Annotated in this window: 109 protein-coding genes, 1 pseudogene and 1 riboswitch (1 of these 111 running past the window's edge); of the genes and pseudogenes, 29 read left to right on the top strand and 81 right to left on the bottom strand. The window is 31.5% G+C overall.

Annotated elements, in window-relative coordinates:
- Window positions 1–232: the 3' end of a GGDEF domain-containing protein gene (locus tag N4T77_RS00545; protein ID WP_261669757.1), read on the top strand. 584 nt of this gene lie to the left of the window's left edge; 232 of the gene's 816 nt are visible here — the last part of the coding sequence; its start codon lies off the left edge, out of view; the stop codon is at window positions 230–232.
- Between the two features lie 82 nt (window positions 233–314).
- On the opposite strand, the gene N4T77_RS00540 is transcribed toward N4T77_RS00545, so the two are convergent.
- A complete protein-coding gene (locus tag N4T77_RS00540) occupies window positions 315–1,853 on the bottom strand; it encodes a cell wall-binding repeat-containing protein (RefSeq protein ID WP_261669756.1) in 1,539 nt (512 codons plus the stop codon).
- A gap of 361 nt (window positions 1,854–2,214) precedes the next feature.
- Here N4T77_RS00540 and N4T77_RS00535 point away from each other — a divergent pair, with 361 nt between their 5' ends.
- The gene (locus N4T77_RS00535) at window positions 2,215–2,970 is read left to right on the top strand and encodes a DUF975 family protein (RefSeq protein ID WP_261669755.1); all 756 of its coding nucleotides are present in this window, start codon (window positions 2,215–2,217) and stop codon (window positions 2,968–2,970) included.
- Between the two features lie 205 nt (window positions 2,971–3,175).
- Here N4T77_RS00535 and N4T77_RS00530 read toward each other — a convergent pair whose 3' ends face one another.
- Window positions 3,176–3,556, bottom strand: coding sequence for a hypothetical protein (locus N4T77_RS00530; protein ID WP_261669754.1), 381 nt, complete (start codon window positions 3,554–3,556; stop codon window positions 3,176–3,178).
- Between the two features lie 122 nt (window positions 3,557–3,678).
- A complete protein-coding gene (locus tag N4T77_RS00525) occupies window positions 3,679–6,072 on the bottom strand; it encodes a tyrosine-protein phosphatase (protein ID WP_261669753.1) in 2,394 nt (797 codons plus the stop codon).
- A gap of 245 nt (window positions 6,073–6,317) precedes the next feature.
- On the opposite strand from N4T77_RS00525, the gene N4T77_RS00520 reads away from it, so the two are divergent.
- On the top strand, window positions 6,318–7,517 hold the full coding sequence (locus N4T77_RS00520; protein WP_261669752.1) for a 5-bromo-4-chloroindolyl phosphate hydrolysis family protein: 1,200 nt from the start codon (window positions 6,318–6,320) through the stop codon (window positions 7,515–7,517).
- A gap of 27 nt (window positions 7,518–7,544) precedes the next feature.
- Window positions 7,545–8,687: a toxic anion resistance protein gene (locus N4T77_RS00515; RefSeq protein ID WP_261669751.1), complete on the top strand. Its 1,143-nt coding sequence runs from the start codon at window positions 7,545–7,547 to the stop codon at window positions 8,685–8,687.
- Between the two features lie 115 nt (window positions 8,688–8,802).
- Here N4T77_RS00515 and N4T77_RS00510 read toward each other — a convergent pair whose 3' ends face one another.
- From N4T77_RS00510 to N4T77_RS00500, 3 genes are all read right to left on the bottom strand, one after another.
- Window positions 8,803–9,417: a DUF2812 domain-containing protein gene (locus N4T77_RS00510; protein ID WP_261669750.1), complete on the bottom strand. Its 615-nt coding sequence runs from the start codon at window positions 9,415–9,417 to the stop codon at window positions 8,803–8,805.
- A gap of 11 nt (window positions 9,418–9,428) precedes the next feature.
- Window positions 9,429–9,740 carry a PadR family transcriptional regulator gene (locus tag N4T77_RS00505; RefSeq protein WP_261669749.1) on the bottom strand — a complete coding sequence of 104 codons (312 nt, stop codon included), beginning with the start codon at window positions 9,738–9,740 and terminating at the stop codon, window positions 9,429–9,431.
- 197 nt (window positions 9,741–9,937) lie between these two features.
- On the bottom strand, window positions 9,938–10,489 hold the full coding sequence (locus tag N4T77_RS00500) for a sugar O-acetyltransferase (RefSeq protein WP_261669748.1): 552 nt from the start codon (window positions 10,487–10,489) through the stop codon (window positions 9,938–9,940).
- 169 nt (window positions 10,490–10,658) lie between these two features.
- Between N4T77_RS00500 and N4T77_RS00495 the strand changes: the two genes are divergently transcribed.
- The 4 genes from N4T77_RS00495 (at window position 10,659) to N4T77_RS00480 (ending at window position 15,753) form a co-directional block, all read left to right on the top strand.
- On the top strand, window positions 10,659–12,113 hold the full coding sequence (locus N4T77_RS00495; protein WP_261669747.1) for a spore germination protein: 1,455 nt from the start codon (window positions 10,659–10,661) through the stop codon (window positions 12,111–12,113).
- On the top strand, window positions 12,103–13,194 hold the full coding sequence (locus N4T77_RS00490; protein WP_261669746.1) for a spore germination protein: 1,092 nt from the start codon (window positions 12,103–12,105) through the stop codon (window positions 13,192–13,194). The genes N4T77_RS00495 and N4T77_RS00490 overlap by 11 nt, the downstream gene beginning before the upstream one ends.
- Window positions 13,181–14,326, top strand: coding sequence for a Ger(x)C family spore germination protein (locus N4T77_RS00485; RefSeq protein WP_261669745.1), 1,146 nt, complete (start codon window positions 13,181–13,183; stop codon window positions 14,324–14,326). Before N4T77_RS00490 ends, N4T77_RS00485 begins: the two co-directional genes overlap by 14 nt.
- A gap of 140 nt (window positions 14,327–14,466) precedes the next feature.
- The gene (locus N4T77_RS00480) at window positions 14,467–15,753 is read left to right on the top strand and encodes a glycoside hydrolase family 18 protein (protein WP_261669744.1); all 1,287 of its coding nucleotides are present in this window, start codon (window positions 14,467–14,469) and stop codon (window positions 15,751–15,753) included.
- A 102-nt stretch (window positions 15,754–15,855) separates the two neighbouring features.
- On the opposite strand, the gene N4T77_RS00475 is transcribed toward N4T77_RS00480, so the two are convergent.
- The 3 genes from N4T77_RS00475 to N4T77_RS00470 all read right to left on the bottom strand — a co-directional run bounded on the left by N4T77_RS00475 (window position 15,856) and on the right by N4T77_RS00470 (window position 18,471).
- A complete protein-coding gene (locus N4T77_RS00475; protein ID WP_261669743.1) occupies window positions 15,856–17,283 on the bottom strand; it encodes a glycoside hydrolase family 1 protein in 1,428 nt (475 codons plus the stop codon).
- Window positions 17,284–17,501: 218 nt separating this feature from the next.
- Window positions 17,502–18,005 (bottom strand): CBO0543 family protein, encoded by a 504-nt coding sequence (locus N4T77_RS20240; RefSeq protein WP_396125065.1) that lies wholly within the window; start codon window positions 18,003–18,005, stop codon window positions 17,502–17,504.
- A 175-nt stretch (window positions 18,006–18,180) separates the two neighbouring features.
- Window positions 18,181–18,471 (bottom strand): hypothetical protein, encoded by a 291-nt coding sequence (locus tag N4T77_RS00470; protein WP_261670006.1) that lies wholly within the window; start codon window positions 18,469–18,471, stop codon window positions 18,181–18,183.
- 181 nt (window positions 18,472–18,652) lie between these two features.
- Here N4T77_RS00470 and N4T77_RS00465 point away from each other — a divergent pair, with 181 nt between their 5' ends.
- The 4 genes and pseudogenes from N4T77_RS00465 to N4T77_RS20200 all read left to right on the top strand — a co-directional run bounded on the left by N4T77_RS00465 (window position 18,653) and on the right by N4T77_RS20200 (window position 20,939).
- Complete coding sequence (locus tag N4T77_RS00465; RefSeq protein WP_261669742.1) at window positions 18,653–19,033, top strand: helix-turn-helix domain-containing protein; 381 nt, start codon at window positions 18,653–18,655, stop codon at window positions 19,031–19,033.
- A 247-nt stretch (window positions 19,034–19,280) separates the two neighbouring features.
- Window positions 19,281–19,838 carry a GNAT family N-acetyltransferase gene (locus tag N4T77_RS00460; protein WP_261669741.1) on the top strand — a complete coding sequence of 186 codons (558 nt, stop codon included), beginning with the start codon at window positions 19,281–19,283 and terminating at the stop codon, window positions 19,836–19,838.
- 151 nt (window positions 19,839–19,989) lie between these two features.
- Window positions 19,990–20,403, top strand: coding sequence for a RidA family protein (locus N4T77_RS00455; protein WP_261669740.1), 414 nt, complete (start codon window positions 19,990–19,992; stop codon window positions 20,401–20,403).
- Between the two features lie 72 nt (window positions 20,404–20,475).
- Window positions 20,476–20,939: pseudogene (locus tag N4T77_RS20200) on the top strand (HD domain-containing protein).
- 93 nt (window positions 20,940–21,032) lie between these two features.
- Here N4T77_RS20200 and N4T77_RS00445 read toward each other — a convergent pair.
- Together N4T77_RS00445 and N4T77_RS00440 are read right to left on the bottom strand one after the other, a co-directional pair.
- Window positions 21,033–21,638, bottom strand: coding sequence for a DUF3841 domain-containing protein (locus tag N4T77_RS00445; protein WP_261669738.1), 606 nt, complete (start codon window positions 21,636–21,638; stop codon window positions 21,033–21,035).
- Window positions 21,614–22,198 (bottom strand): DUF3841 domain-containing protein, encoded by a 585-nt coding sequence (locus tag N4T77_RS00440; RefSeq protein WP_261669737.1) that lies wholly within the window; start codon window positions 22,196–22,198, stop codon window positions 21,614–21,616. The genes N4T77_RS00445 and N4T77_RS00440 overlap by 25 nt, the downstream gene beginning before the upstream one ends.
- A 559-nt stretch (window positions 22,199–22,757) precedes the next feature.
- Here N4T77_RS00440 and N4T77_RS00435 point away from each other — a divergent pair.
- Window positions 22,758–23,387: a hypothetical protein gene (locus N4T77_RS00435; protein WP_261669736.1), complete on the top strand. Its 630-nt coding sequence runs from the start codon at window positions 22,758–22,760 to the stop codon at window positions 23,385–23,387.
- Between the two features lie 505 nt (window positions 23,388–23,892).
- Here the strand turns inward: N4T77_RS00435 and N4T77_RS00430 are convergent.
- The 3 genes from N4T77_RS00430 to N4T77_RS00420 all read right to left on the bottom strand — a co-directional run bounded on the left by N4T77_RS00430 (window position 23,893) and on the right by N4T77_RS00420 (window position 27,457).
- Complete coding sequence (locus N4T77_RS00430) at window positions 23,893–25,758, bottom strand: APC family permease (protein WP_261669735.1); 1,866 nt, start codon at window positions 25,756–25,758, stop codon at window positions 23,893–23,895.
- Between the two features lie 266 nt (window positions 25,759–26,024).
- Window positions 26,025–26,720, bottom strand: a complete 696-nt coding sequence (locus N4T77_RS00425; protein ID WP_261669734.1) for a DUF4956 domain-containing protein — start codon at window positions 26,718–26,720, stop codon at window positions 26,025–26,027.
- Window positions 26,660–27,457, bottom strand: coding sequence for a polyphosphate polymerase domain-containing protein (locus N4T77_RS00420; RefSeq protein ID WP_261669732.1), 798 nt, complete (start codon window positions 27,455–27,457; stop codon window positions 26,660–26,662). Before N4T77_RS00420 ends, N4T77_RS00425 begins: the two co-directional genes overlap by 61 nt.
- A gap of 237 nt (window positions 27,458–27,694) precedes the next feature.
- Here N4T77_RS00420 and N4T77_RS00415 point away from each other — a divergent pair, with 237 nt between their 5' ends.
- Window positions 27,695–28,369 (top strand): response regulator transcription factor, encoded by a 675-nt coding sequence (locus N4T77_RS00415; protein ID WP_261669731.1) that lies wholly within the window; start codon window positions 27,695–27,697, stop codon window positions 28,367–28,369.
- Between the two features lie 31 nt (window positions 28,370–28,400).
- Entirely contained in the window at window positions 28,401–29,666 is a 1,266-nt protein-coding gene (locus N4T77_RS00410; RefSeq protein WP_261669730.1) for a cell wall metabolism sensor histidine kinase WalK, read from the top strand.
- Window positions 29,667–29,825: 159 nt separating this feature from the next.
- On the opposite strand, the gene N4T77_RS00405 is transcribed toward N4T77_RS00410, so the two are convergent.
- Window positions 29,826–31,841 (bottom strand): carbohydrate-binding domain-containing protein, encoded by a 2,016-nt coding sequence (locus N4T77_RS00405; protein WP_261669729.1) that lies wholly within the window; start codon window positions 31,839–31,841, stop codon window positions 29,826–29,828.
- Window positions 31,842–32,009: 168 nt separating this feature from the next.
- On the opposite strand from N4T77_RS00405, the gene N4T77_RS00400 reads away from it, so the two are divergent.
- From N4T77_RS00400 to N4T77_RS00375, 6 genes are all read left to right on the top strand, one after another.
- Window positions 32,010–32,390, top strand: a complete 381-nt coding sequence (locus N4T77_RS00400) for a L,D-transpeptidase (protein ID WP_261669728.1) — start codon at window positions 32,010–32,012, stop codon at window positions 32,388–32,390.
- Window positions 32,391–32,569: 179 nt separating this feature from the next.
- On the top strand, window positions 32,570–32,779 hold the full coding sequence (locus tag N4T77_RS00395; protein ID WP_261669727.1) for a spore coat protein: 210 nt from the start codon (window positions 32,570–32,572) through the stop codon (window positions 32,777–32,779).
- 53 nt (window positions 32,780–32,832) lie between these two features.
- Entirely contained in the window at window positions 32,833–33,195 is a 363-nt protein-coding gene (locus N4T77_RS00390; RefSeq protein ID WP_261669726.1) for a spore coat protein, read from the top strand.
- Window positions 33,196–33,213: 18 nt separating this feature from the next.
- Entirely contained in the window at window positions 33,214–34,350 is a 1,137-nt protein-coding gene (locus tag N4T77_RS00385; RefSeq protein ID WP_261669725.1) for a zinc-dependent alcohol dehydrogenase, read from the top strand.
- A 36-nt stretch (window positions 34,351–34,386) separates the two neighbouring features.
- A complete protein-coding gene (locus N4T77_RS00380) occupies window positions 34,387–34,614 on the top strand; it encodes a spore coat protein (RefSeq protein WP_261669724.1) in 228 nt (75 codons plus the stop codon).
- 25 nt (window positions 34,615–34,639) lie between these two features.
- Window positions 34,640–34,939, top strand: coding sequence for a spore coat protein (locus tag N4T77_RS00375; protein WP_261669723.1), 300 nt, complete (start codon window positions 34,640–34,642; stop codon window positions 34,937–34,939).
- A 126-nt stretch (window positions 34,940–35,065) separates the two neighbouring features.
- Here the strand turns inward: N4T77_RS00375 and N4T77_RS00370 are convergent, their stop codons facing one another.
- A complete protein-coding gene (locus N4T77_RS00370) occupies window positions 35,066–35,692 on the bottom strand; it encodes a hypothetical protein (RefSeq protein ID WP_261669722.1) in 627 nt (208 codons plus the stop codon).
- A 220-nt stretch (window positions 35,693–35,912) separates the two neighbouring features.
- On the opposite strand from N4T77_RS00370, the gene aspD reads away from it, so the two are divergent.
- Window positions 35,913–37,544 (top strand): aspartate 4-decarboxylase, encoded by a 1,632-nt coding sequence (gene aspD / locus N4T77_RS00365; protein WP_261669721.1) that lies wholly within the window; start codon window positions 35,913–35,915, stop codon window positions 37,542–37,544.
- Window positions 37,545–37,605: 61 nt separating this feature from the next.
- On the opposite strand, the gene N4T77_RS00360 is transcribed toward aspD, so the two are convergent.
- Window positions 37,606–37,881, bottom strand: a complete 276-nt coding sequence (locus N4T77_RS00360; protein WP_261669720.1) for a hypothetical protein — start codon at window positions 37,879–37,881, stop codon at window positions 37,606–37,608.
- A gap of 112 nt (window positions 37,882–37,993) precedes the next feature.
- Here N4T77_RS00360 and N4T77_RS00355 point away from each other — a divergent pair, with 112 nt between their 5' ends.
- Window positions 37,994–38,608, top strand: a complete 615-nt coding sequence (locus tag N4T77_RS00355; RefSeq protein WP_261669719.1) for a 3D domain-containing protein — start codon at window positions 37,994–37,996, stop codon at window positions 38,606–38,608.
- 30 nt (window positions 38,609–38,638) lie between these two features.
- On the opposite strand, the gene N4T77_RS00350 is transcribed toward N4T77_RS00355, so the two are convergent.
- Window positions 38,639–39,421 (bottom strand): YukJ family protein, encoded by a 783-nt coding sequence (locus N4T77_RS00350; RefSeq protein WP_261669718.1) that lies wholly within the window; start codon window positions 39,419–39,421, stop codon window positions 38,639–38,641.
- A gap of 215 nt (window positions 39,422–39,636) precedes the next feature.
- Between N4T77_RS00350 and N4T77_RS00345 the strand changes: the two genes are divergently transcribed.
- The gene (locus N4T77_RS00345) at window positions 39,637–40,191 is read left to right on the top strand and encodes a manganese efflux pump (RefSeq protein ID WP_261669717.1); all 555 of its coding nucleotides are present in this window, start codon (window positions 39,637–39,639) and stop codon (window positions 40,189–40,191) included.
- A 60-nt stretch (window positions 40,192–40,251) separates the two neighbouring features.
- Here N4T77_RS00345 and N4T77_RS00340 read toward each other — a convergent pair whose 3' ends face one another.
- The 3 genes from N4T77_RS00340 to N4T77_RS00330 are packed head-to-tail and all read right to left on the bottom strand — an operon-like array spanning window position 40,252 to window position 42,811.
- Window positions 40,252–40,980 carry an ABC transporter ATP-binding protein gene (locus N4T77_RS00340; RefSeq protein ID WP_261669716.1) on the bottom strand — a complete coding sequence of 243 codons (729 nt, stop codon included), beginning with the start codon at window positions 40,978–40,980 and terminating at the stop codon, window positions 40,252–40,254.
- A gap of 20 nt (window positions 40,981–41,000) precedes the next feature.
- Window positions 41,001–42,023, bottom strand: coding sequence for an ABC transporter substrate-binding protein (locus N4T77_RS00335; protein ID WP_261669715.1), 1,023 nt, complete (start codon window positions 42,021–42,023; stop codon window positions 41,001–41,003).
- A gap of 17 nt (window positions 42,024–42,040) precedes the next feature.
- Window positions 42,041–42,811 (bottom strand): ABC transporter permease, encoded by a 771-nt coding sequence (locus N4T77_RS00330; RefSeq protein ID WP_261669714.1) that lies wholly within the window; start codon window positions 42,809–42,811, stop codon window positions 42,041–42,043.
- Between the two features lie 138 nt (window positions 42,812–42,949).
- Window positions 42,950–43,059, bottom strand: a riboswitch (TPP riboswitch).
- Window positions 43,060–43,199: 140 nt separating this feature from the next.
- On the opposite strand from N4T77_RS00330, the gene N4T77_RS00325 reads away from it, so the two are divergent.
- Window positions 43,200–44,417 carry a DHHA1 domain-containing protein gene (locus N4T77_RS00325; RefSeq protein WP_261669713.1) on the top strand — a complete coding sequence of 406 codons (1,218 nt, stop codon included), beginning with the start codon at window positions 43,200–43,202 and terminating at the stop codon, window positions 44,415–44,417.
- Window positions 44,418–44,757: 340 nt separating this feature from the next.
- Entirely contained in the window at window positions 44,758–44,898 is a 141-nt protein-coding gene (locus N4T77_RS00320) for a hypothetical protein (protein WP_261669712.1), read from the top strand.
- A gap of 44 nt (window positions 44,899–44,942) precedes the next feature.
- Here the strand turns inward: N4T77_RS00320 and N4T77_RS00315 are convergent, their stop codons facing one another.
- From N4T77_RS00315 to N4T77_RS00290, 6 genes are all read right to left on the bottom strand, one after another.
- Window positions 44,943–46,088, bottom strand: coding sequence for an NAD(P)/FAD-dependent oxidoreductase (locus N4T77_RS00315; protein WP_261669711.1), 1,146 nt, complete (start codon window positions 46,086–46,088; stop codon window positions 44,943–44,945).
- Between the two features lie 85 nt (window positions 46,089–46,173).
- The gene (gene cydC / locus N4T77_RS00310; RefSeq protein ID WP_261669709.1) at window positions 46,174–47,964 is read right to left on the bottom strand and encodes a thiol reductant ABC exporter subunit CydC; all 1,791 of its coding nucleotides are present in this window, start codon (window positions 47,962–47,964) and stop codon (window positions 46,174–46,176) included.
- On the bottom strand, window positions 47,951–49,675 hold the full coding sequence (gene cydD, locus N4T77_RS00305) for a thiol reductant ABC exporter subunit CydD (protein ID WP_261669708.1): 1,725 nt from the start codon (window positions 49,673–49,675) through the stop codon (window positions 47,951–47,953). The genes cydC and cydD overlap by 14 nt, the downstream gene beginning before the upstream one ends.
- A 29-nt stretch (window positions 49,676–49,704) precedes the next feature.
- On the bottom strand, window positions 49,705–50,709 hold the full coding sequence (gene cydB / locus N4T77_RS00300; protein ID WP_261669707.1) for a cytochrome d ubiquinol oxidase subunit II: 1,005 nt from the start codon (window positions 50,707–50,709) through the stop codon (window positions 49,705–49,707).
- The gene (locus N4T77_RS00295) at window positions 50,700–52,091 is read right to left on the bottom strand and encodes a cytochrome ubiquinol oxidase subunit I (RefSeq protein ID WP_261669706.1); all 1,392 of its coding nucleotides are present in this window, start codon (window positions 52,089–52,091) and stop codon (window positions 50,700–50,702) included. Before N4T77_RS00295 ends, cydB begins: the two co-directional genes overlap by 10 nt.
- A 137-nt stretch (window positions 52,092–52,228) precedes the next feature.
- Window positions 52,229–53,101 carry a prenyltransferase gene (locus N4T77_RS00290; RefSeq protein WP_261669705.1) on the bottom strand — a complete coding sequence of 291 codons (873 nt, stop codon included), beginning with the start codon at window positions 53,099–53,101 and terminating at the stop codon, window positions 52,229–52,231.
- Window positions 53,102–53,251: 150 nt separating this feature from the next.
- Between N4T77_RS00290 and N4T77_RS00285 the strand changes: the two genes are divergently transcribed.
- Entirely contained in the window at window positions 53,252–54,196 is a 945-nt protein-coding gene (locus N4T77_RS00285) for a polyprenyl synthetase family protein (protein WP_261669703.1), read from the top strand.
- Window positions 54,197–54,343: 147 nt separating this feature from the next.
- Here N4T77_RS00285 and N4T77_RS00280 read toward each other — a convergent pair whose 3' ends face one another.
- The 14 genes from N4T77_RS00280 to N4T77_RS00215 form a co-directional block, all read right to left on the bottom strand.
- Window positions 54,344–54,907 (bottom strand): hypothetical protein, encoded by a 564-nt coding sequence (locus N4T77_RS00280; RefSeq protein ID WP_261669702.1) that lies wholly within the window; start codon window positions 54,905–54,907, stop codon window positions 54,344–54,346.
- Window positions 54,908–55,006: 99 nt separating this feature from the next.
- Window positions 55,007–55,915 carry a ketopantoate reductase family protein gene (locus N4T77_RS00275; protein WP_261669701.1) on the bottom strand — a complete coding sequence of 303 codons (909 nt, stop codon included), beginning with the start codon at window positions 55,913–55,915 and terminating at the stop codon, window positions 55,007–55,009.
- Window positions 55,916–56,190: 275 nt separating this feature from the next.
- Entirely contained in the window at window positions 56,191–56,634 is a 444-nt protein-coding gene (locus N4T77_RS00270) for a MarR family winged helix-turn-helix transcriptional regulator (RefSeq protein WP_261669700.1), read from the bottom strand.
- Between the two features lie 274 nt (window positions 56,635–56,908).
- Window positions 56,909–58,159 carry an efflux RND transporter periplasmic adaptor subunit gene (locus tag N4T77_RS00265; protein WP_261669699.1) on the bottom strand — a complete coding sequence of 417 codons (1,251 nt, stop codon included), beginning with the start codon at window positions 58,157–58,159 and terminating at the stop codon, window positions 56,909–56,911.
- Entirely contained in the window at window positions 58,149–61,220 is a 3,072-nt protein-coding gene (locus N4T77_RS00260) for an efflux RND transporter permease subunit (protein WP_261669698.1), read from the bottom strand. Before N4T77_RS00260 ends, N4T77_RS00265 begins: the two co-directional genes overlap by 11 nt.
- Before the next feature lie 234 nt (window positions 61,221–61,454).
- Window positions 61,455–61,586, bottom strand: coding sequence for a hypothetical protein (locus N4T77_RS00255; RefSeq protein WP_261669697.1), 132 nt, complete (start codon window positions 61,584–61,586; stop codon window positions 61,455–61,457).
- Between the two features lie 549 nt (window positions 61,587–62,135).
- Complete coding sequence (locus tag N4T77_RS00250; RefSeq protein WP_261669696.1) at window positions 62,136–63,452, bottom strand: pyridoxal phosphate-dependent aminotransferase; 1,317 nt, start codon at window positions 63,450–63,452, stop codon at window positions 62,136–62,138.
- A gap of 335 nt (window positions 63,453–63,787) precedes the next feature.
- A complete protein-coding gene (locus tag N4T77_RS00245) occupies window positions 63,788–64,624 on the bottom strand; it encodes a (Fe-S)-binding protein (protein WP_261669695.1) in 837 nt (278 codons plus the stop codon).
- Window positions 64,625–64,803: 179 nt separating this feature from the next.
- Complete coding sequence (locus N4T77_RS00240) at window positions 64,804–65,241, bottom strand: MarR family winged helix-turn-helix transcriptional regulator (RefSeq protein WP_261669693.1); 438 nt, start codon at window positions 65,239–65,241, stop codon at window positions 64,804–64,806.
- A 414-nt stretch (window positions 65,242–65,655) separates the two neighbouring features.
- The gene (locus N4T77_RS00235) at window positions 65,656–66,234 is read right to left on the bottom strand and encodes a hypothetical protein (RefSeq protein ID WP_261669692.1); all 579 of its coding nucleotides are present in this window, start codon (window positions 66,232–66,234) and stop codon (window positions 65,656–65,658) included.
- 107 nt (window positions 66,235–66,341) lie between these two features.
- Window positions 66,342–67,592, bottom strand: coding sequence for a cyclopropane-fatty-acyl-phospholipid synthase family protein (locus N4T77_RS00230; RefSeq protein WP_261669691.1), 1,251 nt, complete (start codon window positions 67,590–67,592; stop codon window positions 66,342–66,344).
- A gap of 143 nt (window positions 67,593–67,735) precedes the next feature.
- Window positions 67,736–68,443, bottom strand: coding sequence for a FadR/GntR family transcriptional regulator (locus N4T77_RS00225; RefSeq protein ID WP_261669690.1), 708 nt, complete (start codon window positions 68,441–68,443; stop codon window positions 67,736–67,738).
- A 98-nt stretch (window positions 68,444–68,541) separates the two neighbouring features.
- Entirely contained in the window at window positions 68,542–69,246 is a 705-nt protein-coding gene (locus N4T77_RS00220; RefSeq protein ID WP_261669689.1) for an LrgB family protein, read from the bottom strand.
- A complete protein-coding gene (locus N4T77_RS00215; RefSeq protein ID WP_261669688.1) occupies window positions 69,239–69,592 on the bottom strand; it encodes a CidA/LrgA family protein in 354 nt (117 codons plus the stop codon). Before N4T77_RS00215 ends, N4T77_RS00220 begins: the two co-directional genes overlap by 8 nt.
- Before the next feature lie 265 nt (window positions 69,593–69,857).
- Between N4T77_RS00215 and N4T77_RS00210 the strand changes: the two genes are divergently transcribed.
- The gene (locus N4T77_RS00210; RefSeq protein ID WP_261669687.1) at window positions 69,858–70,163 is read left to right on the top strand and encodes a phage integrase N-terminal SAM-like domain-containing protein; all 306 of its coding nucleotides are present in this window, start codon (window positions 69,858–69,860) and stop codon (window positions 70,161–70,163) included.
- A gap of 435 nt (window positions 70,164–70,598) precedes the next feature.
- Here the strand turns inward: N4T77_RS00210 and N4T77_RS00205 are convergent, their stop codons facing one another.
- The 37 genes from N4T77_RS00205 to ppdK form a co-directional block, all read right to left on the bottom strand.
- Window positions 70,599–71,429, bottom strand: a complete 831-nt coding sequence (locus N4T77_RS00205) for a hypothetical protein (protein ID WP_261669686.1) — start codon at window positions 71,427–71,429, stop codon at window positions 70,599–70,601.
- Window positions 71,410–71,835 carry a hypothetical protein gene (locus tag N4T77_RS00200; RefSeq protein WP_261669685.1) on the bottom strand — a complete coding sequence of 142 codons (426 nt, stop codon included), beginning with the start codon at window positions 71,833–71,835 and terminating at the stop codon, window positions 71,410–71,412. Before N4T77_RS00200 ends, N4T77_RS00205 begins: the two co-directional genes overlap by 20 nt.
- Before the next feature lie 1,925 nt (window positions 71,836–73,760).
- Complete coding sequence (locus N4T77_RS00195; protein ID WP_261669684.1) at window positions 73,761–74,678, bottom strand: hypothetical protein; 918 nt, start codon at window positions 74,676–74,678, stop codon at window positions 73,761–73,763.
- Window positions 74,679–74,925: 247 nt separating this feature from the next.
- Entirely contained in the window at window positions 74,926–76,713 is a 1,788-nt protein-coding gene (locus tag N4T77_RS00190) for a recombinase family protein (RefSeq protein WP_261669682.1), read from the bottom strand.
- Between the two features lie 383 nt (window positions 76,714–77,096).
- Window positions 77,097–77,714 (bottom strand): recombinase family protein, encoded by a 618-nt coding sequence (locus N4T77_RS00185; protein WP_261669681.1) that lies wholly within the window; start codon window positions 77,712–77,714, stop codon window positions 77,097–77,099.
- Between the two features lie 273 nt (window positions 77,715–77,987).
- Window positions 77,988–78,656, bottom strand: a complete 669-nt coding sequence (locus N4T77_RS00180; RefSeq protein ID WP_261669680.1) for a hypothetical protein — start codon at window positions 78,654–78,656, stop codon at window positions 77,988–77,990.
- A gap of 1,225 nt (window positions 78,657–79,881) precedes the next feature.
- Window positions 79,882–80,346: a DUF3888 domain-containing protein gene (locus N4T77_RS00175; protein WP_396125061.1), complete on the bottom strand. Its 465-nt coding sequence runs from the start codon at window positions 80,344–80,346 to the stop codon at window positions 79,882–79,884.
- Between the two features lie 294 nt (window positions 80,347–80,640).
- Window positions 80,641–81,438: a hypothetical protein gene (locus N4T77_RS00170; RefSeq protein WP_261669679.1), complete on the bottom strand. Its 798-nt coding sequence runs from the start codon at window positions 81,436–81,438 to the stop codon at window positions 80,641–80,643.
- Window positions 81,439–81,723: 285 nt separating this feature from the next.
- Window positions 81,724–82,188 carry a hypothetical protein gene (locus tag N4T77_RS00165; protein ID WP_261669678.1) on the bottom strand — a complete coding sequence of 155 codons (465 nt, stop codon included), beginning with the start codon at window positions 82,186–82,188 and terminating at the stop codon, window positions 81,724–81,726.
- 249 nt (window positions 82,189–82,437) lie between these two features.
- Complete coding sequence (locus N4T77_RS00160) at window positions 82,438–84,234, bottom strand: cell wall-binding repeat-containing protein (protein ID WP_261669677.1); 1,797 nt, start codon at window positions 84,232–84,234, stop codon at window positions 82,438–82,440.
- Window positions 84,235–84,854: 620 nt separating this feature from the next.
- Window positions 84,855–85,028 (bottom strand): hypothetical protein, encoded by a 174-nt coding sequence (locus N4T77_RS00155; protein WP_261669676.1) that lies wholly within the window; start codon window positions 85,026–85,028, stop codon window positions 84,855–84,857.
- Between the two features lie 23 nt (window positions 85,029–85,051).
- Window positions 85,052–85,510 (bottom strand): hypothetical protein, encoded by a 459-nt coding sequence (locus tag N4T77_RS00150; protein ID WP_261669675.1) that lies wholly within the window; start codon window positions 85,508–85,510, stop codon window positions 85,052–85,054.
- Window positions 85,511–86,218: 708 nt separating this feature from the next.
- Complete coding sequence (locus N4T77_RS00145; protein ID WP_261669674.1) at window positions 86,219–86,374, bottom strand: hypothetical protein; 156 nt, start codon at window positions 86,372–86,374, stop codon at window positions 86,219–86,221.
- A gap of 16 nt (window positions 86,375–86,390) precedes the next feature.
- Window positions 86,391–86,564 carry a hypothetical protein gene (locus N4T77_RS00140; RefSeq protein WP_261669673.1) on the bottom strand — a complete coding sequence of 58 codons (174 nt, stop codon included), beginning with the start codon at window positions 86,562–86,564 and terminating at the stop codon, window positions 86,391–86,393.
- Window positions 86,565–86,601: 37 nt separating this feature from the next.
- Window positions 86,602–87,183 carry a YodL domain-containing protein gene (locus N4T77_RS00135; RefSeq protein ID WP_261669672.1) on the bottom strand — a complete coding sequence of 194 codons (582 nt, stop codon included), beginning with the start codon at window positions 87,181–87,183 and terminating at the stop codon, window positions 86,602–86,604.
- A 17-nt stretch (window positions 87,184–87,200) separates the two neighbouring features.
- Window positions 87,201–87,641, bottom strand: coding sequence for a hypothetical protein (locus N4T77_RS00130; protein ID WP_261669671.1), 441 nt, complete (start codon window positions 87,639–87,641; stop codon window positions 87,201–87,203).
- A 37-nt stretch (window positions 87,642–87,678) separates the two neighbouring features.
- Window positions 87,679–88,047 carry a nucleotidyltransferase domain-containing protein gene (locus tag N4T77_RS00125; RefSeq protein ID WP_261669670.1) on the bottom strand — a complete coding sequence of 123 codons (369 nt, stop codon included), beginning with the start codon at window positions 88,045–88,047 and terminating at the stop codon, window positions 87,679–87,681.
- A 50-nt stretch (window positions 88,048–88,097) separates the two neighbouring features.
- A complete protein-coding gene (locus tag N4T77_RS00120; RefSeq protein ID WP_261669669.1) occupies window positions 88,098–88,409 on the bottom strand; it encodes a DUF960 domain-containing protein in 312 nt (103 codons plus the stop codon).
- A 610-nt stretch (window positions 88,410–89,019) separates the two neighbouring features.
- A complete protein-coding gene (locus N4T77_RS00115) occupies window positions 89,020–89,601 on the bottom strand; it encodes a hypothetical protein (RefSeq protein ID WP_261669668.1) in 582 nt (193 codons plus the stop codon).
- Window positions 89,602–90,503: 902 nt separating this feature from the next.
- A complete protein-coding gene (locus tag N4T77_RS00110; RefSeq protein ID WP_261669667.1) occupies window positions 90,504–91,406 on the bottom strand; it encodes a MerR family transcriptional regulator in 903 nt (300 codons plus the stop codon).
- 334 nt (window positions 91,407–91,740) lie between these two features.
- Window positions 91,741–92,061 carry a hypothetical protein gene (locus N4T77_RS00105; protein ID WP_261669666.1) on the bottom strand — a complete coding sequence of 107 codons (321 nt, stop codon included), beginning with the start codon at window positions 92,059–92,061 and terminating at the stop codon, window positions 91,741–91,743.
- A 104-nt stretch (window positions 92,062–92,165) separates the two neighbouring features.
- A complete protein-coding gene (locus tag N4T77_RS00100; RefSeq protein ID WP_261669665.1) occupies window positions 92,166–93,230 on the bottom strand; it encodes a ParB/RepB/Spo0J family partition protein in 1,065 nt (354 codons plus the stop codon).
- A gap of 16 nt (window positions 93,231–93,246) precedes the next feature.
- Window positions 93,247–94,416 carry a ParB N-terminal domain-containing protein gene (locus N4T77_RS00095; protein WP_261669664.1) on the bottom strand — a complete coding sequence of 390 codons (1,170 nt, stop codon included), beginning with the start codon at window positions 94,414–94,416 and terminating at the stop codon, window positions 93,247–93,249.
- 1 nt (window position 94,417) lies between these two features.
- Window positions 94,418–94,582 carry a hypothetical protein gene (locus tag N4T77_RS00090; protein WP_261669663.1) on the bottom strand — a complete coding sequence of 55 codons (165 nt, stop codon included), beginning with the start codon at window positions 94,580–94,582 and terminating at the stop codon, window positions 94,418–94,420.
- Window positions 94,583–94,944: 362 nt separating this feature from the next.
- Window positions 94,945–95,184: a GNAT family N-acetyltransferase gene (locus tag N4T77_RS00085; protein WP_261669662.1), complete on the bottom strand. Its 240-nt coding sequence runs from the start codon at window positions 95,182–95,184 to the stop codon at window positions 94,945–94,947.
- Between the two features lie 608 nt (window positions 95,185–95,792).
- Window positions 95,793–96,203: a hypothetical protein gene (locus N4T77_RS00080; RefSeq protein ID WP_261669661.1), complete on the bottom strand. Its 411-nt coding sequence runs from the start codon at window positions 96,201–96,203 to the stop codon at window positions 95,793–95,795.
- An 88-nt stretch (window positions 96,204–96,291) separates the two neighbouring features.
- Complete coding sequence (locus N4T77_RS00075; protein WP_261669660.1) at window positions 96,292–96,813, bottom strand: helix-turn-helix domain-containing protein; 522 nt, start codon at window positions 96,811–96,813, stop codon at window positions 96,292–96,294.
- A 620-nt stretch (window positions 96,814–97,433) separates the two neighbouring features.
- Window positions 97,434–97,751 carry a hypothetical protein gene (locus N4T77_RS00070; RefSeq protein ID WP_261669659.1) on the bottom strand — a complete coding sequence of 106 codons (318 nt, stop codon included), beginning with the start codon at window positions 97,749–97,751 and terminating at the stop codon, window positions 97,434–97,436.
- A 186-nt stretch (window positions 97,752–97,937) separates the two neighbouring features.
- Window positions 97,938–98,240: a helix-turn-helix domain-containing protein gene (locus N4T77_RS00065; protein ID WP_261669658.1), complete on the bottom strand. Its 303-nt coding sequence runs from the start codon at window positions 98,238–98,240 to the stop codon at window positions 97,938–97,940.
- Between the two features lie 255 nt (window positions 98,241–98,495).
- Window positions 98,496–99,269: a hypothetical protein gene (locus tag N4T77_RS00060; protein ID WP_261669657.1), complete on the bottom strand. Its 774-nt coding sequence runs from the start codon at window positions 99,267–99,269 to the stop codon at window positions 98,496–98,498.
- Between the two features lie 40 nt (window positions 99,270–99,309).
- Window positions 99,310–101,634 (bottom strand): leucine-rich repeat protein, encoded by a 2,325-nt coding sequence (locus tag N4T77_RS00055; protein ID WP_261669656.1) that lies wholly within the window; start codon window positions 101,632–101,634, stop codon window positions 99,310–99,312.
- An 80-nt stretch (window positions 101,635–101,714) separates the two neighbouring features.
- The gene (locus tag N4T77_RS00050) at window positions 101,715–103,424 is read right to left on the bottom strand and encodes a cell wall-binding repeat-containing protein (protein ID WP_261669655.1); all 1,710 of its coding nucleotides are present in this window, start codon (window positions 103,422–103,424) and stop codon (window positions 101,715–101,717) included.
- 538 nt (window positions 103,425–103,962) lie between these two features.
- Window positions 103,963–104,901 (bottom strand): DNA adenine methylase, encoded by a 939-nt coding sequence (locus tag N4T77_RS00045; RefSeq protein WP_261669654.1) that lies wholly within the window; start codon window positions 104,899–104,901, stop codon window positions 103,963–103,965.
- 15 nt (window positions 104,902–104,916) lie between these two features.
- On the bottom strand, window positions 104,917–106,533 hold the full coding sequence (locus N4T77_RS00040) for a DUF927 domain-containing protein (RefSeq protein ID WP_261669653.1): 1,617 nt from the start codon (window positions 106,531–106,533) through the stop codon (window positions 104,917–104,919).
- A 689-nt stretch (window positions 106,534–107,222) separates the two neighbouring features.
- Window positions 107,223–108,248 (bottom strand): hypothetical protein, encoded by a 1,026-nt coding sequence (locus N4T77_RS00035; protein WP_261669652.1) that lies wholly within the window; start codon window positions 108,246–108,248, stop codon window positions 107,223–107,225.
- Window positions 108,235–108,783 (bottom strand): recombinase family protein, encoded by a 549-nt coding sequence (locus N4T77_RS00030; protein WP_261670003.1) that lies wholly within the window; start codon window positions 108,781–108,783, stop codon window positions 108,235–108,237. Before N4T77_RS00030 ends, N4T77_RS00035 begins: the two co-directional genes overlap by 14 nt.
- Window positions 108,784–109,118: 335 nt before the next feature.
- Window positions 109,119–111,758 (bottom strand): pyruvate, phosphate dikinase, encoded by a 2,640-nt coding sequence (gene ppdK, locus N4T77_RS00025; RefSeq protein WP_261669651.1) that lies wholly within the window; start codon window positions 111,756–111,758, stop codon window positions 109,119–109,121.
- A 422-nt stretch (window positions 111,759–112,180) separates the two neighbouring features.
- Here ppdK and N4T77_RS00020 point away from each other — a divergent pair, with 422 nt between their 5' ends.
- Entirely contained in the window at window positions 112,181–113,092 is a 912-nt protein-coding gene (locus N4T77_RS00020; RefSeq protein ID WP_261669650.1) for an MBL fold metallo-hydrolase, read from the top strand.
- Window positions 113,093–113,190: 98 nt separating this feature from the next.
- On the opposite strand, the gene N4T77_RS00015 is transcribed toward N4T77_RS00020, so the two are convergent.
- The 3 genes from N4T77_RS00015 to N4T77_RS00005 all read right to left on the bottom strand — a co-directional run bounded on the left by N4T77_RS00015 (window position 113,191) and on the right by N4T77_RS00005 (window position 115,074).
- Window positions 113,191–113,445 (bottom strand): hypothetical protein, encoded by a 255-nt coding sequence (locus tag N4T77_RS00015; RefSeq protein WP_261669649.1) that lies wholly within the window; start codon window positions 113,443–113,445, stop codon window positions 113,191–113,193.
- Between the two features lie 53 nt (window positions 113,446–113,498).
- On the bottom strand, window positions 113,499–114,611 hold the full coding sequence (locus tag N4T77_RS00010) for an acyltransferase family protein (protein WP_261669648.1): 1,113 nt from the start codon (window positions 114,609–114,611) through the stop codon (window positions 113,499–113,501).
- A 100-nt stretch (window positions 114,612–114,711) separates the two neighbouring features.
- On the bottom strand, window positions 114,712–115,074 hold the full coding sequence (locus tag N4T77_RS00005) for a VOC family protein (protein ID WP_261669647.1): 363 nt from the start codon (window positions 115,072–115,074) through the stop codon (window positions 114,712–114,714).
- Window positions 115,075–115,343: the final 269 nt, after the last annotated feature.

Here is a 115,343-nt window from a genome sequence, read left to right as displayed (position 1 = left end):
TCCAGGAGCCTGTATGAAAGATATGCAGGGTATAAAAAATCGGTTAGAAGCTGCTATATCAAACTATAATAAACATAGTTTAAAAAGCTATAAGATAAATGTAAGTATTGGTTTTTCAGAATGCAGCATCAAAAATTGCTGGGATATTGAAGAACTTATTCGAGAAGCCGACAGTAAAATGTACACTAGCAAGAGGTCTAAAAAACTACATTTAGTTAGTAATTTTAGATAAGGGACAGTCTATATTCTAAGGAATAGTTGAGCGGAAAGCCGTAACCTGAATGGGTTATGGCTTTTTACATCAATTTTTCATCTTAATTCTTTGTACTGTTTGTAAGCTGATACACCGTGCTACTTACCATAGAATCTTCTACAGAAGCATCTCCTCCTAAAACATCTATCTCAATTACAATTCCTGATTTAGACGCAACAAATGAACTTGTTACAGGTGGAACTCCTTCGTTAGACAGTAAGATTATTGGTTCTGAATTTAAAGCACAGTATGCTGTTCCAGATAAGGCGTCTGGAAAGTTATCTCCAGATGCTATACAAACTTTACTGAAGCTAATATCACTTGAAAATTTATTTATGATATTAATATTTCTCTCAAATTTGTTTTTACCTGTTATTCTTTCCACTGCTGGGAATTGATTAGCTACATTATCACTAATTACATCTGTATCTCCTAATACTATTGTTTTAGTTATTTTATTATTAGCCAAATAATTTTTAACAGCATCTGGTACAGTATCCTTTGGCACTAGTATAATTGGTATTCCTGCTTTAGCAGCCATAGGTGCTGCACTTAACCCATCGCTAAAATCAGTTCCAGTTGTTATAATAATCTCACCATTGTTACCTACTCTATTTGCTATGCTTATAGATGTATCATATCTAGTTGGACCAGATAATCTAACAATATCTAATCCTTTAGTTCTTATAGCAGCTTCTACCTTTAAAGACAGTGATCCTTGTCCACCTACCAGTATGGCATATTTAGCTTTTAATCTATCTATCTGTGATGATACCTGTGGTAATAAACTATCTCGAGTATTTAGCAATATTGGTGCATTGTACTTTTTGGCTAATGGTGCTGCGCCTAAGGAGTCAGGAAAGTCTTCTCCTGAAGCTATTACTACATAATCACTTTGAGTCCAACCTTTTTCACATATTTTTGCTGATGTATCGTATCTATCAGCTCCCCACATTCTATTAGTTGTAATGGTAGTACCTACTGGATACTTTTCATATAATTTCATATATTCTACAATAATATCTATTGCTTCTTGTCTCATATCTTTTACAAGGGTTTTATCATCTAAAACACTTGCTGTATTAGTCCAAATCCTTCCCCAATCCTCACTAGTAATAGCTTGTCCTTTTATAATACTTCTAACTATTGCAATTGTGAAACTAGTATTATTTTTTTCATAAGCTTTCTCCATTAATGACAAGGCCTTATCAACATGAAAATAATCATCTAAAGCCATCATATAGCTTATACAGAAAATTTCATCTCCAGACAGCAACTCTATATCTAGTTTGTCTATACTATTTGAATAAGTTAACTTAACATAGTTTTCTGCATTATTTTTACCTTCTAAGTCCCAACCTAATGCATTAATAACTGCTGCTTTAACATCAATAGGATTTTTACTTGAGTGTAAATAATTAGCTATTTCTTGGTCTACAGCTCCCTTTTCTTTAGCTGTTTTTACAATACTAATATCAGTATAAGCCCTATAAAAGTCAGTAGATGTTACTGGCGAATCCGCAAATACAGTAACTGGATTCATTGAAAAAAATGCTAATGCCATGATAAATAAACTAAAAACATATTTTTTAATACCCATTTTCATCTCCTCTTTTTTACATGTTTTACATATATTATACACTGTAAATAGTGATACTACAATTAATACAGCCCATTTTAAAAATTAGTGATGCTTTTGTGGTAAATAGCATATTTATTTAATATGCTAATAGTTTCATTTAACTTAAAAATCATGAGAAAAAACAAGCAATTAAATGCAGCAGAAAGGCTATCTTTGTTTGAAAGGTATAATTAATTACTAAGGACAAATATGTGCATTTGAGCAACTTGATATATAGTATTAAATAACCTATTATATATTCATAACAACTTCTTAATTCAATAAGTTTTACAGCATGATTTTTGAAGTAGATTAATAATTTAGATAGGAGATAGATTTTATGTGGTCTAGAAAAGAATTAAAAGATAAAGCTAAGGCAGTTTTAAGAAAATCCTACTTAGGTGCATTTGGAGTTAGTATAGTCGTTGCCCTAGCAGGAGGTAACAATTGGGGAGGCGGAAGTGGTTCTCACTCTACAAACTCTAGTGACTCTATTTATTCAAACTTCCATAATAGCGGCTTTATGCTTTGGGAATTTATATCAATTATACTAATTATCCTTGCAGTAACAATAGCTCTTCGTATTTTTATTGGTTATAGTTTAGAAGTAGGCGGCCAAAGGTATTTTGTTAAGTCTGCTGAATATAAGGATAATAAAAAATGCTTTAGTTTTGGATTTAATAGGCAAAATTATATGGGTATAGTTAAGACAATGTTTTTAACTAAGGTTTTTATCTTCCTTTGGACTCTGCTATTAATCATACCTGGAATCATTAAATCCTATGCCTACAGAATGGTACCCTATATTCTTGCTGACAATCCAAACATTGGAGCTCGAGAAGCCATTGCTCTAAGTAATGAGATGACTAAAGGCCATAAATTTAATATGTTTATATTAGATTTATCCTTTATTGGATGGTACTTGCTAGGTGTATTAGCCCTAGGAATAGGCGTACTTTTCGTAATGCCTTATCAGAACGCTACAAACGCTGAGCTATATTTAGTGTTGAGAAAAGATGCTTTAAAAAACGACTTGTGCAGCCGTCAAGATTTATTATTAACTGAATGGATCTCAGATAACAATAATTTATACTAAAATCACTTATACCCCCTATGCTTTAAAACATAGGGGGTATAAGTTTTAAGTTGCTTTAATCCCTTTGATACACTATATAAACATGTCATATTTTTGTTCTTATAATATATATGAATCCATTATTTTCACTTATAAAATTATCTTTAAAATTGCAACTAGACATTACTTTGTTATCAGTTTTAGATACTAGATAATTATAAATTCTTTACCTATCTTCTTTCTCCTTTAATTCATTGTACTTATTCTGGTTGTCACCCCAAGATATGTAATATAGTCCCCCTGCGATAACGCAAATCAACAAATATCCAAACAATGTTACTGTTTGCGCTTGTTTTTTATACAATACACTAATACCGTTCATTATACCGAAGGTAATAGTCATATAAATAATTTTTTTAATGATATAGTTTAATATGCCTTTTTCTTGTGCCTTTTCCCAATAATTAATAAAGCTTTCATCATCTTGATAAAATATCCTTGAAATTTTACTTGGCTTTATTAAATTTTTCTTAATGAGGCCTCGAAATGTTAGAGTTATAAGCCCAACTGCCAAAAGAGCACTAAATGCTATATCCTCTATTTTCATATTAATTCCCCCCAATTAATAGCTGTATAGATAATATTTCATGTAATATAACTGTTATAAAACAGGACCTTGCCTATGATGCAAAGTCCTGTTTTATAATCTTTATGTTTTTCTTAATAATTTTACTTATTTGGAAGGACTAATTTCTGTCCAACATAAATTATGTTATCATTTTTAACTGCGTTCTCATTAAGCTTACGAATCTCTATATAACGTTTGCCGTCTCCGAGATTTTTCTTAGCTATACTCCATAAAGTATCTCCCTTAACCACAGTATAAGTTACCACTTTATTATCTTCTTTGCTACTGTTATTGCTTGTGTCATTGTTCTTGTTTCCTTCTGAAGCTGCAACTTCTGTAGAAAGATTAGCCTTTAATGTCTCAATCTGTTTATCTGTCATACCCCCTGATAGAAGATAGTTCTTTGCACTTGCTGCAAGGTCTGCTTTGTCTAAATCAGAGTTGTCTGCAATAACTTTAAGCATTGCAAGTACATCTTCAGAAATTAGTTTGTATTGGTCTGTGTCTTTTTTAACACCATAATAATTAATATAGCTTTCCATGTAATCTTCAACAATCTCATCCTTTGATGCACCCATTAAAGCCCCTACTAGTGCTCCGTAAAAGCCTGTACGATCCTTACCTTCTGTGCAATGGAAAAGATAAGGTCCTTTATTCTCTGACATAAATACCATAGCTTTAATTATGCTTGCTTTAAACTCACTGCTTTCATATGCAAGTCCCATATTTAGAGGTAATACTTGATTATTCTTGTAAAGGCTTGCATAATATGGAGATGCAAAGTCCTTTGCTTCAAGATATTTATTAATATTATCAGCTGAATCGGCAAGATTAACAACTCTATTTATTTTAGCTTCCTTAATAAGCTTGTCCGCATAGGAAGCACGTCCAAGTTCGTTATTTATTGGACTTGAGCTGCGATAAAGTACACCTTTTGCAATATTACCCATTGTAACGTTACGGAAGTTAGCAAATACCTCATCGGAGGAATAATCCTTACGTTCATTAGTACGTGCTAGCTTACGAATCTGGTACTGAGCCAGATATCCCTCTGGACGGCTAAGCATAATTGTTACTTTACTGCCAGCCTTTACATTAGCTACCTCATTGAGCTTTCCATAGTTGATACATACTGCTATATTGGTCTGTCCTGGATATGCACGCACTAGTGGTTTTCCATTGTCCACATAGTAACCATCTAAAAATGGTGCTTCCATTACAAAACCGTTATCAAATATAACTGTTACCATATCACCTGTTTTAAAGCCTAATTTATAGAAATCATTAATTAAAATATCAGTTGATGCATGTCCATATTTCTCTATCTCTGTAACTGAACCTGCTGCACTTGGAGTTTTATAAATAGAATTAGCTGAAAGCTTTGTCTTAAGAGCTTTAATCTCATTTGAAGTCATACCGTATTTTTTTAGATACTTTTCTGCAGCTGCTGAGAGGTCAACTGCTGAGATATCGCTGCCCTTTTTATAGCCGCAAACAACTGTAGTTAATGATTGAACTATATTGTTATTTGCTATTGATGTATACTGATCGCTGCCCTTTTTAACTTTATAATAGTTCTCGTAAGTAGTCATATAATCTGCAGATACTTCATCAAGCTTTGCACCCATAAGTGACTCTAAAAGTGCACTTACAAAGCCTGCTCTGTCTTTTCCTTCTGTACAGTGAATGAGATAAGGACCCTCATTTTTGCTTAGGAAACGGAGTCCTTCAGCTAATTTTTTTCCGAAGTCTTCTCCTGCAATATCAACGTCCATATCTAAGGCTTTGACTTTGCCTGCATCATATAGTGACTTATAATAGTCAGAATTAAAATCCTTTGATGCAAAATAACCTTTTATTTCTTCATCTGAATCAGCTAAGTTAAGCACTGTTTTTACTCCTGCAGCCTTAGCTAGTGCATCAGAATAAGCAGCACGCTTTAACTCATTATTTACAGGACTGCTGCTTCTGTATAAAACAGCTGGCTTAATTCTAGTAGTTGTTATATTACGGAAATTTGCAAATATAGAATCCGTTGCATAGTCAGAGCGTACATTGGTACGTTTTAACTGGTGCAGTTGATACTCTGAAAGATATCCTTCCTTTTCTGATAAGGAGAATGTTACTTTATCCCCTACTTTTACATTATATTTGGTAGAAAAATTGCCCATGTTAATTGCCACAATTAGTGATTTATTTACCTGGTCATCACGTACTACCAGGCTTCCTGTATCTACATCACTATAAGATGTGCAAAATGGCATTTTAAGTGCGTTATCACCTACTGTAACTTTTAGAATATCACCTAATTTGTAGCCTGCACTATATAATGCCTCAGGTTTAATATCCATTGTAAGATTACCGTATTTTTGTACTTCTACAACAGTTGCCGCTACCTCAGCATAGCTGTCTGCTGCTTTGGCTGGAATCGTTAAGGAAAATGTCATCATAATAATAACTAAAAATAGTGAAAAAATTTTTTTTGCCTGTTTCATGTTTCTCCCCCTTAAAGTTTTATATAGAATATATTCAAGAAAATTATGCATTTTCCTTCAATTCTTAGCAACATTTTTCCTATTTTACTGTTGTATGTAAAATCATCAATTAAAGTTAGTTAACTTGGATTAATCTCACTAGGAAGTTGTTACAAATTGTAATTTATAAAAGAATGATATATAATAGAGCCAAAATATTATTACAGTTATAGTAATCTATAAGAAAATAATTTGGAGGAATTGTTATGAGAAAAAGAGATTTTTCTGATTTAGAGGACCAAATTAGAGATACATTAAAAAATGCCTTTAACGCTATAGATTTTGCTGGATTAAAAGAGGATATAAACAGTAAAACTGAGAGTGTTTTTAATGAAGCGAAAAAGAATTTAAAGAATAACTCACAGTTTTTTAATGAAACAGTTAAAAATAAAACGCTCAATAAATATAAAACTGTTACCAGTATATATTCAAAGGATAAAAATAAAATCCAAAGGTATATTCCTAAAAGACCAGCTGGAAGCATATCTGGAATACTCTATATGATATTGGGATTTGCAGGCTGCGGAGTATTTGGAGCTTTGTTAACTATGTATTCTATATTTACCTCTTTCTTTACTGTAGTTTCAACAGCTAATTTTATTACTTTAGGAATTATCTTTTCTTTTTTTCTATTGAGTTTAGTCTCAGCCCTAAGAGGTATAAGTTTAAGAAAAAGAGTAAAGCGTTTTAAAGGGTATGTAAAAGCCTTAGACAATCAAAGTTATTGTTCCATAGAAAAATTAGCTTCTGCTGTTAGAATGAAACCTAAGTTTGTTGTGAAGGATTTAAGAAATATGGTTCATTTAGGTATGTTTCCACAGGCACATATTGATGATAAAGAAGCATACTTCCTGCTAAATGATGAAGTTTACGAGAACTATTTAAATTCGCAAGAGGCTCTTAAGCATCGTAATGAAGAAGAACTAAGAAGACAAGAGGAGTTAAAGAAAGAAACAAATAATCCTGAAAAAAGAGAATTGAGATATGCACTGGAGCTGGGAAAGGACTATATTGAACAGATAAAAAATACCAGTGATGCTATTAATAGAGAGGAAATCGGATTAAAATTACACAGACTTCAAAATATTATAAGCCAGATATTTAACTATGTAGAGAATAACCCTAAAAAGCTCCAGGAGGTTAATAAATTCACTAATCATTACCTTCCTATAACCTTAAAGTTAGTTAATGCATATAAGGAGCTAAATGATCAGCCCGTTCAAGGAGAAAATATAAAGAAGGCAAAGAATGAAATTGAAAAATCCATAGATGTTATAAATATGGCTTTTGAGAAGCTCTTAGACGATTTATTTGGAGAAGTGGCCTTAGATATTTCTACAGATATTTCTGTACTTGAAACCTTGTTTACTCAAGAAGGGCTGACTAAGAATGATTTTAAAAAATAATATTAAAGGAGAAAGGGGAATTTGAAAATGGAGAAGGGATTTAAAGAAAATAGTGATATAGTGCCAAGCTTAACCTTTGAACCTTTTCAAGATGAGGTTCCTACAATTAAGGTAAAAGAAGAAAATACTGAATCAGAAGTTCTTGATGATAGTTACTTAACAGAAGAAGAAAAAAAGATGGTTGATGAGTTCGTAAACAAAATTGATATAACTAGCTCCAATTCAATTCTACAATATGGAGTAGGTGCTCAGAAAAAAATTGCAGACTTTTCCGAAACTGCTTTAAATAATGTAAGGACTAAGGAATTAGGTGAGATAGGTGATATTCTCTCTAATGTAGTAGTTGAGCTAAAAAACTTTGATGCTGGAGATGAGAAAAAGGGCTTTTTAGGCTTCTTTAAGAAAACTTCACAGAAGCTTTCTAATATGAAGGCAAAATATGAGAAGGTTGAAGGAAACATAAACAAAATTTGTACCACCCTTGAAAAGCATCAGATACAGCTTTTAAAAGATATTGCTATGCTTGATAAAATGTATGAAATAAATAAGGTATATTTTAAAGAGCTTTCCATGTATATTTTAGCTGGAAGAAAAAAACTTGCAAAATTGGAGAAAGAGGAACTGCCTATACTGGTAGAAAGAGCAAAAGCTAGTGGACTTCCTGAGGATGCACAGGCAACAAATGATTTTGTAGCCCTTTGTAACCGCTTTGAGAAAAAAGTTCATGATTTAGAGCTAACTAGAATGATTTCCCTTCAAATGGCTCCTCAGATTCGCTTAGTTCAAAATAATGATTCTTTGATGTCTGAGAAAATACAATCTACCATTGTAAATACCATCCCCCTTTGGAAGAGCCAAATTGTGCTAGCTCTTGGAGTTGCTCACTCTAGTAATGCAGCTAAAGTTCAACGTGAAGTAACAAATATGACAAATGAACTTCTCCGTAAGAATGCGGAAACTCTTAAAATGTCAACTATAGAAACAGCTAAAGAGTCTGAGCGTGGAATCGTGGATATCGATACTCTTCGCAAGACAAATGAATCATTGATTTCAACTCTTGATGAAGTGCTTCGTATACAAACAGAGGGGCGTCAAAAACGTAAAGAGGCTGAAGTGGAATTGCAAAATATTGAAGAACAATTGAAGAATAAGCTTTTAAAGCTTAGATAACAACATATTTTCTCTATAATAGCTTAAGGCTAAAACTACTAGAGATACTTTAAAGGAGGATTAGAGCTAACTAAGCAGGTAGTTCTAATCCTCCTTTGAAGTATAATAATTAAGTTTAGCTTTTTTTATAGGATAAAAATTTTTCATAGGACTTCTTTGCTTTTCTTGCCCAATACCCGTATAAAATAGCACCTATTGCGCAGAAGGCAACTGGTAAAACTCTCATAAGCATAAATGGAAACTCAAACCAGAAAGCTCTCCAAAATTCGTTTCCTTCCTTTTGCCACAGACCAGGTGTTAAAAAGAATAGCTCTGATAAATTAAACTTAACGCTTATCAATACCACAACTACTGCCAAAACTAGGGACCCTACCCATGTTAAACATCTCTTTTGTAAACGAATATATCTCTCTGCTCTTGATTCTTCATCTGAAAATATATCGGATATAGCTTGCTTAGATAGTTTTAAAAAGTATTGCTGACCAGACCCCTGTGTTCCGTAAATGTGTTTCCAGCCGCTGTCTTCAAATATTGAAATATAGTCCAAAAAATCTGATTTTTTATTAAAAATACGGTAGTCTACCTTATAACATCTATTCTTTGAATCAGATTTTTTAAAATGATATAGTCCTAAAGAAGAACGTTTTACAAATTCAAATCCTTTTTGCGCCATGTCATTTAGGTATTGTTCTTCCTGTTCAAAATCAGCAAAAACCTTAAACTGTTTCATTTTTTTCCCTCCTAAAAACCAAATTCTTCTGCTATTTTAATAATGTGCCTTAATCTCATTGTCTCAAGCTGTAAAACCTCATTGCCCATATCTGTAAGCTTGTAAACCTTTCTTCGAGAGTCCTCTGATTTTACTGATTCAATCAACTTTTGTTTTGTAAGGTTATCAAGGGCACCGTACATAGTTCCCGCAGCAATCCTAACTTTACCGTCACTCAAACTTTCTACTTTTTGCATTACAGCATACCCATGTGCTGCCTCTTTCAACGCTAACATAATGTAAAAGGTAGTTTCCGTTAGTGGTAAAAACTTTGTTAGATTCATTTTATCCTCCATCTCCTTATATACAACCGAACTATATAGTTTAACTATATAGTTGTATTGTATATCGTTAAACTGTATATGTCAATAGTAAATAAGCTGTAATTTGCATTATCAATAAACTACAGCTTACTATAACCTTGATATAGACCTTATACATCACTAAAATTCAATAGTTAACCTATAAGCATTACATAGCACTAAATGCTTCTAATAACCCTGCATGGATTCCCTGCAGCAATTACGTTATCAGGTATATCCTTAGTTACCACACTTCCTGCTCCAATTGTTACATTGTCACCAATTTTCACTCCAGGGCATATTATTGAACCTCCTCCAATCCAAACATTGTTTCCTATAGCAATAGGCTTGGCGTATTCCTTGCCCGAAAGCCGTTCCATTGGATCAGTAGGATGAGCAGCAGTATAAATTTGAACATTTGGTGCTAAAAGTACGTTATCTCCAATTTTAACCTTATTCACATCTAGTATAGTGCAGCCATAGTTTGCATAGAAATTTTCACCGACTTCTATGTTATAACCATAGTCACAATTAAAAGGTGCTTCAATATAAAAAGAACCCTTAGTTACAATCAACTGCTTTAAAAGCTCTTGCCTTCTCTCCTTTTCACTTGGCTTTGTGTAGTTAAATTGAAAGGTTAAGTCTCTTGCAAAATCTCTTTCTTTAACCAATTCTTCATCTCCAGCATTATAAAAGTCACCTGCCAGCATTTTTTCCTTTTCACTTTTCATAATCCTAATCTCCTCCTCTATCATAGATTTATATCCTAATGTGAAGCTTCCCTATGGACTAGAGTTTCCCTGTTAAAAAATTATATTTAAGGGTTATATTACTTATGCTAATACAGTTACTGCATTTTTAATAAAGAAACGGGGAATAATTCCATATGAGGTGACTTTCATGGATACAAAAACGCCTAATAGTATTACTATGCAATCTATAAGGGACGCACTGGTTGATTGTCCTGATATTATTCAGAAAAAAGTGTATATCGACAATCAGCATGAAGCTTTCTTTTTATATATTAAACAACTTACTGATTATGCATCAGTTCAAAGTGACTTCATTAGTCCACTAATTGCTATGAGTCTTCAACAGTTATCTAATGAAATTAATATTCATAATATACCTTGCGGAGAAACAACTATTCTCTACGATTCAACTAAAGTAATAGAGAGTATTATGGATGGAAACACAGTATTTGTTTGCGAACAGATTCCTTTTGCTGTAGCATGTATGCTTCCAGACGTTGAAAAAAGAAGCATTGAAGAGCCGGATACAGAAAAGAATGTCCGCGGTTCTCACGAGGGTTTTGTAGAACCTATATATACTAATCTCTCCATACTAAGAAGAAAAATTAAAAATAACAAACTAAAATTTAAGACTATAACCTTAGGAGTTCAAACACAACAAATGGTTGTTATAGCTTACATCGAAGGTATAGCAAACATGGATATTGTAAATGGACTTTTTGATAAAGTAAGCAAAATAAATATAGATGGACTTTCAAGTGTAGGTTACATTGAACAAAGCATATCAGCCCATCCAAATTCTGTATTTCCTCAGTTTCTTTCTACAGAAAGACCGGATAAGACTACGGCAGCCCTCCTGGAAGGAAGAATAGTAATATTAGAGGATGGCACCCCTAGAGTTCTTATTGCTCCGGTGGATTTTATAGCTTTTTTTCAAGGAATGGATGACTATAGTACACTTTGGATTCATGGCTCCTTTTTAAGACTAATTAGAATTGCAGCCCTTATTATCGCTATCTTATTACCATCTATGTATATTTCTATAACTTCTTTTCACTACTATGCTGTCCCTTTAGATCTGCTTATACCTTTAGCAGAATCTAGAGCAAGGGTGCCCTTTCCTCCTATTGTAGAGGCACTGATTTTAGAGTTTACAATTGAAATGGTAAGAGAAGCGGCAATTCGTCTTCCCACATACATTGGTACTTCCATTAGTGTAGTTGCCGGTTTAATCATTGGGCAAGCTGCAGTAGAGGCAGGTATAGTAAGCAACCTATTAATTATTATAGTAGCGGCTACAGCAATTGCATCCTACGTTTTGCCCTCACAGGACATGGCAATGGCCATACGTATTTTACGTTTCGTTTATATGATATCTGCCTCCGTCTTTGGCATTATCGGAATCGTAGTATCTACCGCTTTAACCTTTGCCCACTTGACTAGAATAGAGTCACTAGGTCAGCCTTACTTTCAACCTTTTTCCCCATTAGATACAAATGGTCTAAAGGATAGTATCTTAAGATTGCCCTTGAAGAAAATGAAAAAACGACCTTATATGACTAGAATTAAAAATAAATTCAGGAGTGGAAATGATGAAGGGTAAGCATAACATAACATCAAAGCAAATGGCTCTGTTAACATTCATAGCCCAAACTGGTATGGGAATGATAACCTTACCTACAATTATGGCAAGAATGGTAGGTCACGACGGCTGGATTTCAATACTAATAGCTGGGATTATATCGGTTATGTTAGGGATATTAATAGTCTTATTATTGAAAAGATATTGTAATAGATCTATATACGATATTAATAGGCTTATTTTTGGAAGATTAATAGGGTTCATTGTTAATACTCTTCTTATAGTTTATTTGCTGCTGGCTGCTGCTGCAAGTGCCCGTATTTTTTCAGTCTTTCTAAGGCTTACGCTGCTCCCTCGAACACCAGTTTTTATAATAGTTCCCTTTGTTATGCTGCCATCAATTTATCTGGTATGGTGTGGTCTCAAATATGTAGTGCGATTTAAATACATATCCCTTATGGCTTACGTGGTATCCATTATATATCTTCTTATATTAACTAAGCAGTATAGGTTTTCCTTTCTTCTCCCTATTGGTGAAGCTGAGGTACTTAAAGTATTATCCGGTGTAAAAACAGGCTTTTTTACTTTTCTCGGTTTAGAGTTAGTGGCTTTTGTATTTCCGGAAATTAATGATAAAAAAAATTTACTAAAATGGCACATCATTGCTATTAGTTTAACAACATTATTTTCTTTGATTATTGTAGTTACTTCAACAGCACTGTTTGGTGAAAACTTTTTAAAAATCCAAACCATTCCACTATTTAACTTAGGTAGGGTATATAATGCTCCCATACTTGAAAGACTAGATTTATATCTCATTGCCTCATGGTTTATTGTTATGGGCTGCTCAATGAGGGCCTATATGTTTGCAGCCTACTACAGTCTAGGAAAGGTATTCAAAATAAAAGATTCTAAAGGTAATGTACTGATTTTTTTTGTAGTACTGATTTTGCTGAGCAGAATACCAAGAGATATTAATGAAGCCTTTATGGCTCGACAGGTTATTAGCCTGGCAGGCATAGGCGTATACTTATTTCTTGTTCTATGTTTCTGTCTTTCATTTGTCAGAACAAAAGGGGTAGAATCACATGAAACCTATTAAGAAACTGATAACTATAATGATTATGTTAAGTATAGCAGTGTTTCAAACTGGGTGTTGGGACCAAAAAATATATGAAAAGATAGGATTTATGCTTCAGTTGGGATTAGAACTTGATGAAGCGGGGGAAGTCCAATACACTACTAGCGTCCCTTTGATATCACCCACTGTTAAAGCACAGGAGTCTCAGGAAAAAACTGAGATTCTTACTACAAAAATAAATCTTCTTAGAGAAGGACGAGATAAAGCTCGTCAGGTTTCTGGAAAAACTATAGAAGGTGGAAAGATACAGCAAATCTTTTTTTCTGAGGGTATGGCAATGAAGGGAATTAATAATTTTCTGGAAGTGTTCTTACGTAGTCCAGAGAATCCCCTACTGGCAAATGTTATCGTAGTAGAAGGCAGCCCCTACGAACTAATGAAACTCAGTGAAAATTTTAAAAATAAACCTAGACCAACCTTCTATGTGAATGGTTTACTGGAAAGTGCACGTAAAAACTCATATGTGCCTGAAACCCGGGTATCCCATTTCACAATACTAACATGCTCAAAAACAATTGATCCTACAACACCTCTCCTTCGCTATAGTAGTGAACAAATACAAGTGGCAGGTGCCGCTTTATTTAGTGGTGATAAAATGGTAGGAAAAATAGATATAAAGGATGCAGCACTTCTCAATGGCTTAATAGGAGTAAAAGAAGATATTAACTATGTTTACCAAGGCCCATACTCCTATAAAGAACAGGAGGATATAAAAAGTGGAGCTGCTATAGTAATGAAAAATAAAAACAGAAAAATTCAGGTAACTACTGAAGGAGATAAGACAATCATAAATATAAAATTGGACTTTAAGGGATATCTTAATGAATATTCTGGAGAGCTGGATTTGACAAATCCTGAGGATAAAAAGAAATTAGAAGATGCAGTTGGTCAATTCCTAAAAAAAGACTATGTGAAACTTTTAAAATATCTTTCTCAAGTAGGATCAGATCCAGTAGGCTTCGGTGAAATATTACGGACAAAAGAGAACAAGTACTGGAAATCTATTAAGTGGAAGGATTTATATAAATATGCATACTTTAATGTGGAAGCAAAGATTAACTTTGACTTTTATGGGGCTGTAACTAATCAATAAACTTTACAAAAAATCATTAAAATCCGCTCAGTAATTTTGCCTACTGTATTTTATAATATAATTTAATAAAATTTTTTTAGTACACTTCTCCTTCTACTTCATATAATGATATTGGATAATTTTTATAAGAAGGAGATATTATGCAGATTCACGTTGTTCAACCAGGACAGTCAATATTTGATATTGCCCGAATATATAATTCTACAGTTTCAGCAATTGTAGGTTCCAATGAAGTTCCAAATCCTAATCAATTAGTAGTTGGGCAAACGTTAGTAATTCCTATAGTTGGAATGTACTATTGGGTTCAACCGGGAGATAGCTTGTACAGTATTGCACGTAGATTTGGAATAAGCTATCAAAGACTTGCACAAATTAATGGAATTCCACCTACCAGACCACTTCAGGTTGGATTTAGATTGTATATTCCTCCACGCCCTAGAAAAAGTGCAGAAATAAATGCCTATGTTGAACCAATAGGTGGAACAGTTGCCCCTGCATTGCAGCAGTCAGCTCGAAGCACAGCACCATTTTTGACATATCTAGCACCTTTTAGTTTTAGAATTAAAAGAGATGGTTCCCTAGAAGCTCCTCCATTAGACAACTTCCCTGCCATCGCCAGAGCTAATAATGCAACCTTGATGATGGTAGTTACTAATCTTGAACAAGGACAATTCAGTAGAGAGTTAGGAAGAGTGGTTCTGACAAACACAGAAGTACAAAATCGCTTGCTTGATAATATCATTGCAACAGCAAAACAGTATAATTTTAGAGATATACATTTTGATATGGAGTTCTTGCCACCTGAATTAAGAGAAAACTATAACAACTTCTTAAGAAAGGCAAAAGCAAGACTGTCTGCAGAAGGATTCCTGATGTCTACAGCTCTAGCACCAAAAACAAGTGCCACTCAAACAGGTGGCTGGTATGAAGCTCACGATTATAAAGCTCATGGGCAAATTTCAGACTTTGTTGTGTTAATGACTTATGAGTGGGGATATAGTGGCGGCCCACCAATGCCTGTTTCTCCAATAGGTCCTGTAAGACAAGTAATTGAATATGCTTTAACTGAAATGCCTGCTTCTAAAATTATGATGGGGCAAAATTTATATGGATACGATTGGACACTTCCTTTTGTACCTGGAGGACAATTTGCAAGAGCAGTCAGTCCTCAGCAAGCTATTCAGTTAGCAGCAGAAAATAATGTTCCAATTAAATATGATTATACAGCGCAAGCTCCTAATTTTGATTATACCGATGCTCAAGGAAAACAGCATAAAGTATGGTTTGAAGATGCTCGATCAATTCAAGCAAAATTTGATCTTGTAAAGGAACTAGGTTTGCGAGGAGTTAGCTATTGGAAATTAGGTCTTTCCTTCCCACAAAACTGGCTTCTTATAGAAGAAAATTTTGATGTAGTAAAACGATAAACTATATTATAATGTGACAAATTACCCAGATGCAATACTTACATAGGTATTGTATCTGGGTAACTTAATTAGTAACAGTTAACAATTTATTTTTATGTTCTTTTACTGTAATGCTTCTCCATTTGTGGCGATAATATTTTTATACCAGTAAAAGCTCTTTTTCCTATATCTCCCCAATGTACCTGTTCCATCATCATTACGGTCTACATATATGAAACCATACCTCTTTTTTAGTTCTGCCGTTGTTGCACTAACAAGGTCAATACATCCCCAGGTGGTGTAACCCATTACTTCAACACCATCTTTTATTGCTTCAGCTACCTGAACTAAATGATCATTTAGATACTTAATTCTATAATCATCAATTACTGTTTTATTACCCTTTTCATCTGTCACTAATTCATCAACAGCACCTAAGCCATTTTCAACAATAAATAATGGCTTTTGGTAGCGATCATAAAAAAGATTAAGAATGTAACGTAAGCCCTGTGGATCTATTTGCCATCCCCACTCTGATGCTTCAAGGTATGGATTAGAAACACCTGAAATAATATTTCCTGCTCCGCTCCCAGCTTTCTTTTTCTCAGGGTCTGCCGTTGCACAGGAGCTCATATAGTAACTAAAGGAAATAAAATCCACTGTATTTTTAAGTACCTCTTCATCTCCTGGTTCCATATGAATCTTAATATTATTCTCTTTAAAATATCTATTCATATACTTAGGATATGCTCCTCTTACCTGAACATCTGCAAAGTACAGAATTTCTCTATCCTGCCTCATTGCTTCTAGTACATCACTTGGGTGAGGAGTTAATGGGTAATTTGGCACACCAAGGATCATACATCCTATTTTTGCATCTGGCATCATTTCATGACCAATTTTAACTGCCAAAGCACTTGCTACTAATTCATGATGAATTGCCTGGTATAAATCCTGCTTCGTTAGCTTTTCCTTATCTGTAAATATTCCACCGCTCATATAAGGTGCATGTAATACTGAATTAATTTCATTAAAAGTAAGCCAATACTTAACTTTATCTTTATATCTATCAAAGATTGTTCTTACATAATTCTCATAAAACCCTACTAGCTTACGATTTACCCAGCCATCATAATTCTTCGAAAGAGCAAGTGGAGTCTCGTAGTGAGAAATTGTAATAAGCGGCTCAATTCCATGTTTTAAACATTCATCAAATAAATCATCATAGAATTTTAAACCCTTCTCATTTGGCTCTGCATCATCACCATTTGGAAATATCCTAGACCATGCAATAGACGTTCTAAAGACTTTAAAGCCCATCTCTGCAAATAGCTTAATATCTTCTTTATATCTATGATAAAAGTCAATTCCTATTAGCTTCATATTATCCTCTGTTGGTTCCTCTGTAATTGGCCCCGTAATCCCTCTTGGTGCTATATCCTGTGTTGATAAACCTTTACCATCCTCATTATATGCACCTTCACATTGATTTGCGGCAACTGCTCCACCCCATAAGAAACCTTCCGGGAATTTTTTTTCTAACTTCCTCATAATTGCTACCTCCTAGTTTTAGCTCAAAATCTTACTTTTTTAGATATTGAGTATAAAACTATTTTATGGATTTGCACAATAAATATATATTTCACTTCACTTTTGGTAATGGCATAATTTGAATATTTTTTCACGTCAAATAGAAGTAGAATCACTAGAAATGTCAAAAGAAGCTTTAAAGGTTATAGGAAATAACCTTTAATTTAAAATATCATGAGTTACTTTATAGTGCTTAATGGTGGCTTAAATACAAATATTATAACTATAAAAATTACAGCAGAAAACAACCAAGCAAGTGCTGGATTTGTATCGTGTAATCTAATAAGGGGAAACTGATATAAGTTATGTAAAGCAGACCACCAAAGATTCCAGCCATTAAAATAAACAACTAAACCGATAGAATAGAAGAATAATTCTATGAAGGTATATAAGCAAGCCCATTTTAATACATATATTACTTTTTTGCTTAACTGTTTTGGAAAGTAAGGATTAAATAATAGTACGGTACTAGGGAAAATTGTAAAAGCCGCAATTATATTAACTAAATTATGTGGTAGATATGTTGAAATATAAATCCACTGACTAAAGTTATAAAACACTATACTGTGGATTAAATTACCTAAGATAAAGAACAGCATAGTTGGATAATAACGCCAAAAGTTTTGCCAGTCGCCCCATTTATAAGCTGCACAAATCCATGTAAAACAATGTAGTATATGCATTTTACACACCATCTCTTTCTACTTATATAGCATGCATTATATAAATAGTCTACCCATAGACAAATATAAAATGCCAGCTTATAAGACGTAATGCAAAAACAATTCAATAGATGGCAATTTGCAGCAGAGGTTAGTAATAAAGCCACGCTATCAATGATAGAATGGCTTTTAATTATTAAGCTATGATATAAATTTTTACTTCTGGGTCTGCATTCCATAGAGGTTGCAATCCCACAAATACATCGTTTTTGAACATTTCACTTGATAAGTAAGCATTTGCATTTTCAACGCTGTCGAAACCATGAAGAACTTGAACATCTTCATCACGAATCAAAAGATCTTTTGTTAAAGCACCTTTGATTGTTTTAAGGAAAGGTCCTCTGTAGTCTGTGTAGACCTTTGCAGCAGCTTGACGATTATTATTGTCGATTTTCATTGTGATTTCCAAATAAGCATTTACTTTCATGATAATACCTCCTGAATAATTATTAGTAGCTCTTATTGATGAACTTGTATGAATTATAACAAGATGACTTGGAAAACAGAATATATTAGCAAATTTATGAGTCACTAATAAAATTCATAGTAACTTTTATTTTATAAAGAATTGTCATATACTATGATTAAAAAATTAAGGAGTAAAGTCAATGTATAAGCCTAAATTAGAAAAAGATATTCGTTGTCCATTAGAGTATGGATTAACTGTTTTTGGTGGTAAGTGGAAATCAAGAATAATCTGCGTTTTAGCTGAAAAAGAAACCTTGAGATATAGTTCCCTTCGAAAGGAAATGACGAATATAACAGATGCTGTATTAGCTGCAACATTAAAGGAATTGATTATAGATGAAATCATAAAAAGACAATCTTATGATGAAATACCTCCAAAGGTTGAGTATTCATTGACCTCGAAAGGTCAGTCTGTAGTTCCAATTTTGCAAAGTATTTGTAGATGGTCTGGTGTTTATCATATTGAAGACAACCAACATACACTTGCTCAATGTCAAAAGTGTGATTATAAAGCGACGTAACTATTAAAAGTAAAAATCTTAACAATGGTTTTTTAGAATTGAATAATGCGAGTTAAAGAGCGAAACAATCTTACATTTATTTCAAAGGCAACCACATCGAACCATGTAACTATGATATAATTATCATTAATTAAGTAAAAATAGTAATTTTATACGCAACAACAATACATATAGCTATCAACAATTTAAGTTTAGAAATGAGTTGTTCTATTTAGGTTAACTAAATTATATTTTCGGAGGAAAGACAATGAATAATAGTGAAATTAATATTTCAACAGAAAGATTAGTATTAAGAGGCATTAGAATTTCTGATGCAGAGTCGATATTTAAATATCGTTCTAATCCACAAATATATAAATTTCAATGCTGGAGACCACAAACAATCAAAGAAGTCAAAGAATTTATTTATAAAAAAATTGCTAAAGTACCAAATGTTCCAGATACTTGGTATCAGCTTGGAATTTTGGTTAAGGAAACTGAGGAGTTAATTGGGGATATAGGGATTCATTTTATAGATCCAGATAACTTACAGGTAGAAATAGGATTTACCTTATCTATAGAGCATCAATCTAAAGGGTATGCTACTGAAGCTATTAATAGTGTAATAAACTTCTTATTTTGTAATTTACAAAAACATAGAATTATTGCTTCAGTTGATCCTAGAAATATAAAATCCGTAGCATTGCTTGAAAGAATTAGAATGAGAAAAGAGGCACATTTCAAAAAAAGCTTTTGGTTTGATAATGAATGGGCAGACGATATAGTCTATGCAATTTTAAAAGAAGAGTGGATTAATCGGTATTGATAAATAAAATGTAGCAATTCTTTATTAAGACGCAATCTTCTTTTATGACGAACTATCAACATGTTTACACAGAAAAAAATATAAACCGAAAGGAAGTGAGTTTTAGTGAGGGTTTGGTACTTATAATACACTCTCTCACTAAAGATAAAAAATGAATAAAAAAATATCATTAATTCATTCTGCAAATTTAGCTCCAGTAGATTATGCTTATGCTGGACGTATACCTTCAGGAATGGACTTGCTGTTTTTAGCGGGAGCATGTCCAATTAATAAAGACGGAGAAGTCCCCCATTTAAATAATTATGAGCTTCAGGCAAAATTTTGTGTAAATAATTTGAAAGAAGCACTTAAGGAGTGTAATGCTTCATTAGAAGATGTAGTATACACCAGAGTACTCGTTGCATCGGCAAATCGTTCAGATTTAGTAACCGTATGGGAAACAATAAGAAAAGAGTTTGGTAATCATGATGTTCCAAGTACCTTATCTGGAGTTACAGTATTAGGATATATAAATCAATTGGTAGAACTTGAAGCAGTAGCAGCAGTGGAAAATACTACAAAATGACTGAATTTATGATATAATTACTTTAACTAAAAATAGTAAGTTATTGTGCAGTAAAAGTTATGGAGGTAATTTATGTTTAAAGAGAAAATTATTGAAGAAATGAAAGAAGTTTTTAAGGAACTTCCTTTCGGAGTAGACCATACTCTCAAAGTGTTACAAAATGCAGAGGATATAATGAAAGGCGAAAATATTGAAAAAGAATTAATCACTATTGTTGCAATACTACATGATATTGGTGCAGTTGAAGCACAGAAGAAGTATGGCTCAATAGATGGTATTTATCAAGAAAAAGAAGGACCAGCAGTAGCAAGAGATATATTAAAAAAGATAGGATATGCTTTATAATAGGTAACCATCATACCCCTTCCAAAATTGATGGAATTGATTTTCAAATACAATGGGAAGCAGATTTATTAGAGAATTTAACAGTTATGGATATACATAAGCAGCAGCAGGAAATAAAGACCTGTATTGAACAAAATTTTAAAACAAGCACAGGAAAAAGTATTGCATACAGTCGTTTTGTATTAGAATAGTTATATATTGATAAGCGTCATTCTTATTTAACGTAATTTCTTTGTTTTAAACAACTTGGTAACTTTTTCCGTTTACTCTTAAACCAATAATATTTATATACAAATATCTTTCGTAGCACCCTTGATATCAACAATCCACTCTTTCCTTAGCTCCCATAGGCTTGTTTGTAAAACTGATTTCTGCATAACTCCTGATTTTATTAACTCATTATATTTAAATAAATTATCCCAGCTTTTCTTTACTTTTGATTTCAAATATGGATAAAAAGGCTTGGTAAATATATCGGACTCAATGGAGATATTCTGTTTTGCCAACATATCTTTATGGTTTTTCTCATCTTCTTCGCTAACATCCAAATATTTCAGGTTTAAAACTTTGTTCCAATCTTCAACTTTAAAAAAAATCACTTCATCAATAGGTATTTCCATAGTAAGCAGATAGCATCCCGGATACAAACCGGCATATTCAGCTTTAGTAAATGCCCAATATGGATACTTTGCACATTCAGGCTTTCTTACAATATTCTGCGCTCTGCTTATGTACCAATTATATGCCTCCATAAATATACCGGAAACCTCTTGATACTTTTTTTCAATGTATTCTTTTTTGACATAACATACATTTTGCTCCTTCAAAAGTTTAACTACCTCAAAGCTTTGTGATGTGTAAAGTCTTATTTTATTATCTTTTGTATCCATTCCTTTTTTACCTCCCAAATAGTTCCCACGTTTAAATCTGATAACGAATATGAATTATCAAAAAGCCTGTCCCAACTTTTAATTACTTCTTTTTTTAGATGAGGGTAAAAGTTACTTAAATACACATTGGAGTTGTTGGTTATTCCATAATTTTTAAGTTTTTTATCATAATCTTCTTCATCTTTTAAAGTTAAAGGTACATACCAGTAGTTAACTACTCTCCCCCACTTTTCTAGATCAACTACTATTAGTAAATCCCTGTCAATCAAAAGCTCTAGTATAACTGTACCTGAAACCGGTTGAAGCATATTATCACTACTTAATGAAACCCAAATTGGATATTGTACGTCAGATGGTTTGGCTACTATATCTTTAGCTTTTTCTGTATACCATGTGTATACATCAAGATATACTTTAGAACAATCCTCCATTTTTTGTTCGATATATTCTCTTTTGGCTATATGTCTTCCGTCCTTTTCTAATACATTAAGAATCTTTTCATCTTGTCTGGTCCACACCCTTATTTTATTATCCATTGGTCCTCCTTCTTTCTCTAACATTTAGTCAATGGCTTTTGCAGCCTTTTTTCCTGCACCTAGTACAAGTATTACAGTTTTGTCATCTATTAAGGCGTATCCTTCTATTTTAAATAATGACTACACTATCTAAATATTAACATTAGCTGTTTGAATTTTCAATCATGTTTAAAAAATAATCACGATTTATAATTATCGAAACTTTAAATATATTCTATAACATTGAGTAATAAATTTTCTCTGTGCAGTAATAATATAAAAAGTTTACTTCATGTAATTTCACATACGTTATTACGATTGTTCATATATCAAAAATTTACGATTAATGTGCAATATGAAATAAAAGCGAAGTAATTAATGAATCTGGAAGTACAAATTATGTTCTTTGATAAATGAATAATATGGTGTTAAAAATCAGAATTACTTATATTTTTATATAAATTTTACAGGTAATTATATGAATATATGTTATAATTCTGATAAGCTAAATTATAATTGTATGAATTAAATATCTCAGATTTAGCTCCGTATTGTATATCACATTATACTTTAACGAAGGGTAGTGGATAAATTGAAGCGAAAGATGGACAATACAACAATTATTAGAGGTATAATCTTGTTATTTATAGGAGTGTCCGTGATAGCTGCAGGAATGCTCTATAATAAATTTGAGAATGCGAAGTATGCTTTTAATAGAAATTGTTATTATAGGTTAGAAAATCTTCAATCACGAACTAATGAGGCAATAAAGAAACTAGACACTGTAAGGACTTATAAGAGAATCTCCGACAGTGATGTTGCAGAACTTACGTATTTAAATTCAATAATAAGAAGTGAACAATGGTATATAGGTTTATCAGTTCATGATTACCAGTGGAAGATAGGGAATCTAGCACAAATATATCAAGAGCAATCCTCTTTTGGGATTATTTTAGACTCTTATTTTCATTATCTGAGACAAACATATAAGGATAAAGATAACATAAATTACGATAAAGAAAATGAAAAGATAGACTTAGTTTTTAAATATTATCAAGGGATTCAAAAAATACTGAACGGAAGTCTTGAGAGTGTTAGTAATACTGGTTCGCTAGATAAGAATGAGATTATAAATAGAGAGAAATGGGTATTAGTATCTTCAGAAATAAATAGATTTGATGAAGATTTCAAAGCGCAGTATAGTATTCAGCTAGTATCATCAGAAAGTAAATAGTGTTAGGTTACATTTGTCGTTTATTTAACGTAATATAAATAAAAAAACGAATAATTTATCAGAATACTGTATTATTTAGAATTGAATTTTGGGGTGTTTTTACGTCGCATCACAAAGATTATGTTTATCTATTGTAAATTTACAATAGATAAATTTTATTCCTATATTGAAAAACTAACAAGTGCTACACCATATAAAAAAGTGTAGCACTATTTGTTGCTATAATAAAATTCTATTAAAAGTAAGGGGTAATAAGTAGTATATCCAATTTAAAAATAATTATTATTAAAGTATTCAAGTTATCTACAAATGGTTATACTTCATTATGTATTCTGTGTGATATTTCCTTTATAATGGAGTTTAAAGGAACAATTTAAACTAATGATATGTTTAAAGAAGCCTTTGATATGATTTCTAATATCTTTTAAGATTTTTGACGTTAAAAGAGCAACCCTTTTAGTTTCAAGGGTTGCTTAATATTTGTAGCATTTACATAGTAAATAAACTAATTGTTTGGTTCACAAATATCTTCATCTACTAGATGGTAAGGATAAGTAGACACGATTATATTATTGCTTCTTAGTAAGGTTTCTCTTATAAAGAAACTTGTATGGTTATGTAAAACCTCACCAAAGTGTTCATGGGTAACAAATTCTGGTACAATTACTGTTATTTTTTCAGTTTCACCTGCTGCATCTGCAATTTGTGCAATATACTCTAGTAGAGGAGTAACTACCGCTCTAAAAGGTGAATATTTTGCAACAAGCAGGATATCTGTATCTAATTCGCTCCATCTTTGTTTTAACTTCTCCATTGCTTCCATATCCGTTGAGATATTAAGAGCAACAACATTTTCACTTATGCTTTGAGCATATTGGAGTGCTCCTATAGTTGCCTTATTTAAGCTGGCAATTGGAACTATCACAATATGAGTATATTTTACTCTTAAATCTATCTTCTTTAGATTTAACTGACTAATACTTAAACGGCAAGCAACTCTATCATAGTGAGTCTTAATTTTTATCTGAATTAAAATTATAATTGGAATTAAGATTGCAACTATAAAGGCACCTTCGCTAAATTTTTCAACTAAAATTATTATTGTTGTTAATAAAGTGACCAAAGCACCAAAACCATTGATAATAGCACGTTTTACCCATCCTTTGCCTCTTTCTTTCCTCCAATGGTTTACCATACCAAACTGGCCTAAAGTAAAGGATATAAATACGCCAATAGCATATAAAGGAATTAACCTATGAGTGTCTGCATCAAATATAATAACTAGAACACAAGCTATAAAGGATAAAGCAGTAATTCCAAAGGAAAAACTAAGTCTTTTACCTCTAATAGTAAATTGTCTAGGAGCAAATCCATCTTTTCCAACTATGTACATTAGCATAGGGAAGCCTGTATAGGCTGTATTACATGCCATCAGTAAAATTATAGCCGTACTAAACTGTATTATGTAGTACATTATTCCATTATTGAAAACACCAAAGGCAATTTGTGAAACAACTGTAGGACCATTTGCAATAGGTACAGCTGTATAAAATATAGCCAGTATTGAAGTACCACCGAATATAAAAAGTATTAAAGCCGCTAATAATATCATAACAGTCTTTGCATTTTTTTGACTAGGTTCCTGAAAATTAGGCACTGAATTACTTACTGCCTCTACTCCAGTTAAAGCAGAACAACCTGAAGAAAAAGCTCTTAAAATAAGAAATATCGATACACCTTCTACAGTCTTTGCAGGAATAGCATACATAGGCTCTGGATGGATGTTTAGTACAAAATACTTAAACAATCCATAAAGAATCATAAAAATCATGCTAAAAATAAAAATATAAGTAGGTATAGCAAAGATTTTTGAAGATTCACTTATGCCTCTTAGGTTTAAAATAGTCAAAACTATAATTATGACTACTACAAAGGTAACCTTATACTCTGTTAAACCGCTGAAGGCAGAGACAATAGCATCTGCACCAGCACTAGCACTAACTGCAACAGTAAGTATGTAACTAATTGTCAGGCCTGCACCGGCAGATAAACCAGCCTTAGTACCTATATTTTCCTTTGCTACCTTGTAGGCTCCTCCTCCTTGAGGATAAGCTCTAATAATTTGAATATAGGAAATTGTCAATATTACCAACAACCCTATAATCATGAAAGAAGTCCATGTTAACCATTGATAAGCAGCGGCACCTAGAACTATTAAAACAAAAAGAATTTCCTGGGCTGCATAAGCCACAGATGATATTGCATCACTAGCCATAATTGCCAGTCCAAAAGGAATATTGTATTTTTCGTTTTTACCTTCCTCATTGGCTAGAGGTTCTCCAAGTAAAATATCTAAGAATTTTTTAAGCATATGTTTTTCCCCCTGTATTATCTTACGAGAGACATTGTATAGTACCAATGCCCTTTAAAGCAACGGTAGCTATACCGTGTATATTGAAAAATACCGTCGAAATACCACTATAAATGCCTTTATGCTAATATTATCTCTCATTATCTGTTAGTTATGCCTTCTTTCTTACATTTATCTCTAAATAAATAGATAACGCCGGAGAATGTTAAAAATATAACTGCCTGTAAGCAGCCAATTAAGCTACTTACAGGCAGTTGTTTACCATTCTAACCATAGGATATATCTTCACTCATAGACAAAGTAATATTTAAATTTCCGTTCCTGCATCTTAAGGCATCTATAAACTCCTTCTCACTCTTTTTATTATTCATTGTCACAGTGAAAATAAGCTGAAACAGACTGCCTAGATCCATAGTTTTTACTTTTATTAATTGGTGGCTAGTTGTATAGGTGCCAAATATATCCTCGAAAGCACCTTCATAATCTAAATCTTCTGGTATTGTAATCTTTAAAAGTTTATTGGAAAGTTTTTTTGCTCCAAAGTTTATAATGCTAAGAATATACATTAGCACACAAAGAAAAGCTGTGAACATCCCGGCATAACTATAAGCCCCTACACCACAAGCAAGACCTGCTGCCATAGTAAATAGTACAAAAGCAATATCCTTTGGATCTCCAGGTGCACTTCTAAATTTAATTATTGAAAAGGCCCCAGCTAAACTAAAAGCTCTAGCAATGTTATTCCCTATTAAAAGTACTATGATAGCTATTACCGTTGGAATTATCACAAGTGTTAAAGAAAAGTTTTGTGAGTATACGCCTTTACTTGAGGTCTTCATATAGGTAATACTAATAACTGCCCCTAATATGAAAGATATAAGGATAGTTAAAACTGAATCTGTTAAAGCAATTGGTGTGCTAGCTGCTGCATTTGATATTGAGCTGAATACTGAGTCGAGCATTTATTCATTTCTCCCTTCAATCTTTTATTATTCATAATCATTTTTTTATATTCATTACCATACTTTGAAAAGCTTGTCTTGTAAATTTTATATTCTGATAGAAGCTTAGCCAGCCAAAGTGGAATATTCTTTTCTACCTTAACCTCCATAAGCATCTTTCCTTTTTCTAAGAGAGGCTCTCCATAATTTCCTGCTTCAAGCCTCAAATCATATCTTCTTGTCCGAATATTTGTGTCAAAGGTTATTCTTACTTCTCTATTATCTCTTCCAAACATCGCTTTTCTGTCATAGGCTAGATACAGCTTCGGTTCAACGTTATAGAGCTTTAAGCTGTACTGTAGTTCATTAATGACTTGTTTATTCATATAACTTTTAAGCTCCGGTTTTTCACCTGTACTTAAAAATTCATAAGCCTCATTTAATTTAAGGGAAGTTCTTCTCTTATTGCCAATGCCATTAAACTTTTTCTTAATTTCTAAATATACTTTGTCATCTATATTAGGAACTCCATAGGATCTAAGGCGAATCTTTTCTTTATACTTAGGTTTTGATAAGGAGTTTCTAATTAAATAATCGTCCTCCGTATCGTAGTAAATATTGCTTATCGTATAAAAATCAGCTTCCTTATTGTGATCATCCATATCCATATGTTTTAAAAGCTTTGTATTTAATTCTTCATATATGTCCTCTTCAATTAAAAACTTACATTCACTTCTGTTAAAAACCTCTATAGCCATTTTTATTCTCCTTTCCCCTAGATTTATCAACTTTTACTGTTGTGACTTTATTTTAAGAACTAAAATTCTTTAATCTTAATATCCCTTCCTTATGAGCTTATTTTATAAAATAAACCTTAAACAAACCTTAAATATTTTTAACTGTGCTAATGATTTAGACAGATTGTATTTAAGCTTTATTAAAGGTTTCTTATGATATAATAAATAGATATATCTAAGAGAAAAGAGGGAAATATAATGAGAATCTTAATAGTAGAAGATGAACTTCCTTTAGCCGAGGCTTTAGCACAAATATTAAGGAAAAATAATTATACTGTTGACGCCGTTAACGATGGTGAGAGTGGTCTGGATAACGCCCTAAGCGGCATCTATGATTTAATAATACTAGATATAATGCTTCCTAAAATGGATGGTATAAGTATTCTTAAAAATATTAGGAAAGAAGAAATTTCTACTCCTGTTATACTTTTAACTGCAAGAGGAGAAATAAGCGATAAGGTGGTAGGACTTGATAGTGGCGCTGACGATTATTTAGCAAAGCCTTTTGCAAGCGAAGAACTTCTTGCTAGAATCAGAGCTATATCGAGAAGAAAAGGCGAGGTACAACAGGACAACACCTTAAAATTTGGTGACTTACAGTTAAACACCTCTACTTTAAAGCTAACTAAGGACAGTAAAGAGATTAAACTAATATTGAAGGAAGCTCAGCTTCTAGAGCTGCTTATTACGAGAAAAAACTTAGTTTCCCCCAAGGAATTAATAATTGAAAAACTGTGGGGCTTCGACTCTGAAGTGGAACATAATCACGTAGAAGTTTATATCTCATTTTTAAGGAAAAAACTAACTTATCTAAAATCTAAGACCACTATTAATACAGTTAGAGGAGTTGGATATATTTTAGAATCAAACTAAATATAAACCATATTCAATTAAGGAGTTCATTATGTTTAAAAAACTTAGAAATAGATTTTTAATCTTGAATTTAGTTATTATCTCAATTATGATGATACTTTCTTTTACAAGTATATATTTAATCACCTACAAAAATGTTCGCAATGATATAAATATGGAACTGAACAGGTTGTCAGATTTTAATCGTAAGCCTAAAAATCATCCGATAGATCCTGATCTGTATAATAATAACGAAAAACCTCCTGTAGAAAGATCCATATCCTTCATAGTAACAATTGATAATAATAAAAATTTAACAAATTACTTTTCTATATTTGATATGGATGAAAAATTTTATAAAACAGTAAAAGATACAGCCTTATCCAAAGGTTCAAATAACGGCAGGTTTAAGCTTGAAGATACTTACTGGGAATTTATCCTTCAAAAGCTTCCAGATAGCTCTGGGTACAGAATAGTATTTCTGGATATAACTTCAAGGTACGCATATCTAACAAATTTAATTTACACTTTTTCAACTGTAGCTTTAGTTATGCTTGTGGCAATTTTCTTTATAAGTAGATTCTTCGCCAATAAATCTATAAAACCTATTAAAGAAACCTTTGATAGGCAGAAACAGTTTATTGCAGATGCCTCACATGAATTAAAGACACCTTTATCTGTTATAAATACCAATGCTGAAGTACTTTTATCAAATGATGAAGATACCATAAAAAATCAATCTAAGTGGATTTATTTAATAAAATCTGAGGTGGGGAGAATGACCAAACTAACTAATGATTTGTTATACCTTGCCCAAGTAGACCACTCAGATATAAAACTAATTTTTACTAATTTTGATTTAAGTGAGGCTATAGAGAATATTGTTTTAACAATGGAAGCTTCTATTTTTGAGAATAATATTTTGCTTGATTATGATATTGAACCTGATATTATAGCCTATGGAAATAGCGAACAAATTAAACAGGTTGTAATGATATTGTTGGATAATGCTTTAAAATATACAAACCCTCAGGGGAAAATTTCCCTTTCATTTAAAAAACATAATACTAAAGCAGTGCTTACAGTATGCAATACTGGCAAAGGAATATCTAAAGATCATCTAGACAAGGTTTTTGACCGATTTTACCGGGTTGATAAGTCTCGCTCCAAGAATAGTGGAGGCTATGGATTAGGACTGTCTATAGCAAGAGCTATAGTAGAACAGCATAAGGGTAAAATATCCGTTAAAAGTAATATAAATGAAGATACAGTCTTCACAGTTGAACTTCCTCCTGTGGAGAATACTTTACTAAAATAAAAACTAATATGGAAAGTTGGCTGCTTCACAGCCTGCTTTCTCTAAATAAACTTTAAAAGGAGCTGCTCATAGCAATTTTTTAATCACTATGAGTAGCTCCTTTTAAATAAATTCCTAGAAGTAAAGAACTTTAATTATTATAGTTTAGTTTTAATCACTCTATTGCTCGCTTTGCTCTGCAGGAGGTACTTGATCTTGAGCCCCCGCTGGATTTTCACCTTGCATTCCTGATGGACGCTGTCCTCTTGGACCTCCTTGACCTCCATGTCCACCTCCTGGGTTGAAACTTTTAGCAGTTGTTACGCCAGATTCGTTGAGCCATGTTACTGAGTTTGAAATAGTAAACTCTACGACTTTTGTTCCATTCTCATATTTTCCATCAGTATAAAGCCCTCCCTTTTCAGCTCCAGTTGACTTTCCCCCTGAATACAGTGTATATGTTCCACCCTTTTTAAGTTCTGGTGAGCTAATAACTACAGTTTGATAATCCTTTACAGGTGCAAAGGTTGCCAAGGTTTTTCCTGTACTATCCTGTAAGTTTACAATAGTTCCTGCTAATTGTGTCTGTGGATAATTCATTACTATTGAGTACTGAGTTGATGTATCAGAAGGTCCTTGTGCCATTCCAGAACTTCCGGAAGATACAAGTAAGCCGCCAGTCATTTCAAAAGTTTCATCGTAATCTAAGGCACCATTGCCATTAGAGGTTGGACCACTTACAACTACTGTACCTTTTGTCATATATATTGATCCATTGGCATCTAACCCATCACCAGTAGAATTAACTACAACATATCCACCATTTATATTAAGCTTGTTGTTTCCTGAAGAACTAAAATTATTCTGTCCAGGACGGCCATTTGTTGATGATCCATCGGCACCTCCACCAGCATTTATACCGTCATCGCTGGAAGTAACATATATTTCACCTTCTGAAATTGTTACTATAGAAGCTTCTATGCCTTCATAACTCTTTGTAATATTTATTTTTCCACCTTTTATACCTAAAGTTGTATCAGCATGAATTCCATCGTCACCAGAAGTAATTGTAAAGTTACCGCCTTCTATAATAGCGTTGTTATTGCTGTGTATAGAATCATCAGCAGAATCTATACTAAAGGTGCCTCCAGCGATTCCTATATCACTAGACGCTTTTATTGCTTTTTTACTTTCTGTTTCTGTTTCAGTATTAGCCTCAGCGGTATTTTTGTCCTTATTGTCCATTGGTCCTTTCATGCCCTCTTCCGCTTTTTTAGTGCCCACTGCACTTCCTCCGCCAGTGGTAATATTAAAGGAACCATCTGCGATAAGCACTGCTGTTTCTGCCTGTATTCCATCCTTTTCAGCTTTTAAATTAAAGACTCCATTGTCAATAGCTACGATTCCTTTAGTATTATCTGTATCATTTGTAGATTTCACTGCATCTCCACCAGATTCAATAGTTATACTACCTTCTTTAACCGCTAATATGTCACGTCCTACTAAACCGTCATCAACTGCGGTAATTAGAATATTTCCTCCCGTAATCTTTAAATCATCTTTACTAGTAATTCCATCCTTATAGTTTCCCTTAACAGTTAGTTTACCCTTTCCGTTTATAACAAGGTTATCTTTACTAAAGATTGCTGCACTAGGCTCATCTGTTGAAGCATCCGCTAAAACATATTTTTCTCCATCTATTATTGAGTTCTCTGTACCTTCCTGTAGAGAAATAATTGTTTTTCCTGCATTTTTTACGTAAATAGGTGCATTATTAGAATTCTTTATTTCTGCACCATTTAAAACAACTTTAACAGTTCCCTTATCCTTAACATCTACAATAATCTGGCCATTATCCAATTTGCCACTAATTGCATACACTCCTGCTGAAGTTATAGTAACTTTACCGTCTTTTACCTCAGCACCAGAACCCTTTAAATTAGCAGTAGTTCCCTTTAATTCAATGTAGTTTGGATTTTCCTTTTTCCAGTCACTGTAGTAGTCATCTTTATCGTAGGTAACCACTCCACCTATAACAGTTTTTATAGCCTTGTCACCAATAATACTTGCTTTAGTCTGTGTAGCCGCCTCAGTTCCAGTGGTAGTTTTTGTTGAAGTATTAGGACTGCAGGCATACAAAAATGTGGTACACACAAGTGCAGTAACTAATTTATAGTAAATTGATCTTCTATTCATAATGTAAATCTCCTTTTTAGTTCATTTATCTTAAAACTAAGTTCATGTATTTATTTTATTAATTAAACCTTAAACAAACCTTAAATAACTGGAGACATTATTGAACAATAACCAAATTCGTTACCTTATCATAATATAATAAAAACAATATACTACCTGGAGGTTACTATGTTTCTCTCTAATTTCTTATTTCCCTGTCAATTTCGTGCTCCTAGACCTAGCTATTCTATTACCATTAATGTAGCTGCTCGTAGGCTTACTCTTTATAAAGATGGTAAGGTTTTTAAAAGCTATGTTGTAGCTGTGGGTAAACCTTCCACCCCTACCCCAAAGGGAAATTTCACAATAATAAATAAAGCAGTTAACCCTGGAGGCCCCTTTGGTGCAAGATGGTTAGGCTTAAGTGCTCGAGGTTACGGTATTCATGGTACTAATAACCCTTCCTCTATTGGTAAAGCTGTTTCTAATGGATGTATCCGTCTTCTTAACGCTAATGTTATTGAGCTTTTTAATCTAGTCTCTATTGGTACACCAGTTAAAATTATTTAACAAGTCTATAAAATTTCCTGCAGCTTCTTAGTTAAAAGGGCACAGTTCATAACATCTGTGTCCTTTTAATTAAATTTCACTTTTTTATTAATCTATAAACTAACACCTTCAAATTTTATTGTATATTCCAACATTACAAGTGAAAAAATACATTAGATAAGGCAAAAGGAGGTGAGTCTATGGAAAATGGAAATTTAGCTCCAAATGAAACCATGCAGGTTCATGAAATGTTAAATTTGAAAACTGTTTGTATGACCACATCTAAAATGATGGAAGGTGTAGTATTTGACCAAGAGCTTAAAGGGTTATTAGAAAAAGATGTACAACAATCTATTACAGCCATAAAGGACTTACAAAATCTACTAGAAAAAGCTCCTAAGTTAAGATAGGAGCAGATGGTAGTTACTAAGCTCAGTATGGGTAATATCAGGAGGTAAAATAGATGATTAATGACTATTTAGAACTACGAAATGCTGAAGGAATGCCTAAGCTTGTTGATGCGACTATGTCCTTAGCTTTTTTATTAAATGTGAAAAATGGGGTAAGGAATTGTGCAATAGCACTAACGGAATCTGCTACTCCAGAAGTGAAAGCGGTTTTACGCACCCAACTAGATACTGCCCTCAACCTCCACGAGGAGCTATCCAACCTTATGATAGAAAAAGGGTGGTTTCATCCTGTTAATCTAGAAAAACAATTTCAAATGGATATTGAATCATCACAAACCGCAAGTCAAATTGCCAGTTTAAACCTATTTCCAGGGGATACAAGTAGACTTGGTACCTTTGCAACTCCGGAAAAATAACTTAGGAGGTAAATTATAATGAAGGCTGTAACATTTCAAGGAATAAAAAATGTGAAAGTTAAAGAGGTGCAAGCACCTAAAATTCAAAAACCTGATGACATCATCGTGAAGATTACAAGTACAGCAATATGCGGCTCCGACTTACATCTTATTCATGATATGATTCCCAATATCCATCCTGACTATATTATAGGACATGAACCTATGGGCATTGTTGAAGAAGTTGGCCCAGCCGTTGATAAACTTAAAAAAGGTGACAGAGTAATCGTACCCTTTAATGTAAGCTGTGGAGAATGCTTTTTTTGTAAACACGATTTAACCTGTATGTGTGATAACTCCAATCCCAATGGTGAGGCTGGAGGATTTTTTGGATATACAGAAACCTTTGGCGGATACCCTGGAGGCCAAGCGGAGTATATGAGAGTGCCTTATGGAAACTTTACTCCTTTCCGCATCCCTGATGATTGTGAGGTAGAGGATGAAAAGCTGCTGTTAATGTCAGATGCTATGGCAACTGCTTACTGGAGTGTAGAAAATGCTGGTGTGAAAAAGGGAAGTACAGTTATTATTCTAGGCTGTGGACCTATAGGACTTTTAGCTCAAAAATTTGCTTGGCTTCACGGTGCCGAAAGAGTTATTGCTGTGGATTACATAGATTACCGTCTGCAGCATGCTAAAAAACATAATAAAGTTGAAATAGTTAACTTTGAACAACATCAAAATACTGGTGAATATTTAAAAGAAATTACCCATGGTGGAGCGGATATTGTTATAGACTGCGTAGGAATGGATGGGAAAATGACACCAATGGAATTTGTAGGCTCCGGTTTAAAACTTCAAAGTGGAGCACTAGGTGCTTTCGTTATGGCTACTCAAGCAGTTAAAAAAGGCGGAATGATACAAGTAACAGGAGTTTATGGCGGCAGATATAATGCCTTTCCTTTTGGTGATATAATGAATCGCAACATCAATATAAGAACAGGTCAGGCACCGGTAATTCCTTATATGCCAACCCTTTATAAATTACTTTCCGAAGGAAAGGTTGATCCAAGTGATATTATTACCCACAGACTGCCACTGGATGAAGCACCTCATGGCTATGAGGTTTTTGATACAAAAACTGAAGATTGCATAAAAGTTGTTCTTAAACCATAAAAAACCCTATTTAAATTTAACTAAGGAGGATAAAATATGGATCAAAAAGGCTTTGCACCAAGTGAAACTATGCAGCTGCATGAATTGTTAACCCTTAAAAATCTTTCCCTTACAAAATCAGTTACTATGTCACCCTTAGTTTCTGATAATGAATTAAAGTCAATTTTACAACAGGATGTTACTACAGGCGAACAACATATAAGAGAATTAAAAGGTCTTCTAGAACAATCAAGTATTGCTGTTTCAGAAAATACAAAATCTTAAGCTAATGTAGAAAGAAGGTGAAGTTATGAACGCATTAATAGAAACTCTTACTGGAATGGATAAGTTAAGTGATCAGGTTATAGCTACAGATTTTTTAGTCTCTGCTAAAAGTGCTGTCAGAAACTATTCAATAGCTCTTACAGAAACAACATCTCCAGAAATAAGATCCACATTAAGAAGACAGCTTAACGATGCTATAACCACTCATGAAGTAATTTCAAGTTATATGATGAGAAAAGGTTATTATCATGCCTATAATTTACAAGAACAATTTAAGGTAGATATGCAAACTACTGAAACAGCCTTAAACCTTGCAGGAAAATAATAAATAGTCCTCCTTCTATTACAAAGCCCTACTTAGGGATTATACTCTTCTTCAAGAGTCAGAATAGCACATTATAAAATGGCACAGATATATACTCTGCGCCATTTTATAATTTTACTAGTATAACTATATTCTTACGGTATACATGAAAACATGCCATACCCCAAAGTTATCTTTTATGATAATATACCTCTTTCCTCCCATATCTGCGTCTTCAAAAAATGGATAGCTTTGTCCTACTGTATATCTGCCAACATAATTTCCAGTTGAAATCAAAGGTTTTTCTTCAAACTGTATAGAACTTGCTGTAACCCTAGTAACCTTTAAAACAGACTTATTGGGAAAACTTTGATAAGTAGCTTCATAATCCTTTTGAGTTGAACTTTCTTCTCTTAAAAAATCTATATCTCTCTGCATAGCCTCATTATTGCCACTATTAGGGAAGTTTATAGTCAAACCCTGTGTATACCCAGCCCATCTAACTACAGCCCCTGCCTTTGATAATTGAACTGCTGGTATATAAATATAAGAGTATACTGAACCATAAGGTTTAAAATTAAGAGCTGGAAATTGATTGCTGCTAACATTTACACCATTTAAAAAAACCGGTGAATTTAATAATTCTGCTCTTACAGCGTTTCTATAGCCACACTCCCCGGAACAATCTGTATTTTTTTCCCTATAATCCTCTTGTTGTAAGTTTTCTTTATAATAATAATTTCTCCAATAAGGACAGTTGTTGCAATACATCATCTTAAATCTCCTAAAAATTAGTACCTTTATACATTATGAAATAAGAATGACTTTCGTTCCTTAGTAAAAGGAATACTATGAAAAAGTTTTGAACAACATAACTTCATAAAAGAAAAATAGAAATACTTTTTATTTAAAATCGTAATATTGAAAAATTTAACTAGAGAGGAGAGTATGGTTATGTTTTAGTACGATTTTTCATAGCCAATAATATGTTTCTATGGATAATCCTAATGTTCAACGAATAGAAATAGAAAAAATTTATGGTAAAATAAGTCCTTTTGAACTTAAAGATAAATTAATTAGCTTAGCAAAGGGCCAGAAGGAAAAAAGCGCTCATGCACTGCTAGATGCAGGAAGAGGAAATCCAAACTGGATAGCTGCATCACCTCGTGAGGCCTTCTTCGCCTTTGGTCAATTTGCTGTAGAAGAAAGCCGTATAACCTGGAATGAAAATGATCTTGCAGGGATGCCTCAGAAAAAAGGTATTGCAGACCGTCTAAAGACTTACCTGGAGAAACATCATGGTGAGCCTGGTATAGAACTTCTAGAAAAAATAATTAATTATGGAATATCCAATAAGGGCTTTGATCCAGACTCCTGGGTACATGAATTAGCAGATGGAATTATCGGAGATAACTACCCAGTACCAGATAGAATGCTGGTACATATAGAAAAGGTAGTTCATGATTACTTAGTTCAGGAAATGTGTTACAACAAGCCTCCAGTGGGGAAATTCAATATATTTGCAGTAGAAGGTGCCACTGCAGCAATGTGTTATATATTTGATTCTTTAATAGCTAACGAATTATTAGGAAACAAGGATAAGATAGCCCTTATGACTCCAATTTTTACTCCTTATTTAGAAATTCCACTGCTGCCAAGATACAATTTTGAAGTAATTAAGATTAGAGCTACTGAAATGACAAAGGATGGTACCCACACATGGCAGTATCCTGAGGAAGAGCTTATGAAGTTAAGTGATCCAACGGTGAAAGCCTTATTTGTTGTCAATCCTAGTAATCCACCTTCAGTGGCAATAAGACCGGAGTCAGTAAAGCGCTTAACAGAAATTGTTAAAGAATATAACCCTAATATAATGATTATTTCTGATGATGTATATGGAACCTTTGTTGACAACTTCCGTTCCATAGTAGCTGATTTACCTTATAATTCAATTGGAGTTTATTCCTTTTCAAAATATTTTGGTGTAACAGGCTGGCGTTTAGGTACTATTGCCCTTTATGAACAGAATATATTTGATAAATTAATAAAAGAGCTGCCTGAAGATAAAAAAGAAGACGTTATGAAAAGATATGAGGCACTTTCTACTAATCCAGAAGATATTCCCTTCATAGACAGAATTGTAGCAGATAGCCGTCAAGTGGCTTTAAACCATACTGCTGGACTATCAACACCGCAGCAGGTACAAATGGCATTTTTCTCAGTCTTTGCCCTCCTGGACAAAGGCAATAGCTATAAGCAGTTAACTATTGACATCTGTCGTCGTCGTCAAAAGTTACTCTTTGATGGCCTTGGCCTAGATCTTAGAAAGGACCCTTATGATGCAGCCTACTATACAGAATTTGATTTACTAGAATGGGCTTGCCACTACTATGGAGAGGAATTTGCAAAGTTTCTTCAGGAAAACTACGAACCGATAGATATACTACTGCGTTTAGCAGAAGAGTCTTCTATTGTACTATTAAGCGGCGGAGGATTTTTTGGTCCAGAATGGTCTATTAGAATATCTCTGGCAAATCTTAGTGATGAGTCCTACTCTAGAATCGGAGAAGCCCTTCATCATACACTGCAAAATTACGTATCAAGCTGGGAAGCCTCTAAGAAGTAATTAATTTAAAAATATAAAAAGTCCTCGCCTATTTACTAAAGCGGGGGCTTTTATCTTTTAACTAAACTTCATTTGATATTTTTCTATATTTTACATGAGGAGCGCTAGTGTCAGCAATTTCGATGTTATTATACATTCCACTTTCTACTTCACTTTTAAATACCATTCCATCTTCCCCATGATTACTTACAGGAAAATCATCACTGGCAATAGCACTGTATTCAAAAGTTTGGCCTATGTTTATATTGGCTAGTTTTTCTTTATCTATGTGGCTTTTTGTTTGCATATTCTTATCCTCCATAATAATTAGTATAGTATCTAATATTATATTAACCATTACTAAGCTATATAGTCCGGTAATTTTTTCACCTTTTATTTCATTGTAGTTATATTTTAAAATAATTGGTCATAATAATAGACTGAGACGTTTTGCGGAAAGGATGATTACAATGAGTATAAAAAGCAAAGAGTTTATAATCACATTAATCTTCTTTATTGGCTTATTGAGTTTCCAATATTCCTATGGTTATGTAAAATCACAACGATTATATTCAAAAAACTCTGCACATGCTGATAATAACCTAAATACTAGTAGTACAACAAATAAAGACACTGAAAAAAAATCTAACAGCTCAGTAAACAAAAATATTTCTGAAGAAAAACAAGTTAAAAATCATACTAAAGAAGATAGACAAGCAACCTTAAGTACATCACCAAACAATAAACAACCTTCTAGAGGAGGTAACATTAGTAACACTATTGATATTAATCTAACCTTCTATACTAGCTTACCAGAGGAAAATGGAGGCCATGAAGGTATAAACTGCAGCGGCAAAAAGCTTACACCAGGCACCGTTGCTAACAATGTACTTCCCCTAGGTACAAGAATCTACACCGAAGAATTTGGAACCTTAACTGTTGAAGATAGAGGCGGCGATAACTTTAATACTATACATAGACTAGATGTTTATGTGCCTCGGAAAGCTGGAGAAAGTATTGCTGATTATAAAACAAGGGTAATTAATATGGGAATAGTTAAGGTAAAAGGTTACATAGCTAACTAAAGCTAATGTAAGGGATTTCAATTAAATCCCTTACTGTTCTACTAATTCAGCTGTAATCTTCTGACTTTCAAACTTCATAAAAATTGCTGACCAACTGTCATCTTTAAAATGAATAAAGATTCCTCCATCTTGATATATTCCCTCATCTTTTTTCCACTTTTCTTCATCGCAATTTCCTTGGTTCATATGAATATCATGTATTCCCTTTGGCCCTTTTTCTCTTAATAGGTTAAACTTTTCTTCTAAGGTAAAATCTGTCCTACATTCCATTGGATAAAGATCTCCAAAGATATATAAATCAGCGTCCTCCTCCTTGGCATCCATAATGTATTTGTGCAGCTCCTCATTTAAATCAATAGTTGTAGGAACAGACTTAAATTCCCCTATGTTAAATAAATTACTTCTAATATAGTCTAATGCCATGCCTTCTTTCTTGTTTTCTTCTCCACAGTTTAATAACTTTATCCCATAGTCTAATTGCTCCAATTTCTTTAAAGAAAACTTTTCTTCATCCTTTATTTTAAGGTTATCTATGAATAGATATTCTAATTTAGGAGTTTTTCTTCCTTCATGGGATCTAACATTAATTTGTATTTCAACTTTTCTGTCTTTAAAATATAAGCTCTCTTCTCCCATATATAAATTCTCACCATCTATTTTAAAATGATAGTGAAATACTCCACCTATTTTTTCATATTGGCAATGAATGTTTCCTTCCAGTACTTGGTGTCCTTCTCTCTTTGGAATTTCACTTCCTATATCGCTAATTGAGCTTCCCTTTGCTTTGCAAAGAACATATATTGGAATAGCCATATTCAGCCCTCCTTCTCAATTTATATTACCTGTGTATCTAGCTTTCACATAAGATAAACTACCTAAACCTGTAATATTTTTGAAAAAATTAATATTAATATGGAAATGGTCAATGTAACATTTCAGCTTACTACACATACTATAAAGCAAACAAAGGACAAGCTTTTTGCAAAAAATTGATATTTACCTAGGATTAATAAAGTGGAGGGAGATTTATGAGTATATTAGTAATATTCCTCGCGGCACTTGGTCTATCTATTGATGCCTTTACAATTTCTTTTACTGGCGGTATTCTAACGAAAAAGCAAAAACTAAAAAGTGCTTTTGTTATAGGTTTGTATTTTGGAACTGTTCAAACAGCGGTAGCAGCCTTTGGATGGTTTTTAGGAGATAAATTTAAAGGTTATATAGCAGAATTTAGTGAAATGTTTGCCATTGGATTGTTGCTATTCATTGGATTAAGGATGATATTTCAGTATATTAAGGAAAGAAAAGAAGCTGACTATGAAGCCAAGGAGTTAAACAGTAAGTTTTTCCCTCTTCTTGCAGTACTAGTTAGTGTAGATGAGCTTGCTGCTGGAGTAAGCTTTAGTCTTTTCAATGCTAACATTGCTGAAGTTTTAATAATATTTGGAGCAACCTTCTTTATTACAGCCTTTGTTGGAATTCTCGTTGGTAGAAAGCTTGGACTTATACTAAAGAGGAAAGCAGACCTTATAGGAGGACTAATGTTCATGCTGCTTGCTTTGGTAAACATCCTCAAGGGTTAAATCTTAGCTATAAAAGAGGGAAGTAAACCACCCCTTGGTGCTTACTTCCCTCTACTTTTTCTATAACAACTCTAATACCTGTTTCTTTATAGCCACAAATTTTTCTGAGGTTATTAATTCCTTTGTTCTATTCTTCGGCAGATCCACTAATATTTCTCCTTTAATATAAGCGGGCTTATCTGACAGCACATATATTCTGTTGGAAAGATAAATAGCCTCTTCTATATCATGAGTAATAAATAATATAGTAGTGCTTAAATCCTTAATTACCTTTAGCAGCCAGTTTTGCATCTTACTTCTTGTAATGGCATCTAATGCTCCAAAGGGTTCATCCAAAAGCATAATATCACTGGAGGTCATATAGGTTCTTAAAAAGGCAGCTCTCTGTCTCATGCCTCCAGACAGCTGAAAAGGATATTTAAATTCATATCCTTTTAATCCGTAGGGTTCAAAATAATTTTTAACCTTATTCCTTCCCTCTGCCTTGCTCTTTCCTTTTATATATAAAGGTAAAGCCACATTATCTATTACCTTTTTCCAAGGAAGTAATAAATCCTTTTGATGCATATAGCTTATTTGTCCTAATACCTTTGCTTCTCCAGCGTCAGGCTCTAGTATTCCAGATATTATATTAAGTATAGTGCTTTTTCCGCTTCCACTTGGTCCTAAGAGAGTTACAAATTCTCCTTCTTCTACCTTAAGACTTATATCTTTAAGTATACTGTCCCCTTGAAAGGATTTGGAAATATTTTTAAGCACAAGTTTTTTCTTACCATTGTAATTATTCAATCCAGTCTACTCCTTTAGGATTATTTAGCTGGAAGGAATTCATTTGTAAATGCCTCTTCCGCCTTCATATCCTTGTTTATTAACTTATTATTAAGAAGAAACTTTGTATAGTTGTTCCAAACAGATGCCTTCATTTCTCCCCATCTTGAAGCATCTTCTTTATACTTATTCTTTAAGTATTTTTGACTTTCAACTACAAGAGCTTTATCTAATTCTGGTGCATTTTTAAGCAATACCTCTGCTGCTTCTTCTGGTTTTTCCATTGAGAATTCATATCCCTTTGAAGTAGCCTTCATAAACTTTTTAACTAAGTCTGATTTATTCTTTAAAGTATCTTCATTAGCTATTAAAATAGGAGTATAGTAGTCTAAATCAGAATTTAACTTTCTTAATTCTATGTAGTCGATAGGTATATTCTTTAATTTAGCATCTACTCCTGCCCAGCCTTCATATATCCATGCAAAATCTACATTACCTTTAGTAGCAGCAAAGAAATCCTGCTCACCCATGTTTACTATTTTAAGCTTACTAAAGTCAGCACCTTCCTTTTGCATAACTGCCTGAAGCACAGCATTTTCTGAAGGAGATCCCCAACCACCATAGGTTTTTCCTTCAAAGTCTTTTACAGTTTTTATATTTTTATCCTTTGGAGCTGCTAAACCTGAAGTATTGTGCTGAATAATAGCAGCTATAGCCTTTATAGGAAGTGGATTATCTGAAGTTCTAGCATAGGTTAAGTCTTCCTGATAAGAAACACCAAAGTCTCCCTTTCCTGCAGCTATTAGATTTCCTACTGTTCCCTCAGAAGGTTGAATTATTTCAACATCTAATCCTTCTTCTTTATAGTAACCTTTATCCTTTGCCACATATAAACCGGTATGATTTGTATTAGGTGTCCAGTCAAGTATTACCTTTACTTTAGTTAATTCCTTATTCTCACCAGTACTGCTCTGTGGTGTCTTATTGCCTTGAGCACAGCCTGCAAATATTGAGGCAGTTAAAAGAGTTGATGCTAAAAGTGCTAAAAACTTTTTTCTTTTCATATTAATATCCTCCATCTTTATTTATCTTTAATTTTTCTCTGCCATGGCATAAAAACATATTGAAGTATATACATAAACCCAAACAATGCCATACTTAATATTATTATTACAACTATAGCTGCAAATATTTTATCTAAAGCATAGGCATTCTTTGCTCTTACCATAAAAATTCCTAGACCTCTCTCCCCTCCAAGCCATTCACCAATTACCGCTCCCATTATGCTGTAGGTTGCAGCTATTCTAAGACCGGAGAAAAAAGCACCTAGGCTATTCGGAAACTTAACATAGATAAACTGCTGAAGCCTTGAAGCCCCCATTGTATTCATAAGGTTTAGCATATCTTTATCTGCAGCCTCCAGTCCGTCTACGAGGCTTATAACAATAGGAAAAAAGCATACCATTATAACTACAATAACCTTTGGAAGCATTCCAAAACCAAACCATATTATGAATATTGGTGCCAAGGCTATAGTTGGTATGGTTTGAGAAACTACCAATATAGGATAGATGCAACTTTTTATTACTTTTACGTTATCCATAAGCACAGAAAGTATTATTGCCAATATTACAGAGAGTAAAAAACCTAAAAGGGCCTCCTGTAATGTAGCATAAATATGAGGTTTTAAAGCCGGCAGTGTTTGAAATAGGGTATCTATAATATCCTTTGGAGAGGGAAGTATATATTTAGGAACTCCCCCCTTATCCACTACTAACTGCCATAATAATATTAAAAGCACCTGAAAAACAATGGAAATAGTTCTATTTACTGATTTGTCATATTTTTTCACTTAATGCACATCCTATAGTTAGTTTTTAATTAAACATTATTTCTATTAGTTTTATGTTTTTATAGCTTAAATATTAGGCTTGTTTAAAGCAAAAATATAAAGCCCTTTTCCTGAATTGGAAAAGGGCAATTTAACCAAAAATAAATTTCCACTATGTTCCCTCCGTTGGCATTACCCAATTCAGGTTATAAGGGTCGAAACTTTAAGTTTCCTCTCAGACAATGTTATTGCCTCCCCTATTTTATACTATTGTGAACCTTTACTGTTTTCAGTATATCATTTTGCAAATAAATATGTCAAATTTTTTATAGTTTTATGTTAGAATATAAGTTATGTATCAACCCTATATTTAATGGCAAGGTATTAGCCTTAAAGGAGATGTTTTAACTTGGAAAAACTTTATTATGAAAATCCTTATCAAAAGGACTTTACAGCAGAAATAGTTAATGTGATTGAAAAGGATAATAGTTATCATATAGAATTAGATAAAAGCTGCTTTTACCCAGATGGTGGAGAACAGCCCTATGATATAGGCTTTATAAATTCTTCACCCATAACCTATGTTTATGAGAAAGATGATAAAGTATATCACGTAACAAATATAAAACCTTTAAAAATTCACAGAGTGAAATGCAGCATAGACTGGAAGAGAAGATTTGATTATATGCAGCAGCACCTTGCGCAGCATATAATCTCTGCCTGCTTTTCTGAATTGCTTAACATAAACGTTACCTCTGTTAACCTTGGAGAAAGCAGTTCCTACATAGATATAGATAAATCTATAGAAGATGCCCAAATTAGAGATGTTGAAAAAAGAGCTAATGAGATAATTTTAAATAGCATCCCTGTAGAGACCCTGTATCCAACAAATGCTGAACTAAAAAAATTATTAGGCAAAAAATCCTCTATTAAATCAAATGAGAAAATCAGACTTATTAGAATTGAAGATGTCCTCATAACTCCCTGTTATGGAATTTATCCTAATTCTACAATAGAGCTTCAGGCTATCAAGATTATAAAGTGGACAAAAAAAGGAACTGGCACTAGAATTGAATTTATATCTGGTTCACGGACTATTTCAGACTATTTTATAAGATATGAATGGATAGAAAAGATGTCCAGCATTTTATCCTGCAATGAGGCTGCTCTTTTAAATGAGGTGAAAAACTTTAAGGAAAACCTAAATAAGGCTCTTTCCGAGAATGGCAAGCTGAAAGCCGAGATTGCTGAATATGAAGTACAAAATATACTGAACTCCTGTGAGAGCATAAATAATATAAGGATTGTAAAGTCTATATATGATAATATTGACCTAAAACACGCTACCTTATTGGCATCTAAGTTAACAGCTTTCCCTAATGTTGTAGTTTTATTTGCAGTAAAGTCAGGAGATAAATCTAACCTGCACTTTAGTTGTTCTAAGGATTTGAAGATTCTCAGCATGAACTCCCTGCTAAAGGATGCTATTACCTTAGTTGATGGAAAAGGTGGCGGAAATGATTTTTCTGCTCAAGGTGGCGGAAAGAATAATAATAACTTGGACTCTGCAATCCAATATGCTTACAATAAGGTTAAAGACTATGTAGTAGGTAATTCTAAAATTTAATAAAAATTTGTTATAAAAAACCAATTATTAACAAAAAGTTCTTAAAAATTAAATATTTACTACACAATTATCTTATATAATAATAACTGTCCTAAGTTATATAACTTAGAGGAAATAGGATACATTAAGTCCCCCTTATTGTATAAGCACCGGTAGAAATATCGGTGCTACTTTCATATGGTTTTATTTTCAACCTATCGCAAAAAACACCGCACATAATGCTTATTAATATGCAAATGCTATACTTGTACTTTCTTATAAATACAAAAGCTAGTTTTCCTTAAATACCGGATATGACTAAGAATTAAATATATTTTAAAAGTGGAAAGGAGATATCTAGATGAGAAAAAGAAAGTTAACTAAGAATTTAAAGATAAATGAACAAATGGACAATATGGGAGATAGCGGCACCTTTGCTGCCTTGGATGCTGCCAGCGGTAAAATGAATAAAGGTAGTAATAAGAGAAATAAGTTGCAATAATAGAAAGAGCCTCGGAGATTTATTATCTCTGAGGCGTATAAATCTTAAGGCTTTGCAAAGGGATATTTAAAGGCAGCCTTTAGTGCTGTCCAGAAATTTCTAAAGTTATAATTCTTTATACCACAGAGAATATAGTGCATAAATATTCCCTTCCGTCCCTTCATTTCCTTTCCAAATACCGCTCCTATACTGGAAATATAAATAGGTATTATCCAACCTAAATCTATAGGTTTAAAGCTCTTTCTCTCTTCCTTATTTATTACTGCAGCAATGTTTTTTCCTCCATGCTTTCCAGACATCTGCGCAAAGGTAACTGCCCTTCTAAGAAAATTATTATTTTTATCCTTCATTGCTGCTGCATCTCCTACAGCATAAACTTCTGGGTATTCTGGAATAGATAAAAATTCATCAACTATAATTCTTCCATCTGGAAGTGATAAATACTTTCCAACAGGTTTTACAGAAGACTTAACTCCACTGCACCAACAGAAAAAAGTATCTTTTATAATCTCATCGTTTTTTAAAGTTATATTATTTCCGTCAAAGATTGTAATTTGATTATCAGTGTATATCTTAAAATTTAAGCTATTTAATTTTTCTATCACATGTGCACATAGTTTTTCTGACAACATAGGCAAAATTCTGTTAGCTCTTTCCACAAAAATAACTTCTAAATTCTTATTTTTTCTTTTACTTAGGTCATAGAGATTGCAGGCAAGCTCCATTCCTGTAAATCCTGCACCAGATACTACTAAAGTGCCTTTATCTCTTTCCTCTAAATACTTAGAGAATTTAGCCTTAATATCCTCTGCAGCCTCTAAAGAATCTAATACATTTACTTTATCCAGATTCTGATCAAAACCAAACAGATTGGTTGTAGAGCCTGCTGCTAACAACATATGATCATAACTATACTCGTTAACTGTAGTCTTGATTATTTTTTTATCTAAATTTATTTCTAATATTTCTTCCTTTATAAACTTCACAGTAGATGGTATTAAATTACTTATTTTTTCTGTAACATCTCTACTTTCAAGTCTTCCACTTGCAACCTCTGGGAGGTTTGGGAGCATAGTAGTATAATCTTTCTTGTCTATCAAATATATTTCATGTTCATTGGAAAGCTTTTTTGAAAGAACTTTTGCAGCATTTATTCCTGCAAAGCCGCCTCCAACTATAAATATCTTCATACTAACCCCTCCTTATTTCCCATATTTAGATATATCCCAAGAAGTTCCTACCTTATGTCATATACGAGATAGATAAATTCAGTAATTAGGCTTCAGCCCTTTGTAAGCTCCACAACTTATAATACCTGCCTTTTAAGGCTAGCAGTTCCTTATGGGTACCTCTCTCTACCACTTCTCCTTGGTTAAGAACTAAAATTTCATCCATCCTATCCATACTTATAAGTCTATGGGTTACCCATATACAACTCTTATCTTTTATACTGCTATGAAGAAAATCCACAACCTTCTTTTCAAGTTTAGTATCTAAGCTTGCAGTAGGTTCATCTAATAGGACTATCTTGCTGTCCTTCAATAATGCCCTTCCAATTAAAAGCCTCTGTTTTTCTCCACCAGAAATTTTGAAACCATACTGACCTGTTATTGTATCTAGCTTATCTGGTAGTTCCTTAATTAAAGTATCTATTTGGCATTTTCTAAGTATCTCCATTATTTCTGCATCCTCTGCCTTATCCTTTGCTATAAGAAGATTTTCTCTAATTGTAGTGTTAAAAATATATGGATTTTGCTCTACATAAGTAAAAAGCTTTCTTATTTCTTCCTTATCTAATTGACTATAAGACCTACCTCCTATTTTTATATCTCCTCTATGAAAGTTAACAAAACCTAACAAAGCCCTTAGTACTGTACTTTTTCCTGAGCCACTGGTTCCAACTATTGCTATCTTTTTTCCATAGGGAAGATTAAAGGATAAATCTCTAATTAGAAACTTTTTAGAACTGTTATATATACTTAAGTTATTAACACTAAGATTACAATTGCTTATGATATTATTGCTGTAGTCTATGCTTAACGATGACTGTGATGTAAGTTTGCCTATTACATTGTTGCTGAAATTTAAATTTTCTCTATTATTGCCTCTTTTGTTCTCTATACCAATTATGGACAATATGTTTTTTCCAGAGTTATCTGCTTCTTTAAACTTATAAAGTACATTAGTCATGGGAATCAGTGCTTCAAAGGAAGCCATAATTGAAAGAGGAACCATTGCATAGTATATACCTTCTAGCCTTCCCTCTACTATTAAAGGTGCGGTTATAACTAAAGATAAAACCACTAGTAAGCTTAAAGCTAAAGAATAAAGGTTATCTCCTACTGCATTAATAAAATTCTTCTTTTTTTCTATTTCCGAAAGCTTATCCATAAGATAGTTTACTTTGTCATTAAATTCCTCTTTCAGAGAATAGATAGATGCCTCCACCACTCCCTTTAAAAAGTCTAGTAAAATTAAGTTTAGTTCTTCCTTCAATTGACTCTCCTTCTGTATTAATCTTCTGCTTAGAAAAAATAACGCTAAGGGAAGTATAAAACCGCAGCCTATATAAAATAAGATATAGTATATAGAAAGAGGTATGCTAAAATAAGAAAGAACTACTACTGTCACTAGGCCTGTTAAAATAGCTATAAATAATGGATATATACCCCTTAAGTAAAACTCCTTCAACACATCTACGTCCTTTACAATTTTTGTATATATGTCTCCAGTCTTATATCCTTCATGACTTTCTGAATAATTATCATTAAAGTTTTTATAAACCCATCTTCTTGTAGAACTTAGCACTCTAAAGGTAGTATCATGGGAAAAAAATCTTTCTAAATATCTAAAAACACCTCTTGATATTCCAAAAAACCTTACTGCTACTATAAGAACCATTAGATCCAATACCTCAGGATGAAGGGCAGCCCTTGAGATTAGTATGGAGGAAGTCGAAAGCATGCCTACATTGCTTATAATAGTTAGAACTCCCATAAATATTGAAAAAATAACAAAGAAAATATGCTTCTTCATAAGGTAGTTTATTAAGTTAAAAATCCTCATAGCTCTTCCTCCAAAATTCAAAGTACCTTCCCCTCTTTGCCATCAGTTCCTCATGACTGCCTGATTCCACCAAATACCCCTCTTGAAGAACTAAAATTTTATCTGCTGCTTTTATTGTATTTAGCCTATGAGCTGCAATTAACAGGGTTTTATCCTTTAAATACCCCTTTAAAAGTTCTGGAATAATCTCTTCTGTTTCTGGGTCCAAGGCAGAGGTAGGTTCATCTAGTATGATAAAGGGAGTGTTCTTAAGTACTGCCCTGGCTGCTGCAATCCTCTGTCTTTCACCGCCGCTAATGATTACTCTTTCTCCTTCCCCAACTGCTGTATCATATCTATCCTTATACTTTACTGCAAATTCTTCTACCTTCGTAGTTCTACATATGTTATAAAATTCTTTAAGATCAGTCTCCCTATTTGATAAAAGAATATTATCTTTAATACTCTTATCAAAAATATGAGGAAATTGAGGTACCAATGCAATGTTTCTTAAGTAACTCTCTCTGTTTATTAAGTTAATATCTATGCCATTTATAAAAACAGTTCCATCATTAACCTTTAAAAAACCACTTAAAATATTAATCAAAGTACTTTTCCCACTGCCGCTTTCGCCAACAATAGCTACTTTTTCCTTTGAATTAATTTTAAAGCTTATGTTATTTAAAGCTTCTCTATTTCGGTGGGTAAAGCTTAGATTTTTGACTTCCACAGTAAATTTATCTTTTTCTAGTTCTACTTTCCTACATTTATCCTCTCTTTCCTCCAGTTCTTTTTCCAGCCCCTCTAATTTTTCTACAGCTATCTTACCATTTAAGGAGGAATGAAATTTTAGACCTAACTGTCGAAGAGGAAGATAAAAATCCGGAGCTATTATAAGTATAAAAAAGGCCTGTAGAAAATCTATTTTGCTGTATACAAGTCTTAAGCCAAGATTAACTGCTAAAACTGCAATACTTATAGTAGAGGTGAGTTCTAAAACTAAAGATGAAAGAAAGGTTACCTTTAAAACCTCCATTGTACCTTTTCTATAGTCCTCACTTATTTCATATACCTTTTCTTCCTGAATCTTACTCCTTCCAAAAAGCTTTAAGGTACTTAAACCTTGAAGTACATCTAAAAAATGTGAACTTAATGTATTCAACTTATTCCATTGATTATTGTTTAATTCCTCTGTTTTATACCCTATAAGCACCATAAACAAAGGTATAATAGGATAGGTTATAATCATTATTAAAGCAGACAACTTATCTGCCACTGCTGTAAAGATACAAATTAGTGCTGGAATTAGAAAGGCTGAAAAAATTTGAGGTATATACTGAGAGTAATAGGAAGTAATACTTTGAAAGCCCTCTGTAAGCAAGTTAATGATTCTTCCTGTATCTATATTTTTAATCCTATAGGGGTTAGAAGAAAGGATTAAATTAAAAGCCTTTCTTCTAAGCTGTTCTTTTATATCCTCAGCACAGTTCTTTATATGCTTTTCTATAAAAAGATTGAAAAAAAATTTTACTACAGCATTTATTAAGAATAGCAGTATATATATTTTCATATCCTTTAAATTGCTTTTTTTTATAAATATTCCGTCTACCAGCAGTGCCATAAATAAAGCGGTAAGTATAATAAATAAGGAATTAAGTACTCCATAAACTACAGCAGTTGGAATATATGATCTCTTGCTTAGAGCTTCCTTTAGTAATCTCTTGTTTATCATAAAAACCTGCTCCTCTATATTGTTTTTATCTAGTACTCTAAATCCTCATCACTAACTCTTTTTCTAAATATCCAGTAGGTCCAGATTTGATAGGCCAGTATAAAAGGAATAAAAATCAATGCAACCTTTGTCATAAGAGAAAGAGTATTTGCACTTGAAGCTGCATTAAATATAGTTAAGCTGTATTCTGGCTTTATGCTAGAAACCATAACTCTTGGGAATAATCCTAGGAACAGTGATCCTATCCCCAGTGCAATGGAAAGTCCATTACTTATCATCGCAATCCCCGACTTCCCTCTTTTGATAAAAAAATAGGATAACAGCAGAAGAAGAAAGGCAGCTATAGCAGCAGCTAATGCAGAACTGCTTTTAAAAATATCTGTTTCTAGGAAACTTTCCAGTATCAGTAATAAACCTGCAACTGCTCCACCTATTCCAAAGGTACTAGCAGTTTTTAAGGCTCTTTTTTCTATATCTCCTGTAGTTTTTAAAGATAGAAAGACTGCGCCATGAAAGATAAATACTAAAAGTGTTGTCACACCTGCCGTCAAAGTATAAAGGGATATTAAATCAAAAAAACCTCCTACATAATTCATACTTTTATCTATAGGAACACCTTTAATAAGGTTTGCTAATGCTACTCCCCAAAGTGTAGCTAAAAGAAAGCTGCTTCCACATATTATTTTATCCCAGGTGCCTCTCCACATTTTGTTTTCATGCTTCCCTCTAAACTCAAAGGCAACTCCCCTAAGTATAAGAGCCAAAAGAACTAGTAAAAGTGCAAGATAGAAACCGCTGAACATGGTGGAATACCAGATTGGAAAAGCTGCGAAAATTGCTCCTCCAGCAGTTATGAGCCAAACTTCATTACCATCCCAAAAAGGCCCTATGCTGTTAATAATAATTCTTCTTTCTCTGTCGCCTTTACCAAGGAATGGTAACAGTATTCCTACACCAAAGTCAAAGCCTTCTAGAAAGAAAAAGCCTATAAAGAGAATGGAAACTAGTAAAAACCATACTACTGCTAAATCCATAATGAGCCCCCCTTATTTCCTTTTATCTCGTAATTTACAGGTCCCTTTTTCACAGGGGATTTCTTTGCAAACTTCACCATTAGGAATATATCTACAAGTATTAAAACCGAATATACCACGGCAAAGGATATTAAGGAGGTTAAAACATAGGATGCAGATACTGTAGGTGACACTGCCTCCTCTAGCTTTAATAATCCAAAGACAATCCAAGGAGTACGACTAATCTCTGTTAAAATCCAGCCAGTGGTATTGGCGATATAAGGCAGAGCAATTGCAAACATTAACAGCTTAAGTAATTTAGTACTTTCAAATATTTTCTTTTTAAAATAGCAGTACAAGGCTGCCACTGAAAGTATAAGCATAACCATACCAGCACCTACCATTAGCCTAAAGCTGTAAAAGGATATAGTCACTGGTGGAATATAGTTCCCTGGTCCGTATTCTTTTTCATATCTTGTCTGTATGTCATTTATTCCTTCTACCTTTCCTGAAAAACTGTTATAGCTCATAAAACTCAATAACTTAGGCACAGCTATTTCAAAGGAATTCTTCTTATTTTTTTCATCAATTACCGCCACTACTGCTAGCGGTGCAGGATCCTTAGATTCCCATAACGCTTCTGCTGCTGCCATTTTCATTGGCAGATGCTTAACTAAGTATTTTCCCTGAATGTCCCCCATACCAGCTACAAAAATTGTTGAAATCAAGGAAGCTATAATTCCTATCTTCAGCGAAGATTTAACCCAGGCATTGTTATTTTTCTTTAATACATGATAAGCACTAATACCTAGTATAAAAAAGGATGCTGTAGCTAAAGAAGCAAAGATTGTGTGAGGAAACTGGACCCAAAGATGAGGGTTTTGTATAATTTCCATAAAACTAGTCATTTCTGCTCTTCCATTTTTAACTACATAGCCAACAGGTTCATGCATAAAGGAGTTAGCGGTTAAAATCCAAAAGGCAGAAAGAGCAGTGGCAAAAGAAACAATCCAAATAGAAAGAAGGTGTATCCTTTTAGAAACCTTTTCCCATCCAAAAATCCATATTCCCAGAAAAGTTGATTCTAAAAAGAATGCCAGTAATGCTTCTATTGCCAAAGGTACTCCGAAAATATCTCCTACATATCTGGAGTAATTAGACCAGTTCATTCCAAATTGAAATTCTTGAACCAATCCTGTGACAACTCCCATAGCAAAATTTATAAGAAACAACTTACCCCAAAACTTAACCATGTGCTTGTATTTTTCATCGCCTGTTTTTACATATAGTGATTCCATTACTGCAATTAAAAAGGATAAACCTATTGTTAAAGGTACAAAAAAGAAGTGATAAATAGTTGTTATAGCAAACTGCCATCTTGCTAAGGTCAAAACCTCTCCCATGAAATATCCTCCTAAATAATTATTAAATAACAATTCCTATTAATTATTCTATGCAGTATCGTTAAATAATTGACTACTTTTTGCTAAAAGAATTTTTAAATTCCCTTTAGTATTCTATGGCTGTATAAAATCTGCTTTTATATAACTAAGCTAATTAAAAATTGTAATCCAAATATAAGATATAGCTTTGCAGTTGTAGGTATAAGAAGCCTTCTATTACTATACATATGCTTTCTTATTTCTTTTAATAAAGGTATCGTTGATAAAATCACCACCGAATACCAAGGCAAAATCTTAACAATAGTTAACAAGAATGTGTTTATATAAGCAAAACATATTAAAGAAAGGTACAGTATTTTTCCCCTTTTAAAGCCTATACGAACAGTAAGAGTACCTACTCCCCTACTTTTATCCTCTTCGTAATCTCTAAGTTCATTTGCTAGCAAAATCGCTGGTATAAATAATCCTAAGGCACAGGAATACAGTATAGGTGTAATTGAAAATTCTGATGTAAAAATAAAATAGCTGGCATATACCATAAGAGGTCCCATCATTAAAAAGGACATCACTGCTCCTAAACCTAGCTTCTTATAACTAAAGGGTTCCCCTGCATAGGCATAGGCTGAAAAAATTCCTATGATTTCAATAACGAGAAGCTGCCAACCAGAGTAATAGCTTAGATATAGTCCAATGACAGCAGTAATTATAAAAAATACTATACCAACTTTAAAGGCTGCAACCTTCTCCTCTTTTTTGGTATAGGATAGAAAATTATCTCCTGTTTTTTCTATGTTCCCATCTTTTTCTTCCTCAAAAAAGTTATTTATTAAATTAGTTCCGCCTTGAAGCAAAAACCCAGCTATAATTACTAAAAATATTCTCCAACTATCCCATAAAATGCTGCTGCCAATATAACCTTCTCTATATGCTGCTGCTATTCCCAAGGTAGTTGATAACAGCGTTACAACTAGTGTGGCAGGTCTCGCTTCTTTTAGAATCTGTCTAACCATTCTAATCCCTCCATAAAATTATGGTCTATGTCTATAAAAAAGAAAATAAACTAGTTACAGGTAAATGTATATTAAAGTTAACTGCATATAAGTATGAACATTCTTTTAATTATTACATTTGTAAAATTCAACATGGAAAAGAGGACGAGTATGTTAAAGGAAAAAGATTCTATTAGTAGTATTAATGAAAATTCATTAGAACTTAAAGAAATCCTAAGAAATAGTATAAAGGATATAAAGTTAAATCCCCTTATAAATGATCTAGCTCCAGGGGAAGGTAAGCTAGTCAGAGGGCTATTCACCTTAATAGGAGGAAGCTTTGGAAGAATTGACAGAAAGCGGATTCTTGAAATATCTGCTGCTGTAGAACTGCTACACCTAGCTACCTTAGTTCACGATGACATAGTAGATGAATCCAAACTTAGGCGTGGGAGAAGAACTATACATAGTAAATATGGTGTGAAGGCAGGGCTATTTTTAGGAGATTATTTATTTTCTCAAGCTTATATCTTATTCTCAAAAAATTGTTCTTCTGAGAGCATAATAAAAGTATCTGAAACTATCAAGTTTATTTGCACAGGAGAAATAGACCAATTTTTTTCCACCTATTCCTTTAACTCCTCTATAAAGGATTATTTAAAAAGAGTTAATGGAAAATGTGCTTCTCTTTTTTCTCTTAGTCTATGGATTGGAGCTTACGAAGGGAAAGTGAGTATGAATATAGTAAAAAGATTAAAAAAGATAGGCTACCTTACTGGAATGGCCTTTCAATTAATAGATGATATACTTGATATAACCTCTTCTGAAGAAATTTTGGGAAAACCCTGTGGAAATGACATAAGGGAAGGAATATATACTCTACCAGTTTTGTATGAGCTAAATAAGGGAAATGATTTACTGAAGAAATATCTTGAAGAAGGTGAATATTCTCAGGCTGTAGATCTTCTAAGAAGCTCTAAGGGTCTAGATAAAACCAGAGAACTTGCTGAAAAATATACTGTTAGATCGTTAAACTTAATTAAACAGCTTCCTGAGACTGAAGGTAGAGAAAATTTAAAGAAGATAGTAGAAAAAATGCTTTTTAGGGTGTATTAACATCAATTTCACATTTATATGAAGGGAGAATAAAATGTCTGCTTAAGAAAAGCTCTCAGGGGAGATTGAATAAATAGCTATATGCAAAGTCAGCTGCTTTTATCAATATATAAACTTAAGCAGTATTTTAAACAATCTCCCTAAGGATTATAAATCTATTTGTCTTAGTTTGCTCTTCAACATTCTAAGTTTTTCCATTACTACTTCACTTTCCCCTTCCGTTAACCTATCCACATAGATTATACAGCGAAAGGCTTTTCTCTTATTTTTTTTAATATACTTTTTTTCTAATATAAAATTTACAACTCTTTGTATTATGCTAGGCTTATACAACTTAGCAGCATCACCAAATATTTCTTTAATATGCCCTTCTCTGATCAGCCATGTGTCTAGCATTATATTTTTTCTGTATATCATAGCGTACAGTAAAACATCTAGACAGATTTCCATAAACTTTTTTCTGCTGCCCTCACAAATATTTTCTACATGAACTTCAATAAATCCAGTAGGATTATACATACTACCTATTGGCATCTCTCTCCAGCTAAAAACCGTAACATAAGTAAATATTGTTTCTGCAGCAATTCCTACGATAATCAAACATATGGTAAATGCTCTAGTGCCTAGAAAGTTAAGAGCAAAAAAAGATATTATAACCCCATAACAAAGTAAACAAAAAATCCATTCAAATAAAGATACTCCTCTTTTCATAGAGACTACCTCCTATCTAAATAAACAAATTGTTCTAGATTAAATTATATAAACTAATAAATAGCTTAATGTGAGCCTTACCTTTTGGCAGGTGAAATCTTAAAATCCTCTTTCTATAACCTTTATAATATTATACATAACTTGGTTAACAGGGGTGTCTATTTTATACTCTCTTCCTAACCTACATACCTCTCCCCCAAAGGTCTCCACTTCTGTTTTTCTGCCGCACTCAATATCTTCGAGCATAGATGTTCTGCTGCTAGGATCTAAGGAGTATAGGACCTCGTACCACTTTAAAATATCCTTCTCATTTAAATTGACACCAACTTTTTCCGATAACTTAATTACCTCCCACATTGCAGACTCCATAAGCTCTTTTGCTTCAGCAGTACTTTGAAAAACATTATAATGGGCTCTTAGTATTGCAGAAGTCTGATTTATTCCAACATTAACCATAAACTTCCACCAGAGTTCACGGAACATATTCTCTGGTATGTCGTAAGGAATATTAGCTTTTTCAAAAAGTTCCTTTACTGCTATAACTTTTGATGAGTAAACTGTGTTTTTCTTCTCCCCGAATTTTACCTTACCAGTACTGGAGAAGTAACTCTTATTCCCTTCCCGTACCGCATCAATCCCAATACACAACCCATATAAAATCTTGTCCATTCCGAACTCATTACCTAAAATTTCCTCACTAGAAATGCCATTTAAAAGAGAAAGAATAATAGTATCCCTTCCTACATATCTTTTCATATCTTTTATTGCATTACTCAACTGATGAGTCTTTACAGACACAATAATTAAGTCTGCAGCATTAGACTGATCTTTAGGAGTCAGATAGTTGAATTCATATTCTTTTCCGTTAATTATAAACCCCTGTTCTCTATATCTTTTAGCTCTTTCTTCACTAGCTATTACCTTTAAACATTTAGCATTCATATCATGCAGTCTACTTGCATAAGCAGTTCCTACTGCTCCTAGCCCTATAACTAATATGTTTTTCATAATATCACCTGATTTCCAAGAGAATATTTATACTATTATTATACAACTTATAGAATTGCAATCCTACCCAATAATTACAAATAGTGCACTTTAAACTGAATTTTATAAATAATTATTTTGCATAGAGATAGCTAAAATGGGAAGGTTATAAAAAACCACCTTTCTTTTGTGAAAGGTGGTTATCAATACTTATTAAAATATCTTTGCATAACTATTATAGTAGTAATATATATTTATTGCTCCCATTTTATTTCCGCCAAAAAAGTAATTACATCCTAGTTTATACCTCTTAATATACTTATTACATTTTCCATTGAATCTGCTACACTTTTTAAATTCTCTTCAGACAAAGCAGATAACCTTTTTCTCATTTCTTCTCTTAACAACTTTAAAATATCATTTGCATAGTTTTTCCCTTTTTCAGTAATGTTAATGTTTATTACTCTTCTATCCTCTTTGTCATGTATTCTCTCTACAAGATCTTCTTTTATAAGTTTATCTATTATACTGGTCATCTGTGGTTTTGATATGTATAATTTCTTACCTATTTCTGAAATAGGTAAACTCCCCTCATCATAAAGTGTTGATAAAACCATCATTTGATTTACTGGAAGCATCATATCATTAGAGCATTTATTAGGCTTCAATAACTTTTTATGTAATATAGGACCAAGTTCAAATAAATTTTCTACTAATGTGTCTAAAGTATCTTTAGCCACTACCAATCTCCCCCCTTATACTAATCAGTCTCTACAAAATTCAACTATATTTCCTTTTTCAATTTACTGAATAGTTACATATATTTATCTTTAGTATATAAAAATCTACTTTTTATTTCCAAATACTTAACTTAGGTATTATTATTTATAAAAAGGTATTTTATATACTCTTTTTAATATATAAAATACCTTTTTAATTCTAAATTGTATCTAAATCTGTTGTATTACTTTAATAGATTTAGTTCTCTTATACCAGTAAGCATAAACTTAAATTTTATTTAGCCATTTTGACTTTTTCTCCATTATTCAACAGGTTCTGTCCTTCTGTAATTATATCCATACCTTCTTTTATATTTCCTTTTACTTCTGTAGTCTTGTCATTAGAAATACCTGCATCAATGGATATTTTTTTAACAGCTCCATTACTAACTGTATAAAGATAATTTACGTTATTTTCCATTTTAATTGCTTCATTTGGAACAACTAAAATATTATCTTTACTTTCAGAAGGTAATGATACTTTAACAAACATACCTGCTTTTAACTCACCATTTGAGTTATCAATTTTTACCTTAACAGTATAAGAATTGTCCTTGGAGCTAGAGTTTGGAGAAATCTTATCTATTACTCCTGTCACTTCCTTATTGTCCAATGCACTTATAACTACTGGAACTGATTGTCCAGCCTGGATTTTTCCAATAGCCTTATCCGGTACGCTTATATCTACAATAAAACTACTTGAATCAATTATAGTAACGGAACCTGATTGACCACTAGCAAGCTGTCCTACTTTAACATCTTTAGCAGACACTACTCCAGAAATCGGTGCAGTAATAGTACCATTATTTAACTGCACTTGCACAGAATTAATTCCCGCCTGTGCTTGATCTACTTGTGCAGCTGCAGCTGCAGTAGTTTGAGGAGCTATCTTTTCTAGTAAAAGATTTAAATTAGCTTGAGAAGCCTTTAAATCTACATCTGCATTGTCGTATCTTAACTTTGAATTATCCAATTCTTGTTTAGATATAGCTCCTGTATCATATAATTTTTGCATTTTTTCATAATTATTTTTAGCATCATTATAAGATAATTGAAGTTTGTCAACAGATTGTTGTAAAGCTGTTACCTGTTGTTGAATGCCGGAATCACTGGCTTTAGCTAAATTAGCTTGTGCTGCAGCTAAAGTTGCTTGTTGTGCTTGAAGCTGTGCCTGAAGTTCCGCTGTATCTAAAGCAAATAGTACTTGCCCCGCTGTAACTTTATCACCAATATCTACATTTAAGCTAACAACCTTACCTCCTGTTTTAGGAAAAACCGTTACTTCCTGTACAGGATTTAACTTACCTGCATACTCTACTTCAGTACTTATAGAACCAAAAGCTACCTTTTGTACTTTTACAGTTCTAATATCTTGCTTTTCATCTGCTTTTTTATCTCTGTTAAAGATAGAAACACCACCGGCAATAACAACAACTACACCTAAAGCTATTATTAAACTCTTTTTATTTAAACCCTTAAACTTCATACTGTTGAACCCCCTTTACACTTCTCTTTTTTCGTCCAAATATAGCATTTTTTAAATCATCCATTAAAGTATAGACTATTGGCACTACTATAGGGGAAAGTACTGTTGACATAACCATACCTCCAATTATTACTATCGCCATACCTTTTTTCATTTCACTTCCTTCACCTATAGCAAGGGCAATAGGAAGCATTGAAACTATCATTGTTGCACTTGTCATTATTATAGGTCTTAATCTAGTGGTTCCTGATTCTATAAGAGCATCTTTTAAGCTCATACCTTTTTTCATAAGCGTATTTGCATAGTCTATTAGCAGTGTACCATTTTTAGATGCTAATCCCTCTAACATTATAAAACCAATTGCTGACATTATACTTAAAGTCTGTCCAGTTAAGGCCAGTAATCCAAGCGCTCCTATAATAGCACAAGGTAATGCTACCATTCTGATAGCCGGTGTAAGGAATGATTCATATAGCACTACTAGTATCATATAAACAAGTGCTAATGAAGCTGCTAAAGCTAGTATTAAAGATCTAAAGGATTCTGCCATATCTTCTTGATTTCCACCAAAGTTTATACTATATCCTTGAGGCATAGACACTGGTTTTAAAGCAGTTTGTATCGCCTTAGAAGCTTCTCCGAGAGTTTTGCCTTGTAAGTTAGCTGAAATAGTGATAACATCCTGCTTATCCTCTCTGGATAAAGATGGCTGACTATCTTCTTTTACAACTGTGGCAACTTGGCTTAAGGATATTTGTTGTCCAAGTGAATTTCCGATTTTTATAGATTTAATGTCCTCTGCATTTTTTATCTGATTATCCATAAACTTAACTGTTATGTCGTTCTGTTCATTATTAGCTCTATATATCCCTGCTGAAGTACCTGCTAAAGCAGTTCTTACAGAAGTACCTACATCCAATGTAGAAATACCATACTGTGCTGCAGCAAGACTGTCAATGTTTACCTTTAACTCACTGCTTTTTGTATTGGAGGAATTACTTACATCTATAACTCCTGGGACCTTTTTTACAATTTTTTCAACTTCATTTGATAAATCCGCTAAAGTATCCCTATCTTTTCCTTTTATACTAATTGAAATAGGCTTACTGCTTCCTCCAGCAGATTGTGATTCTGTTACGTTAAAGTCTATACCAGGAATATTTTTTCCAAAATCACGAACCTCAGCTGCAAGTTCACTCTGAGTTTTTTTACGTTCATTCTTAGGAACTAAAGTAACCATGACCTGACCGCTAGCCTTATCACCATTTCCCATTCCGCTTTGTCCTATCATTGTAAAGTAATTCTTTACTTCTTTTATTCCACTTAAATGTTTTTCTATCTGTGTAATTTTGTCATTTGTTTGCTGTAAGGTTGATCCTGGTGAAAGAGCAACATCAATAGTAAAGCTGCTTTGATCCGATACAGGTGTAAGCTCAGTTTTTATTACCCCCATTGGAATAAGAGAAATACTAAATACAACAGCGATAAGAACAGGAGTCAAAACCTTCCATCTATGTTCTAGAGACCATATAAGAATTTCTCTGTATTTTTTTATTAACTTAGTGAAAAACTTACCATTTTCCTCACCTTTATCTCTTTTTAGTACCCGGGATGAAAGCATTGGAGTAACTGTAAATGATACTAATAGCGAGAACATTGTAGCTACAACTATTGTTAATCCAAATTCTTTAAACATTTGCCCTATCATACCAGACATAAATGCTATAGGCGCAAATACAACTACGTCACAAAGACTTATTGCTACAGCAGCCATCCCCACTTCATCACGACCTTGAATAGCTGCAGTTTTAGGGTCCTTACCTAGTCCTAAGTGTCTTTGTATACTTTCTATTACAACTATTGAGTCATCTACAAGTGTACCTACAACTAGTGAAAGCCCCATTAAAGACATCATATTCAATGAAAAATTAAGCTTGTACATCATAAAAAATGTAGCTATAAGTGATGTAGGTATAGAAATTAAAACTACTAAAGAGGATCGGAAACTACGGAAGAATAAATAAAGAACAACGGCTGTAGTTGCAATTCCCTCTAGAAGGTTATGCTGTACTTGCTTTAATGAACTAGTAATGAATGTTGTAGTATCAAAGGCAACCTCTGCTTTAACACCACTTGGGAAAGTTTTTTTAATTGTTTCTAATTCTTTTTTTATACTATCTGCTACTTTTACCACATTGGCATCACTTTGTTTTGAAACAATTATAGCCATAGTTTTTCTACCGCTAAATCTTGTTAAGGACTCAGCTTCTGGAACTTCTAAATTTATTTCTGCAATATCCCCTAAACGTATAGTTCCACCGCCAGTAGTAGGCACTAACATATTTTTCACGTCATCTATGTTCTTAAACTGACCAATAACTCTAACAGATTGGTTCATCTTGTCCTGTTTGATTTCTCCAGCAGGTACGTTTGCATTAACTGAGTTTAATTTACCAACTACAGTATTGACACCTATGCCATAGTACTCCATAGCAGTTTTATCAAGTTTTATTATTAATTCTTTTTTTTCAGATCCTAATAAGCTAACACTTCCTACTCCAGGTATCTTTTCTAGCTTATCTTTTAGTATATCGGACTCATTATAAAGTTCATCATAGCTGATATCTCCACTTAGTGCAATTCCTAAAACTGGAATAGCATTAGTGTCCATTTTAAATATAGTAGGCTTATCTGCATTTGCAGGAAGTCTTCTACTAGCATTTTCAACAGCTTTTTGAACATCTAAGTATGCAGTATTTAGGTTAACTCCCATTTTAAAGTTTATTGTAACAGTACCATATCCTTCTTTTGCAGTGGAATTAACTTTGTCTAGACCACTTATTCCTGAAACTGCATCTTCAATAGGTTCTACTACATCCTTTTTAATATCTTCAGCACTGGCACCATTATATGTAGTCATTACTGATATGGAAGCTATGTCCATACTAGGTAATAAGTTTGCTCCCATACTTTTATAGCCTATAATACCTAGTGCAACTAGTAGAACTACTACCATCCACATTGCAGCTGGCCTTTTTACTGATATTTCAGTTATTTTCATTTTTGCCCTCCTAACTAATAATTAATCTAATAAATAATTAATCCAACAAATAGTTAACTTCTTTAACTATTTGATATTATAATATAGTATGAAATAGAAATCAATGGTTATCATAATTTTAAATAAATTATAAATACATATATGTGTTATAGTAATTGCAAATATAAAAAGATTGTTCAAAATATAGTACGTCTAAAGGTACTACATTTTAAACAATCTCAAAGAAATAAATCTCTATTTGAATAAAAACATTAATATGCCTATCATAGTAACTGCGGCGATAACTAAAAGTATAATATCTGACTTGTTTTCTGGCAAAACGTTATCTTCTTTAATAATTTCTTTCTGAGATGTGAAATCTTCCATTTATCTACACCTCCATAATTAATTTTAGATGAATTTATAAATAACTAATAGATTCTCAGTATACTAACAAAAATTCTTTAGAAAACGTTATCATTGCTTGGTAAAAAAATTAGAATCAGCTATTTATAAACTCTAGGTAAATCTTATTACTTAATAATATTATACACCATTTTCAGAATATTTTGAATAGGTTTTGAAAATTTTTACCTAAAAAATTAAAAATAGTTAACAATACAAAAAGAGACTGAAGCAATAGCTCAAGTCTCCTATAAATATCTCTATAAAATTCTCAATATGTGCAACTGACTATGGCACATATAAGCGCTAGACATTTGTCTAGCGCTTATATAGTTTATACCTTTACTTGCTTAACATATTCTTAGGTTTTCATCTACTTTCGTAGATTTTTAAAGAAAGCTTGTACCTTAATTATTCAAAAATAATCACTAATTCCATACTACGGAACGTTTTATTTACCCATTGATACTAAAAGTGATTTATTTAATTTTTGAATGTTAAGTAATACATCTCTTTTGATAGATATTATATCTAGCGGCTTGCTTCGTATTGTCTTAAAAGTTTAACAAATAACTCAGGAACCTTCATCATGTTCTCAGGAGTTTCTACGAATGCAATACGGAACTGAGTGTTTCCTGGATTATTCTCGCCTGCTGGAATATCATAGAATCCTTTTAAAGGTGCTACTAGAAGAGTTGTTTCAACTCCATTGTAGTTAACAGATCCTTTTTGTGCGCAGTAAAGAACAAAGTCAATTGCATCAAATCCTGGTTTTACAACGTTTCTAACGTCAATTACTGAGTATATAGATGCATCTGGGCTGGAAACGATTAATCCTGGTTCCTGCTCCTTTAGACCATTGTATACTTTGAATATAACGTCTTTATAGTACTCACGAATGCTCTTGCACCATCCAGCGATGCTTTCCTTACTTTCGTGTGCTAGTGCTCCAAATATATACTGGCCAATTGCGTTAGCGCAAAGGTTTGCAGTATATTCAGCTATTGAACGATCATAGTATTCTGGATTGTCAGTAATTACAGCACCGATTCTTAAACCGCATGCATTCCATACCTTTGATGTTGTCTCGATGCTTATTCTTCTTCCTTCTATACCAGGTACATCTGCATCGCTAAGTCCCCAAATACTTACTAAGCTGTTATCGCCTGTATAGTATAGTTCACGATAAGCCTCATCACTTACCATCCACATGTTGTATTTTACACATAGTGCAGCAAGTCCTTTAAGTGTTTCATAGTCGTAAAGCTGTCCTGTAGGATTGTCATAAGGTATAACAAGAAGCGCTCCAGGGTTGTGATTTTTAATAGTTTCTTCAATTTCGTCAAGCTTTGGAAGACTAAACTTACCTTCTTCACTTAAACTACGTTTTACTGTAACAGTTTTACGTCCTAATCTTTCTGCGAAAGAAATATAGTTTGTGTATGCTGGGTCTATCATCATAAGAGGTTTCTCATCAGTGCCTGCAGGTCCACAAACTCCAAGTAGCAACAATTCCATACCTGTTGATCCACCATCTGTTATTTGAACTAGTAATTTGCTAGTATCAAAGCCTTCGCAAGCAAGAATATTTTTAAATGCATTCTGACACTCTTCAGTACCAGCAGTTCCTGTATATCTTACAACACCCTTTGCAAATGGGCTTTCAGGTGCATTTAGCGCAAACATTCTTTTTTGCATAGCAGGATTTGTTGGAAGTGAAACGTTTCCAATACCTACATTAATTACAGCTTCAGGTTTAACTTCACGCTCTGCATATTTCATTTGTGCTAATCTAACGTCTGATGGTGTTCTTGACTCAAAATGAGCTGATAAAACTGGTTTATTCATATATATCCCCTCCAAAATATTTTATGTAACACATTCTACCTTATATTATCATTTTATTCAGATTATTGCAATGCCGTACTAAAAACAATTTAACTGAAAGTAGAATGTGTTTTTTACTAACTTTTTCTATATTTTATTTTGCCTCTACCATTGGTCTTGGATTTTTAACTTCAGCTTGTGCTGCTGCAATCCTAATAGACCAAGCCTTTTTTAATTACTATGGAGCACTTTATGTTATTTATAAATATTATGAATTGTGTAAAATTCAATATGATCGAAAATTCTATTCCTGCTTTTGAAAAATTAGTTAAAGAATTTAAATAGCATATAAGAAATCATGCAGTTGGATTCTTACATTCACAAGGCACTTTAGTTTGGCATAAGCCACACCCTGACCCTACTGCTGGATTTCCTCCATAGGATTCAGCTAGTCTTGTTGACTCGTCTCCGTAAACGTATTTCCAGCATTTCATCTTGTCGTGACCTTCTTTTGATATAGCATTGACAGGACATCTTTTAATACAAGCTCCGCAAATACCTTTGCTTAAGAGCAAACAATTTCCTGTATGACTTTCAGCTTTTCTTGTATCCGGTGTAAGCTTTAAGTTGGTTACAACCGAGGTTAACCTTATGGCAATTCCTTTTTCAGTAATAAAGCCATCATTTATCCCAAAAGTCCCAAGACCAGCTGCATATGCTATATGCCGTTCTGACCAGTTAGAGCTTGGTCCTGAAGGCGTTCCATAAATCTTAAATCCTTCAGCATCTGCAGGCGCTATAGCTCTATATCCCTTTTTCTCTAAAAAATTCACTAGATGCTTGTTAAGTCCTTTCCGAAATCCGTCGGTAAAAGCACGCAGTAGAGCCCATTCTTTAGACGCATTATCTTTTTGCGCTGCATTACTCTTTCTGATCTTTTCATTTATAGGCAAGACTATACTTATAACCGTTCCTCCCCCATAGCTATCTTTTCCAAAAAACCTTTCAAAGGCTTCCTTGGGAGTTAAATGATCGCTGCCAATTATCTTTTTATACTCTTCGAACAACGGATCCTCCGAAGATGCAAATTTTACAATAGGTTCATCATAATAACGGTCTTGGATTTCTTCCAGCCAGTTTTCTTTGCTTTCGAGTACATACTTTTTAATTTCATTTCTTATTAAGTCCTTCATTATAGTACCTCCATTTTATTTATAAGCTAATTTAACTTGTTGTGCCAGCTTATTTCATCAGCATAGCTGTTATTTACTAGCAAACTTTTTACTTTCTTACTCACTGTAACATCAGCTCATTACAGATTTAATTAATATCTCCGAGTTATTCGTGTATATGCACGATTATTTTAAAAATATTAAGGCACAAGTGCCTCAATTTTAGAAAGTAATACTGTCAACGTCTCCATATCATCCTTGCCCAAATATTGTTCAATAAAACTTTGAGCCTCACTCCAAAGCTGTGATGCCTTTTCATAAGTTTCAAGCCCTGCATCCGTCAATTTTAATTGACGATTACGGGTCCCCGTTGCCGCAATATCTATAATAAATCCTCTTTCCTCCATTGGCTTAAGATTTCTTACAAGAGTAGTCCTGTCCAGCCTGATTTTCAGGGCTAGGTCGCTTACGCTTACAGGGCCTATATACTTTATATGTTTAAGCAATGAATATTGACTTATTTTAAGTCCGCTAGATTCAAGGAATCCATCGTATACCTGTGTAATTGCCTGCGAAGCCCGGCGCAGGTTAAGACAATTACATGCAGACGGCTTCTTATCATAAATTTTTTTGTTCATACTATCACCTTATTCATTTTTCGTGTACATACACTATTTAAAATGATACATTACTAATATTTTTTTGTCAATGTCTTTAATAGCTGTTTTTTAATCAAATTTTTGTTCTAAAATACAAGAAATCAATAAAAATAGGGTACTATCCCTTAAAATTATTAAGTGACAGTACCCTTGTTCTATTTTTATACACACCCACAAGTCCTTGATATATAAAGATTTGGGGGCTTTACTTGATTGGTCTCGGTTGTTTTACCTGAGCCTGTGCTGCTGCAATCCTAATAGAGCAAACCCACTCTTCACTATTATGTAACACTTTTCTTAACCACTCATACAATAAATATAAGCTCACACTCATTAATATAAACCATTTACATATCTTCTATATTATTTAATAGTATGTCTCAAAATCCGAAATTAGACACTATTTTCCAGAATCTCAGACAGAACATTAAAATTCTTTTCTGCTATTATTCCCTTATTTTTAAGATGTTGTATTTTTTCTTTATGTTGATTTTCATTTTTTTGAAAATCAATTAATGATTCTTTAATTGCATTTTTCAAGAGCGGAATTACATTGATTATTCGTTTTATTCCATCGACATATTCATCATCATAAAGTCTAAAACTTTCAAACAATCCTGATGTCAATCTTCCATCAGAAAATATATAAATATATCTATCCCTCATTTCATCAGATAAATCAACTTCAATTTTATGTCTATACAATCTAAAAATAATGCCTTCCTTCTCTACAAATACAGGAAATAACATAGAAAAAAGGAATACTATTTCTTCTTCTTCATAAATTAATCCTGAAAAATCACTTTCGTTTAACTTGGTCATAATCTCATCGGTAAAAATAGAATCTTTTATTTTATTTCCTAATTTAATCCTCAATTTTCTTTCTTTTTCATCCCGCAATAAATCATCAATTGAACTCAATAATCTATTAATAGAACTCTCAACTTCTTGTGATTTTTTATTATCTTTCATATTTATACTCATTCCTTTCGGTATGTTCAGTGCACAAAACTGAAATAATCATATCCAAAAATATACTTTGTGAATAATGATATATTTACCATCTTCATAAGGAGTTCTTAAATATCTTTATACATATATTCTCTTGTTAATGGTATATTGAATCCTGGCGTTTTTTGTTCTTTGCCTAAAAGCACCTGATATACTGAAATAGACCCACCTTTAAAATTTAATGCACACCCTGTCATATAAAGCAACCATGTCCTATAGATTAGATCCGAAGCTTCTTTTATTGCCTTATCTTTATTAGCTTGTAAATTATTTACCCAACATCTTAAAGTTTTAAAATAATGCTCTCTTAAGCATTCAACATCATAAACTTCAAAATTTTCCTTTTCCATGATGTCTTGAACATAGCTTATGCTGTTCAATTCTCCACCAGGAAAAATATATTTTTCGATAAATTCAGATTCAGCCTTTGAAATCTTAGAGTTTTTTTGATTTGTGATACCATGATTCAAAAATAAGCCATCACTTTTTAACAACCTGTTCATGATTTTAAAATACTCTGGCAAGTTTTTTGTTCCTACATGTTCGAACATGCCGATACTTACTATCTTATCATATATTTCATTTCCTTCTATATCACGGTAATCTTTTAATTCAACAAAACATTTACCTTCCATGCCTTCTTCTTTAATTCTGTTACATACATACTTATATTGTTCTTTACTTATTGTTATACCGTGTGCTTCAACTCCATAATGCTTTGCTGCCCATATAATCATTGCACCCCATCCGCATCCGACATCCAGAAGCTTTTCTCCTGTGTTCAACCTTAACTTCCTGCATATATAATCCAACTTATTTTCTTCAGCTGTTGTTATATCTTCATTTTCGTCTCTAAAATATGCACAGGAATAAACCATACTAGAACCTAAAAATAATCTATAAAAATTATTTGATATATCATAATGGTGAGAAATATTTTCTTTATCCTTTTCTTTTGTATGCATATTTAATTTAGGTAAGGAAGCTGTCTTTAAGAATATAGACATTTTGTCCTTTCCTGATACCTCTAAATTTTTAAGTTCTTCCTTTAACTGTATAGCCGAAAATATATCTCCTTCAATATCAAAACTTTTATTCATATATGCCTCTGCAAATGTCATACTGTCTGGATGCATCAACAATCTGTTGAAAGCCTCTCTATCATTAAACCTCAACATAAAGTCAGGTTTTTCAGAATATTCTATACTTTCCCCATTCCAAAATTTCATGGCAAAATTTTTCTTAGTATTACTAAAAATATGTTCTATTTTACTTATCAATTCATGATCTAAGCTTTCTTTTTTTAATGTGTTAATCATTATTAGTCCTCCTGTCTTATTTCATAAAAATACATTATTAGCTAGTTATAATTTAAAAATCAACATAAATATTATATTTTTTCATATTTACCTCCTGATTTTTTTTATTTATATTTCATAAATAACGCTTTTATTTTTAAGCATCATTTATTTTTGATCGTTTTACTAATATAACCATCTGAATATTCCAGATGCTTTAGCATTGCTACAGATGCACCAACAGAATCATGATCTTCTATAGCCTGAATTATATCTTTATGTTGCTTTTTAAGTATATTTTTATTCTCCACATTTCGAAACATATTCGTTAACACATCTTCAATATATGTTTCTACCAAAGTTGATACTGCAAACATCATATTAGAAACTAGGTAATTTCCTGATGCCTGTACAATTTTATAATGTAGTTTTTTATCTAATTCTGCGCATTTCTCTTCATCCTCTGTACTATTTAATAAATCAACTATTTCTTTTATCTCTTGAAGTTGCTCATCATTTATGTTTTTTGCTGCCAAAGCTGCCATTCCAGGTTCAATAAATTTTCTTAAATCTAAAATTTCATCTGTTTTACTTCCATGAAGCATAAACGTCATCGAAAGTGGTTCTAGTAAACTATCTTCAAAGTTGTCCTTTATAAAATTTCCTTCACCTATTTTGCATTCAACAATTCCCAATATTCCTAAAACTCTTAAGGCTTCCCTTACCGATGTTCTGCTCACATTAAGCTGTTCACACAAATCTCTTTCAGAAGGTAATTTATCTCCACATCCCAATTCGCCTTTTTCTATTAAATCTTTAATCTTTTCTATTACCTGTTCATATACCCTCGTATTTTTTATTGTATTAGACATTTGAAACCTCCTCCAAAACAAGATATTTTTCATTTTTTATCTCATTATTATAAATTTCTTTAATTATTTCAACAAGCTCCTTCATTTATTAAATAAAATTATTTAATAAATACAGAAAATAAATTCCACATGATAGGAGCTAAAAAAACAGTAATAATTCCCGAAATAGCCATGGTCAAACCGCTCATTGCCCCTTCAGTTTCTCCAAGTTCCATAGATTTTGCAGTTCCAACAGCATGAGAAGAAGCACCCATAGCGATTCCCATTGCAACTTTATCATTAATTTTAAAAATTGAATATAAAGAAGGTCCAATAATCGATCCAATTACACCAGTAAGTATGATTGCTACAACAGTAATTGATGGCAATCCGCCTAATTGTTTTGATAGGGCCATTCCTATTGGTGTAGTAATAGACTTAGGTATTAAAGATTTTATTAGCACATCAGATAAATTAAAGAATTTACAAAGTAAAATTATGCAAGCAATCCCGCATACATTCCCACATAAAATACCTATGAGTATAGGTAAAGCATTTTCTTTAAATAAAGTAAATTTCTTATACATAGGCAAAGCTAATGCAACTGTTGCAGGGTATAAAAAGAATGAGATAAGTTGACCTCCATTATTAAAAGCTTCATATTTTATATGAAGTTTTGTTAGCAAAAAAATTAATATTACCATAGCGATTAGCAAAGGATTAAAAATTGAAAGTTTTGTTTTTTTATTTATATAAACTCCTATTCCATAAGCAATTAAAGAAATTAATACACCAAATATGGGAGAATTGATAATATCATTCATGTAAATTCACCCTTCTTAAAAATTTCACTGTATACGCAGTTATTAACCAAAATACTATCGTTGAAATAATCAAAATGACCATAAATACTATCCATTTTCCCTTCAATATTCCAAATGCAGTCATCAAACCTACCCCAGCAGGAATAAACAAAAAGGACATATTTGATATCAAAAATTCACATACATCTTCAATCATTTCAACTTTGATAACTCCTGTTTGTAATGCAAGAAAAAGTAGAATCAAACCAATTACAGTACCTGGAATTGGTAAATTAAATAATGTTTGTACTAATTGTCCTACAAAATATGTAGCTAAAATAATCATTAATTGCATTAAATGTTTCAATAAAATCACCTACCTATCAGTATATAAATTATATGCGTCAATGGTTATACCGGTCATACCACTTTCATCACTAATGTTAGTCTATCACTTTTTTTAATGTATTGCAATATTCTATAAAAAATGATAGAATAACCTCAAACAAATTATTGGTATGACCGGTATTACCTTTTTAGATATTTGAATACAAAAGGATGTTTTTTAATGATTAAGAAAATGTATCTCAAATAGATCACATACGAATAATAATTCAGTGGAGGTAATGTAAGTGTTAGAGGAATTTAAAAAATATCTATTATATAAAGAACATAAAAGTTCTAGTACAATTGAAACATACTTAAGGTATATACAAGAATTTATTAATTGGTACAATAGTAGTACAAATAAAGAGCTTTTGAAATTGGATAGAAAAACGATTGGTAGTTATAAGAAGTATTTAATATCCATAAAAAAAAGAAAAAAAGCAACCGTAAGTGTTGAACTTTGTGCATTGGTCAAGTTTAATAGTTTTTTCTGTTATAAAAATGCACCTAGAAATTATATTCCAAGTAAAAAGCATAGAGCTGTTAACTAGTCTTAAGTGATTAGATATAAATTCTTTATGCCAAATAATATACATAACAACTAACAGTTTGAGGATAAAATTTTATATATAAAAATAGAGTATTGCAGTTAAATCAATAATGATCTAAAATTGCAATACCCTATATTTTTTATAGTACGTATAGTCTCAAATGCCCATTTTATAAAGCTTTTTAAGCTATATTTATTATTTGCTTGGTCGTGGTTGCTTTACTTGAGCCTGTACTGCTGCTACCATAAAAGACCAATCCAATTTTTTAACATTATGTAACACTTATTAGGTAGTGATTCTCGGCCATCTCTCCATCGAAAATATTCACCCTCAAAAGTTAAATAAAGTTTCCAAATCTTTTCCTCTAAAATGTTCTTCATGAAATAAGTCTGATCGTTCATAAATATAATCGTTCGTTTGTTTATACTTCAGTGTTTATAGGCGAATAACTGAATTAGCTATTCGTTTTTCTCTACCATCTGGTGTAGTATAAAACCTTTGATCTATGCCATAAAGTAAAAGTGTCAAATCACTCTCTGTTTTTACTTTAAAAGTATTATCATCTGAAACAAGTTGAGGGCAATATTCTTTGACTGTATTAAATACAGTATTTTTCTGATTGTCATCAAAATTACTCAAAGCCTCCATTGCTAAGGCAATTCTTTTACGATTAGCTTGTTTTACAGAAGCAGCACAGAAGTTATTTTCGAGCTTAACAAAATCTTTAGCCAGAAAAGCTTCCGTTTCTACTGTAGTTGCTTCTCTAAAAAGTTGATCTATACCTTTGAATATTCCAGTTATAGCAGACAGCTTCTTAAAATATAAAGTATCATTACTTTTTACATATATTGCATCTGCAGGATCATGAATCACAATGTCTTTACTGTTTGCATTGTATTTAAATTGATCACCAATAGTAATTACTTTCTTCTCCAATAATTGTGACTTTGTAATCCGCTGAAAATAAAATTCATCCGCATTTTGACAAGTGCAAATAAAATCAATATTTGATATTTGATTTGCTTCTAGCTGATAATATGCAACTGAATCTGTATAGTCAACTAAAAATTGTAAAGAAAATGGTTTCTGAGAAAACTCACTGATTGAAAACCATTCTCCTTCATCAATATTAGTTGCAGGGTCATATACGACATTGTTAGTCAAGTCGCTTGGTAAAGTATATAAATTTACGTTTGATAAGACTTTTCTGAATTTAGAGTTCTCGTTGCCTTTTCTCAAACGTAATTTAGCCATCACATGATTCATCATTATCCTCCTTAGTTTTTTCAACATCTATAAAGGTAAAATTGTTTATTCTTTTCAGCATAGGGAAAACCAATTCCTTCGTTGTTTTTATTTGCTTTCTGCTAATTAAAAAAATTTTTATATTGTCTGCTGTGGTCATATTATAAAACTGATATCCAAAAATCAAAAAAATTGGATTGAAATACATTGCCTGGGAACAGAATGTAAACACAAATAGTATAAAGTAAATAAACCAAAGTGTTTCTGTTGTTGGAACACTCAGTGCTACAAAGAAATATCCTAAGTAGCTTGGCAGAAATGAATTGTTTGCTTGTTCAATATCTAAAGGTGTTTTTTCTATACTATCATAGCTTAAAAAATTCTTCAAAAGCAAACTCATCCCAGTAGTTAGTACAGGAATCAACATACATACTATGTATGAGACCCATATAGGAAACTTACCTAAACAATAAAAATGGTTCTGTCCTTTGATAAAGTATACTACTAATATCAGGGAAGTAGCGTTAAAAGTTAAAAGCAGTTTATAAACCAATTGAATAACCCATTTAATAATAATTGTCACCTCCTGCAGACAGTTTTCATACACCAATAACATCAGCTATCTGTTGTAAGATTCTATAGCTACAATGCTAGTTTATTTCGTGCATTTGAATTTTATGTGTTCTACGGTACATAGAAGAGGTGATTTTTTTCCTATAATCATTTTTAATGAATTTACTTGTAAATTTAATAAATAATCATCCTTATATGTAACCGCTTATGCTTCGTGCATTCTATCCACAATTGAAGGACGTTTAAACTCAATCAGTAAAAATTTATTACTATGATCACGATTTAAAAGCAGATCATGTCTTATACTTACTCATGCTCCCCATATCAGGCTTTATGTAGATATCCTAACATCTGTTTGACTTCTTAATGACTAGTGATATACTAATCCCCCTTCAGCAAAAACCATCTATCTATTACCATGCCCATACTAGTCGAATCGTCTCTAACACTGACCTTAGACAAGAGCTGAACCCTACACTGGAATATTCCCTATTTTTCAGCTGCTCTATTGTAGAATATATCCATTCTATACCTCATAAGAAATAGCTTTCCATATATTAGTATATGCCAATAAAATAGTAAAAACAATTAGTTTGTAGAATATTCTTGTAAAACTTTTCTTTCTGAAATTATAATGCATCTTTCTTTTTATAAAAGCTTCAACCTTATAAAGCATGCATATAGTCAATAAAAATAGGATACTGTCTCTTAAGTCACTAAAAGACAATATCCTTGTTTCATTTTGTATGTATACTTCCTAAGACTTGATGTATAAGCCTTAGGGATCTACATCCATACTATTTTTGACTTTGTTATTCAGTTGATCTTTGATGTCTTATAGCCGCCTGTGCTGCTGCTATCATGAAAGACTAACCACTATTTTTTACTATTATGAAACACTTACCATATTCCCAATACCAAGACTATAATCTTTATAAATTCAACACTTTAAATTCTTTTAATAAAGTATTCTATTTATATACTAACCTTCCAGTCTTTAAAATATCTTATCATTATAATTTTAGATATTTTAAGATTAAGATCACAATCTCTTGTTAAAGCTAAACTCATGTATGTACTCTTGGTATTTGCATGATCTTTAATTATAACTTTAAATTTTGTTTCAATTCTACTAGTAACACTGTATGTCTTGGATTATATTGAGTATTCTCTACTTGTACTAAATAAACAAGTATGTATGATAAATTAATATGAATAATAATATAATTCATTGTTTGTTATATATATTCTGAAGCAACTTTAAGCATTTCAAAAGCTTTTTAAGATTATAAATTTTATCTTTTACTTGTGATAAACCTAAATATACATATACAAAATTAATACACATTTGACAATGTCTTTATTAATAACTAACTCTCTATTGTAAATATTTACTTAGATTGTCGAAGTGCCTCTAAAGCTTTATTCATGTTATCCTCTTTTTCACTTACTTTCGGTAGGTCGCAATAACTTAAACCTGCCACTCATAATATCTCATAGTCTATTGGAAATTTTTTAAAATTTCTATTTTTAAGATATTAGCTTAAACTTGATTTTCAAAATTTTGTCCAGTAGCTCTTACTTCTAAAAAAGCAGTATATGCATTATCTAAATCATTCCACACCATTACAATTTATCTATTATTCGAGGTTTCAAAAGCTCTTCCATCATGCATATGCTAATATATTATGTAGATAATTTGTTGAAGTATATTCTAAATATAACGTAAACCACATTCAGTGATTCTCTATTAACAAATCTTCTGAATAAATATCTAATTTATTTTTGCGTGAACTTATAATCATTTTTTTTGTATTCATCAAAATCAATTTTCTCCTTAAAATGATAACGCTGATATATTATATTTTTCTTTTTTAAAACCTCAAATGTTGTATCAAAAAATTCATATACATTCTGAACACTCTTCATTAAAGATTTATAATAGTGCCCTTCATCTGGTGACGGCAAATCCCAACTATCATTTCTATTCTCATCAAAAATTCTAATATTTGAATGCATAAAAAATTCACGACCATCAGCTGTATAATGAACATTACAATACATATCATTATAATGCATAATAATATCTCGTGGTTCAACAATCTCCTTAATCCATGAATTATACTCTGAATAGATAAATCCCATAAGCTCATCATTTTCTTTTCTTTTTAAAACTTCACTCATAAGCCCATTAGCTTTATTGTTTTCACTGATTCTCCCAAATGTAGATGTAATTGATATTCCTTTATAATAGAATGACAATATTGTAACTAGTCTATCTAATAAACATTTTATTGAAATAAAAATATTTTGAATCTCTATTGTAAATAATTGTTCATAACACTCTAAATTTTTACTGTATTTTTTATTCATAATATTTATATTATACTCAATTAAATGCTCAATATACTTATTATAGTTATATGCAGGAGCAAGATAAGTAGCCTTAGAATAGCTAATATATCCATGAAGATTTGATTTTAATGAAGTTTGATGATCTTCCTTAACAAATAAATATTCTTCAAAGCTATCTATTTCTTTCTGTAATCTCTCTAAATCAAAAGTACAGTTTCTAAAAATAGGAATATCTAAAAACATGCCTTTTTGCTGATTTTCCAATTCTTCACTTCGTCTTTTTTCATACTCTTCTTCATACCATTGCATATCTCTCACGTTTTGATATTTGTAGTAACTCACAGAATTCCCCCTCAGATATGTTTAATGCAACTTCAAACATATTAATTTATATGCTCTTTAACTAATCATTATTTCTTTCTGTAAAAATAATTATTATTTTACACAAACTTATAATTATTCCATAATTTCATTATATAATATATGAATAATTTTGTATATGAATGAATCCCTTAAATTTCAATAATGCTTTTAAACAAAGCATTAAAAGAGGAAGCCCTATCCATTTGGATTAAGTTTCCCTCTTTAGCTATCTCACATAAACACTAAAATTAATGTCTTTCCATTTATCCGCCCTTAGGTACTTACCATAAGTTTTTTTGTATCCTTTGGCTCTATCAATAGTTATCATTGACTTGAATGCAAGATTATAATTTTTATCTCTAACTTCTATAGTCTTAGCACTCTTTTCCTCAATCTTTTCAGTTATTATAGTATTGAATAAATCAGTTGTTTCAATGTCTGAAAGATTTATCAACCATTCAAATTCTTTATCACCTTTTACTATTATTTTATCAATAAGTTGGTTGATAATGTCCTCGTCCAATTTTTCAGTACTAAAATCAATTAGTTGCTCAAGTGTATTTTTAATGTGTTGTAACTTTCTATTTAATTTCTTCTCTAACAATGGTTGTCCACCTTCAACTACCATTAATTCGTTTTCTGCATCTTTAATTTGCTTAGTATAATCATCCCTTGTACTTATAAATTCTTCTAGTGTAATATAATCACTATTGTATAAATCAAGAAGCTTTTTTAATTTCTGCTTATACTTTTTTATCTTATAGTTTAATTCATTTATTTTATCAACATTATCTTCTTCATCAAGTACAAAATTTTCCTTAATTAGCTCAAAAGCTGTAATTACTGATTGTCTTCTAAACCCCCAGATTTGTTCAATTATATCCTTTGCCATTAGCTCCAACACCCAACCACTCAATGTCTTAGTATTACATGCTCCATCTAAAGGTAATCCTTTCTCAATTCTGTATTTAGTATTTCCACTAGTTATTCTATGTCTACAGACATAGCCTTTTACAATTTCACCAGTTCCCTTATTTTTCCTCCACTTGTATTGTTGGTAGCTAGAACCACAACTGCACTCCAATAAGTTCATCCATATGTCATTAGAGTGTTTTATACCACATGCCTTTTTACCAGGATTCTTTACTACTCTTTTACTTTTAATTGTTTGCACTCTTTCAAAATGCTCTGCATCTATAATTGGTTTAAAATCTCCTTGAATTTCAATGTATTCACTTTTATCATTTTTCTTAACTTTATGTTCTAAATAATCTATTACTGTAGTTTGACATTGATATTGCTTACCAATGTACATTGGATTTTCCAGCATCCTGCTTAACGTTGATTCATGCCATTTTACTTCTCCTTTGGAATTTTTTCTGCCAGCTTTCGTTAATTCCATCTTAATAGTTTTGAGACTATAACCTTTTAGATATAGGTCAAATATCATTCTTACAGTATCTGCTTGCTCTTCATCTATTACAAATGTTTTACCAACTCTATTATACCCAAGTATATTTCCACTTCCATAAAGAACCTTTTTTACTTGCCTTGCTGTGTATTGACCTGCTTTAGCTCTTTCACTAATTTTTCTACTATCATCCTGTGCCGCAGATGCAATATATGTGAGCCTCATTTCTCCATCTTTATCAAAGGTACTTATATTCTCGAATATAAAGTAAACCTCAACACCCAATTTTTTTAAGTCCCTAGTATATTGCAGTGTATCAAGTGTATTACGTGCAAATCTACTGACTTCACGAGTTATTATTAAATCAAATTTACCTTGTTTAGCATCTTCAATCATCCTTAAGAATCTTGTTCTGTTTTTAGTTTGAGTACCTGATATTCCTTTATCAAAGTATTTATCTACAACTTTCCATTCAGGGTGTTTTGCTGCAATCATCTCGTACCATTCTATTTGATTATCCATTGCCGATAGTTGAGACTCTTTTTCAGAGCTAACCCTCCCATAGATTGCTACCTTCTTTTTTTCAACTGCTGCTTTAGCCATTTATTATTTACCTCCCTTTTTTAACTTCTGCATGATTTTCTCGTATGTCTGTCTATTTATTTCTCCTCTGTCATACATGATTTGAATAAGCGTTTTTACCATATTTTTACTATGATTCATCTTTCTTCTCCTTTACCAATTAACTTGATAAAAGACATCCCAAAAAGCTTACTAACCATGCAGAGGGTCTTTATATCCTTTATATGTATTTTCTAACTAATAAAGGCAACTACACGAAAGTAGTTGCCCATAAATTATTAAAATCGTTTATACTGATATCAAATTAAATGCATTCTGATTTTATTGCTTAATTGAATACATATATAATAGGAAGTAATTTTTTATTGTCATAAATGCTTATGTATTTATAAAGATTGTCCTATCTAATTACAATCGACTTCTAAATATTTATTAACTAGCTTATAAAATGTATTCTTTTTTAACCCTAATTCTTTCATAGCTGCAACAGCAGTAATTGTTCCAGCCATCCATTTATCATGTACTTCTTTAAAATTACTTGGATATTGTACAGCTGGTCTGCCTATACCTTTACCTCCATTTTTAGCTTTTAGGATTGCTATGCCCTCAGCTTGTCTCTGTTTTATATTCTTTCGCTCATTTTCAGCCACAAAGCTCAGTACCTGTAACACTAAATCACTTATGAAATTTCCAAGTAGGTCTTTATTTTTAGTTGTATCTAATAAATCCATATCCAACACTTTTATGTCTGCTCTAATTTCTTTAGTGATAATATTCCACTCCTGCATGATTTCTTTATAATTACGCCCGAATCTATCAAGTGATTTAATGTATAACAAATCCCCTTCTCGTAAACATTGCTTTAATACTTGATATTGTTGCCTATTAAAGTCCTTCCCACTTGCCTTATCAATAAATATATCTCTTTCATTAACTCCTAATTCCTGCACTTCTTTTAGTTGCCTCTCAACATTTTGCTCTTTACTTGAAACTCTAATGTAAGAAAATACTTTATTACTCACAATAATAAACCTCCATCAATTAATGGATGGATTGTAACGAATCCGTTTAAAAAGGTCAAGCAAAATTTACAAAAGTTTGCAATTTATTTTTATAACCTTTACAAACTTAAAAGTATTAAATTTTGATATGGTCCTAAAGGTATACCTTTAAAAACTTATAACTAGTCATTAAATAGAACTAAAATATTAACTATTTTTACCCAAAGCAAAACAATCACTCCGTAAAAAGTGATTGCTCTATCTTTTATTAACTAGTCATTTATTTGCCTTTAATTATTCTATCAATCCTTGAAGAATCCTATATCTTTGCTTATCTTCAAAGTTCAAATTTGCACTTGGAGTGCTCATCAAATATAGTAAGTAGCCTACTGACTCTGGAAGTCTATCCTCTACGTATTGTATACTCTTTTTAAAGTATGGAGCAATTATGGACATTAATTCACTGAACTCTTCATCAGTGCAACTGTCTTTAACATCATTACAGTGTATTTTTAATATCAAATTATCTGTTAGCAGCTTATTTTCTTTACCATATCTAGCTAGAGCTAAGTTTAATTGTTTTTCATATCTTGTTAAGTCACAATTGTAAAATATTATTTCTGTAAGCATTTCATCTGGAAAGTATTTGAGTAGTTTTCCTGTGTCATAATCAATACTTGACTGACAGGATTTTATATTGAGCCTTTCACTTTCCTTTAGATTCTTATTATAATTTTTTATTGCAGCAGCAACAGACGCTCCAGTATTCCTTATATAAATTTTTGTAGCTTTTGATGTTAGTCTTGTATTTATAATGGCATAAATATATCTCCTTAAAAAATCATCTTGTTTTTTAGCCAAAGTTATTTTTTCAAGAATACCAAATGGTCTTTCATAAAAGTTACCTTTAGGATCCACGTAACTTTGATAAATTTCTTTTGTTCTTTTCATTATCTCTCTCATGTTTATACCTCCATCCTTATTTTTAATTAGTAAATGTATTCAATTAATACCTAACCAAAATTTTAAATGCCTTGTTTTTTATTTTCATTCAATTTTTAATATTTTTTACCTAAATTTCTTTTCCACAGGTTTTATGATATATTTTATTTTTCTAAAACCTCTTTTTTTTTCACTCAAATTACAAAAAACTACACTTAAAATCTTAAAATCAAGAATTAGCTCTTTAAGTATTTTTTCTTTACTTATATTTATATAAACTTCATGCTCTTTTTTAAGAATTTAAACAATCTCTACAATGTACTTCAATCAAATAAACCAAAGTAAATGTAAATTTTTCTTATGAATTTATTTCAGAATGCAACATTTAATTTTAATGGATGAAATTCTAAAATTATTAGACATTCAATCCAATTGAACAAAAAGTCAATTATTAAATGTTCAAATTTGTTAATTTCCTAGAGTAATTACAACATCCATGTAAGGTTAGTTATAAAGAAGATTTCTATTCTCATAACTTGCCTAATGAAAGTCATCATTTTTAAATATAAAATTAATTATTTTCGCAATCTATAACAAACTAAGGTTTAACCTATCTATATAACTAGACAAAAGAAAGTTCATTAAAATCTAAATAAAATATTCAACTAAGCTATAATTACAAAATAATTAAAATGCTTATACCTATCTATACTAGCCACTACAACGCATCTATAAATTAATTTGATTTTATAAAATATAAATATCCATCATTTTTCAAACTAGCTCATTGGCTGCCTGCTAAAAAACCTACTATTATAAAAAACCTTATTTCTAGAAAAAATAAAAGAACATGCTTATATACTCAATAAAAGCACATTCTTACTATTAATGATATTTAACTTACTTTCCAATTTTTCAAACTTTAGAAGCCTATTATATTGCATAGTTAAAACTTACAAAATCTAATTTTTACTTTTTCATTAAAACATTTAACTTCCAAAGCCTCGAATAACGAATAACTTAAACTTCTATTTTCTTAATAAAAGCTTTTATTGAAATTTCATTCACTTATTTCATATATAAAGTATATTTAAATTTATATTAGTCTTTTTTAGTTATATAGCCGACATGAAAACAGACTACATTACGGATGTAACTTCCATAATATAGTCTATTCTTATTTCATTAGTAGTAGATGAAGATTATAAGAATATTACGTATTAAAGTTGTTGTTAAATAAATGTACCTAATATGGTTTCTTTATTATGTGTTGCAAGTGCGATGGCAGTGGATAACTTTTAATGTGTTCAAATTTCTTAATCTCAACCGAACCAAGCCCTCCCGTTTCAATTAATATCCTTTCATCTCCAACAGTATTATGTGCTCCAACGTATGGATGTGCTATAACTTCTAATTCGATTAAGTAACCAGAACCTCCTTTTCTTTTAGCACTTACTATATCAATACTATACGCAAAAATCATTGGAGATTCTGTTAAATATTCTTTATAATAATTATTTATTTCTTTTTGTATATATGGTACAAGTAGTGAAGTAATCACATCTCTATAAATAATTTCCTTTGAGTTCTCTATTGGTTTTGTTGATTCAATTTTACTTGGTTGTTTTATAATTGCTTCATGAGCATGGCATGGAAATGTGAAAGATGTTATTACTGTTAAAAGGCTTATTACAAACACAATTTTCTTCAAAAAAACCACCTCCAAAGAATGTTCTACCAATAGTTTCTCTTATCAGTGGATTTATTATGAAATAAAAAAGACCTTGTTACTGTATCTCAAAATACTGTGATGCATTTAATTACACTTGTAACGCTCATCAAGAAAGTTCTGACAGAACTGAATCTAAAATTATGTTATCTCAACTCTACAAATTGGAATTTGAAGAATTAATCGTCTAAATAGAAATATAAGTCACCAATAAATTTGAACAGAATAATTTTACTATTGTCTTAATATACCTACTTTTTCTTTTTCATTCAAACATTATTCAAATTTTTTAAAAAAATATTTTATAGGAACAGGTTCACCGTCTACAATAAAGTTCCCATCCCTGAAAGCAGCAAGCATCATCAAAGAGCTTTGATCAAGCAAGTTTCTATTTTTATCTTCCAGTAATTGATTAATTTGTCCCATCATTTCTTGCGTTGTAAGGCTTTCAAGTTCTTTTTGCATTTCAAGACGTAATTCTGGACTTCCTCCTTTGTCTTTCACAACTGTATTTGAGAGTATCCTTATACATGTTGCTAATGTTATAGCACTATTTCTCATAGCATTGATAAGCGCCTGAACTTCTTCTACGCTTCTGGCCTCTTTATAATCTTTTGAGTTATGTCTTTCTTCCTTCGCAGTTTCAACCGACACATTCTCTGTTATAACAATCTGTGTGCCGTTTGCTTTCCGGTCTTCAGCTTCCCTTATTAATCGAGCTGCTTTTGTTTCTTTACCTGCAAGGCCATCCCTCACTCCACTCATTACGATCTTTGCATTTTCACTAAATTCCTTTACCTTTTTCTTTGTTTTAGGAATAGCGTTTTCTTCAAGCCATCTTTCAAAATAATTGAATCCGATATTTAGCCCTTTTTGGACCGCTTCGCTGATTCCTGGCACTACAACTTCTTCAATAAGCATTTGACCAAAAGTAGGCCTTTCTTGAATTACTACTGTACTCTGTAATTCCTCTTCGTCTACCTCAATCAACTCAATTGGTCCGCTCATCGAATTGTTAACATCGTCAAATTGAAGGCCACTAAGGGTTCCATCTTTTTTCTTCGAATTAACCAAATGTTTGCCCTTTTTATGAACAACCCGGTAAAGTTTATCATCTATTTCTTTCTCTTCCATATATCCTCCTTAAACCTCTCTCATACCAGAGGTATTATTATTCACTGAAGTTTTCCTCACTAACAAATTCTAATTTATGATACTCAACCTTAAATCGAAATAAATACCAATATAATAAAAATAGCTTTCTTTTTACGTTTAAATATTAGCTATCATCAAAAGTTATATATGTTTAATATAATGAATAAAGGATACTGAAATAAAATCAGTACCCATATGAATTAATTACTCAATCTCGAATGTTATTTTTAATGTTTTTGATTTTATCTTATGTATATCGCACTTTTCAGCGTGAGAGCCACATATACTTGAACTAACACCGCTTTTAGTACCTATGCCAGCAGGATTCTTAGGATTATTACATATTAATTTATTACTATTATAAAAACTACACTTTCCAGAAGGTTTACCTCCATTTAACATACATTTTTCAGCGTGAGAACCACATACACTTGAACTAACACCAGTTTTGCTACCTATTCCTTCAGGATTCTTAGGATTATTACATATTAATTTATTACTATTATAAAAACTACACTTTCCAGAAGGTTTACTTCCATTCAACATACATTTTTCAGCGTGAGAACCACATACACTTGAACTAACACCAGTTTTACTAGCTATTCCTTCAGGATTCTTGGGATTATTACATATTAATTTACTGCTATCATAAAAACTACACTTACCCATTTTTTATTTACCTCTTTTCATAGTTTATTTATGTTATTAATTCTACATAATTGTAAAAGTCCCTTTATTTTCACAAAATGAAATATGGCTAATCAATACGAGGTACCTTTAGTATGTAATAAATATCAGAGTTATTATATTTGTCAGCACAAAATATATTTATCCAGCTTAAAGTTGAATTAATATACTCTGCTCAACAGTAAAATAAAAGGAGATAACCGAAAACAACAGCTATCTCCTTTTATTTTATTATTTTCCGTTAACGTGATTGTAAACTTTATTTACATATCCTGCTAACCAACTATTATTAACTGTAGTATAAACTGATTCATACTGTATAAACATTATGAACGGCTTATCTCCTAGAACTATCATACAATCACCTGTAACAGCTCCTGCCTGACTGTCGTACGCTCTGTGTATAACTTTTGTCCCTGCTGAAAACTTAGCTTTACTAACAATATCGCCAGTAGTTTCGTCTTGAAGGATTGATTTAAATTCTTTTGCAAGGTCTGTATTAGTGTTTATGAAAGCATATACACGTCTTGCTATTAATAGCATCTGTCTTGGTGTATATCCGTTATTGCTAACATTGCCTACTATACTCTTTTCAAAATTAGCTGCAGCCTGAGTATTATATGTATTTGCAAGTACAGTATAAGCAGTTTCATCATCATTAAGTGTAGCTAATCTCTGTAATTCAGCTACAGTCTTAAATAGTTTTGTACCATTAGTGTCTCTCTTATAGAATAACTTTTCATTCCCGTCTATTTGACCTTTGCTTCTTTGGTCATAGATGAATAAATCTAATATTAATACTGGCTCTGACCACATTGATACTGGTTTATCAATATCTATTCCAGAAAATTCTCCAGAAGTTAAATCCCAATATGCCATAGAAGTTTGTCCACCATATTTTTGCTGGTCTGAGTACATATCATAGTTAAATAAAGCTGAGCCTTTATTAAAAGCTTCACTTCTCTTATCGTAAGTCACTTCATGAGCGTTTGGTACTTCTATATCAGGTAAGTCAGAGAAATCATAGTTATTTAAGTCAATATCTTCATTTCCAACTGCTATCAAGCTTTTATTCTTTAAGAATCCCTTTATTGTTGAGTTGCAATCATTATCAAATAACATTAGTGGAGCATTTTCTTTACTAGCATATACAGAAGCTACAAGAGCATTATGATAATCTTTCCCCGTGGCTACAGTAAGAGATTGTGGTGAACTGTTGAAATTATTAATTATTGCTTTTGCTGTATCATATCTATCTGCACCACCAATTCTATTTATGCTTATGCCTATAGTAGAAAGCTCATTTTCTACATTAGAAGATACTACCCCTTGGCCACCTAATATATATATTTTTTTAATATTCCAGTCGGTTAAAGCTTTCTTACTTTCTTTATTTAAGGTTGCTTTATCTGTCAATAATATTGGACTTCCTGACTTTCCAGCAAAGGTTGAGCCTGCCAAAGCATCTGCAAATCCATAAGCATTACATATAAATGCAGTATCAGATTTACTCTTTTTAACTACTTCTTGTCCTACAGCAATTGCTGTTTTAAACCTATCATCACCACTTAATCTTACAGTCTGATATCCTCGACTCTTAATAGTATTCTCTATCAAAGAAGAGATTGAACTTTCTCCACCTAGTATATAAACAGTTTTAGCACCTAATCTTTTTATTTCAGAAAGTAACGCACCATCATATGTGTTACCATTTGGAAGTGTGAATGTTAAATTATCAGCACTAGAAAATAGTATAGGAGCATTAAGTTGAATACCGAGAATAGTTCCGCTTAGTGAGTCTGGGAAATCAGCTGGACTTGCAATAATTACACTATCAGACTTATCCCAACCTGATTTACTTACTGATATTGAAGTATCAAAGCTATTTGATCCTGTTATTTTTTTTATAACAGAAGTGTTAGTGGATGTTGTAGATGATGAGTTATCAGCTTTTACATTGCTTAAGTTTGTCAGACACATAATAGAAACTACTAGAACTGTAGCAAATTTTAAAATTAGTTTATTCATGTTTCCCTCCTGTATTGTAGATTTAAAAGTTATATTAAATGTGTTAAAATGTTCCTTGTTTAATTATACCATATTAAGCTATATTAGTATTTTTGTTTACAAATAAAAACAATTTATTTTTTAAAACTGCTTTTACATATACCAGTAAAGAAACTTGTATGCTAATAAAATAACACATAAACCGGAAAGGGTGGACTTGCCTTGTAACCTAGGTTATAAGGACAAGTCACTTTATTGCTTGTACTAGAAACCAAGAGTTAAAAGCATGTCCACCCTTGTGCCGGAACGGAACTAAAAGTAACTAATTATTAAAAACTTGCTTCGTTAAGTGACCACAAAGTAATGCCTCAGCAGGACCTAAGGGCACTTCTCTGAACGCTTGTTTATTTTGCTAAACAATAGATTGGGCGAGTTTAGACAAGCTTATTATGGCTGCACAAATTTTCTTTCGACTGTAAAGGAGACACTATTGATATCCCCAGAGAAACACTTTCTGGTTTGAGCGAAGTAGCCATAATAAATAAATGCCAATGGACCAGCTTTTCTTCTGAGGGAAGGAAGAGGAGAAGCTAGTCCATTGCTTCATTAGATAATGACACCTAAAAACTTCTTACTTACAATTATAATCCATGTTTCTCTAAATAATCTAAACATTCAACTTCAGCTATAATAAGTTTTGCAATATATTCATCTATAGCATTAATAGCTTCTAAGCTCTTAATTAAGTTTTTAATCTTAGTTCTATTCTCTGCTGTTATACTAATAGGTGTATTTATAATAAATTTATACTTCATTATTATATTCTTTAAATATTTTATTATTTTGAAATAAGATTAATTTTTTTACCTTTCATTATATCATTGGAATATATCTTATCTGGTTTTGTAATATCAATCTTTGTACTATTTTTGATGACATTGTAGCCTTCCTCATAATATACGTTATATTTACATGTATCTGTATAAAATATATGTGCTAATTTCCGCAAATCTCCGCCTTTATAAGTTTCACTACTAAACATAATATATATAAAATCTAATTGGTCTGTTGGGGCAATGTATGTATCAAGTATAATAAATTCATTAAATGAATCTAAAAAATAATGTACTTCTATAGCACTCTTATCACTTCTACAACTATATAGTGCTTCAATAATTCTACATACATTAAATTCCACATTTAAAAGTTCCATTATCTTCACAAAAGTCGGTTCAATATTATATTCATCTACATCATCATATGGATATACAGCCAATGTATCAAATGGTATCATCATTTTATCTCAATATCCCACATAGTTTTTTCCAAAGTATTCACTTCTACAAATTACTATTTATTGAGTTATTTTACATCTTTCATAAGTCGCATTGTTTCACATATCCAAATTAAGTAATAAACAAATTATACCACTTAATACCACCAAGTTAAACAAATTGTGTTAATTAGATAATCTAATATGTTCATAAGTCTATACTTGTTGCCCAGTGACCTAATTCTTATTAATAAGCCATTGAAAATCTACAATTCTTAAAAATCCAACATTCACCTTATTTTACCAAAACCATTTTTAACAACTTATAAATCTAATAAATTTCCAAAACTTTACACCAATTTTCTATTCAATTTTTAAAATTAAAAATTTAACCAACTGTATCGTTATTTTTTCTTTGATGTTATCCTCTTTTTCTCTTCATGCTCCCTCTAACTTTTCATTAGATATTTTAATTAAATTAGCTGCTTATAATTTACTCATAACAACTTTAAAATTTATATTATTGCTGATTCACCAGTAGCTGTATTGTCTTTTGATATCGCTGTATATACAAAAAATCACCTTAATAAACTATTATGTTTATCAAAGTGATTTTAAATGCTTGGCTTTTTTATTTATACTGTCTTCAACTAAATTATTTTTACTAAAATAGGTATAAACTTTATATTCTCTTATAAATTAGTATATTAATAGTTATATCAGTTCCTTTTCTTATTTTAAAAGCACTTCCTTATATGAATTGGACTCTGTTTCAAAAATTATGCCTCTTACTTTTCCTTTCATGCACGCACAATTTATTACAATAGTTTTATTCAATTTTTCAACTCCAAAAGCTTCATGAATATCCGAAGTACAAAATATCTTCATCAGTCTACCCCTAACATCATTCCATCCAAAACTTTATAAATTCAATTTCTCTATCTGTTAACTCCCTGTTTTCTTTCTTAGCTCCATTGTTTAAATCAAGTATTGTTAACTCGCAGACTGTCAGCTTCTCTTTGTTTGCTTCTTTCCTCTCTAAGTCTTGAATCATTTCCGTTATTTCTTGATTACCCATTATAATCAACTCTCCCTATAATAAACTGTCTAAAATTTTAATTATTTTCTTTTTCCTCAATTTCTTTTTCAAATACATCTGCAACATAATAAGGGCTTTTAGACCATAATTTTGTTTTTTCATCATATAAATTCTCATAGGTTTTAGAGCTTTTAAACTTACTTAAAACAGCCCTATTTGACTTTTTGAGTCGTTGAACCATTATTTGAACAACTGCTTTAGCTCCCATTTCCATACGAAGTGATTTTCTTCTTTCCATATCAGTATTTATATACCATTGGTCAAAGCCCATCTCAGGTGGTACTTGGTTTTTATCAAATTCAATTTCTGTCCAACCAAAATTACTACAAAGATAAAAAATACTAGTATTATTCTCATCTTCAATCTCAACTATATCTGACGTTGATATACTTCTACACACATAATTGTTAGGACGATTATCTGTATTGTATTTATTATACAATGCTTCTAAATCTGAATTTTCTAGGCTCTCCCATGTAAGCCTATATATTTTCGGATCGATGTCCTCTGTAGTTTCTAAAGATAAATGACCTTCTATAATATCTATAGGAAGGTCTTTATTAATTTGGTATAACCTAAACCTTATTTCATTTTTCATATTCTTCACATCCGCATTTATTCTATTTTTTTATAACCATTCTCATGTGCACACTTTTCACACAATGTTTCCAGCCATCCATTTCTTTCACAAAGTTTGCCTACTTTTCCGCATTCATCACAAACTGTGTTTGATTTATTCTCATACTCTGAGATTATAATGTATACTTCTTTTATTCTTGATTCTGCATCAAAGTATAGTTGTCCATACTTTTCTCTAATTCGCTCTATCTTGAATTCAGATATGCTTATGTTCTTTTTTTTATAAATCTCTTCTATTTTTCCAACTAATTCAATAATAAGGTCATACCATCCACAACCACACTCAATACTAGCATTAACCAATTCATTCCACATATGGTCACTTGTATTGATATGTGGATATTTTTCTTTCAGTGTTTCCTCAATAAATTTAAAATTCATTTTAATGCCCACCTTTCTTATAAACTTTCCTTTCATAATAAAATGACTTTTTCATCTGTTCGTATAATTTATGCTATTCAATCCAAATAACCTCTTTTAGTATATTTTTATATGCGCTATACTCATTTTTAGGTAATCCTATTGATTTCACTATGTTATCCATCATTTCATCTTCTTTAGCTATTGATTCTAAATGAAGAATATCTATTTTATAATCACTATTAGATGTCATATAATTGCAGATGTACTCAAAGATTTTCAAATCATCTAACTCCTCCAAATAAGAAATTACAATGTTTATATCACTTGACTTTTTGTTTTTGCCTCGTGCAAATGAACCTGCTAAACCGACTCTGACATTATCCAGTATGCTGTTATTCTTCATGTCTTTCAAAAGCTGTAGAACTTGCTCTTTATTTAGGAGTACTTTCTTTTTTCTCATATAGTATTCTTCCTTTCTCAATTGCTCCTTGCCTTAACACCTTATTAAGATTAATACTCTTCTGTAAGCATCATGGTACTATAGTCTCGACTATCAATTACATAAATTTTTGCATCTACAGGCTTTTCTGTATAGTACCTATGAATTTTCTTGCATGGTGGTTTTTCTTGTGTATGTTCCACCTCCTGCATATTTTTCTTACCAAACTTAGCACGCAGTACAAATATTTGCAGATAGTCTTTTTCATTTTCAGCAATGTCCATGTTATCAATCAAGTCCCATAATAATAAAAAAGTTAGTGGATTCTTTTCATTGATTTTCTCCTTGATTCCACAAGTCATATACCTGTCATTCTGAAACATATTCTCACACCCTTTTCTTTTAATCTCAAAGTTTATCTTGGTGAAAGATGGTAATATAACCTGAAACAAAATTCAATAGTCAACTCGTTAAAATTATAAAAAATTTTTGTAATTATTAAATCTAAACAATTTCAATACATTCTTTACTTTTTAATATTTACTTACTGTTTAACTCACATATTTCTATAATCTCAGTACGTCTTATTACAGATAATCTATAAATAATAAAGACTATCTGAACTGTAAGCTTACATTTCAAATAGTCTTTTAATAATTCTATAAGTATTTATTTCACCACAACTAACTAACCTAAATAAATGTTCAATTTGATATACAGATACTTACTGCCTCCTTAATAGTAGTAGTAGGCAACTTTAGCCATTCCACTATTTAATCAGAATCAAATTTAGACTCAATTTTATTGAAATGCTGGTAGGGTAATGCTCTTACAAATATTTGATTACTATCACTCAGTGCTGATATCCTCAATTATTTTTAAAAAATCAAGAACTGTTTCTAAATTAGTTTTAAAGCTATCAAGTGTATATACAGTTTATAATTATTTTTCCTTTACTACTTCATCTACACATTTTCTTCCAATAAACATAATCTATAAAATATAATTTTCCTCATAGAAATACTCTGCTATATATTGATAGCGTTCAAGCTCTTTGTAATATTCTTTTGCTACTTCTGAATTGATAGCATCATATGCTTCAATTGTTGTATTTACAAAATTACAGTTTCTTAAATTATACATTATTTGAAAGGAGATGCTATAAAGTATCCCATCCTTTATAAATAAAAAAGAATTACTAATGTAATCATCAGAACCATAATCAATGCATACAACTTCTGTTCCCTCTAATATGCTTAAGTATAGATATTTAATATATATAATTAACGAGCCATAGACATCTAATTCTGAATACATTCCTAAAAATCCTTCTTGCATACATGGATACTCCCTAATATTAATAAGATCTTCAAAGTCATCCCAAGGAAGAGATGAATAATTACTAAATATTTCAATGACATCATCAGAAGCTATCTCACTAGGAACAGTATAATGATTATTAGGAATAAGCTTATTACAACTTAAACAACCAGCCACAAGGCTTATAGCTTTAGCTGCTGCTTCCATAAACTTATATTTAATAATTTCTTTGTAGATTGATTCTTTCGTCACCATAATTTTTCCCTCCAGTTATATTTTGTTGATATTATTTCTATTAAATGCTATATAACAGGTAGAGATATTAATATAATATGATATTGAACACTTATACTCTCTTTTCATATAATGTTGCTGTAGTTTTTATAAGTTAAAAATTTTATCTATTACAGCTATTGTAATTATTCTTATAAGTATATAACATCTATAACTTATAAACTTCTACAGTTATTAATTTGTGAAGTGTATATTGTTTTTTCAAACACTCAATCTAATTTAGATATGTTCTTTCGTATTACCTTTTTATAAAAATATACAAAATTCAACTTTTTCATATTTTATTTTTACATTTTTTTAACATATAACACAACCTCATTTAAACTCATTTCGGCTTGTTTTAGTCAATTTTTATATATCGACATACTTATACTCCAAAACATATTATTAATTAATTTAAACCCACTCTAAACTCGTTAAATCACTATTTTACATAAATTCAAATTCACAAAATTCAATTATCATCCATAATATTACATACAAAAAAAGTACCCACAATATATTAATTGAAAGTACTCTCTTTTATTTTTAATAAAATAACTTATTTAAATCATTTAACAAAATTCTTTCAATGACATGTATCAACTGTATCTACCCAATATATTTTTATATTAGGATTAATGCAGCATACTTATTTGCTATTTAATAGCTTGTTCATCTATTAAATGGTTTTTCTATGATACGACAATAATTATAAATAAAGTATATATTAACTTTTTAATGTATCAACTTAATTTTTGAATAATGCGGTGTTCAGATAAATTACTTTTTCAATTGTAATACTAAATAAAAAAGTGTATTCTAATTTTCTTGATTAAATGCTTGTATTAATTCATTTGATGTATATCTTAGTTTATCTTTTACTACTTTATTAACATCAGACAACATCTTAGTTGTATTTTCTTTGTATTTTCTTTGTATTTTCTATAATCTTCATTAAGTATACATAAATATTCCTCAAAATCTTCTTGAATTGGATAAATTATCTTGTTTAGTTGTTTTGCTAATTCAGCATCTTTAATAAATTTATCTTTAGTTTCTTCATTTTCTTTTAAAGACTTTGTTAATTGAATTTGATCATTTATCATGCTATCCTTAACGTTCTCATAACAATTTAATGAGTTTTTAATTTGATCATTCATCATTTTTTTTAATCCATCTAACTCATCAGCACCTGATTTATTAATTTTTTCTATTATTAAAGTATCTTCATCTATTTCATCTGCAGAATCTAAAAATTCCACAAGTCTTAGCCATATTTTCTTTTTTTCATCATTATCAATTGTGATCCTTAAAAATGGTTCATACATAGCAACAATAAACTGTCCAAAGTTTCCTGGAAATATTCTAAGTAAGTTCTCTGATATAAATTCTTTTTTACCATCTCTAGATAGCTCTAATGTTTCTCTTAGTTTTCTAATTTGTTCTCCTGATGCTTTGTAATTACCTAAATTATTTTCTATAAGACTTGTAATGATCAATTTACTTTTTTCCAGGTGATTTATATTTTCATTTATTTTTGTTAGAGACTCCATTAAAATTTCTTGAAAACTTTTTTTACCTGCAATCACATCTTTTATATCTAAAATTGGTATATCTAAAGCTCTCAGTGCTCCAATTAAATTCAGCTTAACAATATCATCATCTGAATATTCCCTATAATTATTTTCACATCTTTTTAAAGGGCTAATTAACCCCTCACTCTCATAGTATTTAATCGCCTTCTTTGTTAAACCAGTTTTCTCTGATGCAATCTTAATATTCATATTGTATGCCTCCTATAAACTTTATAAACTTTCAATTCTTTAGTTTTATACTAATGGTGTCTGTAGGGTACATGTCAATGCCTTTTTTAATATCTAACTTAGTAGAATTAAAATCATTTTAAATCACAAAAATTACTCACCGCATTATTCAGTTCTCAAAGATCCTCATTCATATTTCCAATTTTAATAGTTATGTCACATTTTTTCAGTATGCACATATATATCTTTCAAAATCTCTGACATTTAGTTGACTTACATTTCCACTCCTTGCACTATTAATCAAATACCAATTTATTTCTAATATTTCTAATGCACTACCATCCTCCAAAATAAGTTATATTTCTTCTATATCATCAAATACAGCATTTTCTACTTTTCCTTTATCTTCAGCTTTAACAAAGAAACCAACTCTTGCAGTTAAACTTACAGTTTCATAAAATTCTTTTAAATTTTCTTTGATTAGAGTAAAAACTTGTTTCCTATCAAAAGTTACAGTATATGTTTCGTTATTCACTATCTCGCTTATATCGCTTTCTATTTCCTCAATATCCTCTTTCTGTGCCCTTCTGTTCATAAGAGCTTCTACTAAATAATCCTTAAATCCTTCCCTATCTAAAGTTAACACTTCTCCTGTAATATCTGTAACTTTATACATACAAATTTCCCCTCAAATTTATTGTTTGCAAGGGGACATAACTTCTAAAAAATATATAAAAAATATCCGCATATTCTGATTTGAATATACGGATTCTTGATTGCTTATTTTAAGTTGTCAGCAAATACCCTAAAACATTCATCATCAAAGAAAACCATCAATCCAGTGAAATGTTCCAATGTCATTGCCTTGATAACTGAGTCGAATTGCTTTTCACTTGTTACGTGAAACTTCATGTTGTACTTGTTTTCTTGTACCAAGTGTAGCATATCATGTCTTGCTATACAGTGAATCTTGTTCTTACCAATCTCAATTATACCATCATTAACTTTTACATTCGGCATATCTATGTTTTCAATCTTGCTCTGAGTTTCAAGCTCCCTTAATAGCTGCTTTCTGTCCTGTGAATTATAATTATTATAATCATCAGCAACTTCGGGTGTGGATAGCTTGTCTACAACTCTTGTAAGTTGTGTCTGTGAAACCTTATCCTGTTCTAAAACATTTATGATACCTCTGTTTTTCTTTTCTAAATCTGCAAGTTTTTCAACTAATTCAACTTTCTTAGGTGTTAAATTGTTAGTTCCTATTAATTTTTCCATTGGAGGAACAAACTTTTCTACATCTAGTTGAGCATTGTGTGCAATCTTTTCAAACATTTCCTTATCAGACTTTGTTTCCGCTGCTTTAGCTTGTAACCTAGCTCTATCTCTTGCTTCTATTTTTTGCTTATATATTTCTATGTATTTCTGAGGATCGATTTTGTAATCAGGATATTTTTTTATATAAGCATCTTCAAGAGCAATTATTTCTTTTGCTAACTGATATGGAGTCAAAACTTTTCTGATTATATCTTCTTCACCTTTTAGGATTGCATTTGTTAATTCTCTTTCTACCTTTGTGACATCCTTATTGTATGCTATTACTCTTGCAGGTATTTCCGTATATCCTAAACCTTTATAAGCACAAGTTCTGTGATATCCTGCTATTAAGTTGATTACTCCATCGGCTGTTCTTTCAACAGTTACAGGATTTATCAATCCATTTGCTTCAATACTCTCCATTAGTGACAAAATTATTTGTTGATTCTTATGTGTTCTCTCCCCTGCTATAATGTCTTTAATCCTTATTGTTTCATCCGATACTTTAAAATTTCTTTTTTTAAACATTTTTTTCTCCTATCCTCTAATTGTTTTTATAATTTATATAGTTGCTGAATATATTAGCATCCAGACAAATTATGGCTATTTTAATATCTTGTCCAAATGTATTAACTATTCTGTTTGTCATTTCAAAATCAGCTTCATCATTTATCTTTATAGTCATAAATCTATTGCACACTTCTGGGAATTTGGCAGCATAAACAGAATCACATATTAAAATGTTATCTGTCTTTTCATAAGTGCATTGTGGCTCTTCTCCAATCACTTCTCCAGTATCTGGATTCAAATACTCAGGAAGATACTCATTTAATATTTTTTCTCTTAATCCATTTGCAAATTCTAATGGTTTGTTTTTTTGATATTTTTTTTCTACTGCTTCTATTTCTTTTTTAAATTTTTTATAACTGGCATTGAAAAATCCATTTCTTCTTTCTGCTGATGTTTGTTCAGTTTCTCTTTCACTTAAGAAATATGGAGTTATTTCTTCCATAGTATCTATATGAATCTTAACTGCATCTTTAATTTTACTAACATCTTTTACAACTTCTTCATTTTCATTAGCTTTTGATTCAGGTTCTCCTACTGTTAAATCCTCTAAAGTTAATATTGGGACATTTAATGAATCAGCTCTCCTACCATCTTCTTCATTCATACGTTCTGCTATTTTTATTCTTCTTGATATAGATTTTCTTTTAATACCTGTTTTTTCTACTGTATCTTGAATAAATGATTTTGGCACTTCTGGTTGTCCTTGCTCAGGGATAACCGATTCATTTCCGTTTTTATCCTTTGTACTTACTTTATTTATTTGTGTACTTTCAGTATATAACTTCTCGTAAGCCTGCTTTCTTTGATATAGCATATAGCTTTCTTCGAATCTATCTGATGAACGTCTTACTAGATTTTCATCAACTTCCATGAGGATACATCTTGCTTTATCCTTTTCTATGTCGTCATATTCTCTTTGAAATACATGCGCTGGAATTGTTTCTTTTTTCAATTCCATGTATGCTCTCAATCTGTGTTCACCGGATATAAGGGTATATTCTCCATTATCTTGCAATACAGTAATTGGATTTATTAAGCCTACCTGCTTTATTGAATCTACTATAGGTGTTATGTGTTCCTGGTCAACTTCCCATAACCTTACATCAATTTTAATTTTATTAATTGGCAAATCAGTTATTATCATTTTAATCACCTGTCTCCATGCTATTTTTATATTTATTTATAACATACTTCATTACTTCACTTCTTTTATTAATGTATGATTTTAACTTTTTTCTTAGAGCTAATATTCTTAACTCAATGTGCAATTCTTCATCAAGAGAAGTATTAAAACTTCTTCTTTTTTTCATTTTTGCATAATATCACCTCTTGTTAATATTATAAAATATATTTATATTAAAATAAACAATATTAATATATTTTCAATTCGCCCAATAATCCACATATTGAATTTTCAAGTTTATCCCCACTCAAATTAATTATTGATAAGTCATTTTATATTACGATTCTGAATTACTTATTGGCAATTACGTTATGTTTTTTAACTAATTTATTAAGACTAATTAAAATGAATAGAAATAAAATTATAATTAAACACCACATTATTCAATTTTCAACGTTCCATGAGTTAATTCACAGCCGCCAATTAAAATAGACCTTAAATCTATTTTCGTAGCAAAGAGCATCTATACATTTAGATTTATATATTAATTCATATATTTTCATATTCTTCCTTCAACATTGAATAATATTTACAATCTACTAGTAAACCAGTATTAATTTTGTGTATCTTTCTTAAAGTACCCTCATATTTCAAACCGCACTTTTCCATAACTTGTCCAGAGGCTACATTATCAACATGATGTCGTCCAGTTATACGTGCAAATCCTACTTCTTTAAAGACAAAATTAATGACCGCTGAAAAAGCTTCAGTTGTTATCCCTTTGTTCAATATGTTTTGACATGAAAATTCACCCTAAAGATTCATAACATGATTAATATAAGTTTATTCATATCATTTTCCCATATTGCCCCAATTAATTACATCACATATTATATTTTACCAGAATAAGTTAATAACTCACTGATTTGTATAATTCAATTACAATAATATCAGTAAGGTATAAATATTGTTAGCTTATAAATTTACATAATAGCTATAATTTTATTTTGAAGTCCTTAAAGTATCCTCCTGTTATAACATTAAAACCATGTATAAGCTAAGTTTTAGAACTTTACTTTCTCAAATTTTAATTTTTTACATACCTCTGTATCCTTTAAATTTACTCATTGTATCTATTGATTTTTCATACAGTCACATACAAATTTATACCTTTTCAACATTTATTAAAAATCAGCCTTAATTCTATTTAAATGCTGGCAATGTAATGTTCCTACAAACATTTGATTTTGTAATTATAAAAAAATAAAAGAGCTTTTTAATAAGTTTAATAAACTCTTTATACTTTAAGAATCAACTAAATAGCATCCTTAAGTCGACGATATACAAAATTCACCAACGCTTAGCTTTTATCTATGTGCTCTTTAATACTGAACTAATTATTCCCCTAATATCATGTTCAATATTGGATCAACTTCAGTATAAACATTGCATTCAAGTGTTTTACTATTAATACTAATATATAGCTGTAATTTATCTTTATAATCATAGCATGTAAACCACATAATATCGTCAATCCACAAAATTTTATGTTCATATATATTAGTTTCAGGTGCATAAAATCTAAAATCACTCAAATAACTGACATCAAAAAGTCTCGAAGTATCAATGTTAACTCTGCGTGTCTCAGTAATTTTCATATGATTGACCGTTTCACGATTTTTATTGTACATAATTATTTGCCATAACTCATTATTATCATTTATGTTTTTCCAGCAAAACCAACAATCTAAGCAATCCTCCAGACTTCTCCAGTATTTCAACTTAATCTTATTATGTAATATATTCATCTTCTTAACTCCTTACTAACTAATCATTTTTATTTTTCCGGCTATCCCAAGATTCATCTATAACATTATCAAATAAAGTATTACTGTCTTATATTTGCTTATCCATTTTATTTTCACCCTCTTTTGACCTACGATTTATTGTTGATTTACTAACACCAAGCTTTTTGGCTATCTGTCCAATCGTTAAGCCTTCTTGTTTAAACTTAATAACATCTTCAGCTGTAACATCATTCCTACGAGCTATTTTTTCACCGTTCTTTAATTTTGCTTGTTGTACATAACATTTGTTGTAAGTTTCTATTAAGCTATCCCTTGATTTTAACTTTTCTTCTAATTCATTATTAAGTGATATAAGTCTATCATTCTCAGATTTAACTTCATCACATCTTTGCTTATACAAATTATTTTCCATATCTTCTTCTATCGTATTTTTTCTATTTTCAATGTAGCAAATTATATTTAGTAAGAATCCTATATGCTTTGTAAAATTTATTGCTCCTGTCACTCTTTCTAACATCGATATATTATCTTGGTTAATATCTCTTACCCCTTTAGCACCAAGTATTCTCTTATAGATATTAAGTATAGCTTCCAAGTTAACTGTATCCATTGAATTCACATCTCCTTTAAATTTCAATTTATATTTTATATATAAATTAATGATTGAAAAGTAGCATTTATTTCAAATAGCTGCTGTTCTCTTGAAACTATGCCAGAATAGAAAAACAGACCTAAAGTATAAATTTTATAACTCTAAGCCTGTTTCTATATAATTTTACTATGTAAACTTATTAAAATTAACTCAATTGTAGTTTCTTATATTATAGATGTATCGGAGTTTCAAATTGCCGTTTATACTTGAAACTTCTAAATGCATTGAACTCTCATATAGCTGCCTACATCTGAAAACATCAAAAGTTTAAGAATTTCAAATAGCTGTTCCTAGTTGAAAATACAAAAGTTAACCATTAAGCATAAGTTGATATTTTAATCTCACTATAGTGATTATATTTATATCAATTTTGCTTACCTCATATACACATCTTGTATTTCATAAATTAGATCTGAATAGATAATGATAACTCTGTTATTTTAAATTTTTTATGATATAATATTCTATTCACTACAAGTTATAGAAATTAGTTATATGCTTTATTCTTAACTTGTTTGTTAAAATATTTAGCTCTGTTCTCATTAAAATATAAAATTGGAAATCTGGAAACATATCTATCAATCAAAGAGTACTGTATTAAATAATGATAATTGGATAATAAAATCTGCTGAATCCGAATCAATATCTTCTATATTTCCATCAATATATGGCAGAGCTTGCATTAATCCAGTTAGAAGATTGTCTTTAGTCAATTCGTAGATTGTATTATCCATGCCATACAACAATAATCTTCCTCCTTTTCCAACTGACTTATTATTTTTATATTTATTTTTTATATCATAGATCCAATGCAAGCTTCCTCCACTCTCTATAGCCTTATCTACTATTAAATCTAGATCGTCCTCAATAAACTCTTTATTATTAGTTGACTTCATAAATAACACCTCAATCCCTAAAATATTAGGGGCATTGTACTATAATTATTTATAATTTCAATACATAAACCTATAATTTAGCCAGCTCTTATTTTTATAAAAAAAATGCTGTTTTACATGCATTTTTAGATAACATTTAATTTATTGAAAATATAAAAGAAGCATCCATTCTTTAAGAGGATGCTTCTATTTTTTTAGTGAAGTGATTAGTTCTGTAACCTTATAGATAACGTCTTTTTCTTTAGATGACAAACCTTCTAATAACTGAATAAACTCATTTGATTTATAATCAGGTGCCTCCACTACTGACCCAGATATGAAATATTCTATAGGACAGCCTAAAATTACGCTCAATTCAGCTAAGCGTGTTAAATTTACCTTAACACGACCATTTTCAATTTTACTCATGTATTCGCCAGATATACTTAAGCATTCAGCCAATCTTTCTTGTGTTAGTTGCTTTTCTAAACGTTTTTCCCGAATTCTCATACCAATAATTTCATAATTTATCATGTACTCACCTCTTTGAATCATTGTATCAATGCCGATCTATAATTTTAACGAATACACAAATCAACATTGCTATATAGATTCAATAAAAGTTGTAAATCTCGAAACCAGTGTTATAAAATTAAATAATATCAGATAATTTGAACAAAAACAGAACCCCATCTTTTACATGAGGTTCTTATAATAGTTTTCATTGTGACAATAAATTTAAATGGTATCACAATAATAAATAAGTTATTCTGTTTTATAATGATGAATGATGTTATTTCCATTTACGTTCAGCTCTCTAAATTGAAATGGTTTGGTTGTTACTTCAATACTAAAAGAAATCTGTAATCCATCTGTCCCGTTAAGACCTGATTTAACCATAAGTGCTTTACCTGATATTTCACCGCCATCAATAAGTCCATCTGCATTATTGATTTCATCAAGAGTAATATTCATTGGCACCCATTTTTCGCCATTATAGTTCTTAAATTTCTCCATAAGAAGGTCTGTAGTCATTTTAAGTATATCTTCTTTACCACTACTACTAAAATTCATTGGTGATTTACTTATTTTTACCTCTTTTGTATAAATAGTTTTAGCATTTTGATTTAAGTCACAAAAATCAAGTAATATAGTATAAGAATTATTTGACTCATCTTTAGCATATAATGAAATTCCTACATTGCTATTAGGACTATCAAAAGCACTAATTACTCCTTTGCCGGATAAATTATCATCATCAACTATTGAATCAATTATTGGATTAGCTACTTTAGGATCAAATCTATAAGATGAACGTATATGCATTTTTAATTGACTATCTTGGTAAAATAAGAGGGTGAAATTCTCACCTTCAACATTCCAAAGCCCACGTAAATTCTCAGCCCTAAAGCTCTGATTCATATTCTCAATACGCTTTTTTTCCTTATTTCTATTATTCAGACTGATACCTACTATGACAAGAGCCACTATTACTATTATCAAGACTGGAATTAGTATTATTTTTAATTTCTTTTTCATTCTCTAATGATCTCCTTTTCTTCAGTAGTTGATATCATTTTTATTTATCTAATACTTTATCAGGTACAACCGCATTTCCACCAAATATATAAACACTATCAATTAGATGATTACCTATATACTCTGATACATTAGCTTTAACGCTATCTTTACCTACCAGAACTAAAGGTATATTATTCTTTGCTGCTAATTCTGCTCCTGTCAGAGCATCTGGATATGATTCTCCACTTGCTACTGCTATGCTTTTATAGCCTTGACTTGGTTCAAAATGTTTAATAATTTCAAGTGACGTATCATATCGGTCCTGACCTGCTAATCGTGTAACGTTGATACCTAGGCTCTTTAATTGACTATCAATTGTATCTGAAACTACTCCAGTGCCTCCTACAATTACTGCATTTTTAATGTCCCACTTCTGTATAGCAGTCATTGTGTCAGTTCTTAGACTATCTCTATTGGAAAATAATATTGGCATAGTATTCATTGCTGAGAATGGTGCTATTGCTAAAGCATCTGGAAAATCCCCTTCAGGTGCTATTACTACAGTATCAAATTGTTTTACCTTTCTAATTTCATCTCCAACATTTACTGCTGTATCATATAAACCTGTTCCACCTATTCTTACAACATTGTACTTTTGTTTTAATTCGTTATATATATTTTCTGATATAGTTGCTTCACTTCCAAGTATGTACACATTTTTTGCCTGAAGCCTTTCTATTTCTGCGCTAACACTACTATTAAGCTTATCAGAATAAGTTATTAGTACAGGTGCATTCTTTAAATATGCAAAGCTTGAACCTACTAATGCATCATTATAACTCTCTCCGCTAGCAAGTATTACATCATTTGATTGCTTCCAACCACTCTTGCTTATAGCTACAGCTGTTCCATATCTATCTGCACCACCAAGCCTTACTTTACTTATAGTGCTCGTAGTCTGACTGTTTGTCTCGCTAATTTCACTAACTACACCATTGCTAACAAATGCTATATTATTATTCTTAGCATAAATTTCAGCGTAAGAATTAGTTTTTCCAGTTATAGTAAGTCCTGTACAACCTTTAAATACGTCTTCACCTATACTTATTACACTACTTGGTATAGTTATTTTTGTTATCTTAGTAAACCCAAATGCACCTCTATCTATGCTTTTAACACTATCTGGAATATTTACATTGGTCAAATTACTGCAAGATTGAAATGCTCCTCCACCTATGTTTGTTAAACTATTTGGAATTGTTACACTTACTAAGGTTTCATTATTCGAAAATGCCCCCTGTGCAATACTTGTTGTATCTTTTGGTATTACAACATTAGATTCCTTTCCATTATATTTAACCAATATATTGTCCCCAGCCATTATAAATTTATTTTTATTATTATCAAGCCATGGTGTTTGCTCAAATGCTGCACCGCCTATATTTGTTACACTCTTTGGTATGTTTATGTCAGTCAAATTATAGCAGTCCGCAAATGCCCTAAGCCCTATTCTTGTTACACCATCTGGTATAGTTATACTAGTTAAGCTACGACAAAACTCAAAGGCAGACTCATCAATGGTTTTTACGCTATTCGGTATTGTTACACTGGTTAATTTATTACACTGAAAAAACGCTTCTTTGCCTATACTTGTTACACCATTTGGTATAACGATACTAGATATATCCGTATTTCCAAATGCATTATTACCAATACTAGTAACACTATTTGGAATTGTTATACTTGTTACTTTAGCATACCAAAATGCACATTCGCCTATTCTCTTAATGTTATCCGGTATTACAACATTAGATTCCTTTCCATTGTATTTAATTAAAATACTGTCCCCTACAACCACAAAATTATCACTTTGACTTTTAAGCCATGGTGTTGCTGCAAATGCTCCACCGCCTATATTGGTTACAGTACTGGGAATTGTCACATTAGTTAAATTAAGACAGTATGCAAATGCACCTCCGCCAATACTCTTAACGCCATCTGGTATAACTATACTTTTTATGCTATTACAGTTTAGGAATGCACCTCTCCCAATGCTTGTTAAGGTGCTTGGTAAGGTTATACTTGTAATACTACTCTTTATCTTGCCTTCATAATCATCATCATGATTTTTATTGCTAGGGTCTACAAATGCATAATCACCGATGCTAGTTACCCCATCTGGTATTACTATATCACCTCCTGAACCGTTATATTTTACCAATGTTCCATTTTCAATAGTGAAGTCACTGTTTATAGCTACAGCCAATTCTACACTTTTTGTAGATTGTGAATATTTAGTCGAAACTTCATATGCCGATACTGAACTTGATAAAAGTGTTGCTACTCCTAACGTCATTAAGAATATCTTTGTTCTTTTAAACATATTAAACAATTCCCCTTCTTTCATGTAATTTAACTATTATAATTTTAACATCTGTTACTAAACACATATTTATATTGTTACTATTGACCTTTTTTACTTACAAGATGTCCTTCTTCAAACACCCCTATATATTGTTCACCATTTGGTGAAATTACAGTTCCTTCACCTTCCATTGCACCATTTTTGAACGGACCTATATATTTAACACCACTCATCCAAGTCATAGTTCCTTGACCTTCCATTTTGCCATTTTTAAACTCACCAATATATTTAGATCCATCAAGCCAAATATAAGTTCCTTGGCCTTCCGCTTTGTCATTTTTAAAATCCCCCATATATGCGTTATAATCTGACCTAATTATAGTTCCTTTACTATTTATATGCCCATTAGCCCAAATTCCAGAAATGGTATATTTCGCACCGTTTCCTGTTTGTCCAACAAATATTGCCTTAGGTTCTTGCGCAGAAAAACTTCCAAATCCATTTGGAAGATTATTTACGACACATCCAGTATAAGTACCATTTTGAGATCCTAATGTATAGTTTAAATTTTCAACATAATCACTATTTACAGTAATGCTTTCTGTGTTATCAGATTTATTACCAACTGAAAAAGTCATAATTTCTTTACTATTTATATGCCCATCAGACCAACTACCAGAGATGGTAAAAATTTTATCCGTTTCTTCTTGTTGCTCTTTAAATGACGACTTATTTCCTTGTGCATAAAAACTCCCATACCCATTTGGAGCATTATTTACAACGCATCCAGTATAAGTACCATCAATATTCCCTAATGTATATTTTAGATTTTTTACATAATCGCTATTTATAATAATATTTACTGTATTATCAGATACAACACCTGTTCCACCTAAAACTATAATATTATTATATTTATCACGTTGAGCTCTTATTGAAGCCATTACTGAATAATCAACTGAACTTCCTACTAAAATTAAAGGTGAGTTACTTGAAGCAGCCAATACACTGCCTGATAACGCATCAGCATATCCTTCACCTGATGCAACATAAACTTTATTATAACTAAACTTATCAGCAAAATGATTTAATACTGCGGCGTTTGTTTCATATCTGCTGTTTCCCCCAAGTCTTATTGGATTACTTAAATAGGAATCTATCTTAGTGCTTACAACTCCAATTCCACCAAGTATATAATTTTCAGCTAGTTTTTTATTTGCTAAAAAATCTTTAGTTGCTTCAGGTAAATCTTCTTTGTCGGTAAGTAGTATTGGCATGCTCTTTTTTGATGCAATTGAAGTTATAGATAAAGCATCTGCAAATCCATAACCATTAGTTATTACCACTCCACATACGTTTTTTAAATTTTTAGCCACTTCTACAGATGTTTCAAACCTATCTTGTCCATATATTCTGGTAGTTTCAATACCCATGTCCTCTATTTCAGATTTTACGTTATCAGATACAACGCCTCTTCCACCAACAATAAATACTTTTTTTACTTTCAGTCTTGATAATTGGTTTCTGGTTTCTGTGCTTAAGGCGTCCTTACCAGTTAGAAGTATAGGTGCTTTATATTGCTCAGCCAAAGGCGAAGCACATAATGCATCTGCAAAACCTTCTCCACTTGCTATTACAGCATACTCCGATGATGTCCATCCTGAATCTACAATTTTCGAATTAGTTTGGTACCTATCAGTCCCCCATAACCTATCTTGTAATGTTGCTGCATTTACAACATTTGATGTAAAGAACATTGCACAAGATAAGGTTACAGTAAATATAATACTTAATAATCTTTTCCTCATATTTGCCCCCTTCATCCCTTTACAAAAATACAGCCTATCAAGAAATAAACCGTATTTTCCATATATTACACTATTTTATTATATCCCTATTTGATCTATAGGGCAATATTGAGTTATAAGTAATACATTTTAAATTTAAAATACTTCAATAAAAACTGATGCTCTAATGAAATAATCAACATAAAAATACCTACTAGCAAATAAAAATTGCTAGCAGGTATTAAATATTTTATATCCTCGTCTTATCAATTACTATTTTCTTATTAGAAGTCCATTAAATTTAATTAAACCTAGTTAAACTTACTCATACTTAATGGACTGATATTGTCTATTGCAACATCAGTCCGTTTTGTAGTAGTGGTAATTTTGCAAAGATGTTCAGTGTGATTATTCTATAGAATATATCATTTGATGTAAACCCTTCAAATAATTAATCCTTGTTTTTAATCATATAAACTTTAATCCTATTTTATCCTAATTATTTTTTTCAGGTAACGGGTAACAGGTAACTGCTTGTCCTATATTTTATCAACGGTAATTAATAGTTTAACCATATCCACTCATCGTCTCTTGGTTTTTCATTTCCACCACTTGAGTTTGCTGATGATTTAGAAATATCCTCTGCAAGTATTTCACATCTCCATTTACCAGATGCTACAAGCCTATCATATAAGCTCATTCCATTGTACTTGTATCCAGACATCATAATTGGTGATTTTGCATCTTCTACGGTATCCATATATTTGCCCTGTCCTCTGTCTGTCATATCAATTTCATAGACTTTTCTATTTTTTCTAGTCTTTAATTCGTAGGGACTATCAAGATACATAAAGGTGCTAGTGTCATTCTTGAATTTGTTTATTAATGTAAGGGTATTTACACAATAAACCTCTACTCCCTCCATCTGCTCAATTACTTTATCAAGTGTATCATTCAACCATGTATCGTATGCAATGTCCTCATTTCCTGTAAAATCAGGTTTAGGTTGTTTACCAAGTCCGTTAAATGATTGTTTGAACATTACTAAGGCTGCTGCTGCAAGTTCTACTGATTTTTCCTCTGGAATGTATTCTTTCCATATTTCCTTCTGAATATCAAAGGTTTCAGGATCTGTTAAACTCAACATTCTTTTCTCAAATTTTTTAACTGCTGATTTATATGGTTCCCAAATCTTCTTTGCTGCTAGAAAGCACTCTTCTGAAAGTTCAGTATCTGCTATTAGGTCCAACACTTGGTAAGCTGTAAACGGATTACTAAGCATCTTGTGTATTAAAAACAACCTTGGGTTAAGGTCATTCATAATCCTTCGTTCAAACATATCTTTATCTACATTAATAGTTACAGCTCCAGAACCAGCATAGCCATCTATGAATGTAGTGCATCCACTTGCTCCATCCTCAATAAATTCATTTAATTGAGCTGATAGCTTACTCTTACTTCCGAAGTATGCGAAATTAGTTAAATATTTTTTATTCATCTTGCTTTTCCTCCATTAAATCATTTTTGTTATTGCTATCACTTTCAAAGTAGCAGTCTCTCCTTGTTTTTTATCAGGTCTTCTTATAGTTTTGTCTAAAGCTTCATCATCAGATTCTGCTATAAATCTTTTTTCCATTAACAATTCTCTTAACTCTCTATAGTTGTATCCAAGTTTACTCTCAAGTACATTAAATAGTGGACTTGGTATATAGTATACAAAATCTCTTATATATCCACTTGAAAGCTTTGTTTCTGCAAAGGTGCATAATTCTCTGTAGCATGTATCAAAATCCTGTTTTACTTTTACTTTTATTACCTGTTCAACTTTTACAACTGTCTCTGCAATTAATGTTTGTATGTATTCAGTTAAACCATCCAAATCAAATTTTAATCCTAGATACTGTTCTCCTAACTTTGCCGCGAGTAAAACTACCACTAGTTTCTCTGTTATTCCTTTTGATATTCCGTTTCCATCCATGCTAATTTCCTTTTCTTCTTCATGTAAACTCTCCTTTAATTTCTTAAAGTCATTTTCTGTCATTTTGTGCTTAAATAACTCATTCACAAAGTACATGCCTACATGCCCATAGTTCTCTTTGCAAGTTTTCTTAACTTTAGCTGCTTGTGCTGCATCTTTAAGTAGGTCTCCTTGTTCAACTTCTATTTCAACTAATCTTCGTAAAATTCCCATCTTATCACTATCTGTTTTCTCATATACTGAGTTTTCAGATGCACTAAATATGCAGGTATGCCAGGAACATCTGCTGTCCACTGAATATTCCTTATTTAATCTTCCTTTGCTTTTTCCGTCTTCAATATTATATAAGATGTCGGTGAAATTTTTTATTTTGCCCTGGCTGGTATCATCAAGGAGAAATGGCACACCCTCCAAATTATTTAATAAGGCACTTATTGCATTTTCTGTATTGTTCCAAGTGTTAGAAAGCCTTTCACCTTCTGGATTGTCCCATAAACTCATGCATAGTTTTAAAAGTATTGTTTTTCCTTGAGAACTTAATCCACAAATGTTTGCTATTAAACTCTTTAAACCTAATGCTCCATATATAGGTGCTGCCAATGACATGGCTATAAGAAACTGAGATATCAGTCTACCATCCATTACTTCATTACAAATGTCTATTGTCTTTTTCATAGCTCCCCTTTTCACAAGGTGGTGCTGATTATCATCTAGTGTACCTTTAAATGGTATTACTGATGAACCATCAAACCTTAGTTTTTTTGTTGCACTGTCTATACTCCATCCATGACCCTTATCATAGTAATAACGAACTGGTATTTTATCACTGTACTCCCTTAAAAATTTCTTTAATTCTTTGATGCAATTGGTAGATGTCCTTTGTCCTGATATATTTACTATTGGCACACTCTTTTTAAGCAAAGGACTATAATCATCCAAATTTAGAACTTTTCCGTTTGTTACAATAATGTCCTCACTCTGTTCAATGTCTCCTTTTTTATCTTTGAATAGAAGAGATAAAACAACTGTTTCCTTCAGGGTGTTTAAATCTTTTCTAACAAACAACCTCATTTCTACTCCAAATTTATCTCCTGCTATTGATGGTACAGTTATTGCACTGCTATTTACATTAGCTTTATTTATTGTTTTCATTTTTATCTAGACCTCTTTCCTTTTAAAATTGGTCTATATACGTATATAGATTTTATTATTTAAGGTCGAGCTCTTGACCTTATTTGTTTCTAATTTTTTACGTTTGCCTTACTTTAATTTTAAACTCTATATTCTGGTAAACTCTAGTTGTCCACTATCAATGTATTTATTTATCTTACTACTCTTAGTTCTGGTTTTTATTAAACGTATCTGCTATTTTTTCAAGTCGTTCATACATGCCTTCCTGTGTCATTCCTAAAGTAAGTTCATCACATTTATAGAATCTGTAAAGTTTTCCTCATTAAAGTCATATTGTTTATGAACTTGACTTAATCAAAAATATGATATGTTTTCGCCTTTTCATCTTTATGCCAAATAATTTTTCGCATATTATAATCTTCTACTGTAGGTTCTGAATATTCAAGTTCATCAACAGCTTCTATAATAGAATCATCTCCATAATCTACTCTTTTTACAAACTAATTTACTTATATAAATATCCTTTTTACATTACCAAGTGTTAAACTGTCTTTTATCCACGCAGAGGTCATTACTATGTTCTTTTATTATCACTAATTTTTTTCACTGCTTATAGTTCAATGTACTTTTATCCATTCAGAGGTTTTTGCAAAAAATAAAAAAAGACTCAATTACAAAATATAATTAAGTCTTTAAATATTATTTTATGTTTATATAATTTTACCTTCACTTAATTTAGCATATTCTTCTGACATAAGTTGATTATATAAATTAACTAGTCCTTCCGTTGTATTAATATATAGAACTCCCTCACAATTTTTACATTCAGAATTGTTTACATTTAAACATCCTTGTTTACATTCCAAATCATTAGATAAAAATTTATGACCTGCTAATACTCTCGCGCCTCTTCTTATGTTATTATCAGGCTCTTGTTTTTTACGTAGGTCCTCTTGGTCATTTAGTGTTGCTAATCCTATAAAACTATTTCTATAATCAAATGTATGTCCTATGTGATAAAAAGAATAATCAGTAATTGACTTCGCCTCTTTTGGTATTGACTGACACTTAACCCAATGATGCAATGGAACATGAATAGTTTTTTCATCTAAATTTGCGGGTCTTTTACCAGACTCCCATTGTAGACTGGTATATACTATACCACCAGTTTTAGGTTCAAGTCTTCTTTTAAAAGTTACTCCATCTATTTCCTCATAAAATTCTTTATTTCTTGTTCCTGCAGTATCATTTGTAAAGCTCCAAGTAGTTCCCCTAACATGTTTATTGTCAAGACTTATACACAAGTTATTTTTATAACATAACTTTGAACATGCTGTACAATTAGCGTGGTCATTTAAATAGTCTCCTTGAAATTTAGTATCAGTATTAGTATTTTTTGAAGGAGATATCAAGTCCATTACCTTATCAACATCATTAGCATCAATAACAACATATGCTCTATTTTCCTCACAAAAATTAATACCTTCATTTGGATAGTCTATACTCATTAAAACTATACCTTTTTTACTATCTAATATGTTGTACTGACTTAAAATATTTTCTTGAATTTTCTCTAAATCCTCACATAGAAAATAGAAGTCACTCTTAGTTGATAATAATTTAACATTATTTAAACCGTTATTTTTATTCTGTATTTTAACACGAACTACAGGTTTAATCATTTTCGATTTATTAATTACTTCATTAGATATTACTAAAAATTTAAATAATCTCATTGTCTTTCCCCTCAATTCCTTCATATATTGTATTTTCTAACTGTTTAATTCTTCTATAGTAAGTAGTTCTTCCTATATTTAGCTTCTGGCAGGCTTCCTTTACACTTATCTCATTTCTTTCAACTAGCTTCATATATGTTCTTAATTCAGCAAGCTCTCTTGGAATCCTACCTCTTTCATTTGGTGTCTCAGAACGTTCCATTTTATCTGATTGTCCACTAACTTTGTCTAAAGCTGCTATTATATTTAATATATATTTACCAAATTGGTTAGAAGTATCTAAATTTTCAGTTTTAATAAAAAGTTGTACACCCTTCTCTTGGGTCTGCATAATAAACCTTATTATAGACTTTACATTTTTACTAATGTTCTCAATACTATATATAAATACAATATCACCAGCCCTTACGTATTTAATTAATTCATTGAGTTCTATATTTCCACTATGTATTTCTGTAAATATCTTGTCTACATTTATATTATTTAAGTATTTCATTTGAGTCTTATAACTATGGCTATTTTCTTTACCCCGTATATATCCAATCTTCGTAAGAAATCACCTCCAGAACCTATATAGTATATATTAAATCGTTTTATAACATTTATGTCAATGTCTTATCTATTTTCAGTTTTTTACCAAGCTTCTAATTCGAAAGTGTTCCATAATTAAAATAAAAAAATGTTCCACAATAGCTTATTTTTATATAAAAAATTGTTCCTAAATACAAATTTTATATAAAAAATGAGGTATTGTACCTAAAATCATTTTTTGATTCTAAGTAACAATACCTCATGTTTTTTATAGCATGTATATTCAAGAATACCTGATGTATAAAGCTTTTTATTCTATGTTTATGCTATTTTGTTCTATTATTTGCTTGGTCGTGGTTGTTTCACCTGTGCCTGAGCTGCTGCAAGTCTTGCTGCTGGTACCCTAAATGGTGAACAGGATACATAATTTAATCCAACAGCATGACAGAATTCAACAGAGGATGGATCTCCTCCATGTTCTCCACATATTCCAAGATGAATATCAGGTCTTGTCTTTTTTCCAAGCTCTGCTGCCATCTTAACAAGCTTTCCTACTCCTCTTTGATCCAACTTTTGGAACGGATCGAATTCATATATCTTTTTCTCATAATAATCCTTTAAGAACTTACCAGCATCATCTCTTGAAAAACCAAAGGTCATTTGAGTTAAGTCATTTGTTCCAAAGGAGAAGAATTCAGCTTCCTCGGCTATTTCATCAGCAGTAAGAGCTGCTCTTGGTATTTCTATCATAGTACCTACTAAATATTTTAAATCTATTCCTTCTTTATTAATTACTTCGTTAGCAGTTCTAACAACTATATCCTTAACATACTTTAACTCTTTTACTTCTCCAACTAGTGGTATCATTATTTCTGGAACTATCTTATAGCCTTTTCTTTTCTTAACATCTATAGCAGCTTCTATAATAGCTCTAGTTTGCATTTCAGCCATTTCTGGATAGGATACTGGAAGACGACATCCTCTGTGTCCCATCATTGGGTTAAATTCATGTAAGGATTCAACAGTTTGTTTTAAATCTTCGAAACTTAATCCCATTTCTTTAGCTAAATCTCTTATATCTTCATCAAGTTGTGGTAAAAATTCATGTAGTGGTGGGTCTAATAATCTTATATTTACTGGTCTATCTTCCATAGCTTCATAGATTTTAATAAAATCTTCTCTCTGCATTGGAAGTAATTTATCTAATGCCTTTCTTCTTTGCTCCTCAGTTTTTGAAACTATCATTTCTCTAACTGCCGGTATTCTCTCTTCATCAAAAAACATATGTTCAGTTCTACAAAGCCCTATACCTTCAGCTCCGAACTTAATAGCCTGCTCAGCATCTCTAGCTGTATCTGCATTAGTTCTAACCTTTAATTTTCTTATTCCATCAGCCCAAGCCATAAGTGTTCCAAAATGTCCACCTATTTCATTCTCAATAGTTTTTATAGCTTGTCCGTATATGTTTCCTGTACTACCGTCTAGAGATATATAATCTCCTTCATGATATACCTTTCCGCCTAATTCAAAAGTCTTAGCTTCTTCATCTATTTTTAAGTCACCACATCCAGCTACACAACAAGTACCCATTCCTCTAGCAACAACTGCAGCATGGGAAGTCATTCCTCCTCTTGCAGTAAGTATACCTTCCGCTGCTACCATTCCTTCTATGTCCTCTGGAGATGTTTCAATTCTTACTAATACTACCTTTTCACCTTTTTCATGGTGTTCTTTTGCTGTTTCTGCTGTAAAATAAACCTTACCGCAAGCAGCACCAGGTGAAGCTGGAAGACCTTTTGCTATAATTTCTGTATTTTCTAATTCCTTAGAATCAAAGTTTGGGTGCAAAAGTGAGTCTAATTGTTTAGCATCAACCTTTAATATTGCTTCTTCTTTTGTAATAAGACCTTCTTCTACTAAATCAACAGCAATCTTTAATGCAGCCTGAGAAGTTCTCTTACCATTTCTTGTTTGAAGAAAATATAACTTTCCTTGTTCAATAGTAAACTCCATGTCTTGCATATCTTTATAGTGTTTTTCTAATCTTTCTGCTATTTCCATAAACTGTTTATAGCACTCTGGTAAGTCTTCTTCTAGTCTTGATATTGGAAGCGGAGTTCTTATACCAGCAACAACATCTTCTCCTTGAGCATTTATTAAATACTCACCAAATATAAGCTTTTCTCCTGTAGCAGGATTTCTAGTAAATGCAACTCCTGTTCCAGATGTTTCTCCCATGTTACCAAATACCATTGATTGAACGTTAACTGCTGTTCCCCATTCCCTTGGAATGTCATTTAATCTTCTGTAAACTACTGCTCTTGGATTGTCCCAAGATCTAAATACAGCTGTTACAGCTTCTAATAACTGCTCTTTTGGGTCCTGCGGAAAATCTTTTCCCATTTCTTTTATATATAAAGCTTTATATTTCTTAACAACTTCTTTTAAGTCTGATGAAGTTAAATCTGTATCAAATTTTATTCCCTTTGCATCCTTTACTTCATCAAGAATGTCTTCAAATTTTCTCTTCTCAATTCCCATAACAACATCAGAAAACATTTGAATAAATCTTCTATATGAATCATAAGCGAATCTTTCATTATTAGTTAGTCCGCTTAAACCTTCTACTGTTTCATCATTTAAACCTAAGTTTAATATTGTATCCATCATTCCCGGCATTGAAACTCTTGCTCCTGACCTTACTGAAACAAGTAGTGGATTATTTACGCTACCAAACTTTTTTCCAGTGGTTTCTTCAATGCTAGCTAATGCACTATAAATTTGACCTACAACCTCTTCAGATAACTGCTTATCATCCTCATAGTATTTTGTGCAAGCTTCTGTAGACAATGTGAAGCCTTCTGGAACAGGTATGCCTAGATTCATCATCTCAGCAAGATTAGCTCCTTTTCCCCCAAGTAAATTCTTCATCTTTGCATTTCCTTCATTAAAAAGATATACGTATTTTTTATTTTCCATTAAATCGCACGCCCCTCTATATAAACATTTTGATGTATATTTATTATATATTATGTATTATATATGATATAGTATATACTATATCATATAATTGTGCAATATGTAATATACGATATGTGTTAAATAATAATTAAAATTTAGTTATGAGGTAGCATAATACAAAAAGGCAGATACTTTTTTATTCTATTTAAATGTTTATACCCTTATAAACAAAGTCTTGCCCTGAGAGTAAAATTTTAAAAAAGCAGCTTATAATTTGACATTAAATTCGTTTCACTGTAAGCTATGTCTTGGGTAAATTTCAAACTAAATAGTTTTAAATTTATGTTGCTGTGAAAGAGCTTCCTGAGCTAAACATTATATATTTATAGTTAAATCAGAAATAAATGCAGCAGAATTTATTGCCCCAAGGAGGAAACTTAATGAAGATAATACAAGTAAAAGGAAATACATTTTGCATTGATACTGGAATGACCTACATACCTTTTTATAAGATTAATGATGAAGAAATTATTATGTTGGATTCAGGATGGGCGCAGGGAGAAAGAGAGCAAATCGATAGGCTTTTAGATACCAATAATTTTAAAGTGTCTGCTATAGTATGCAGCCATGCACACATAGATCATATAGGAAATGCTGCATATTTGAAGAGAAAGTATAACTGTATTATTGCTATGTCAGCCTATGAGGCTCTCTTCTGCAGCTCCACAGTAAACTTAAAGGTTTATTATAGTAATCAAACCTTATCTGATGTTACAAAGCATTTTGGACATATGGTTTGTGAAACAGACATTATGATTTCAGACGATCATGATAAAATATATGTGTGTGGTATTAAATTTAAAATTATTCATACACCAGGTCATAGTCCTGCACATATATGCATTATTACCCCTGATGATGTTGCCTATTTAGGAGATGCCCTCATAAGTTATGAAGTAATGGAGGGTGCTAAAATGCCTTATGCTTATATATTACGGGAGGATTTAAAAAGTAAAGAAAAACTTTATAATTTAAAATGCAGTAAATATATAGTAGCACATAAAGGTATGTACAATGATATTACAAAACTTATAGCTGATAACATACATTTTTATAAAAACAGGGCTGCAAGAATATATGACATTATAGATGGTACCATGACAATGCAGGATATTATGAAGTCCGTTATTAAAAACTTTAATATTCCAGTAAAAAGCATATATAAATATGCGGTAGTAGAAAGAATGTTACGATCCTATGTGGAATATTTAAATGAAACTGGGGCCATAGAATTAAATATGGAAGATGGCTTTCTTAAATATTCAAAAGACAAAGCCTACAGAAGTATTTAGTATACCCCATTAATGAAGCTTATGAAACTAAACCAAGAATCCAGTAGGGTTTCAACCCCGCCAGATTCTTGGTTTAATTAATTTTAAGCATTTTTAAATTAATTATTTTCTGATAGCTCTAGATGCTTTATATATTTCCACATAATAAAATCCTTTAAAGATTTTCTTTTGTTTCTAAGTTCTTTAAGTTCCTCAGCTGTAGTGCTATTCAATATGTATTGTTCGAAGCTAGAAGCATCTTCTTCGTTAAAATTGTTATCTACAACCCACTTATACCCCTTATTTGCTGCTACTATTAATAATGGGTCTACTGACTTTTCCTTAAGTACTTTTTTAATTTCATTAATGTCCATTTTTTCACACTCTCTTCTTTCTACTAGATTAACTATTATGTATTTATAACGAATTATATCTTTATAATCTTATCTTTAGCATATAACTTACTTGAAATCCACATCCAAAGCATAACATATAAAATTGAAAAATATAAGGAATCTAACCACTGGCCTGCCCAAGGAGTTACAAACCTTAATGTTACCCACCTACAAAAAAGCAAGGGTTCCTTGAATTGAGCATCGTAGATAGGAATTCTCCAAATAGTTTTCCTTATAAGTTCAGAAACTAAGTAAACAAAAATTGGACTACTTCCTAAAAATATAAATGGCTTTAATAAGCCTTCTTTCTTATAAATATCACAAACCAAATACAACAAGGCTAAACTTAAAGCTGCCACAGCCCCAGTTATAAGTACAAAGGAACTGGTCCATATCATTTTATTATACGGAATAACCCTACTAAATAATGAAGCTCCTATAAATCCCACTATGGATAAAGCTATCATACCTGCTACTTTATAGTAGTCATTTATATTTTTATAGTTTAATAAACATCCCATTATGCAGCCTAATAATCCTGTGGCTATTGACGGTATAGTACTAATTATTCCCTCTGGATCCCAAGTTATATAAGCTAGATGCCCACTTAAATAATAGGAATCTATTTTTTGTTCCAAATTTCCTTCAATATTGAATCCATAAGGCTTTATCAAAAAGTAGTATCCTAAAATTATTATAAAAGAAATTATTATTAACGAACCTGTAACATATCTATCATCCTTAAAGCTCTTTTTAACAATTAGAAATACTATAGATGCAAATAAATATACTATTCCCAGCCTTGCTAAAACGCTAGGTATTCTCATAGAATGAAAATCAAAAATTGGAAATCCATTTAAAAATAATCCTAAGAGTATTAATATTATACTTCTTATAAAAACCTTTGAAATTATAGCTGCCATTCCTACCTTTAATGCTAATCTCTTTTCTATTACAACTGGAATAGTAATTCCCATTACTATTATAAAAAACGGAAAAGCAAAATCAGCAAAGGTTAATCCTCCCCAAGGCATATGCCTTAATTGAATATAATTTCTATCTGTATTTCCAGGATTATTGCATAAAACCATCATAGCTACTGCAAATCCTCTAAGTACATCTACAGACCTTATTCTTGAATTCAATAATTTCACATCCCTCTTTATAAGTTAATTTTATATTTACTAACAAGCTCACCTTACTTGCTAATACCACAGAGCACAGCGAAAAAAGTGAGCTTTATTGTTAAATATTTTCTACAAATTGAATTTTTAATCCATTTGGATCTAATACATAGAAAAACCTAGTATGTGGATTTGGCTGGAAGGGTCCACTATAAATGTCCATGCCTTTTTCTTTAATATAAGCCATCATTTCATCTACTGAATTCACTTCAAAGCCAAGAGAAATATCGTGTCCATAGTTTACATCTTTCAAAGCCTCATTGCATATAAGTTCAATCTTTGTTTCACCATCCCCTAAAAATACAATTTCTATTCCTGGGCCTGCATTGAATCTTCTGTCCACATTTAGTCCAACTATGTCCCTGTAAAACCTTAGAGATTCCTCTAAATTTTTAACCATTAATGTACTCCAGCAAAATTTCATAATTTAATTCCTCCCTAAATTATTTTTATTATTTAATATTCCACCTATAGACTCTTTTCTATGTCTATATATGAATTATACGCCTATACCTTTAATATATATAGCCTTATAAAAAATGTTAGTAAAATATTAATGGATTATTTTTATTGAATCAATGCAAAAAATAAAAATCGCTAAGCAACTAAATTGCTTAGCGATTTTTTACTTACCTGGCAGCGACCTACTCTTCCACTCAGTCTCCCGAGCAGTACCATCGGCACTGTGAAGCT

The organism is Clostridium sp. CX1, from assembly GCF_025398335.1.
Classification (GTDB): domain Bacteria; phylum Bacillota; class Clostridia; order Clostridiales; family Clostridiaceae; genus Clostridium_AM; species Clostridium_AM tanneri.
The sequence above is the reverse complement of the archived record's forward strand: the minus strand, read 5'-3'. Positions and strand labels throughout refer to the sequence as shown.

Excerpts from the sequence above, each read along its gene's own strand:
- N4T77_RS00540 (WP_261669756.1), bottom strand. The coding sequence starts at position 1,853 with ATGGGTATTAAAAAATATGTTTTTAGTTTATTTATCATGGCATTAGCA.
- N4T77_RS00535 (WP_261669755.1), top strand. The coding sequence starts at position 2,215 with ATGTGGTCTAGAAAAGAATTAAAAGATAAAGCTAAGGCAGTTTTAAGA.
- N4T77_RS00530 (WP_261669754.1), bottom strand. The coding sequence starts at position 3,556 with ATGAAAATAGAGGATATAGCATTTAGTGCTCTTTTGGCAGTTGGGCTT.
- N4T77_RS00525 (WP_261669753.1), bottom strand. The coding sequence starts at position 6,072 with ATGAAACAGGCAAAAAAAATTTTTTCACTATTTTTAGTTATTATTATG.
- N4T77_RS00520 (WP_261669752.1), top strand. The coding sequence starts at position 6,318 with ATGAGAAAAAGAGATTTTTCTGATTTAGAGGACCAAATTAGAGATACA.
- N4T77_RS00515 (WP_261669751.1), top strand. The coding sequence starts at position 7,545 with ATGGAGAAGGGATTTAAAGAAAATAGTGATATAGTGCCAAGCTTAACC.
- N4T77_RS00510 (WP_261669750.1), bottom strand. The coding sequence starts at position 9,417 with ATGAAACAGTTTAAGGTTTTTGCTGATTTTGAACAGGAAGAACAATAC.
- N4T77_RS00505 (WP_261669749.1), bottom strand. The coding sequence starts at position 9,740 with ATGAATCTAACAAAGTTTTTACCACTAACGGAAACTACCTTTTACATT.
- N4T77_RS00500 (WP_261669748.1), bottom strand. The coding sequence starts at position 10,489 with ATGAAAAGTGAAAAGGAAAAAATGCTGGCAGGTGACTTTTATAATGCT.
- N4T77_RS00495 (WP_261669747.1), top strand. The coding sequence starts at position 10,659 with ATGGATACAAAAACGCCTAATAGTATTACTATGCAATCTATAAGGGAC.
- N4T77_RS00490 (WP_261669746.1), top strand. The coding sequence starts at position 12,103 with ATGAAGGGTAAGCATAACATAACATCAAAGCAAATGGCTCTGTTAACA.
- N4T77_RS00485 (WP_261669745.1), top strand. The coding sequence starts at position 13,181 with ATGAAACCTATTAAGAAACTGATAACTATAATGATTATGTTAAGTATA.
- N4T77_RS00480 (WP_261669744.1), top strand. The coding sequence starts at position 14,467 with ATGCAGATTCACGTTGTTCAACCAGGACAGTCAATATTTGATATTGCC.
- N4T77_RS00475 (WP_261669743.1), bottom strand. The coding sequence starts at position 17,283 with ATGAGGAAGTTAGAAAAAAAATTCCCGGAAGGTTTCTTATGGGGTGGA.
- N4T77_RS20240 (WP_396125065.1), bottom strand. The coding sequence starts at position 18,005 with ATGCATATACTACATTGTTTTACATGGATTTGTGCAGCTTATAAATGG.
- N4T77_RS00470 (WP_261670006.1), bottom strand. The coding sequence starts at position 18,471 with ATGAAAGTAAATGCTTATTTGGAAATCACAATGAAAATCGACAATAAT.
- N4T77_RS00465 (WP_261669742.1), top strand. The coding sequence starts at position 18,653 with ATGTATAAGCCTAAATTAGAAAAAGATATTCGTTGTCCATTAGAGTAT.
- N4T77_RS00460 (WP_261669741.1), top strand. The coding sequence starts at position 19,281 with ATGAATAATAGTGAAATTAATATTTCAACAGAAAGATTAGTATTAAGA.
- N4T77_RS00455 (WP_261669740.1), top strand. The coding sequence starts at position 19,990 with ATGAATAAAAAAATATCATTAATTCATTCTGCAAATTTAGCTCCAGTA.
- N4T77_RS00445 (WP_261669738.1), bottom strand. The coding sequence starts at position 21,638 with ATGGATACAAAAGATAATAAAATAAGACTTTACACATCACAAAGCTTT.
- N4T77_RS00440 (WP_261669737.1), bottom strand. The coding sequence starts at position 22,198 with ATGTTAGAGAAAGAAGGAGGACCAATGGATAATAAAATAAGGGTGTGG.
- N4T77_RS00435 (WP_261669736.1), top strand. The coding sequence starts at position 22,758 with ATGGACAATACAACAATTATTAGAGGTATAATCTTGTTATTTATAGGA.
- N4T77_RS00430 (WP_261669735.1), bottom strand. The coding sequence starts at position 25,758 with ATGCTTAAAAAATTCTTAGATATTTTACTTGGAGAACCTCTAGCCAAT.
- N4T77_RS00425 (WP_261669734.1), bottom strand. The coding sequence starts at position 26,720 with ATGCTCGACTCAGTATTCAGCTCAATATCAAATGCAGCAGCTAGCACA.
- N4T77_RS00420 (WP_261669732.1), bottom strand. The coding sequence starts at position 27,457 with ATGGCTATAGAGGTTTTTAACAGAAGTGAATGTAAGTTTTTAATTGAA.
- N4T77_RS00415 (WP_261669731.1), top strand. The coding sequence starts at position 27,695 with ATGAGAATCTTAATAGTAGAAGATGAACTTCCTTTAGCCGAGGCTTTA.
- N4T77_RS00410 (WP_261669730.1), top strand. The coding sequence starts at position 28,401 with ATGTTTAAAAAACTTAGAAATAGATTTTTAATCTTGAATTTAGTTATT.
- N4T77_RS00405 (WP_261669729.1), bottom strand. The coding sequence starts at position 31,841 with ATGAATAGAAGATCAATTTACTATAAATTAGTTACTGCACTTGTGTGT.
- N4T77_RS00400 (WP_261669728.1), top strand. The coding sequence starts at position 32,010 with ATGTTTCTCTCTAATTTCTTATTTCCCTGTCAATTTCGTGCTCCTAGA.
- N4T77_RS00395 (WP_261669727.1), top strand. The coding sequence starts at position 32,570 with ATGGAAAATGGAAATTTAGCTCCAAATGAAACCATGCAGGTTCATGAA.
- N4T77_RS00390 (WP_261669726.1), top strand. The coding sequence starts at position 32,833 with ATGATTAATGACTATTTAGAACTACGAAATGCTGAAGGAATGCCTAAG.
- N4T77_RS00385 (WP_261669725.1), top strand. The coding sequence starts at position 33,214 with ATGAAGGCTGTAACATTTCAAGGAATAAAAAATGTGAAAGTTAAAGAG.
- N4T77_RS00380 (WP_261669724.1), top strand. The coding sequence starts at position 34,387 with ATGGATCAAAAAGGCTTTGCACCAAGTGAAACTATGCAGCTGCATGAA.
- N4T77_RS00375 (WP_261669723.1), top strand. The coding sequence starts at position 34,640 with ATGAACGCATTAATAGAAACTCTTACTGGAATGGATAAGTTAAGTGAT.
- N4T77_RS00370 (WP_261669722.1), bottom strand. The coding sequence starts at position 35,692 with ATGATGTATTGCAACAACTGTCCTTATTGGAGAAATTATTATTATAAA.
- aspD (WP_261669721.1), top strand. The coding sequence starts at position 35,913 with ATGGATAATCCTAATGTTCAACGAATAGAAATAGAAAAAATTTATGGT.
- N4T77_RS00360 (WP_261669720.1), bottom strand. The coding sequence starts at position 37,881 with ATGGTTAATATAATATTAGATACTATACTAATTATTATGGAGGATAAG.
- N4T77_RS00355 (WP_261669719.1), top strand. The coding sequence starts at position 37,994 with ATGAGTATAAAAAGCAAAGAGTTTATAATCACATTAATCTTCTTTATT.
- N4T77_RS00350 (WP_261669718.1), bottom strand. The coding sequence starts at position 39,421 with ATGGCTATTCCAATATATGTTCTTTGCAAAGCAAAGGGAAGCTCAATT.
- N4T77_RS00345 (WP_261669717.1), top strand. The coding sequence starts at position 39,637 with ATGAGTATATTAGTAATATTCCTCGCGGCACTTGGTCTATCTATTGAT.
- N4T77_RS00335 (WP_261669715.1), bottom strand. The coding sequence starts at position 42,023 with ATGAAAAGAAAAAAGTTTTTAGCACTTTTAGCATCAACTCTTTTAACT.
- N4T77_RS00320 (WP_261669712.1), top strand. The coding sequence starts at position 44,758 with ATGAGAAAAAGAAAGTTAACTAAGAATTTAAAGATAAATGAACAAATG.
- N4T77_RS00315 (WP_261669711.1), bottom strand. The coding sequence starts at position 46,088 with ATGAAGATATTTATAGTTGGAGGCGGCTTTGCAGGAATAAATGCTGCA.
- cydC (WP_261669709.1), bottom strand. The coding sequence starts at position 47,964 with ATGAGGATTTTTAACTTAATAAACTACCTTATGAAGAAGCATATTTTC.
- cydD (WP_261669708.1), bottom strand. The coding sequence starts at position 49,675 with ATGATAAACAAGAGATTACTAAAGGAAGCTCTAAGCAAGAGATCATAT.
- cydB (WP_261669707.1), bottom strand. The coding sequence starts at position 50,709 with ATGGATTTAGCAGTAGTATGGTTTTTACTAGTTTCCATTCTCTTTATA.
- N4T77_RS00295 (WP_261669706.1), bottom strand. The coding sequence starts at position 52,091 with ATGGGAGAGGTTTTGACCTTAGCAAGATGGCAGTTTGCTATAACAACT.
- N4T77_RS00290 (WP_261669705.1), bottom strand. The coding sequence starts at position 53,101 with ATGGTTAGACAGATTCTAAAAGAAGCGAGACCTGCCACACTAGTTGTA.
- N4T77_RS00285 (WP_261669703.1), top strand. The coding sequence starts at position 53,252 with ATGTTAAAGGAAAAAGATTCTATTAGTAGTATTAATGAAAATTCATTA.
- N4T77_RS00280 (WP_261669702.1), bottom strand. The coding sequence starts at position 54,907 with ATGAAAAGAGGAGTATCTTTATTTGAATGGATTTTTTGTTTACTTTGT.
- N4T77_RS00275 (WP_261669701.1), bottom strand. The coding sequence starts at position 55,915 with ATGAAAAACATATTAGTTATAGGGCTAGGAGCAGTAGGAACTGCTTAT.
- N4T77_RS00265 (WP_261669699.1), bottom strand. The coding sequence starts at position 58,159 with ATGAAGTTTAAGGGTTTAAATAAAAAGAGTTTAATAATAGCTTTAGGT.
- N4T77_RS00260 (WP_261669698.1), bottom strand. The coding sequence starts at position 61,220 with ATGAAAATAACTGAAATATCAGTAAAAAGGCCAGCTGCAATGTGGATG.
- N4T77_RS00255 (WP_261669697.1), bottom strand. The coding sequence starts at position 61,586 with ATGGAAGATTTCACATCTCAGAAAGAAATTATTAAAGAAGATAACGTT.
- N4T77_RS00250 (WP_261669696.1), bottom strand. The coding sequence starts at position 63,452 with ATGAATAAACCAGTTTTATCAGCTCATTTTGAGTCAAGAACACCATCA.
- N4T77_RS00245 (WP_261669695.1), bottom strand. The coding sequence starts at position 64,624 with ATGAAGGACTTAATAAGAAATGAAATTAAAAAGTATGTACTCGAAAGC.
- N4T77_RS00240 (WP_261669693.1), bottom strand. The coding sequence starts at position 65,241 with ATGAACAAAAAAATTTATGATAAGAAGCCGTCTGCATGTAATTGTCTT.
- N4T77_RS00235 (WP_261669692.1), bottom strand. The coding sequence starts at position 66,234 with ATGAAAGATAATAAAAAATCACAAGAAGTTGAGAGTTCTATTAATAGA.
- N4T77_RS00230 (WP_261669691.1), bottom strand. The coding sequence starts at position 67,592 with ATGATTAACACATTAAAAAAAGAAAGCTTAGATCATGAATTGATAAGT.
- N4T77_RS00225 (WP_261669690.1), bottom strand. The coding sequence starts at position 68,443 with ATGTCTAATACAATAAAAAATACGAGGGTATATGAACAGGTAATAGAA.
- N4T77_RS00220 (WP_261669689.1), bottom strand. The coding sequence starts at position 69,246 with ATGAATGATATTATCAATTCTCCCATATTTGGTGTATTAATTTCTTTA.
- N4T77_RS00205 (WP_261669686.1), bottom strand. The coding sequence starts at position 71,429 with ATGAATCATGTGATGGCTAAATTACGTTTGAGAAAAGGCAACGAGAAC.
- N4T77_RS00200 (WP_261669685.1), bottom strand. The coding sequence starts at position 71,835 with ATGTTGATTCCTGTACTAACTACTGGGATGAGTTTGCTTTTGAAGAAT.
- N4T77_RS00190 (WP_261669682.1), bottom strand. The coding sequence starts at position 76,713 with ATGGCTAAAGCAGCAGTTGAAAAAAAGAAGGTAGCAATCTATGGGAGG.
- N4T77_RS00180 (WP_261669680.1), bottom strand. The coding sequence starts at position 78,656 with ATGAGAGAGATAATGAAAAGAACAAAAGAAATTTATCAAAGTTACGTG.
- N4T77_RS00165 (WP_261669678.1), bottom strand. The coding sequence starts at position 82,188 with ATGGGTAAGTGTAGTTTTTATGATAGCAGTAAATTAATATGTAATAAT.
- N4T77_RS00160 (WP_261669677.1), bottom strand. The coding sequence starts at position 84,234 with ATGAATAAACTAATTTTAAAATTTGCTACAGTTCTAGTAGTTTCTATT.
- N4T77_RS00155 (WP_261669676.1), bottom strand. The coding sequence starts at position 85,028 with ATGAAGTATAAATTTATTATAAATACACCTATTAGTATAACAGCAGAG.
- N4T77_RS00150 (WP_261669675.1), bottom strand. The coding sequence starts at position 85,510 with ATGATGATACCATTTGATACATTGGCTGTATATCCATATGATGATGTA.
- N4T77_RS00145 (WP_261669674.1), bottom strand. The coding sequence starts at position 86,374 with ATGAAGATATTTTGTACTTCGGATATTCATGAAGCTTTTGGAGTTGAA.
- N4T77_RS00140 (WP_261669673.1), bottom strand. The coding sequence starts at position 86,564 with ATGGGTAATCAAGAAATAACGGAAATGATTCAAGACTTAGAGAGGAAA.
- N4T77_RS00135 (WP_261669672.1), bottom strand. The coding sequence starts at position 87,183 with ATGAAAAATGAAATAAGGTTTAGGTTATACCAAATTAATAAAGACCTT.
- N4T77_RS00130 (WP_261669671.1), bottom strand. The coding sequence starts at position 87,641 with ATGAAAGGAAAGTTTATAAGAAAGGTGGGCATTAAAATGAATTTTAAA.
- N4T77_RS00125 (WP_261669670.1), bottom strand. The coding sequence starts at position 88,047 with ATGAGAAAAAAGAAAGTACTCCTAAATAAAGAGCAAGTTCTACAGCTT.
- N4T77_RS00120 (WP_261669669.1), bottom strand. The coding sequence starts at position 88,409 with ATGTTTCAGAATGACAGGTATATGACTTGTGGAATCAAGGAGAAAATC.
- N4T77_RS00115 (WP_261669668.1), bottom strand. The coding sequence starts at position 89,601 with ATGGTGACGAAAGAATCAATCTACAAAGAAATTATTAAATATAAGTTT.
- N4T77_RS00110 (WP_261669667.1), bottom strand. The coding sequence starts at position 91,406 with ATGAATATTAAGATTGCATCAGAGAAAACTGGTTTAACAAAGAAGGCG.
- N4T77_RS00105 (WP_261669666.1), bottom strand. The coding sequence starts at position 92,061 with ATGTATAAAGTTACAGATATTACAGGAGAAGTGTTAACTTTAGATAGG.
- N4T77_RS00100 (WP_261669665.1), bottom strand. The coding sequence starts at position 93,230 with ATGTTTAAAAAAAGAAATTTTAAAGTATCGGATGAAACAATAAGGATT.
- N4T77_RS00095 (WP_261669664.1), bottom strand. The coding sequence starts at position 94,416 with ATGATAATAACTGATTTGCCAATTAATAAAATTAAAATTGATGTAAGG.
- N4T77_RS00090 (WP_261669663.1), bottom strand. The coding sequence starts at position 94,582 with ATGAAAAAAAGAAGAAGTTTTAATACTTCTCTTGATGAAGAATTGCAC.
- N4T77_RS00080 (WP_261669661.1), bottom strand. The coding sequence starts at position 96,203 with ATGAATATATTACATAATAAGATTAAGTTGAAATACTGGAGAAGTCTG.
- N4T77_RS00075 (WP_261669660.1), bottom strand. The coding sequence starts at position 96,813 with ATGGATACAGTTAACTTGGAAGCTATACTTAATATCTATAAGAGAATA.
- N4T77_RS00070 (WP_261669659.1), bottom strand. The coding sequence starts at position 97,751 with ATGAAGTCAACTAATAATAAAGAGTTTATTGAGGACGATCTAGATTTA.
- N4T77_RS00065 (WP_261669658.1), bottom strand. The coding sequence starts at position 98,240 with ATGAGAATTCGGGAAAAACGTTTAGAAAAGCAACTAACACAAGAAAGA.
- N4T77_RS00060 (WP_261669657.1), bottom strand. The coding sequence starts at position 99,269 with ATGAAAAAGAAATTAAAAATAATACTAATTCCAGTCTTGATAATAGTA.
- N4T77_RS00055 (WP_261669656.1), bottom strand. The coding sequence starts at position 101,634 with ATGTTTAAAAGAACAAAGATATTCTTAATGACGTTAGGAGTAGCAACA.
- N4T77_RS00050 (WP_261669655.1), bottom strand. The coding sequence starts at position 103,424 with ATGAGGAAAAGATTATTAAGTATTATATTTACTGTAACCTTATCTTGT.
- N4T77_RS00045 (WP_261669654.1), bottom strand. The coding sequence starts at position 104,901 with ATGAATAAAAAATATTTAACTAATTTCGCATACTTCGGAAGTAAGAGT.
- N4T77_RS00040 (WP_261669653.1), bottom strand. The coding sequence starts at position 106,533 with ATGAAAACAATAAATAAAGCTAATGTAAATAGCAGTGCAATAACTGTA.
- N4T77_RS00035 (WP_261669652.1), bottom strand. The coding sequence starts at position 108,248 with ATGAGATTATTTAAATTTTTAGTAATATCTAATGAAGTAATTAATAAA.
- ppdK (WP_261669651.1), bottom strand. The coding sequence starts at position 111,758 with ATGGAAAATAAAAAATACGTATATCTTTTTAATGAAGGAAATGCAAAG.
- N4T77_RS00020 (WP_261669650.1), top strand. The coding sequence starts at position 112,181 with ATGAAGATAATACAAGTAAAAGGAAATACATTTTGCATTGATACTGGA.
- N4T77_RS00015 (WP_261669649.1), bottom strand. The coding sequence starts at position 113,445 with ATGGACATTAATGAAATTAAAAAAGTACTTAAGGAAAAGTCAGTAGAC.
- N4T77_RS00005 (WP_261669647.1), bottom strand. The coding sequence starts at position 115,074 with ATGAAATTTTGCTGGAGTACATTAATGGTTAAAAATTTAGAGGAATCT.